114 protein-coding genes, 6 pseudogenes and 1 riboswitch (2 of these 121 running past the window's edge) are annotated in these 113,687 nt (G+C 51.5%); of the genes and pseudogenes, 49 read left to right on the top strand and 71 right to left on the bottom strand.

What is annotated here, in order from left to right:
• Positions 1–279 carry the 3' portion of a DUF1971 domain-containing protein gene (locus ACLJPQ_RS07100; RefSeq protein ID WP_000018967.1) on the top strand. The gene continues 63 nt to the left of window position 1, outside the view, so only the last 279 of its 342 coding nucleotides appear in the window; the start codon falls outside the window, past its left edge; its stop codon occupies positions 277–279.
• A 70-nt stretch (positions 280–349) separates the two neighbouring features.
• On the opposite strand, the gene ACLJPQ_RS07095 is transcribed toward ACLJPQ_RS07100, so the two are convergent.
• The 5 genes from ACLJPQ_RS07095 to ACLJPQ_RS07075 form a co-directional block, all read right to left on the bottom strand.
• Positions 350–523, bottom strand: coding sequence for a GnsA/GnsB family addiction module toxin (locus ACLJPQ_RS07095; RefSeq protein WP_001083582.1), 174 nt, complete (start codon positions 521–523; stop codon positions 350–352).
• 191 nt (positions 524–714) lie between these two features.
• Positions 715–852, bottom strand: coding sequence for a hypothetical protein (locus ACLJPQ_RS07090; protein ID WP_001519337.1), 138 nt, complete (start codon positions 850–852; stop codon positions 715–717).
• A gap of 351 nt (positions 853–1,203) precedes the next feature.
• Positions 1,204–1,650, bottom strand: coding sequence for a YcgN family cysteine cluster protein (locus ACLJPQ_RS07085; RefSeq protein WP_001285703.1), 447 nt, complete (start codon positions 1,648–1,650; stop codon positions 1,204–1,206).
• A gap of 92 nt (positions 1,651–1,742) precedes the next feature.
• The gene (locus ACLJPQ_RS07080) at positions 1,743–2,402 is read right to left on the bottom strand and encodes a fumarylacetoacetate hydrolase family protein (RefSeq protein WP_080185039.1); all 660 of its coding nucleotides are present in this window, start codon (positions 2,400–2,402) and stop codon (positions 1,743–1,745) included.
• A gap of 49 nt (positions 2,403–2,451) precedes the next feature.
• Positions 2,452–2,745 carry a YcgL domain-containing protein gene (locus ACLJPQ_RS07075; protein ID WP_138010052.1) on the bottom strand — a complete coding sequence of 98 codons (294 nt, stop codon included), beginning with the start codon at positions 2,743–2,745 and terminating at the stop codon, positions 2,452–2,454.
• Between the two features lie 125 nt (positions 2,746–2,870).
• Here ACLJPQ_RS07075 and minC point away from each other — a divergent pair, with 125 nt between their 5' ends.
• The 3 genes from minC to minE are packed head-to-tail and all read left to right on the top strand — an operon-like array spanning position 2,871 to position 4,684.
• Positions 2,871–3,578 carry a septum site-determining protein MinC gene (gene minC, locus ACLJPQ_RS07070; protein WP_000072527.1) on the top strand — a complete coding sequence of 236 codons (708 nt, stop codon included), beginning with the start codon at positions 2,871–2,873 and terminating at the stop codon, positions 3,576–3,578.
• A 23-nt stretch (positions 3,579–3,601) separates the two neighbouring features.
• The gene (minD, locus tag ACLJPQ_RS07065) at positions 3,602–4,414 is read left to right on the top strand and encodes a septum site-determining protein MinD (RefSeq protein ID WP_024797690.1); all 813 of its coding nucleotides are present in this window, start codon (positions 3,602–3,604) and stop codon (positions 4,412–4,414) included.
• Positions 4,415–4,417: 3 nt separating this feature from the next.
• On the top strand, positions 4,418–4,684 hold the full coding sequence (minE, locus tag ACLJPQ_RS07060) for a cell division topological specificity factor MinE (protein ID WP_001185666.1): 267 nt from the start codon (positions 4,418–4,420) through the stop codon (positions 4,682–4,684).
• A gap of 121 nt (positions 4,685–4,805) precedes the next feature.
• Here the strand turns inward: minE and rnd are convergent, their stop codons facing one another.
• The 5 genes from rnd to ACLJPQ_RS07035 form a co-directional block, all read right to left on the bottom strand.
• Entirely contained in the window at positions 4,806–5,933 is a 1,128-nt protein-coding gene (rnd, locus tag ACLJPQ_RS07055; protein ID WP_001109124.1) for a ribonuclease D, read from the bottom strand.
• Between the two features lie 72 nt (positions 5,934–6,005).
• The gene (fadD, locus tag ACLJPQ_RS07050) at positions 6,006–7,691 is read right to left on the bottom strand and encodes a long-chain-fatty-acid--CoA ligase FadD (RefSeq protein WP_001532413.1); all 1,686 of its coding nucleotides are present in this window, start codon (positions 7,689–7,691) and stop codon (positions 6,006–6,008) included.
• A gap of 204 nt (positions 7,692–7,895) precedes the next feature.
• The gene (locus ACLJPQ_RS07045) at positions 7,896–8,477 is read right to left on the bottom strand and encodes a Slp family lipoprotein (RefSeq protein WP_000290594.1); all 582 of its coding nucleotides are present in this window, start codon (positions 8,475–8,477) and stop codon (positions 7,896–7,898) included.
• A 71-nt stretch (positions 8,478–8,548) separates the two neighbouring features.
• Entirely contained in the window at positions 8,549–9,244 is a 696-nt protein-coding gene (tsaB, locus tag ACLJPQ_RS07040; protein ID WP_020898843.1) for a tRNA (adenosine(37)-N6)-threonylcarbamoyltransferase complex dimerization subunit type 1 TsaB, read from the bottom strand.
• Between the two features lie 57 nt (positions 9,245–9,301).
• Complete coding sequence (locus ACLJPQ_RS07035) at positions 9,302–11,212, bottom strand: ATP-dependent DNA helicase (RefSeq protein WP_079967253.1); 1,911 nt, start codon at positions 11,210–11,212, stop codon at positions 9,302–9,304.
• Positions 11,213–11,342: 130 nt separating this feature from the next.
• On the opposite strand from ACLJPQ_RS07035, the gene ACLJPQ_RS07030 reads away from it, so the two are divergent.
• The gene (locus tag ACLJPQ_RS07030) at positions 11,343–11,687 is read left to right on the top strand and encodes a RidA family protein (RefSeq protein WP_000029550.1); all 345 of its coding nucleotides are present in this window, start codon (positions 11,343–11,345) and stop codon (positions 11,685–11,687) included.
• Between the two features lie 5 nt (positions 11,688–11,692).
• On the opposite strand, the gene ACLJPQ_RS07025 is transcribed toward ACLJPQ_RS07030, so the two are convergent.
• Entirely contained in the window at positions 11,693–11,872 is a 180-nt protein-coding gene (locus tag ACLJPQ_RS07025; RefSeq protein ID WP_000457328.1) for a YoaH family protein, read from the bottom strand.
• A gap of 80 nt (positions 11,873–11,952) precedes the next feature.
• Here ACLJPQ_RS07025 and pabB point away from each other — a divergent pair, with 80 nt between their 5' ends.
• The 4 genes from pabB to ACLJPQ_RS07005 all read left to right on the top strand — a co-directional run bounded on the left by pabB (position 11,953) and on the right by ACLJPQ_RS07005 (position 17,266).
• On the top strand, positions 11,953–13,317 hold the full coding sequence (pabB, locus tag ACLJPQ_RS07020) for an aminodeoxychorismate synthase component 1 (protein WP_000978458.1): 1,365 nt from the start codon (positions 11,953–11,955) through the stop codon (positions 13,315–13,317).
• A 3-nt stretch (positions 13,318–13,320) separates the two neighbouring features.
• The gene (locus tag ACLJPQ_RS07015; RefSeq protein WP_000381544.1) at positions 13,321–13,899 is read left to right on the top strand and encodes a CoA pyrophosphatase; all 579 of its coding nucleotides are present in this window, start codon (positions 13,321–13,323) and stop codon (positions 13,897–13,899) included.
• 263 nt (positions 13,900–14,162) lie between these two features.
• Positions 14,163–15,527, top strand: a complete 1,365-nt coding sequence (gene sdaA, locus ACLJPQ_RS07010; protein WP_080185028.1) for an L-serine ammonia-lyase — start codon at positions 14,163–14,165, stop codon at positions 15,525–15,527.
• A 137-nt stretch (positions 15,528–15,664) separates the two neighbouring features.
• Complete coding sequence (locus tag ACLJPQ_RS07005; protein WP_001192519.1) at positions 15,665–17,266, top strand: EAL domain-containing protein; 1,602 nt, start codon at positions 15,665–15,667, stop codon at positions 17,264–17,266.
• 21 nt (positions 17,267–17,287) lie between these two features.
• Here the strand turns inward: ACLJPQ_RS07005 and yoaE are convergent, their stop codons facing one another.
• On the bottom strand, positions 17,288–18,847 hold the full coding sequence (gene yoaE, locus ACLJPQ_RS07000; RefSeq protein WP_000421815.1) for a CNNM family cation transport protein YoaE: 1,560 nt from the start codon (positions 18,845–18,847) through the stop codon (positions 17,288–17,290).
• Positions 18,835–19,002, bottom strand: coding sequence for a protein YoaL (locus ACLJPQ_RS06995; RefSeq protein WP_370739650.1), 168 nt, complete (start codon positions 19,000–19,002; stop codon positions 18,835–18,837). The genes yoaE and ACLJPQ_RS06995 overlap by 13 nt, the downstream gene beginning before the upstream one ends.
• Before the next feature lie 317 nt (positions 19,003–19,319).
• Between ACLJPQ_RS06995 and manX the strand changes: the two genes are divergently transcribed.
• From manX to mntP, 5 genes are all read left to right on the top strand, one after another.
• The gene (gene manX, locus ACLJPQ_RS06990; RefSeq protein ID WP_000150523.1) at positions 19,320–20,288 is read left to right on the top strand and encodes a PTS mannose transporter subunit IIAB; all 969 of its coding nucleotides are present in this window, start codon (positions 19,320–19,322) and stop codon (positions 20,286–20,288) included.
• A gap of 52 nt (positions 20,289–20,340) precedes the next feature.
• The gene (gene manY / locus ACLJPQ_RS06985) at positions 20,341–21,141 is read left to right on the top strand and encodes a PTS mannose transporter subunit IIC (RefSeq protein ID WP_000406918.1); all 801 of its coding nucleotides are present in this window, start codon (positions 20,341–20,343) and stop codon (positions 21,139–21,141) included.
• Between the two features lie 12 nt (positions 21,142–21,153).
• Complete coding sequence (locus ACLJPQ_RS06980; protein WP_001518647.1) at positions 21,154–22,005, top strand: PTS mannose transporter subunit IID; 852 nt, start codon at positions 21,154–21,156, stop codon at positions 22,003–22,005.
• Between the two features lie 58 nt (positions 22,006–22,063).
• The gene (locus ACLJPQ_RS06975) at positions 22,064–22,522 is read left to right on the top strand and encodes a DUF986 family protein (RefSeq protein WP_000156280.1); all 459 of its coding nucleotides are present in this window, start codon (positions 22,064–22,066) and stop codon (positions 22,520–22,522) included.
• A 196-nt stretch (positions 22,523–22,718) separates the two neighbouring features.
• A riboswitch (yybP-ykoY riboswitch) is annotated at positions 22,719–22,820 on the top strand.
• Positions 22,821–22,931: 111 nt separating this feature from the next.
• Positions 22,932–23,498, top strand: coding sequence for a manganese efflux pump MntP (mntP, locus tag ACLJPQ_RS06970; RefSeq protein WP_001518359.1), 567 nt, complete (start codon positions 22,932–22,934; stop codon positions 23,496–23,498).
• On the opposite strand, the gene rlmA is transcribed toward mntP, so the two are convergent.
• From rlmA to mgrB, 6 genes are all read right to left on the bottom strand, one after another.
• The gene (rlmA, locus tag ACLJPQ_RS06965; protein WP_020898844.1) at positions 23,495–24,304 is read right to left on the bottom strand and encodes a 23S rRNA (guanine(745)-N(1))-methyltransferase; all 810 of its coding nucleotides are present in this window, start codon (positions 24,302–24,304) and stop codon (positions 23,495–23,497) included. The two genes, mntP and rlmA, sit on opposite strands and share 4 nt — an antisense overlap.
• A gap of 65 nt (positions 24,305–24,369) precedes the next feature.
• Positions 24,370–26,115, bottom strand: a complete 1,746-nt coding sequence (gene ftsI / locus ACLJPQ_RS06960; RefSeq protein WP_000730322.1) for a peptidoglycan glycosyltransferase FtsI — start codon at positions 26,113–26,115, stop codon at positions 24,370–24,372.
• Between the two features lie 219 nt (positions 26,116–26,334).
• The gene (gene cspE / locus ACLJPQ_RS06955; RefSeq protein WP_001062678.1) at positions 26,335–26,544 is read right to left on the bottom strand and encodes a transcription antiterminator/RNA stability regulator CspE; all 210 of its coding nucleotides are present in this window, start codon (positions 26,542–26,544) and stop codon (positions 26,335–26,337) included.
• Between the two features lie 12 nt (positions 26,545–26,556).
• On the bottom strand, positions 26,557–26,700 hold the full coding sequence (locus ACLJPQ_RS06950) for a DUF2627 domain-containing protein (RefSeq protein ID WP_001537930.1): 144 nt from the start codon (positions 26,698–26,700) through the stop codon (positions 26,557–26,559).
• Between the two features lie 648 nt (positions 26,701–27,348).
• On the bottom strand, positions 27,349–27,636 hold the full coding sequence (locus ACLJPQ_RS06945) for a YebO family protein (RefSeq protein WP_001000660.1): 288 nt from the start codon (positions 27,634–27,636) through the stop codon (positions 27,349–27,351).
• 70 nt (positions 27,637–27,706) lie between these two features.
• The gene (gene mgrB, locus ACLJPQ_RS06940; RefSeq protein ID WP_000714547.1) at positions 27,707–27,850 is read right to left on the bottom strand and encodes a PhoP/PhoQ regulator MgrB; all 144 of its coding nucleotides are present in this window, start codon (positions 27,848–27,850) and stop codon (positions 27,707–27,709) included.
• A 157-nt stretch (positions 27,851–28,007) separates the two neighbouring features.
• On the opposite strand from mgrB, the gene yobH reads away from it, so the two are divergent.
• Positions 28,008–28,247 carry an invasion protein YobH gene (gene yobH / locus ACLJPQ_RS06935; protein WP_001236777.1) on the top strand — a complete coding sequence of 80 codons (240 nt, stop codon included), beginning with the start codon at positions 28,008–28,010 and terminating at the stop codon, positions 28,245–28,247.
• A gap of 211 nt (positions 28,248–28,458) precedes the next feature.
• Here yobH and kdgR read toward each other — a convergent pair whose 3' ends face one another.
• Complete coding sequence (gene kdgR, locus ACLJPQ_RS06930; RefSeq protein ID WP_001262196.1) at positions 28,459–29,250, bottom strand: DNA-binding transcriptional regulator KdgR; 792 nt, start codon at positions 29,248–29,250, stop codon at positions 28,459–28,461.
• 175 nt (positions 29,251–29,425) lie between these two features.
• Between kdgR and ACLJPQ_RS06925 the strand changes: the two genes are divergently transcribed.
• Entirely contained in the window at positions 29,426–30,799 is a 1,374-nt protein-coding gene (locus ACLJPQ_RS06925; RefSeq protein ID WP_000416139.1) for an MFS transporter, read from the top strand.
• 47 nt (positions 30,800–30,846) lie between these two features.
• On the opposite strand, the gene htpX is transcribed toward ACLJPQ_RS06925, so the two are convergent.
• The 4 genes from htpX to ACLJPQ_RS06905 all read right to left on the bottom strand — a co-directional run bounded on the left by htpX (position 30,847) and on the right by ACLJPQ_RS06905 (position 35,271).
• Positions 30,847–31,728 (bottom strand): protease HtpX, encoded by an 882-nt coding sequence (gene htpX, locus ACLJPQ_RS06920; RefSeq protein WP_000984498.1) that lies wholly within the window; start codon positions 31,726–31,728, stop codon positions 30,847–30,849.
• 193 nt (positions 31,729–31,921) lie between these two features.
• Positions 31,922–33,970 carry a carboxy terminal-processing peptidase gene (prc, locus tag ACLJPQ_RS06915; protein ID WP_001091237.1) on the bottom strand — a complete coding sequence of 683 codons (2,049 nt, stop codon included), beginning with the start codon at positions 33,968–33,970 and terminating at the stop codon, positions 31,922–31,924.
• A 19-nt stretch (positions 33,971–33,989) separates the two neighbouring features.
• Positions 33,990–34,676 carry an RNA chaperone ProQ gene (proQ, locus tag ACLJPQ_RS06910; RefSeq protein WP_080185029.1) on the bottom strand — a complete coding sequence of 229 codons (687 nt, stop codon included), beginning with the start codon at positions 34,674–34,676 and terminating at the stop codon, positions 33,990–33,992.
• A 97-nt stretch (positions 34,677–34,773) separates the two neighbouring features.
• Positions 34,774–35,271: a GAF domain-containing protein gene (locus ACLJPQ_RS06905; RefSeq protein WP_001518229.1), complete on the bottom strand. Its 498-nt coding sequence runs from the start codon at positions 35,269–35,271 to the stop codon at positions 34,774–34,776.
• A gap of 128 nt (positions 35,272–35,399) precedes the next feature.
• On the opposite strand from ACLJPQ_RS06905, the gene yebS reads away from it, so the two are divergent.
• The 5 genes from yebS to ACLJPQ_RS06880 all read left to right on the top strand — a co-directional run bounded on the left by yebS (position 35,400) and on the right by ACLJPQ_RS06880 (position 41,458).
• A complete protein-coding gene (gene yebS, locus ACLJPQ_RS06900; RefSeq protein ID WP_080185030.1) occupies positions 35,400–36,683 on the top strand; it encodes a membrane integrity lipid transport subunit YebS in 1,284 nt (427 codons plus the stop codon).
• Positions 36,652–39,285, top strand: a complete 2,634-nt coding sequence (locus tag ACLJPQ_RS06895) for a PqiB family protein (protein WP_001529852.1) — start codon at positions 36,652–36,654, stop codon at positions 39,283–39,285. The genes yebS and ACLJPQ_RS06895 overlap by 32 nt, the downstream gene beginning before the upstream one ends.
• Before the next feature lie 77 nt (positions 39,286–39,362).
• On the top strand, positions 39,363–40,802 hold the full coding sequence (gene rsmF, locus ACLJPQ_RS06890; protein ID WP_080185040.1) for a 16S rRNA (cytosine(1407)-C(5))-methyltransferase RsmF: 1,440 nt from the start codon (positions 39,363–39,365) through the stop codon (positions 40,800–40,802).
• Between the two features lie 117 nt (positions 40,803–40,919).
• Positions 40,920–41,156 carry a YebV family protein gene (locus ACLJPQ_RS06885; RefSeq protein WP_024131167.1) on the top strand — a complete coding sequence of 79 codons (237 nt, stop codon included), beginning with the start codon at positions 40,920–40,922 and terminating at the stop codon, positions 41,154–41,156.
• 110 nt (positions 41,157–41,266) lie between these two features.
• Positions 41,267–41,458, top strand: coding sequence for a YebW family protein (locus ACLJPQ_RS06880; RefSeq protein ID WP_000457838.1), 192 nt, complete (start codon positions 41,267–41,269; stop codon positions 41,456–41,458).
• 18 nt (positions 41,459–41,476) lie between these two features.
• On the opposite strand, the gene pphA is transcribed toward ACLJPQ_RS06880, so the two are convergent.
• The 4 genes from pphA to sopE2 all read right to left on the bottom strand — a co-directional run bounded on the left by pphA (position 41,477) and on the right by sopE2 (position 43,521).
• Entirely contained in the window at positions 41,477–42,127 is a 651-nt protein-coding gene (gene pphA, locus ACLJPQ_RS06875; protein WP_080185031.1) for a protein-serine/threonine phosphatase, read from the bottom strand.
• Between the two features lie 16 nt (positions 42,128–42,143).
• Positions 42,144–42,359: a hypothetical protein gene (locus ACLJPQ_RS06870; protein WP_024149241.1), complete on the bottom strand. Its 216-nt coding sequence runs from the start codon at positions 42,357–42,359 to the stop codon at positions 42,144–42,146.
• A complete protein-coding gene (locus ACLJPQ_RS06865) occupies positions 42,350–42,514 on the bottom strand; it encodes a hypothetical protein (protein WP_001134854.1) in 165 nt (54 codons plus the stop codon). Before ACLJPQ_RS06865 ends, ACLJPQ_RS06870 begins: the two co-directional genes overlap by 10 nt.
• 284 nt (positions 42,515–42,798) lie before the next feature.
• The gene (sopE2, locus tag ACLJPQ_RS06860) at positions 42,799–43,521 is read right to left on the bottom strand and encodes an SPI-1 type III secretion system guanine nucleotide exchange factor SopE2 (RefSeq protein ID WP_001648994.1); all 723 of its coding nucleotides are present in this window, start codon (positions 43,519–43,521) and stop codon (positions 42,799–42,801) included.
• Between the two features lie 684 nt (positions 43,522–44,205).
• Here sopE2 and ACLJPQ_RS06855 point away from each other — a divergent pair.
• Positions 44,206–44,601, top strand: coding sequence for a DUF1398 domain-containing protein (locus ACLJPQ_RS06855; protein WP_000422887.1), 396 nt, complete (start codon positions 44,206–44,208; stop codon positions 44,599–44,601).
• Between the two features lie 328 nt (positions 44,602–44,929).
• A complete protein-coding gene (locus ACLJPQ_RS06850) occupies positions 44,930–45,406 on the top strand; it encodes a hypothetical protein (protein WP_079967259.1) in 477 nt (158 codons plus the stop codon).
• A 261-nt stretch (positions 45,407–45,667) separates the two neighbouring features.
• Here the strand turns inward: ACLJPQ_RS06850 and ACLJPQ_RS06845 are convergent, their stop codons facing one another.
• A complete protein-coding gene (locus ACLJPQ_RS06845; RefSeq protein ID WP_001518512.1) occupies positions 45,668–45,841 on the bottom strand; it encodes a CZB domain-containing protein in 174 nt (57 codons plus the stop codon).
• 1,198 nt (positions 45,842–47,039) lie between these two features.
• Here ACLJPQ_RS06845 and ACLJPQ_RS06840 point away from each other — a divergent pair.
• From ACLJPQ_RS06840 to ACLJPQ_RS06820, 5 genes and pseudogenes are all read left to right on the top strand, one after another.
• The gene (locus ACLJPQ_RS06840; RefSeq protein WP_223154444.1) at positions 47,040–47,285 is read left to right on the top strand and encodes a hypothetical protein; all 246 of its coding nucleotides are present in this window, start codon (positions 47,040–47,042) and stop codon (positions 47,283–47,285) included.
• A 183-nt stretch (positions 47,286–47,468) separates the two neighbouring features.
• Positions 47,469–47,672 (top strand): FimD/PapC N-terminal domain-containing protein, encoded by a 204-nt coding sequence (locus tag ACLJPQ_RS06835; protein WP_000775184.1) that lies wholly within the window; start codon positions 47,469–47,471, stop codon positions 47,670–47,672.
• Between the two features lie 612 nt (positions 47,673–48,284).
• Positions 48,285–49,382: pseudogene (locus ACLJPQ_RS06830) on the top strand (acyltransferase family protein).
• A gap of 118 nt (positions 49,383–49,500) precedes the next feature.
• A pseudogene (locus ACLJPQ_RS06825) lies at positions 49,501–50,239 on the top strand (tyrosine-type recombinase/integrase); the annotation flags it as partial.
• 889 nt (positions 50,240–51,128) lie between these two features.
• A pseudogene (locus ACLJPQ_RS06820) lies at positions 51,129–52,219 on the top strand (lipopolysaccharide N-acetylglucosaminyltransferase).
• Between the two features lie 235 nt (positions 52,220–52,454).
• On the opposite strand, the gene ACLJPQ_RS06815 reads toward ACLJPQ_RS06820, so the two are convergent.
• Together ACLJPQ_RS06815 and ACLJPQ_RS06810 are read right to left on the bottom strand one after the other, a co-directional pair.
• Complete coding sequence (locus tag ACLJPQ_RS06815) at positions 52,455–52,874, bottom strand: GNAT family N-acetyltransferase (protein ID WP_000354405.1); 420 nt, start codon at positions 52,872–52,874, stop codon at positions 52,455–52,457.
• A 138-nt stretch (positions 52,875–53,012) separates the two neighbouring features.
• Entirely contained in the window at positions 53,013–54,251 is a 1,239-nt protein-coding gene (locus ACLJPQ_RS06810) for an IS110 family transposase (RefSeq protein ID WP_003030308.1), read from the bottom strand.
• A 485-nt stretch (positions 54,252–54,736) separates the two neighbouring features.
• Between ACLJPQ_RS06810 and ACLJPQ_RS06805 the strand changes: the two genes are divergently transcribed.
• Both ACLJPQ_RS06805 and ACLJPQ_RS06800 read left to right on the top strand, forming a co-directional pair.
• Positions 54,737–55,006, top strand: coding sequence for a hypothetical protein (locus ACLJPQ_RS06805; RefSeq protein WP_079954806.1), 270 nt, complete (start codon positions 54,737–54,739; stop codon positions 55,004–55,006).
• 165 nt (positions 55,007–55,171) lie between these two features.
• Positions 55,172–55,312, top strand: coding sequence for a hypothetical protein (locus ACLJPQ_RS06800; protein WP_031615664.1), 141 nt, complete (start codon positions 55,172–55,174; stop codon positions 55,310–55,312).
• A gap of 145 nt (positions 55,313–55,457) precedes the next feature.
• Here the strand turns inward: ACLJPQ_RS06800 and ACLJPQ_RS06795 are convergent.
• The 3 genes and pseudogenes from ACLJPQ_RS06795 to sspH3 form a co-directional block, all read right to left on the bottom strand.
• Positions 55,458–55,986 (bottom strand): annotated as a pseudogene (locus ACLJPQ_RS06795) (transposase); the annotation flags it as partial.
• 6 nt (positions 55,987–55,992) lie between these two features.
• Positions 55,993–56,094, bottom strand: a pseudogene (locus ACLJPQ_RS06790) (DUF4113 domain-containing protein); the annotation flags it as partial.
• 33 nt (positions 56,095–56,127) lie between these two features.
• Positions 56,128–58,548 (bottom strand): type III secretion system effector SspH3, encoded by a 2,421-nt coding sequence (gene sspH3, locus ACLJPQ_RS06785; protein WP_138010051.1) that lies wholly within the window; start codon positions 58,546–58,548, stop codon positions 56,128–56,130.
• A 261-nt stretch (positions 58,549–58,809) separates the two neighbouring features.
• Between sspH3 and ACLJPQ_RS06780 the strand changes: the two are divergent.
• Positions 58,810–59,163 (top strand): annotated as a pseudogene (locus tag ACLJPQ_RS06780) (tyrosine-type recombinase/integrase); the annotation flags it as partial.
• A 373-nt stretch (positions 59,164–59,536) separates the two neighbouring features.
• Here the strand turns inward: ACLJPQ_RS06780 and ACLJPQ_RS06775 are convergent.
• The 3 genes from ACLJPQ_RS06775 to yobA are packed head-to-tail and all read right to left on the bottom strand — an operon-like array spanning position 59,537 to position 61,157.
• Positions 59,537–59,890: a YebY family protein gene (locus ACLJPQ_RS06775; RefSeq protein ID WP_080185034.1), complete on the bottom strand. Its 354-nt coding sequence runs from the start codon at positions 59,888–59,890 to the stop codon at positions 59,537–59,539.
• Between the two features lie 16 nt (positions 59,891–59,906).
• Entirely contained in the window at positions 59,907–60,782 is an 876-nt protein-coding gene (gene copD, locus ACLJPQ_RS06770; RefSeq protein ID WP_017441953.1) for a copper homeostasis membrane protein CopD, read from the bottom strand.
• Positions 60,783–61,157, bottom strand: coding sequence for a CopC domain-containing protein YobA (gene yobA / locus ACLJPQ_RS06765; protein ID WP_000168396.1), 375 nt, complete (start codon positions 61,155–61,157; stop codon positions 60,783–60,785).
• Between the two features lie 137 nt (positions 61,158–61,294).
• Here yobA and ACLJPQ_RS06760 point away from each other — a divergent pair, with 137 nt between their 5' ends.
• The 3 genes from ACLJPQ_RS06760 to exoX all read left to right on the top strand — a co-directional run bounded on the left by ACLJPQ_RS06760 (position 61,295) and on the right by exoX (position 63,011).
• Complete coding sequence (locus tag ACLJPQ_RS06760; RefSeq protein WP_000856224.1) at positions 61,295–61,525, top strand: DNA polymerase III subunit theta; 231 nt, start codon at positions 61,295–61,297, stop codon at positions 61,523–61,525.
• A gap of 107 nt (positions 61,526–61,632) precedes the next feature.
• A complete protein-coding gene (locus tag ACLJPQ_RS06755) occupies positions 61,633–62,289 on the top strand; it encodes a carbon-nitrogen hydrolase family protein (RefSeq protein WP_000100249.1) in 657 nt (218 codons plus the stop codon).
• Between the two features lie 23 nt (positions 62,290–62,312).
• Positions 62,313–63,011, top strand: a complete 699-nt coding sequence (exoX, locus tag ACLJPQ_RS06750) for an exodeoxyribonuclease X (protein WP_079841377.1) — start codon at positions 62,313–62,315, stop codon at positions 63,009–63,011.
• Between the two features lie 34 nt (positions 63,012–63,045).
• Here exoX and ptrB read toward each other — a convergent pair whose 3' ends face one another.
• From ptrB to yebG, 4 genes are all read right to left on the bottom strand, one after another.
• Complete coding sequence (gene ptrB / locus ACLJPQ_RS06745; protein ID WP_000936990.1) at positions 63,046–65,097, bottom strand: oligopeptidase B; 2,052 nt, start codon at positions 65,095–65,097, stop codon at positions 63,046–63,048.
• A 212-nt stretch (positions 65,098–65,309) separates the two neighbouring features.
• Complete coding sequence (locus ACLJPQ_RS06740) at positions 65,310–65,969, bottom strand: tellurite resistance TerB family protein (protein ID WP_000024707.1); 660 nt, start codon at positions 65,967–65,969, stop codon at positions 65,310–65,312.
• Positions 65,970–66,062: 93 nt separating this feature from the next.
• Positions 66,063–66,416, bottom strand: a complete 354-nt coding sequence (gene yebF / locus ACLJPQ_RS06735; RefSeq protein ID WP_080185035.1) for a protein YebF — start codon at positions 66,414–66,416, stop codon at positions 66,063–66,065.
• Positions 66,417–66,483: 67 nt separating this feature from the next.
• Entirely contained in the window at positions 66,484–66,774 is a 291-nt protein-coding gene (gene yebG / locus ACLJPQ_RS06730; protein WP_000257723.1) for a DNA damage-inducible protein YebG, read from the bottom strand.
• A 130-nt stretch (positions 66,775–66,904) separates the two neighbouring features.
• On the opposite strand from yebG, the gene purT reads away from it, so the two are divergent.
• Positions 66,905–68,083 (top strand): formate-dependent phosphoribosylglycinamide formyltransferase, encoded by a 1,179-nt coding sequence (purT, locus tag ACLJPQ_RS06725; protein WP_000173430.1) that lies wholly within the window; start codon positions 66,905–66,907, stop codon positions 68,081–68,083.
• Between the two features lie 99 nt (positions 68,084–68,182).
• On the opposite strand, the gene kdgA is transcribed toward purT, so the two are convergent.
• The 3 genes from kdgA to zwf all read right to left on the bottom strand — a co-directional run bounded on the left by kdgA (position 68,183) and on the right by zwf (position 72,383).
• The gene (gene kdgA, locus ACLJPQ_RS06720; protein ID WP_000800497.1) at positions 68,183–68,824 is read right to left on the bottom strand and encodes a bifunctional 4-hydroxy-2-oxoglutarate aldolase/2-dehydro-3-deoxy-phosphogluconate aldolase; all 642 of its coding nucleotides are present in this window, start codon (positions 68,822–68,824) and stop codon (positions 68,183–68,185) included.
• 37 nt (positions 68,825–68,861) lie between these two features.
• Positions 68,862–70,673, bottom strand: a complete 1,812-nt coding sequence (gene edd, locus ACLJPQ_RS06715; protein ID WP_001069124.1) for a phosphogluconate dehydratase — start codon at positions 70,671–70,673, stop codon at positions 68,862–68,864.
• A 234-nt stretch (positions 70,674–70,907) separates the two neighbouring features.
• A complete protein-coding gene (gene zwf / locus ACLJPQ_RS06710; protein WP_000301711.1) occupies positions 70,908–72,383 on the bottom strand; it encodes a glucose-6-phosphate dehydrogenase in 1,476 nt (491 codons plus the stop codon).
• A 341-nt stretch (positions 72,384–72,724) separates the two neighbouring features.
• Here zwf and ACLJPQ_RS06705 point away from each other — a divergent pair, with 341 nt between their 5' ends.
• A complete protein-coding gene (locus ACLJPQ_RS06705; RefSeq protein WP_001056719.1) occupies positions 72,725–73,594 on the top strand; it encodes a MurR/RpiR family transcriptional regulator in 870 nt (289 codons plus the stop codon).
• A 123-nt stretch (positions 73,595–73,717) separates the two neighbouring features.
• On the top strand, positions 73,718–75,160 hold the full coding sequence (gene pyk / locus ACLJPQ_RS06700) for a pyruvate kinase (protein ID WP_000091156.1): 1,443 nt from the start codon (positions 73,718–73,720) through the stop codon (positions 75,158–75,160).
• 72 nt (positions 75,161–75,232) lie between these two features.
• Here the strand turns inward: pyk and lpxM are convergent, their stop codons facing one another.
• The 3 genes from lpxM to znuA form a co-directional block, all read right to left on the bottom strand.
• Positions 75,233–76,204 carry a lauroyl-Kdo(2)-lipid IV(A) myristoyltransferase gene (gene lpxM, locus ACLJPQ_RS06695; protein ID WP_076932888.1) on the bottom strand — a complete coding sequence of 324 codons (972 nt, stop codon included), beginning with the start codon at positions 76,202–76,204 and terminating at the stop codon, positions 75,233–75,235.
• Between the two features lie 116 nt (positions 76,205–76,320).
• Positions 76,321–77,640 carry a murein DD-endopeptidase MepM gene (gene mepM / locus ACLJPQ_RS06690; RefSeq protein ID WP_001184028.1) on the bottom strand — a complete coding sequence of 440 codons (1,320 nt, stop codon included), beginning with the start codon at positions 77,638–77,640 and terminating at the stop codon, positions 76,321–76,323.
• A 15-nt stretch (positions 77,641–77,655) separates the two neighbouring features.
• Complete coding sequence (gene znuA / locus ACLJPQ_RS06685) at positions 77,656–78,600, bottom strand: zinc ABC transporter substrate-binding protein ZnuA (protein ID WP_000939597.1); 945 nt, start codon at positions 78,598–78,600, stop codon at positions 77,656–77,658.
• A gap of 78 nt (positions 78,601–78,678) precedes the next feature.
• Here znuA and znuC point away from each other — a divergent pair, with 78 nt between their 5' ends.
• Both znuC and znuB read left to right on the top strand, forming a co-directional pair.
• On the top strand, positions 78,679–79,434 hold the full coding sequence (gene znuC / locus ACLJPQ_RS06680; RefSeq protein ID WP_000203023.1) for a zinc ABC transporter ATP-binding protein ZnuC: 756 nt from the start codon (positions 78,679–78,681) through the stop codon (positions 79,432–79,434).
• The gene (gene znuB, locus ACLJPQ_RS06675; protein ID WP_000571508.1) at positions 79,431–80,216 is read left to right on the top strand and encodes a zinc ABC transporter permease subunit ZnuB; all 786 of its coding nucleotides are present in this window, start codon (positions 79,431–79,433) and stop codon (positions 80,214–80,216) included. Before znuC ends, znuB begins: the two co-directional genes overlap by 4 nt.
• Positions 80,217–80,294: 78 nt before the next feature.
• On the opposite strand, the gene ruvB is transcribed toward znuB, so the two are convergent.
• The 3 genes from ruvB to ACLJPQ_RS06660 all read right to left on the bottom strand — a co-directional run bounded on the left by ruvB (position 80,295) and on the right by ACLJPQ_RS06660 (position 82,977).
• Positions 80,295–81,305: a Holliday junction branch migration DNA helicase RuvB gene (gene ruvB / locus ACLJPQ_RS06670; protein ID WP_000568508.1), complete on the bottom strand. Its 1,011-nt coding sequence runs from the start codon at positions 81,303–81,305 to the stop codon at positions 80,295–80,297.
• Positions 81,306–81,313: 8 nt separating this feature from the next.
• Positions 81,314–81,925, bottom strand: coding sequence for a Holliday junction branch migration protein RuvA (gene ruvA, locus ACLJPQ_RS06665; RefSeq protein ID WP_000580335.1), 612 nt, complete (start codon positions 81,923–81,925; stop codon positions 81,314–81,316).
• 359 nt (positions 81,926–82,284) lie between these two features.
• On the bottom strand, positions 82,285–82,977 hold the full coding sequence (locus ACLJPQ_RS06660) for a hypothetical protein (protein WP_000227316.1): 693 nt from the start codon (positions 82,975–82,977) through the stop codon (positions 82,285–82,287).
• Positions 82,978–83,186: 209 nt separating this feature from the next.
• On the opposite strand from ACLJPQ_RS06660, the gene ACLJPQ_RS06655 reads away from it, so the two are divergent.
• Positions 83,187–83,786, top strand: a complete 600-nt coding sequence (locus tag ACLJPQ_RS06655; RefSeq protein ID WP_000716750.1) for a YebB family permuted papain-like enzyme — start codon at positions 83,187–83,189, stop codon at positions 83,784–83,786.
• Position 83,787: 1 nt separating this feature from the next.
• Here the strand turns inward: ACLJPQ_RS06655 and ruvC are convergent, their stop codons facing one another.
• The 4 genes from ruvC to aspS form a co-directional block, all read right to left on the bottom strand.
• Entirely contained in the window at positions 83,788–84,309 is a 522-nt protein-coding gene (gene ruvC, locus ACLJPQ_RS06650) for a crossover junction endodeoxyribonuclease RuvC (RefSeq protein WP_000022509.1), read from the bottom strand.
• 36 nt (positions 84,310–84,345) lie between these two features.
• Positions 84,346–85,086 carry a YebC/PmpR family DNA-binding transcriptional regulator gene (locus ACLJPQ_RS06645; protein ID WP_000907242.1) on the bottom strand — a complete coding sequence of 247 codons (741 nt, stop codon included), beginning with the start codon at positions 85,084–85,086 and terminating at the stop codon, positions 84,346–84,348.
• Positions 85,087–85,115: 29 nt separating this feature from the next.
• Positions 85,116–85,568: a dihydroneopterin triphosphate diphosphatase gene (gene nudB / locus ACLJPQ_RS06640; RefSeq protein WP_000653693.1), complete on the bottom strand. Its 453-nt coding sequence runs from the start codon at positions 85,566–85,568 to the stop codon at positions 85,116–85,118.
• 93 nt (positions 85,569–85,661) lie between these two features.
• Positions 85,662–87,434 (bottom strand): aspartate--tRNA ligase, encoded by a 1,773-nt coding sequence (gene aspS, locus ACLJPQ_RS06635; RefSeq protein WP_001258629.1) that lies wholly within the window; start codon positions 87,432–87,434, stop codon positions 85,662–85,664.
• Positions 87,435–87,758: 324 nt separating this feature from the next.
• Here aspS and ACLJPQ_RS06630 point away from each other — a divergent pair, with 324 nt between their 5' ends.
• Genes ACLJPQ_RS06630 through cmoB form a run of 5 tightly spaced genes read left to right on the top strand, consistent with a single transcriptional unit; the run spans position 87,759 to position 91,340 of the window.
• On the top strand, positions 87,759–88,325 hold the full coding sequence (locus tag ACLJPQ_RS06630) for a hydrolase (RefSeq protein WP_080185036.1): 567 nt from the start codon (positions 87,759–87,761) through the stop codon (positions 88,323–88,325).
• Positions 88,322–89,140, top strand: coding sequence for a DUF72 domain-containing protein (locus ACLJPQ_RS06625; RefSeq protein WP_000639226.1), 819 nt, complete (start codon positions 88,322–88,324; stop codon positions 89,138–89,140). Before ACLJPQ_RS06630 ends, ACLJPQ_RS06625 begins: the two co-directional genes overlap by 4 nt.
• A 52-nt stretch (positions 89,141–89,192) precedes the next feature.
• Positions 89,193–89,588 (top strand): MAPEG family protein, encoded by a 396-nt coding sequence (locus ACLJPQ_RS06620; protein WP_000252975.1) that lies wholly within the window; start codon positions 89,193–89,195, stop codon positions 89,586–89,588.
• Between the two features lie 40 nt (positions 89,589–89,628).
• The gene (cmoA, locus tag ACLJPQ_RS06615) at positions 89,629–90,372 is read left to right on the top strand and encodes a carboxy-S-adenosyl-L-methionine synthase CmoA (RefSeq protein WP_000019612.1); all 744 of its coding nucleotides are present in this window, start codon (positions 89,629–89,631) and stop codon (positions 90,370–90,372) included.
• Positions 90,369–91,340 carry a tRNA 5-methoxyuridine(34)/uridine 5-oxyacetic acid(34) synthase CmoB gene (gene cmoB, locus ACLJPQ_RS06610; protein ID WP_000569024.1) on the top strand — a complete coding sequence of 324 codons (972 nt, stop codon included), beginning with the start codon at positions 90,369–90,371 and terminating at the stop codon, positions 91,338–91,340. Before cmoA ends, cmoB begins: the two co-directional genes overlap by 4 nt.
• 235 nt (positions 91,341–91,575) lie before the next feature.
• Here the strand turns inward: cmoB and cutC are convergent, their stop codons facing one another.
• Together cutC and ACLJPQ_RS06600 are read right to left on the bottom strand one after the other, a co-directional pair.
• Positions 91,576–92,322, bottom strand: coding sequence for a copper homeostasis protein CutC (cutC, locus tag ACLJPQ_RS06605; RefSeq protein ID WP_001185779.1), 747 nt, complete (start codon positions 92,320–92,322; stop codon positions 91,576–91,578).
• Between the two features lie 19 nt (positions 92,323–92,341).
• The gene (locus ACLJPQ_RS06600; protein ID WP_000024796.1) at positions 92,342–92,911 is read right to left on the bottom strand and encodes a VOC family protein; all 570 of its coding nucleotides are present in this window, start codon (positions 92,909–92,911) and stop codon (positions 92,342–92,344) included.
• Positions 92,912–93,147: 236 nt separating this feature from the next.
• On the opposite strand from ACLJPQ_RS06600, the gene argS reads away from it, so the two are divergent.
• Together argS and mrdA are read left to right on the top strand one after the other, a co-directional pair.
• Entirely contained in the window at positions 93,148–94,881 is a 1,734-nt protein-coding gene (argS, locus tag ACLJPQ_RS06595) for an arginine--tRNA ligase (protein ID WP_001025365.1), read from the top strand.
• A 188-nt stretch (positions 94,882–95,069) separates the two neighbouring features.
• Positions 95,070–96,941, top strand: coding sequence for a penicillin-binding protein 2 (mrdA, locus tag ACLJPQ_RS06590; RefSeq protein WP_031601848.1), 1,872 nt, complete (start codon positions 95,070–95,072; stop codon positions 96,939–96,941).
• Positions 96,942–96,994: 53 nt separating this feature from the next.
• Here the strand turns inward: mrdA and ACLJPQ_RS06585 are convergent, their stop codons facing one another.
• From ACLJPQ_RS06585 to flhD, 15 genes are all read right to left on the bottom strand, one after another.
• Positions 96,995–98,134, bottom strand: coding sequence for a glycoside hydrolase family 105 protein (locus ACLJPQ_RS06585; protein WP_000989908.1), 1,140 nt, complete (start codon positions 98,132–98,134; stop codon positions 96,995–96,997).
• 236 nt (positions 98,135–98,370) lie between these two features.
• On the bottom strand, positions 98,371–98,763 hold the full coding sequence (flhe, locus tag ACLJPQ_RS06580) for a flagellar protein FlhE (RefSeq protein WP_001233619.1): 393 nt from the start codon (positions 98,761–98,763) through the stop codon (positions 98,371–98,373).
• Positions 98,763–100,841: a flagellar biosynthesis protein FlhA gene (gene flhA / locus ACLJPQ_RS06575; protein ID WP_000002392.1), complete on the bottom strand. Its 2,079-nt coding sequence runs from the start codon at positions 100,839–100,841 to the stop codon at positions 98,763–98,765. Before flhA ends, flhe begins: the two co-directional genes overlap by 1 nt.
• The gene (flhB, locus tag ACLJPQ_RS06570) at positions 100,834–101,985 is read right to left on the bottom strand and encodes a flagellar biosynthesis protein FlhB (protein WP_000797081.1); all 1,152 of its coding nucleotides are present in this window, start codon (positions 101,983–101,985) and stop codon (positions 100,834–100,836) included. The genes flhA and flhB overlap by 8 nt, the downstream gene beginning before the upstream one ends.
• Positions 101,986–102,178: 193 nt before the next feature.
• Positions 102,179–102,823 (bottom strand): protein phosphatase CheZ, encoded by a 645-nt coding sequence (gene cheZ / locus ACLJPQ_RS06565; protein WP_000983586.1) that lies wholly within the window; start codon positions 102,821–102,823, stop codon positions 102,179–102,181.
• 10 nt (positions 102,824–102,833) lie between these two features.
• The gene (gene cheY / locus ACLJPQ_RS06560; protein WP_000763861.1) at positions 102,834–103,223 is read right to left on the bottom strand and encodes a chemotaxis response regulator CheY; all 390 of its coding nucleotides are present in this window, start codon (positions 103,221–103,223) and stop codon (positions 102,834–102,836) included.
• 17 nt (positions 103,224–103,240) lie between these two features.
• Positions 103,241–104,290, bottom strand: a complete 1,050-nt coding sequence (cheB, locus tag ACLJPQ_RS06555) for a protein-glutamate methylesterase/protein glutamine deamidase (RefSeq protein ID WP_000036392.1) — start codon at positions 104,288–104,290, stop codon at positions 103,241–103,243.
• Complete coding sequence (gene cheR / locus ACLJPQ_RS06550) at positions 104,287–105,153, bottom strand: protein-glutamate O-methyltransferase CheR (RefSeq protein WP_000204362.1); 867 nt, start codon at positions 105,151–105,153, stop codon at positions 104,287–104,289. Before cheR ends, cheB begins: the two co-directional genes overlap by 4 nt.
• Before the next feature lie 160 nt (positions 105,154–105,313).
• Complete coding sequence (gene tar, locus ACLJPQ_RS06545) at positions 105,314–106,975, bottom strand: methyl-accepting chemotaxis protein II (RefSeq protein WP_000483264.1); 1,662 nt, start codon at positions 106,973–106,975, stop codon at positions 105,314–105,316.
• A 236-nt stretch (positions 106,976–107,211) separates the two neighbouring features.
• Positions 107,212–107,715, bottom strand: a complete 504-nt coding sequence (gene cheW, locus ACLJPQ_RS06540) for a chemotaxis protein CheW (protein WP_000147295.1) — start codon at positions 107,713–107,715, stop codon at positions 107,212–107,214.
• A 20-nt stretch (positions 107,716–107,735) separates the two neighbouring features.
• Positions 107,736–109,751, bottom strand: coding sequence for a chemotaxis protein CheA (gene cheA / locus ACLJPQ_RS06535; protein WP_000061302.1), 2,016 nt, complete (start codon positions 109,749–109,751; stop codon positions 107,736–107,738).
• A gap of 4 nt (positions 109,752–109,755) precedes the next feature.
• Positions 109,756–110,685 (bottom strand): flagellar motor protein MotB, encoded by a 930-nt coding sequence (gene motB / locus ACLJPQ_RS06530; RefSeq protein WP_000795653.1) that lies wholly within the window; start codon positions 110,683–110,685, stop codon positions 109,756–109,758.
• Positions 110,682–111,569 (bottom strand): flagellar motor stator protein MotA, encoded by an 888-nt coding sequence (motA, locus tag ACLJPQ_RS06525; protein WP_000906312.1) that lies wholly within the window; start codon positions 111,567–111,569, stop codon positions 110,682–110,684. Before motA ends, motB begins: the two co-directional genes overlap by 4 nt.
• A gap of 124 nt (positions 111,570–111,693) precedes the next feature.
• Positions 111,694–112,278 carry a flagellar transcriptional regulator FlhC gene (gene flhC, locus ACLJPQ_RS06520; protein ID WP_000605987.1) on the bottom strand — a complete coding sequence of 195 codons (585 nt, stop codon included), beginning with the start codon at positions 112,276–112,278 and terminating at the stop codon, positions 111,694–111,696.
• Positions 112,275–112,616 carry a flagellar transcriptional regulator FlhD gene (flhD, locus tag ACLJPQ_RS06515; RefSeq protein WP_001518146.1) on the bottom strand — a complete coding sequence of 114 codons (342 nt, stop codon included), beginning with the start codon at positions 112,614–112,616 and terminating at the stop codon, positions 112,275–112,277. Before flhD ends, flhC begins: the two co-directional genes overlap by 4 nt.
• A gap of 682 nt (positions 112,617–113,298) precedes the next feature.
• On the opposite strand from flhD, the gene ACLJPQ_RS06510 reads away from it, so the two are divergent.
• Together ACLJPQ_RS06510 and uspC are read left to right on the top strand one after the other, a co-directional pair.
• Positions 113,299–113,415: a hypothetical protein gene (locus tag ACLJPQ_RS06510; protein WP_001617301.1), complete on the top strand. Its 117-nt coding sequence runs from the start codon at positions 113,299–113,301 to the stop codon at positions 113,413–113,415.
• Positions 113,412–113,687 carry the 5' portion of a universal stress protein UspC gene (gene uspC / locus ACLJPQ_RS06505; RefSeq protein ID WP_000122606.1) on the top strand. Its footprint extends 153 nt past the window's final position, so 276 of the gene's 429 nt are visible here — the first part of the coding sequence; it begins with the start codon at positions 113,412–113,414; its stop codon lies off the right edge, out of view. Before ACLJPQ_RS06510 ends, uspC begins: the two co-directional genes overlap by 4 nt.

The following is a 113,687-nucleotide window of genomic DNA, read 5'->3' as shown; positions in this document are numbered from 1 at the left end:
GAGAATGTTCCGGCGGCACTGCTCTCTCATCACAACACAGCGGCAGGCGTTTTCGGACAACTCTGCGTGATGGAAGGCACCGTGACCTACTATGGCTTTGCGAATGAAACCGCGACAGAACCAGAAGTGAAAGTGGTGATTAATGCCGGGCAATTCGCCACCAGTCCGCCGCAATACTGGCATCGGGTAGAGCTGAGCGATGATGCGCGGTTCAACATTCATTTTTGGGTAGAGGAAGACCATCAGGGCGAGGAAATGTATCAACAGAAAAAAGCCTGACATCGGTAAACCAGTCACCACTGGGCGGGTCCCGCCCAGTAGCCAGGTGATTAATGGCGCTAATTAAACGCTAGAGTAGTTTAATTTTAACGTGGTATCCCTCAAGCCCTTTCATCGTTTCTCGCGGCGCGAACTCTATTTCGGAAACCTCTTGCCCGGTTTTCTTCCGTAGTTCGGCAACCTTTTTGCTAATGAGTGCCGCGATTTCCTCTTCTGCTTTATGTGTCAACTCTTCGCTGTTCATTGATTTCCTCCTTTGAACTCGCAAACGGCTAAGCGCAATAAGACAGTGTCGTCATGGACGCGCTACTATTTTAACGTACAAAAAATTATAGGCTATCTTTCTGAGGATTATCAGGATGTTTCGCTTTAGAAGATGTAAAAAACCGCCTGGCACAGACGGTGCATCAGGCGGTTGGTTAATAGCACAAGACGCTATCTACGAGGATCTTCAACCTCATTCTGGGTATCCGGGTCGAGAGGATCGTCTCCCTCTGGCGTATCCGGAATATTTTCACCAGGAAGCGGCTCATCCTCTGGTAATGGATCGACTAAATCAGGACGTTCAGACATAAAGCCTCCAACGAACCATAGTTATTAAAGATACCCTACAGCACTACTTTTGGTTTTTCTTTGGATTTTTTCCTTCGTCTTCGGGTGTCTTATCAGGCTTCCTGGGCTGATCCTTTGAAACGCGCAACGGTTGGTTATTCATGGGGTAACTCCTCAGGATAGGCAGCGATATACTGCTTTGAAAGTATAGAGTCGCCGCCATACGTGCGCGAGCGCAGCGACAAGGCGCGTGAGGGAGGAATAGAAGGCGGTGATAACGCCAGGTGACGGAATTTGCACGCAATTCCTGGTTTCAGGGGCCGCCCGGCGTAAATTAAAGAATTGTAAACAATCAGCCGTTTTGCCGAAGACTTATTCTGCCCACGACGGTTTATTTAAAATATGATCCTGCCAGTCCCGTACTTCGGATTCTTTAACCGCGATATGACGGACAGAAATTCGCTCGCCATGCATAGCAGCTTTCGATCCAGTCAGCAGCGGATGCCACGTCGGCAAGGGCTTACCTTCCGCCAACAAACGGTAGGCGCAGGTCATCGGCAACCATTCAAAGTCTGGCAAGTTTTCGCGAGTGAGTTTGATACAGTCGGGTTCAAATTCAAAACGGCGTTCATAATGACGGCACTGGCACGTTTTGATATTTAATTGCCTGCACGCCACGTTGGTGAAGTAGATTTCATCTGTATCTTCATCCATCAGCTTATGCAGGCAGCATTGACCGCAGCCATCGCACAGCGACTCCCACTCGGCATCGGTCATTTCATCCAGGGTTTTACGTTGCCAGAAAGGTGTATCGCTCATTAAAGTATCCGCCATTGCACTAAAGCTGCACCTTATAACCAGTCTGGCCTGCAGATGCAAGTTTTACCGCCGCTGAAGGCGGCAAGCAGATTTTACAGAACGCGGGTAGACAACGTTTCGCCATTAAAACGAATGTCCAGCTCATCGCCGCTTAATAATGGCCCCACGCCTGCCGGCGTGCCGGTTAGCACCACGTCCCCGGCTTTGAGCGTAAAATAGCGGCTCATATAGGCGATAAGGGGCACAATAGGATGAATCATATCCGCGGTCGACCCTTGCTGGCGAACCTCGCCATTAACGTTAAGTCCGATAACCGTATTTTGCGGATCGCCGCAGAAGGCCGCGACAGGGATGAAACCTGAAATCGGACATGCGTTATCAAAACCTTTGGCTTTTTCCCAGGGCTGTCTGGCCTTTTTCATTTTCCCTTGAATATCGCGCAGGGTTAAATCAAGCGCCACGCCATAACCGGCTATCGCTTTACGTACATGATCTTCGGTCGCCTGGCGGAGCGTTGCGCCAATCAGCACAGCAAGCTCAACTTCATGATGAACAGCGCCCATATCCGCCGGAATCGCCAGCGGTTGGCGAATATCACACAATGCGGTTTCCGGCTTGATAAAAAGCACGGGTTCTTCCGGCGTCGCACTGCCCATCTCCTTGATGTGATTTGCGTAATTACTGCCCACGCAGACCACTTTACTTACCGGGTAATCAAGCAAGGCGCCTTGCCAGTTACGATGTTGATACATATTTTCCCCTAAGATCATGATGGAATTCAGGCGCGGCGCCGAATACCGTTTAACGGTCAGCGGGCGACGTATTTTGTCCTACCGAAGAAAGATGTTGTTTCAGCAAATCTTCCGGCGGCGGCGGCAATTGTAAATAATAGCCCTGCTCGCTTAACGCCTGTTTTACTTTTTCGAGCTCGGCATTGACTAATTTTTTACGTCCATCAAGCGGCAGCATCATCGCTAACTGCGGCTGACCGAATCCTTTCATCAACGCTTCAGGCACCCGCAAAAAATCGTCTTTTTTTTCGACATACAAATAGGTTTGATCGCGCTTGCTACTTCTATAGATCACACAAAACATACTTTTACTCTGAATTAACGGGATGGTGACTTGCCTCAATATAATACTGACTATAACATGCCTTCTGGACTTCGGAATATCACTCCGTATCGGAGATGATAAATAGCAAATTGAGTAAGGCCAGGATGTCAAACACGCCAATCGAGCTTAAAGGCAGTAGCTTCACCTTATCAGTGGTTCATTTGCATGAAGCGGAACCAGAGGTTATTCGTCAGGCGTTAGAAGACAAAATAGCGCAGGCTCCTGCGTTTTTAAAACACGCCCCTGTCGTTATTAACGTTAGCGGTCTTGAAAGCCCGGTAAACTGGCCGGAACTGCATAAGATCGTGACCTCAACCGGCTTACGCATTATCGGCGTGAGCGGCTGTAAAGACGCCAGCCTGAAAGTAGAAATCGATCGGATGGGTCTTCCTTTACTGACTGAAGGTAAAGAGAAAGCGGTTCGGCCTGCGCCCGTTGAGCCGGCAACGCCCAGCGAACCGCCGCAAAACGCTAATCCCATCACAAAAACGCGATTAATTGATGTTCCGGTTCGTTCCGGTCAGCGCATTTATGCTCCACAATGTGATCTGATTGTTACAAGTCACGTCAGCGCTGGCGCAGAGCTTATCGCTGACGGCAATATCCATGTCTATGGCATGATGAGAGGTCGCGCGCTGGCAGGGGCGAGCGGCGATCGGGAAGCGCAAATTTTTTGTACCCATCTGACGGCAGAACTGGTCTCTATCGCAGGTGTTTACTGGCTGAGTGATAAAATCCCGGCAGAATTTTATGGCAAAGCGGCGCGCCTGCGTTTAGCAGACAACGCTTTGACAGTTCAACCGTTGAATTGATCCCTTTTTAACAAGGAATTTTTATGGCACGCATTATTGTTGTTACTTCGGGTAAAGGGGGCGTTGGCAAGACCACCTCCAGCGCGGCCATCGCTACAGGTTTGGCCCAGAAGGGAAAGAAAACTGTCGTCATTGATTTTGATATCGGACTGCGTAACCTCGATCTGATTATGGGGTGCGAACGTCGTGTCGTTTACGATTTTGTAAACGTCATTCAGGGCGATGCGACACTGAATCAGGCGCTGATCAAAGATAAGCGTACTGAAAATCTCTTCATTCTTCCGGCGTCGCAGACCCGGGATAAAGACGCGCTAACGCGCGAAGGCGTCGCTAAGGTACTGGACTCACTGAAAGCGATGGACTTTGAGTTCATCGTTTGCGACTCGCCGGCGGGTATCGAAACCGGGGCGCTGATGGCGCTCTATTTTGCCGATGAAGCGATCATCACGACCAACCCGGAAGTCTCTTCTGTCCGTGACTCGGACCGTATTCTGGGTATTCTGGCATCGAAATCTCGTCGCGCAGAAAATGGCGAAGAACCGATTAAAGAACATCTCCTGTTGACGCGCTACAATCCAGGCCGTGTAAGTAAAGGCGACATGCTCAGCATGGAAGATGTACTGGAGATTCTGCGTATTAAACTCGTCGGGGTGATCCCGGAAGATCAATCCGTACTGCGCGCATCGAACCAGGGCGAACCGGTGATTCTTGACGCCACTGCGGATGCAGGTAAAGCCTATGCAGATACCGTAGATCGTCTGTTGGGAGAAGAACGTCCTTTCCGCTTCATTGAAGAAGAGAAGAAAGGTTTCCTCAAACGCCTGTTCGGAGGATAAATTATGGCATTACTGGATTTTTTTCTCTCGCGGAAAAAGAGTACCGCTAATATTGCAAAAGAGCGGTTGCAAATCATTGTCGCGGAACGTCGCCGTAGCGATGCCGAACCGCATTATTTACCGCAGTTACGTAAAGATATTCTTGAGGTCATTTGTAAATACGTACAAATCGATCCGGAAATGGTTACCGTCCAGCTTGAGCAAAAAGATGGTGATATCTCCATCCTTGAACTTAACGTAACGCTGCCGGAAGCCGAAGAGTCAAAATAAGCTCTTTTATGGGAAAATTCCTGGATTAAAAAAGGCAGAAGAATCTGCCTTTTTTATTTTTTTACATTATTCCGGATACGGACATTTATTTCACTGGCCGTTTTCCCGGCAATTACCGCCGTTAACGCGGGTACTCCTGCAACAGAAGAGTTAACTTCTCCGCCATCAGTTCGGCGCGCCAGCCGGAAATCAATTCCGGTTGCCCATTTTGCGGTTTTAATTTCCAGTGCCAGTTAAGCAACTGATTAATCTGCCGACGCGATGCCAGTAGCTCGCCGCTGACGTGATGCGACGCGCTCACCTCCGCCACCAGAGCTTTGATGGCCTTAAACGCTTTGCGATAGCCCGGCATGTCCATCAGATTCAACAGGGGTTCCGGCAATGCCTCTTCCGGTAATGCCTGTGCTTTCGCCACCAGCGATATCAACGTCTTGCCGTGAAAACGAATCTCGCTGCCGGAAAGCCCCAGGCTATCCAGCTCACCGAGACTGCCCGGCATATAACGCGCGACCGCCCACAGGTTTTCTTCACGCACAACAAAGTTCACCGCCATATCGCGCTCACGCGCCTTACGCAGCCGCCAGTCAGCTAAAAGTTGCAGACAGGCTAACTGGCGGGTACGCAGTTGCCAGGCATTAGTGATATCCCGCCATGCTTCTTCCGGCGCCTGAATCTCCTGACGGCGCTGCTGCATCAACCGACACTCATCAAGCGCGGCAGGCAGCCATCCTGCGGCTTCAGTTTCAATCATCAGCTTTTTGGCGATCGGTAACAGATACCAGACATCCGCTGCCGCGTATTCACACTGACGTTCGCTTAAAGGCCGGGCTAACCAGTCGGTACGAGACTCGCTTTTATCCAGCGCCACGCCCGTATACTCTTCTACCATCGCCGCAAACCCCCACGACAGCGGGCGCCCGCAAAACGCCGCCAGGATTTGCGTATCAATCAGGGGTTCCGGCAGTTCGCCAAACGCATTCAGAAATACTTCCAGATCTTCGCTACCCGCGTGCAGAAATTTGGTGATTCCCGTATCTCGCAGCACCGCTTTTAACGGCGACCAGTCGCTGATGCCGAGCGGATCGATCAGGGCGACATTTGCCCCGTCAAATAACTGTATCAATCCTAACTGCGGGTAATAGGTGCGGGTACGGACAAATTCCGTATCTAAAGCAATAGCCGGACATGCGCGGACAGCCTCACACAGGCTCGCCAGCGCATCGTCCGTTTCAATCATTTGGTAATTCAAATCGTGTTCTCTTTGGTTCGCGCCAAAAAAAACGCCGGCTTAACCGGCGTCTCTCGTTAGCTGACTTAACGCTCAGGCTTTATTGTCTACTTTGCCACGGGCTTCGTCACGCAGTTCTCGTCGTAAAATTTTCCCAACGTTAGATTTTGGTAATTCCTCGCGAAACTCGACCTGTTTGGGCACCTTATATCCGGTCAGATGGCGACGGCAGAAGGTGATCAACGCATCGTCAGTCAATGCCGGATCTTTCTTAACCACAAAAAGCTTCACCGCTTCGCCGCTACTACCGGAAGGCACGCCAACCGCCGCGACTTCCTGCACGCCAGAATGCTGCATCACCACATCTTCAATTTCGTTTGGATAAACGTTGAAACCAGAAACCAGAATCATATCTTTCTTACGATCGACAATCCGCAGAAAGCCCTCTTCATCCATAACCGCAATATCGCCCGTATGCAGCCAGCCATCTTTAATGATTTCATCCGTCGCGTCAGGACGCTGCCAGTATCCCAGCATAACCTGCGGACCTTTCACGCAAAGCTCTCCGGCCTCACCCGGCGCGACTTCGTTGTCATCGTCATCCACCAGTTTGGCTTCTGTTGACGGTACTGGCAGGCCGATACTGCCGCTGTGATAATCAATATCATGCGGGTTGACGCTCACCAGCGGGGCGCACTCGGTCAGCCCGTAGCCTTCCAGCAGGTATTGCCCGGTCAGCTTTACCCAACGTTCCGCAACGACATTTTGTACCGGCATCCCGCCGCCGGCTGACAGATGCAGCGAAGAAAAATCCAGCTGTTGAAACTCTTTATTATTGAGCAGAGCGTTGAATAGCGTATTAACGCCAGTCATCGCCGTAAATGGATATTTCGCCAGCTCCTTGACCAGGCCGGGGATATCACGCGGATTGGTAATCAGCAGGTTTTGCCCACCCAGCTCGATAAAAAGCAGACAGTTCATGGTTAAGGCAAAAATGTGATACAGCGGCAGCGCGGTCACTACCAGCTCTTTCCCCGGGTGCAGCAGCGGCCCATAGGTCGCTTTCACCTGCTCCAGATTCGCCAGCATATTGCGGTGGGTCAACATCGCGCCTTTCGCCACGCCCGTCGTACCGCCGGTATATTGCAGGAAAGCCAGATCTTCAGCGACAACCTCGGGTTTTACATACTGCATACGGTAGCCATGCTGTAGCGCGCTGCGAAACGAGATCGCATCTGGCAAGTGGTATTTTGGCACCAGACGCTTGATGTATTTCACGACAAAGTTAACAACCGTACCTTTGGCGGTAGAAAGCTGGTCGCCCATCCGCGTCAGAATAACGTGCTGTACCGACGTTTTCTCGACCACTTTTTCCAGCGTATGGGCAAAGTTAGAAACAATAATGATTGCCGCCGCGCCGCTATCGTTAAGCTGATGCTCAAGTTCGCGCGGCGTGTAAAGCGGGTTAACGTTCACCACAATCATGCCGGCGCGTAAAATACCAAATAGCGCGACGGGATACTGCAACAGGTTTGGCATCATCAGCGCCACACGGTCGCCTTTTTTGAGTCCCAGCCCTTGTTGTAAATAAGCCGCAAATGCCCGACTACGTTCTTCTAATTTGCGGAAGGTCATTACCTCCCCCATATTGACGAACGCAGGCTGATCGGCATAGCGCGTCGCCGCATGTTCAAACAGTTCAACCAGGGATTGATAACGGTCAGGGTTGATCTCCGCCGGAACATCAGCAGGATAACGGTTAAGCCAAACCTTCTTCAATGCATCACCTCTAAAATGAGTGTTCGTCGTCATCACAACCCCAGTTAATAAACAAGTCGTTAACATTATATTAACTCAGCGTACCAGTTTATTAATTACGCAACTGAAAGGTTGCGAAGCGCGTCACTATTTATTTTTATTATGTCTCTATGAATGCAGAAACAGCGGACCAGCCGCTGTTTCTTTTATTGATAAAACAAAGAGTTACTCTGTTACTATCGTCTGAACCTCCGCGGGTCCAGGGTTATACCATCCCCAACCGCCATAGCCATAAGGCCAGGCGCGTCCGCCGTAAAACCACGGATCGATCGGCTGTGGAGGCATGACGACCTGCTGAACAAGATGCCAGCGTTTATAGCCGGTAGCCTGCATCAGCATAAATTTATACGGCGTATTGCCGATTTTACCGTCAACCGTGCCGGTTATCGGGCCGACAACGGTAACTAACTGGCCACGGAAGTCCACCGGGTCCAGAAAACCGTTCACATCGGCAAAAATTCTGCCGCGCGAGGCTTCGCCCAGAACAGGACGCGCGCCGCTGTCGAGCGGTACGGTCGCGATTTCAAGCCGGGTTTTTCCCTGCTGATTTTGTACCGCCACAACTTTGCCGCCAAAACGCGCCTCTTGCCCGATATAGAGCTGCGGCGCATTCATCACCCGCACCAAATCCTGCTGCGGCGTCGGACTCGAACCTTTAATGGCATCCGGGATAGTCACGCAACCACTCAGCATAAGCGCAAAAGCGCACGCCAGCGCCCCTTTTATTAACCTTTTTTGAACCGCCATGATGCGACTCCTTTTTCTCGACCTCTATTCCACCCCACAGCATAAAGTATGGGGGGTAATAGTAGTGAGAGTCATTCTTTGCCGGGAAGTTTCTTCCACGCCACTTCGTTACGCAAATAAACCGGCTCGGCATGTTCCACGGCAACGGTCTCTCCTGCCGCCAGCTTTTGACTGGCGATGGGCAGCATATCTTCCGCTGCCGGGAGCGACACCTCCCCATCATGAAGCGTCAGGCCGCACTCCTTCGCCAGATCGGGCCACGCGGACCAACCCGTTCCTACGGTCGCCCACTCGCCGGAAAGCTGTTTCAACCGCTCACCGACCCGTTCCGGTTTCAGCACCGCTTCCGTCTCTTCGCCCTGCCAGACGCCCTGCGCATCACGCTGGTATTCCGCCCAGTACACTTCGCCCATCCGCGCGTCAATCGCAGCGAGTACGCGGGTCACGCCGGTTTTACGCCACGCGCCCTGCGCCATCGTGGCAAGCGTCGAAACACCGATCATCGGCAGATTTGCCCCTAACGCCAGCCCTTGCGCAATGCCAATGCCGATACGCACGCCGGTAAAGCTGCCCGGACCGCGCCCAAACGCCAGCGCATCTATCTCATTGAGCGAGACGCCGCCGGCGGCCAGAATCTCCTGCACCATGGGCAGGATACGTTGAGTGTGTTCTCGTGGACAAAGCTCAAAGTGAGCATTGATAGTACCGTTGTTCCACAGAGCGACAGAACAGGCCTCTGTGGCGGTATCGATAGCCAGAATTCGCATGAGGTTTCGTGCTTAGATCAATAAAATAGCGCGCATCTTACCATACTCCGTAACAAATTACTCGGCGGATGGAATCGCAAGAAAGCGAACGGCACGGGCGATATCACGCGTGCGCGGCGCAGGAGGCAGGCTGGCGAGAAACGTGGCGCCATAGGGCCGCATCACCAGCCGGTTATCACAAATCACTAACACCCCGCGATCGTCCGCATCGCGAATCAGCCGCCCTACTCCCTGCTTCAGCGTAATCACCGCGTCGGGCAGTTGAACCTCATCAAACGGATCGCCGCCGCGCAAACGACAGTCTTCCATTCGCGCTTTTAACAGCGGGTCGTCCGGGGAGGTAAACGGCAATTTGTCGATAATCACCAACGATAACGTATCGCCGCGCACGTCCACCCCTTCCCAGAAGCTGCTGGTGGCGACGAGCAGCGCGTTGCCGGCGCTAACAAATTGCTGTAACAGTTGGCCTTTACTGGTTTCCCCTTGCAACAATACCGGCAGCGTCATGGTGGCGCGAAACTGCTCCGCCAGATCGCGCATCATGGCGTGCGAGGTGCACAGCATAAAACATCGCCCGTTATTGGCTTCGATAATCGGCCTGAGCATAGCCGCCAACTGTCGCGCCGCGCCGGGCTGGTTGGTTTGCGGTAGGTTACGCGGTACGCAGAGTAACGCCTGGCGCGTATAGTCGAATGGGCTGGGCAGTAGCATGGATTCTGCCTGTTCAATTCCCAGACGGGCGGTAAAGTGGTGAAGATCATCATTTACCGACAACGTGGCCGAGGTAAAAATCCAGCTACCGGGCTTCTGTTCCATCACCTCTTTGAATTTGTCCGCCACGGTGAGCGGCGTCAGCGCCAGAGTGAAATGGCGCGAGGTGCACTCATACCAGTAGCTGTATCCCGGCTGATTGATCTCTTTTAAGCGTTTCAGCCGTGAACGGTATAGCGTGGCGCGTTCAAAAGCCGCATCCAGCAGCGCTGAACGGCCCAGCGACAGCTTCGCCACGTCGTAACAAAGCTCCAGCGTATCATCCAGCAGTAAAAATGCCCGTTGGATACGTGAGTCGGCTAACAGTTCACGCAAATTTCCCCGGTAGCCGGGCTCCCCCAGTTGCAGACGAAAATCCTGGGCGCTCTGGGCAAGGCGATCGGCGCATTTTTGCAACTGTTGAGTGTCTTTCAGTTCCGTCCGGTAGGCGATGGTGATGTCTTTTGCTAAATCCAGCAACTGACGGCTGGAGAGCGATTGTCCGAAATACTGGCTGGCGATGTCAGGCAGTTGGTGGGCTTCATCGAAGATCATTACTTCAGCCTGAGGGATAAGTTCGCCAAACCCGCTCTCTTTAACCACCATATCCGCAAGAAATAGGTGGTGGTTTACAATCACCACATCCGCGTCCATCGCCTTTTTACGCGCTTTCACCACAAAGCACTCTTTGTAGAGCGGGCAATCGCTGCCAAGGCAGTTGTCGTTGGTACTGGTGACCAGCGGCCAGGCCTGGGAATCCTCCGCCACGCTGACGCAGGTGCTGATATCGCCATCCCGCGTCTGATTTGACCAGGAGCGCAGCAATATCACGTCGCTTAACGTTTGTACCGGTAAATCGCCGCCCGCCAGCGCTTGTTGTTCCAGCCGCTCCAGGCAGAGGTAGTTTGAACGTCCTTTCAACAGGGCCGTCTTACCGGTAAACGCCAACGCTTTTGCTACCGTCGGCAGATCGCGGCTGTAGAGTTGATCCTGCAACGCTTTCGACCCGGTTGAAATAATGACTTTTTTCCCGGCACGCAACGCCGGAGCGAGGTAAGCATAGGTCTTCCCGGTTCCGGTGCCGGCTTCAACAACCAGAGGCTGCGCATTTTCAATCGCTTGTGTTACGGCAATCGCCATTTGTCGCTGTGGTTCGCGCGGTTTAAAGCCGGTTATCGCTTTGGCCAGTTGGCCATCTGCTGCAAAATCGTCCGTCACACTGCCCCCTGTTAATTTGCACAGGGATTATGTCAGGGTAGAAAGGCTTACGCCAGTTACAGAGGTGACGGCGGCGCCACATTGTGGCAGTCTTGAGCCATTCAAATGGAAAGCAAATGAGGAATAAGTGATGTCTATCGTGCGTATTGATGCCGAAGATCGTTGGTCAGACGTGGTGATCTACAATAATACGCTGTGGTATACCGGCGTGCCGGAAAACCTCGACGCCGACGCTTTTGAGCAAACGGCGAATACTCTGGCGCAAATTGATGCGGTGCTGGAAAAACAGGGCTCCAGTAAGTCACGTATTCTGGATGCCACTATTTTCCTGAGCGATAAAGCGGATTTTGCCGCCATGAATAAGGCGTGGGATGCGTGGGTCGTCGCAGGCCATGCGCCGGTACGCTGTACCGTACAGGCCGGGTTAATGAATCCGAAATATAAAGTTGAGATTAAGATTGTCGCGGCGGTATAAGCCGGTTATTCGTCTTCATCCTCAAAACGCGCCACTATCCGTTCGCCGGTATGGTTGGCGCGAAGTTCGCCCGCCACCTGGGCAATCGCTTCTCCGCTGCTCATACCTTGCGACATCAATTCCTGGATACGTTCTACGGCTTTTTGCTGTTGTTCATGACTGAGTGAAGGTAAACCTGCAAACATGATTAACTCCTGCTAAATTGTTAGCGCTAATTATTTCACGCTACCCGGCGGTAAGCCAGTAGTGTTGTAACGAGTCAGGAATGATGAAGACGTTATCTCCCACTGTTATCACCTTACCCTGGCGTCCGGACGCCGCTGAACACTATTTTGCGCCCGTAAACCATTTGCCCTGGGCGATGCTGCTGCATTCAGGTGATGCTATTCATCCCTATAACCGCTTTGATATTCTGGTCGCCGATCCTGTCACCACGCTGACCACGCGCGCCCAGGAAACCACGGTATGTACTGCGCGCACGACTACCGTCACTCTCGACGATCCGTTACACGTTTTGCAGACTCAACTGGAGGCGCTGCCTTTTCATCCTCAGCCTGACCCTGACTTACCCTTTCAGGGCGGCGCGCTGGGTCTGTTTGGTTATGATTTAGGGCGGCGTTTCGAAATTCTGCCCGATACTGCCGCGCGCGATATCGCTTTACCCGATATGGCGATTGGCCTTTACGACTGGGCGCTGATTGTCGATCACCATAAACAGGTAGTGTCGCTGATAAGCTATCACGATGCAGACGCCCGATATCGCTGGCTCACCAGCCAGCGCGCGCCGACCCGAACGCCCTTCAGGCTTACCTCGGCCTGGCAATCCAATATGACGCGTTGCGAGTATGGCGAGAAGTTTCGTCAGGTGCAGGCCTGGCTGCACAGCGGGGACTGCTATCAGGTCAATCTTTCCCAGCGTTTTCAGGCGAGCTACGAGGGTGATGAGTGGCAGGCTTTCGAACACCTTAACCGCGCCAATCGCGCCCCGTTCAGCGCCTTTCTTCGTTTACATGACGGCGCCATATTGAGCCTTTCTCCCGAGCGTTTTATCCAACTGGAGAATGGTCATATTCAGACGCGCCCGATCAAAGGTACGCTCCCACGGCTTAACGATCCGCAGGCGGATCGTCAGCAGGCGCAGAAACTGGCCAACTCAATGAAAGATCGCGCTGAAAATTTGATGATCGTCGATTTGATGCGTAACGATATTGGCCGGGTCGCCGTACCGGGTTCGGTGAAAGTGCCGGAACTGTTCGTCGTCGAACCATTTCCTGCCGTTCACCATCTGGTTAGCACCATTACCGCCCGTTTACCGGACTCGCTTCATGCCACCGACCTGCTGCGCGCGGCTTTCCCCGGCGGCTCCATTACCGGCGCGCCTAAAGTGCGGGCGATGGAAATTATCGACGAACTGGAGCCGCAGCGACGCAACGCCTGGTGCGGTAGCATCGGTTATCTGAGTTTCTGCGGCAAGATGGATACCAGTATTACTATCCGCACCGTCACGGCAACGCAGGGCCAACTCTATTGCTCAGCCGGCGGCGGTATCGTGGCCGATAGCAACGAAGAAGCGGAATATCAGGAAACTTTTGATAAAGTTAATCGTATCCTGCACCCACTGGAGAACTAATACGTGGATACCAGCCGTCTGACGCTCGATCATTTCTTATCGCGCTTTCAGCTTTTGCGCCCGCAGATGACTCATGAAACGTTGAACCAACGTCAGGCCGCCGTACTGATCCCTGTGGTTCGCCGCCCCCAGCCGGGGCTGCTGTTGACCCAGCGGGCTATTCATTTGCGCAAACACGCCGGACAGGTCGCCTTTCCCGGCGGGGCCGTGGACAGTACCGATGCTTCGCTTATCGCCGCAGCGCTTCGCGAAGCGCAGGAGGAAGTCGCCATCCCGCCGCAAGCCGTGGAAGTGATTGGCGTTTTACCGCCGGTAGACAGCGTGACCGGTTTTCAGGTCACCCCGGTGGTCGGCATTATTCCGCCAAATCTCCCCTGGCGCGCCAGTGAAGATGAAGTGTCTGCGGTGTTTGAAATGCCGCTGGCGCAAGCGTTGCAACTGGGTCGATATCATCCGCTTGATGTTTACCGTCGCGGCAATTCGCACCGCGTATGGCTCTCCTGGTATGAGCATTATTTCGTCTGGGGCATGACCGCAAACATTCTTCGTGAGCTGGCGCTGCAAATCGGCGTAAAGCCCTGACTGTACACAACGCCATTCACGTTGCCTCAAGGCGGTAACAATCGCCTCCCCCAAAGAGGCAGCCTGAAGGGCAACGTGTATATACTTAACTTTACGCGCGCAAGACACGACTTGAGATTACTGTCGCAATATTAGTAAAAACGCGGTTATTCATTAGTTTAATTCATGTGAATAGTTAAGCTGATGCCAGCGTTCCCTCTTACACTATGCGCAGTTATAACATCGTAACCGGAAGCCCCGGTTGCCCTGTCAGGAGTATTATCGTGATTAGCCTATTCGACATGTTTAAGGTAGGGATTGGTCCCTCCTCTTCCCACACTGTTGGCCCGATGAAGGCCGGTAAACAGTTCGTCGATGACCTGGTCGAAAAAGGATTACTGGATAACGTTACCCGCGTCGCTGTCGATGTCTACGGCTCGCTGTCGCTGACGGGGAAAGGTCACCATACCGATATCGCCATTATTATGGGTCTGGCGGGTAATGAACCCGCTACCGTGGATATTGATAGTATCCACGGTTTTATTCGCGACGTCGAAACGCGCGAGCGTCTGTTACTGGCCCAGGGACGTCACGAAGTCGACTTCCCGAAAGATGACGGAATGCGTTTTCACAACGGCAATTTGCCGCTGCATGAAAACGGGATGCAGATCCACGCCTGGCATGACGACACGGTCATTTATAGCAAGACGTACTATTCCATCGGCGGCGGCTTTATCGTTGATGAAGCGCATTTCGGCCAGGAAGCGACGAATGAGGTTACTGTACCTTATCCGTTTAAATCGGCGAAAGAAATGCTGGAGTATTGCAACAGCACCGGCCTTTCACTCTCCGGCATGGTGATGCAAAACGAACTGGCGCTGCATAGCAAGAAAGAGATTGAAGAGTATTTCGGTCACGTCTGGCAAACCATGCAGGCTTGTATTGATCGCGGTATGAATACCGAAGGCGTTCTGCCGGGGCCGCTGCGCGTACCGCGTCGCGCCTCTGCGCTGCGTCGTATGCTGGTTTCCAGCGATAAGCTTTCCAGCGATCCGATGAACGTCATTGACTGGGTGAACATGTTTGCTCTGGCGGTGAACGAAGAGAACGCCGCAGGCGGTCGCGTCGTGACGGCGCCAACCAACGGCGCGTGCGGCATCGTTCCTGCTGTACTGGCTTACTACGACCATTTTATTGAGTCTGTCAGCCCGGATATTTACACCCGCTACTTCCTGGCGGCAGGCGCTATTGGCGCGCTGTATAAGATGAACGCGTCTATTTCCGGCGCGGAAGTCGGCTGTCAGGGTGAAGTCGGGGTCGCCTGTTCGATGGCGGCGGCAGGCCTTGCTGAACTGTTGGGCGCCAGCCCGGAACAGGTTTGCGTTGCCGCTGAAATCGGCATGGAGCATAACCTGGGGCTGACCTGCGACCCGGTTGCCGGTCAGGTGCAGGTGCCGTGTATCGAGCGTAACGCCATTGCTTCGGTTAAAGCGATTAACGCTGCGCGTATGGCCATGCGTCGAACCAGCGCGCCGCGCGTCTCGTTGGATAAAGTCATCGAAACGATGTACGAGACCGGAAAAGACATGAACGCAAAATACCGCGAAACGTCGCGCGGCGGGTTGGCTATTAAAGTCCAGTGTGATTAAACGCCGTTTCCCCTCCCTTCGCCCATCTGCTACGGATGGGCGAAATTTTTATCTCTTCCTCGTCGACTCCACGTTTCCCCACTACACTTGCTGTGTCGCGGTTGGCTTTTGTCGCCAACGCTTATTGGGCGGCCCGCATGCAAACAGCACAACGGATCATCAATCATTATCGCCGTAATCGTTTCATTGTTTGCACGATTTGTGCACTGGTCACGCTTATTCTTACGCTGAGCATCCGATTTATTTCGGAGCGGAACTTAAATCACCATCGCACGGTTGCATTCGCGAATCATGCCGTTGATGCGCTGGATAATGTGCTGCATCCTCTCCTGGTCGGACGAAACATACTGCTACCCTTACTTGAGCTTCCGTGCGCGACCGCGCATTTGCCGTTGCGTAAGCAAGCCGCCCGCCTGCAAACCATTCGTTCTATCGGGCTGGTAAAAGAGGGAATTCTCTACTGCTCAAGCATTTTTGGCGCCCGTAATACTCCCATACGCCAGCTTCAGCCCGATCTTCCCGCAGCTGGCGATCTGCTGCTACTTTCCACGGACCAATCGTTACTCAAGGGAAGCCCGATCCTCATTCAGTGGTATCCCGCCTCTGCCGATGGCCAGGATGGCGTGATGGAAATTGTGAATATTGACTTGCTGGCGACTATGCTACTTGAGCCGCAGCAGCCGCAAATTACCAGCGCCAGCCTGACGGTCGGCAAACGGCACCTATTATATGGTCGGGGCGTGGTCGATACTCTTCCAGAATTAAAAAAAGATGAAGAGCGTTACCAGCTTTCATCGCGGCATTTCCCTTTTACTATCAGCGTCAGCGGGCCGTCGGCAGGCGTACTGGCGTTCAAACATCTCCCGACACAGTTACCGCTGGCCGTATTGCTTAGCCTGTTGATCGGTTATATCGCCTGGCTGGCAACGGCCAGCAGAATGAGCTTTTCCTGGGAGATTAATCTGGCCCTTGCCGAACGGGAGTTTGAGCTATTTTGTCAGCCGTTGCTTAATGCCCGCACGCAGCAGTGTACCGGCGTTGAGATCCTGTTACGCTGGAACAACCCGCGTCAGGGCTGGATCTCACCGGATGTTTTTATTCCTATCGCCGAGGAGCATAACCTGATAGCGCCGCTGACCCGCTATGTGATTGCGGAAACCATTCGGCAGCGGCACTACTTCCCCATCAACCATCAGTTTCATATCGGCATCAATGTGGCGGCAAGCCATTTCCGACACGGCGTGCTTCTCAAGGATCTTAATCAGTACTGGTTTAGTGCGGAACCTGTTCAGCAACTGGTGCTGGAGCTCACGGAACGCGACGCGTTGCTTGACGTTGATTACCGCCTGATGCGCGAGCTGCATCGTAAAGGCGTGAAGTTAGCCATCGATGATTTTGGCACAGGAAACAGCTCGCTCTCCTGGCTGGAAAAACTGCGGCCGGATATTTTGAAAATCGATAAATCCTTCACCGCCGCCATCGGTACCGATGCGGTCAATTCAACGGTGACCGATATTATTATCGCGCTGGGGCAAAGACTGAATATTGAACTGGTGGCGGAAGGGGTCGAAAACCAGACGCAGGCACAGCATTTGCGCCAGCATGGCGTGCAAATGTTACAGGGCTATCTCTATGCGAAGCCGATGCCCATTAGCGAATTTCCACAGTGGCTGGCGGGCAGCGCGCCGCCGCCCGCCCGGCATAACGGACAGATTATGTCCGCGATGCCGCATCTATAGACTTGATTCCTGCGTGTGACGTTATTCCTCTTCGTCGTGGGCAGGCTGTTCTTTAACAATCCGAACCAGATCGACACGGTAGTCGTTGGCCTCGACAATGGTGATCCGCAGTGGCGGAACATCAATGACATCGCCTACACGAGGAATATGGCCATTAGCGGCGATCACTAACCCCGCGACCGTCGCAATATCGCCCTCTTCGTTCACCAGATGGTCAACTTCCAGCGCCTGCTGTAGCGCATGGAGATCGGTGCCGCCCTTCACTATCCAGCCCTCGGCATCGGCAACGATTTCCGGCGTTTCATCGGCATCCGGGAACTCACCGGCAATCGCTTCCAGCACATCCAGCGGCGTAACCAGCCCCTGCACCACGCCGAACTCGTTAGTGACGATAACGAAACTGCCGCGCGCGCGACGCAAAACGCCTAACAGATTGATAGGATCAAGCGTTTCCGGCACCACTATCGCCGGAGAAGATGCGGCGATAGCCGCAACGTCCGCGCCCTCTTCCAGCGCCACCAGCAACTCTTTCGCCCGAACGATACCGATAATTTCATCCAGCTCGCCCCGACATACCGGGAACAGGCTATGCGGAGAAGAGAGTAACTGCTGACGGATTTCAGCTACGCTGAGATTCGCATCCACCCAACTAATTTCGCCTCGCGGCGTCATAATGCCGCGCAGGGAGCGCGACGCCAGAGTCAGTACGCCGTTAATCATGTAGCGTTCTTCTTCGGCGAAGGCGCCTTCCGACACCGATATCGCGGCCGGGCTATCCGTCTCATGTTGCGTACTTGCCTGACGTTTACCGCCCATCAGACGCAGGATAGCGTCCGCAGTACGCGCGCGCAGCGGCAACGTGGACTGATGACGAATAAAGTTGCGGCGCGCAATCTGGTTAAACACCTCGATAACGATCGAGAAACCAATTGCCGCGTACAGGTAGCCTTTCGGAATATGGAAACCGAACCCTTCCGCCACCAGGCTCAAGCCGATCATCAGCAGGAAACTCAGACAGAGCACCACCACCGTCGGATGCTGGTTGACAAAACGGGTCAGCGGTTTTGACGCCAGTAGCATCACCGCCATCGCAATCACCACCGCCGCCATCATAACCGGCAGATGGTTTACCATACCTACCGCCGTAATCACGGCGTCCAGCGAGAAGACCGCATCCAGGATGACAATCTGCGTGACTACCACCCAGAAGCTCGCATAGCCTTTACCGTGTCCGGTGTCATGCTCGCGGTTTTCCAGACGTTCATGCAGCTCGGTGGTCGCTTTAAACAGCAGGAATATACCGCCCAGCAGCATAATTAAATCGCGGCCGGAGAAGGTAAAATCCCAGACGGTAAAGAGCGGCTTTGTTAAGGTCACCAGCCACGAAATAATGGACAGCAGCGCCAGACGCATAATCAGCGCCAGCGAGAGCCCGATAAGACGCGCTTTGTCACGCTGCTTTGGCGGCAATTTATCGGCGAGGATCGCGATAAAGACCAGGTTATCGATACCCAGGACAATTTCCAGGACGACGAGCGTGAGTAAACCCACCCAAATTGAGGGATCCATTAATAATTCCATGACAAGCTCCTGCTTAAGGAATGACTAAACGGCGCCCACAACATCTCAAAGGATGCAGGCGGTAACGCAATAAACAAAGTAAGGCTATGGCAAGATATGCCAGATTGACAGGCGCAAAACGGCCAAAGAGTGAAATGACGTCGGTGACGATCCATACAACGGGCTGCTGCCCTATACCCCATTCTAATTAAACGGAAGCTAAACATAACAGAGACAACTGGTTTTTGGCAAAGATTTACCTTCCTTTGCAAAGAGATGTAACCGGGATATTTTACACTTCGAAATTTCTCATTATCGAAAACAAAATTACGGATCTCCATCACACAAAATATTTTTTTCGATATCTAAAATAATTCACGAAAATCATGCGTTTTTCGTTGTAACCCTCATCTGAATCGATTCGCTTGCGGACGGCGATTCAAAAAATACATCTGTCAAGTTGATGTGTTGACAATAATAAAGGAGGTAGCAAGTGACCATTGCTATTGTTATAGGCACACATGGTTGGGCTGCAGAGCAGTTACTTAAAACAGCCGAAATGCTGTTAGGCGAGCAGGAAAACGTCGGCTGGATCGATTTCGTTCCAGGCGAAAATGCCGAAACGCTGATCGAAAAGTACAACGCTCAGTTGGCTAAACTCGATACCAGTAAAGGCGTGCTATTTCTCGTTGATACATGGGGAGGCAGCCCGTTTAATGCTGCCAGCCGCATTGTCGTCGATAAAGAGCGCTATGAAGTTATTGCCGGCGTCAACATCCCGATGCTGGTCGAAACGTTTATGGCTCGTGACGACGATCCGAGCTTTGACGAGCTGGTCGCACTGGCGGTAGAAACTGGTCGTGAAGGCGTAAAAGCGCTGAAAGCGAAACCGGTAGAAAAAGCCGCGCCAGCGCCAGTCGCCGCCGCGCCAAAAGCGGCCACGCCAGCAAAACCGATGGGCCCGAATGATTATATGGTTATCGGGCTTGCCCGTATTGATGACCGCCTCATTCACGGTCAGGTCGCTACCCGCTGGACCAAAGAGACCAATGTCAGCCGTATTATTGTTGTGAGCGATGAAGTGGCGGCGGATACCGTACGTAAAACGCTGCTGACGCAAGTTGCGCCGCCGGGCGTTACGGCGCATGTGGTTGACGTCGCGAAGATGATTCGCGTCTACAATAACCCGAAATACGCCGGTGAACGCGTGATGCTTCTGTTTACCAATCCTACCGACGTCGAGCGCATCGTTGAGGGCGGCGTGAAAGTCACTTCCGTGAACATTGGCGGTATGGCCTATCGTCAAGGTAAAACGCAGGTGAACAACGCCGTTTCCGTCGATGAAAAGGATATCGAAGCCTTTAAAAAGCTCAACGAGCGCGGCATCGAGCTTGAGGTGCGTAAAGTTTCCACCGATCCGAAACTGAAAATGATGGATTTAATTGCCAAAGTGGCGAAATAACCGCCGGCATTTAATTAGCTTTCACACTTAAGATAGCAATAGGAGAAGTACAATGGAGATTACCACTCTTCAGATTGTGCTGGTGTTCATCGTCGCATGTATCGCGGGTATGGAGTCGGTACTTGATGAATTTCAGTTCCACCGTCCGCTGATCGCCTGTACCTTAATCGGCGCCGTTTTGGGGGACATGAAAACCGGTATTATCATCGGCGGTACTCTGGAAATGATCGCTCTGGGCTGGATGAACATCGGTGCTGCCGTTGCGCCTGATGCCGCACTGGCGTCCATCATCTCTACCGTTCTGGTCATCGCCGGGCATCAAAGCATTGGCGCCGGTATCGCGCTGGCGATTCCGCTGGCGGCGGCAGGCCAGGTACTGACCATTATCGTACGTACCATCACCGTGGCATTCCAGCACGCGGCGGACAAGGCGGCTGAAAACGGCAACCTGACGGCGCTCTCCTGGCTGCACGTTTCTTCTCTGTTCCTGCAGGCAATGCGTATCGCTATCCCGGCGGTTATCGTTGCCATCTCCGTAGGCACCAGCGAAGTACAGGGAATGCTGAATGCGATTCCTGAAGTCGTCACAGGCGGTCTGAACATCGCCGGCGGCATGATCGTCGTGGTTGGTTATGCGATGGTTATCAACATGATGCGCGCAGGCTACCTGATGCCGTTCTTCTACCTCGGTTTCGTCACCGCGGCTTTCACAAACTTCAACCTGGTCGCACTGGGTGTCATCGGCGCAGTGATGGCTATTCTTTACATCCAGCTGAGCCCGAAATACAACCGTGTAGCGGGCGCGCCTGCAGCGGCTGCTGGCAATAACGATCTCGATAACGAACTGGACTAACAGGTGAGCGAAATGGTTGATATGACTAAAACTACCACCGAGAAAAAACTCACTCCGAGCGATATTCGCGGCGTATTTCTTCGTTCTAACCTGTTCCAGGGGTCATGGAACTTCGAACGTATGCAAGCGCTGGGCTTCTGCTTCTCTATGGTGCCGGCTATTCGTCGCCTGTATCCGGAGAATAATGACGCGCGTAAACAGGCGATTAAGCGTCACCTGGAGTTCTTTAACACTCATCCTTACGTTGCGGCGCCGGTACTGGGCGTGACCCTGGCAATGGAAGAAAAGCGTGCGAACGGCGCAGAGATTGACGATGGCGCTATCAACGGTATCAAAGTCGGTCTGATGGGACCGCTGGCAGGCGTCGGCGACCCTATCTTCTGGGGTACCGTCCGTCCGGTATTCGCGGCGCTGGGCGCAGGTATTGCAATGAGCGGCAGCCTGCTTGGTCCGCTGCTGTTTTTCATCCTGTTTAACCTGGTGCGTCTGGCGACCCGTTATTATGGCGTGGCTTATGGCTACCGCAAAGGCGTCGATATCGTTAAAGATATGGGCGGCGGCTTCCTGCAAAAACTGACTGAGGGGGCGTCAATCCTCGGCCTGTTTGTCATGGGGGCATTGGTTAACAAGTGGACGCATGTGAATATCCCGCTGGTGGTCTCCACCATCACCGGTCAGGATGGTCAGACACGCGTTACCACCGTGCAAACCATTCTCGACCAGCTGATGCCGGGTCTGGTTCCGCTACTGTTGACCTTTGCCTGTATGTGGCTGCTGCGTAAGAAAGTTAACCCGCTGTGGATTATCGTGGGCTTCTTCGTCATCGGTATCGCCGGCTACTCCGTAGGGCTGCTGGGCCAGTAAGGCTGTTGTACACTACCGGGGCCAAACGGCCCCGTTTTTTTATTTCTCTGGAGGATAAATGACTATCACGGACCTGGTGCTGATTCTCTTTATTGCCGCATTATTGGCTTACGCTCTCTACGATCAGTTCATCATGCCCCGTCGCAATGGCCCCACTCTGCTTTCTATAGCCCTGCTCCGCCGTGGTCGCGTAGACAGCGTTATCTTCGTTGGGCTGGTCGCCATCCTTATTTATAACAACGTAACCAGCCACGGAGCGCAGATGACCACATGGTTATTAAGTGCGCTGGCGTTAATGGGGTTTTATATATTCTGGATCCGCACGCCACGGATCATCTTTAAACAACGTGGCTTTTTCTTCGCCAATGTCTGGATAGAATATAACCGTATTAAAGAGATGAATTTATCGGAAGACGGCGTACTGGTGATGCAATTAGAACAACGACGCTTGCTTATCCGTGTACGCAATATCGACGATCTGGAAAAAATATATAAACTTCTTATTGAAAATCAATAATCTAAGATATAGCCTCAACTATGTTTTTCGAATTTTATTTCGAATCATAATATAGCTAAGGCTATATTTTCTATTGACCAATTGTTATTTAATTTAACGTTTTATTGATGAACAAATCTAAATGAAAATCGTTTTCAATTAGAAGGAAAATAATATTTTATCGCTGTTGTTTTATATTCTAAAAATATGTTAATGTTGCGCCGTCAATTGGGGAGTAGCCGATTTCCAGACTCCGGAAATGTACGCGTCAACATACTCGTTGCAAAACGTGGCGCGTACGGACCAGCCGCCGCTGGTCAGGCGAGACCATAGGCGCATCAACTGCTGTGTATTTCGTCACAGAATGGCGACATGCATGTTTGCTGGGGGCAGTGATGTGTTTAATGGATACCCCGGTCAGGACGTTGTCATGCACTTTACTGCTACTGTTCTTCTCGCTTTCGGCATGTCGATGGATGCTTTCGCGGCATCAATTGGCAAAGGCGCCACCCTACATAAACCCAAATTCTCAGAAGCGTTGCGTACCGGCCTTATCTTTGGCGCGGTTGAAACGCTGACCCCGTTAATCGGCTGGGGGCTGGGGATATTGGCGAGTAAATTCGTTCTGGAATGGAACCACTGGATAGCCTTTGTTCTGCTGATCTTTCTGGGCGGACGCATGATCATCGAAGGTATCCGCGGCGGTAGTGATGAAGACGAAACACCGTTACGCCGCCACAGCTTTTGGCTATTAGTCACGACGGCTATCGCGACCAGCCTCGATGCGATGGCGGTTGGCGTCGGTCTGGCGTTTTTGCAGGTAAACATCATCGCTACCGCATTAGCTATCGGTTGCGCCACGCTTATCATGTCCACCCTCGGAATGATGATCGGTCGCTTTATCGGCCCAATGCTGGGTAAGCGTGCTGAAATTCTCGGCGGGGTCGTACTGATAGGAATTGGCGTCCAGATCCTCTGGACGCATTTTCACGGTTAACGGTTACGCTGCCAGAGATGAAGGTTGAAATCCGTCTGGCAGCTAAGTCCGGCGCTGGCGGCCAGTTGTTCCCACACTTCTGGCCTAGCGCGCCAGGCAAATGGCGTCATTTGCAACAGTGCTACAGCCGCTTCGGCGGTAAGCTGCATGTGATAAGCAAGGCGGGTACTCTGCTGCAATGTGAACCCGTCGAGCTGCTCGGTATACGGCGCATGTAAACGCACCTCATCATAAATAAGCCCTTTTAGTTCCATCAGATGATGCGGCCCCGGCGTGGCGGTAACGACCCAACCACCAGGTTTCACCACGCGCGCTAATTCCTGCGCCTTACACGGGGCGTAGATTCTGATCACCGCATCCATTGACGCATCGGCAAAGGGCAATCGATGGCTTGACGCCACACAAAACTTCACCTGCGAATAGCGCTTCGCTGCCGCTTTGATCGCCGTTTTAGCAACGTCCAGTCCAAACGTGGTGACTCCCGGCAACGCCTCGGCAAAAGCATGAGTGTAATACCCCTCGCCGCAGCCGATATCCAGAATCGCCGTGGCCGACTGTTCCAGCCGCTCGCGCAACAGGTTAATCACGGCATCGCGCAGCGGCTGATAATGGCCCGCATCAAGAAACGCTCTCCTCGCCTGCATCATTTCGGCGCTGTCGCCCGGATCGCGCGAACGTTTATGCTGTACCGGCAGCAGATTGATGTAGCCCTCTTTCGCCACATCAAACTGATGGCGCTGTGGACATATAACGCTGTTATTAATCTGCGTAAGCGGCTGATGGCAAAGCGGACAGGTAAACGACATGACAACTCCGGACTGGGGCGCTAAAGGGCGCAAGTGTAACGCGAATTGCGCCCCGGGAAAATCCTTTACGAGCCCGGAACCGCAACGTGGCTGCCATGCATCACCAGAAGGTGATCTGAATCGGCTGGCATACCGTCTGGCTCAACATTTTCCAGCCGCAGCACATCGCCCATGATCTGGCTGAATACGGGCGCAGATACCGCGCCGCCATAATAAGCCCCATTTTGTGGATTATTAATCACCACCACCAGCGCAAACCTGGGGTTACTTGCCGGCGCGACGCCTGCGGTATATGCCACATACTTATCGACGTATTTACCATCATCGCCAATTTTTTTCGCCGTCCCGGTTTTGACCGCAATACGGTAGTCTCTTACTGCGGCTTTTGTTCCGCCGCCGCCAGGCAACGCGACGCTCTCCATCATATGTTCCACCTCGTGCACCAGTTCTTCCGGCATTACTCGCGTGCCGATCACGGGTGGATCAACTTTGGTGATCGATAACGGACGGTAGATACCAAAGCTGCCAATCGTGGCATAAACATGCGCCAGTTGCAGCGGCGTCACCATTAATCCATAGCCAAAAGCGAAGGTAGCGCGATCTAAATCACTCCAGTAACGGCGTTTCGGTAATAACCCGCTGCTCTCTCCGGTGAGACCCAGTCCGGTAGGCACGCCGAAACCAAAGCTTTTATAAGTATCCATTAATTTCTGCACCGGCATCGCCAGAGAAAGGTGAGAAACGCCGGTATCGCTGGATTTTTGCAAAATGCCGGTTAATGTCAGTTCCGGATAGTAACCGACGTCGCGGATACGGTGTCCATCGAGAGTAAAAGGATGGGTATCGATAACGCTGTCCGGCTGCACGATGCCCTGCTGTAACGCAGTCATAATGACCAATGGCTTCACAGTAGAACCGGGTTCGAAAGTGTCGCTAATCGCGCGGTTACGAAAATCGTCCAACTGCGCGCCTTCACGGTTGTTCGGGTTGAAATCCGGATAGCTCGCCATCGAGAGAATTTCACCCGTTGGGATGTTAATCAATACGGCAGCGCCGGATTCCGCTTTGTTCCAGATGACGGCGTTATCCAGCGCATCTTCGGTAACCGTTTGCAGACGTTCATCAATGCTAAGCTGAAGTTCATGAGCAGGAACCGGATTCACTTCCGTAATGTTCTCAATAACGTGACCAAATTTATCTTTACGCACCAGTCGGGAGCCCGGTTTTCCCGTCAGTTGCGCGTTAAAGCTTTTTTCAATACCTTCTATTCCCTGCCCGTCGATATTGGTAAAGCCGATCAAATTGGCCGCTACGTGTCCGGCAGGGTAAAAACGGCGCGACTCTTCCCGCAGGTTAATACCCGGTAGATTCAGTTTATCTATCCATTCGGCTTGCTGGGGTGAAACCTGGCGCGCAAGGTAGATAAAACGGCCTGCCGGGTTACTGTTTACCCGTTCCGCAAGCGTACTGAGAGACAGATGTAAGGCGCTGGCCAGCGCCTGCCAGCGCTCATTGTAGCCAACGCCGCCTTTGCTTATGATAGTCTTCGGATCAGCCCAGACAGCATTAACCGGAACGCTCACCGCTAAGGGTCGCCCTTCTCTGTCGGTGATCATGCCGCGTGGAGAGGCCGTGGTCACTTCACGAAGCGAGCGCATATCTTCTTGTTTCACCAGTTTCGACGGCGTAACAATTTGCAACCATGCCACCCGCCCTAACAACAATGCCATGCTGAGCAGAATGGCAGTGCAAAGTAGTGCAAAACGTATGGGCGTAAAATTACGGGTATCGCCGTCGCTTTTCTTTTTCACCTGATCTCCAGCCGAATCATTTTTCAGGTGATTGATTTAACGGGAAACGGACGGAAAAACCAGAAAAAACAATGCTAATAACATCGCGCCTTTGCAACAAATCGCTAACGAGAGCGCATCCAGACACATTTTGAAGGATATTGAATTAAAAAGCCCCGCTTTTAGCGAGGCTTTATATCTGAGGCTGACGCGACAAACGCATCAAATCAGTGGTGTCGATCAGATAGCTGTTACGTTAACAGCAGCCGGACCTTTCTGGCCGTCCTGAATTTCGAACTCAACGTTCTGGCCTTCAGCCAGAGTTTTGAAACCATTGCCCTGGATAGCGGAGAAGTGTACGAACACATCTTTGCTGCCGTCAGCCGGAGTAATGAAGCCAAAACCTTTGGATTCGTTGAACCACTTAACTTGACCTTTAATCTTTGCCATTTGCAAAATTCCTTAGAGTGTTTTCTTTGCCCGTAGGCATAACATAGATAAAACTGAGACATTACTGCTTGAGGCACTAATATAAGGTTCGGCAGAGAAGCGGTATTCAACGTCAACGTGTTTACTCAGGACTTCTTTACTGAAAATGCCACACATAAACAGAACTGTACCTCGTTTAACCCAAAGCCTGTTATCACATACAACGTTAATTATGGCAAGCCATTTTTAAACGTGTCTCGATCCGTCGCACAAATTACGAGAACCTTCACAAATTGACAGCAAGTTTATGCAACAAAATTGCGAAAGATATATCCTCACGCGCTGACGGACTCCTGACAACGTCACTGCTGAAAAGCCATTTTTCTACCATAGCTCAATAACTTCGCTTCTTCCAGTGCATCAAATCACATTTAAAAGCTGTATTTTTCATATCACTTTTTATGCTGAGTTATGCATAAATTGTCACAATGATAAAAAACACCTTTTAATCAAAATAATAGAAAAGAAAAGCGATTTTCGACACCGCTTTTTGTGATGTTCTGCGTCTTTACAGAATGCCTTAAAATAATGAACAAACAATGACAATCCATAAAGAGAGAGAAACGTTTCGCTTTTAATAGAGAATGAGCGGTATCACAAAAATGCCATATGTCCATTTGTTATACATATAAAACTATGTTGCATATAAAGCCATATATTATGTAAGGTGTTGATGCTGTAGTATCAGTTGCAAACGGCAACGCGGAGAGATCCGACGGGGAAATGGGGCGTATGGCACTGGCGCCATTTGCGCCCCGGTAAGCATTATCGTTCTGCAACCAGACGAATGATGTCCTCATCCTCTTTCGGTTCGCTTGCCGCTGTTGCGGGTTCCGCTTCTTTTTCTGGTTCGTTTGCTTCGCAAAGGCGGCGTAACAACGCGTTTTGCCGCTTCTGTTGATCCAACAACGCTTCGAGCAATTCTATCTGCTCGTTGGCACGGGAACTTGCCCGGTTGACAAAGAACCAGAGCGCCAGCCCCACCACCAGAACCACCATTGATACTATTAAAGATGCAAGAGAAAACGCACCAGAGTTTAAAACGTCGTTCATTTCACCACCTCAATGTAGAGACGTCATTCTACCACTGCTACACGGGAAGGAAATCTCTGGTGTAAAACGTTTACCAGGGAATAAATTTATTGATGGCGCAAATACCGCTGAAAAATTGTACATCCTGATCGCACATGATATTAAACACCTGCGCCCACAGCAACAGGCATACTACCACCACGATGCCGAGAACGACCCATCGAAATTTTTTCACTCCACTCTCCGATCTTACATCTTATGTCGCTAAATTATCATGAGTTACTTAAACCAGGAGTAACTGTAGCGGCATTATATGTTTTTAGGAATGATTCACTTGTTTCAATCAATGTACACGCTACTCTTATTCTAACTAAAAAAGAAAAGAGGTAGTAATGCGTTTGATCATTCGCGCAATTGTATTGTTTGCCCTGGTGTGGATAGGCCTGCTGATGAGCGGCTATGGCATCCTGGTGGGAAGTAAAGTGAACGCTGCGGGGCTGGGTTTACAGTGCCATTACCTGACCGCACGCGGCACCAGCACGGCGCAATATCTCCATACCAACAGCGGCATTATTGGCTTTTCCGACTGTCCCATTTTCAGAAAAATCGCCACCGTGGTGGATAATGGCTAAGCGGCAATAAATAATTTCACAGTGAAACTATCACCAATAATTCCCCTATATTGGCTGTTGTTCATAAGTACTGTTAAATAATATTTTAATAACCGTTAAATAAGCCGACAGATATTATCTACTTTTACGATTTCATCCCACCCGATGTTATAAAAAAAGCAGCTACATTTTTCGTAGCTGCTTTTTTTTAACGTCATGCTAATAACGTTGCTTAGAAGGGATAATCGTTGTAACCCATTTGTTCAGAAATTTTACGCGCGGCGGTGTGTAACATAGCCACATATTCCTGCAGGCGTTCTTCTGAAAAGCGCAGCGTCGGGAACGAAATGCTTAACCCTGCGATGACTACGCCAAAACGGTCAAATACCGGTACGCCGATACAACGTAACCCTTCTTCCTGTTCTTCGTTATCTTCACCGTAGCCTTGCGCACGCACCTCATCCAACAGCGGCAGCAACGCCTCAGTGCTGGTAATCGTGCGTCCAGTGCTTTGCTTATACTCAACGCCGTCGAGAATCTGCTTAACCTCATCACGGTCGCGCCAGGCCAGAAGCACTTTACCGATGGCCGTACTGTACAGCGGATTACGACGCCCAATACGTGAGTACATCCGCAGATTGTACATAGAGTCAATTTTATGGATATAGACAATGCTGTCTTCATCCAGCGCGCCAAGATGGATAGTTTCTTTTGTCAGACGAGACAGTTCACGCATCTGAATGTCCGCACTGCGGATGAGATCAACATTTTGCAAAGCTCGCGCGCCCAGCTCAAACAGCTTTAGCGTCAGAGAGTATTTTTCAGACTCCCCTTCCTGAGCCACGTAGCCCAGCGTTTTCATGGTTTGCAAAAAGCGATAAACGGTGCTTTTCGACATCATGACGCGCTGCGATAGCTCGGTAATCCCTATTTCACGCTCTTCACCCAGCGCCTGCAGAATGCCGAAAACTTTCAGCACAGAAGATACAGAATCAGGCTGCTTATCCAGATCTGCGTTTGCCATTTATCACCTCATTACGAGCGTTTTATAAAATTCAGAACGAGTTTTTATTATAATTTCACGCCAGGTCGCCCGCAATCCATCTTTGCTTACTTCGTTACAAATCTGCGACATAACAACTCAGTATTAATGCTAACATTATTATTCAGCTCATAATTCCCCTTATTACAAAATACTTATGGAAAAAACACGGGCCGATGGCCTGCCCCTCCCGCAGAGATACGGCGCTATCCTGACGATTATTATCGGTATTTCGATGGCGGTTCTGGATGGCGCAATCGCTAATGTCGCACTGCCAACCATTGCGACTGATTTACATGCCTCCCCTGCCAGCTCTATCTGGATTGTCAATGCGTACCAAATCGCCATTGTCGTCTCACTGCTTTCCCTGTCTTTTTTAGGCGACATGTTTGGTTATCGCCGGATCTACAAATGTGGTTTAGTGGTATTTCTGCTTTCATCATTGTTTTGCGCGCTTTCAGACTCGCTGCAGATGCTGACGCTGGCGCGCATCGCGCAGGGATTTGGCGGCGCGGCGCTAATGAGCGTAAACACGGCGCTGATTCGTCTTATCTACCCCCAGCGTCATCTGGGACGAGGCATGGGAATTAACTCTTTTATCGTCGCAGTCTCTTCCGCCGCGGGTCCGACGATCGCCGCAGCGATTTTGTCCATCTCATCATGGAAATGGCTGTTTCTGATTAATGTCCCGTTAGGTATCATCGCGTTAATTCTGGCCATACGCTTTTTACCAGCAAACATCGCCCATGACACTAAGCCGCGCTTTGACTTACCGAGCGCGGTAATGAATGCGCTCACATTTGGCCTGCTGATTACCGCATTGAGCGGCTTTGCCCAGGGACAGTCGCTAACGTTGATTGGCGCAGAGCTGCTCGTTCTGGTCGTGGTCGGGTTTTTCTTCGTGCGCCGCCAGCTTTCTTTGCCCGTCCCTTTGTTACCCATCGACTTGTTACGCATTCCGCTTTTTTCACTCTCGATCGGCACGTCAATTTGCTCGTTCTGCGCGCAAATGTTAGCCATGGTCTCGCTACCTTTTTATCTGCAAACCGTGCTGGGCCGTAGCGAAGTAGAAACCGGCCTGTTATTGACGCCCTGGCCGCTGGCAACGATGGTGATGGCGCCGCTAGCGGGATACCTGATAGAACGTCTTCATGCCGGTTTGCTGGGGGCGCTGGGAATGGTGATAATGGCAGCCGGGTTGTTTGCGCTGGTCATGTTGCCAGCCTCCCCCTCCGATCTGAATATTATCTGGCCGATGATCCTTTGTGGCGCAGGGTTTGGCCTGTTCCAGTCGCCGAATAATCACACCATTATCACTTCCGCGCCGCGTGAGCGCAGCGGTGGCGCCAGCGGGATGCTGGGCACGGCGCGACTGTTAGGCCAAAGTACTGGCGCCGCGCTGGTAGCGCTGATGTTGAACCAGTTTGGCGATAGCGGTACGCATCTTTCGCTGCTTGCGGCGGCGATCCTGGCGACTCTCGCGGCGGTGGTGAGCGGTTTACGTATTACGCAACCACGCGTTCAGGCGTAAAAAAAGCGCGTCATTCGACGCGCTTTTCATACTTGCCAGTGGGCTTATTATTTCAGGTACTCGCCGCTACGCAGCGCTTCAATGCGTTTATCCAGCGGTGGGTGCGTCATAAACAGCTCGCTTAACGATTTCGATTTACCGTTAATACAAAACGCCATCATGCTGGTCGCTTCTTGCGGCTCGTAGCTGGTTTTCAGGCGCTGCAACGCGGCAATCATTTTTTCACGGCCAACCAGCTTCGCCGATCCCGCATCGGCATGAAACTCACGGTAACGGGAGAACCACATGGTGATAATGCTTGCCAGAATACCGAAGACCAGTTCCAGCACTGTCGCAACGGCGAAATAGATTAGCGGATTACCGTTACTTCCTTCGCCTTCATCGCGGTTGCCGCCCAGAAAACCAGCAGCAATTTGCGCGATAATGCGCGAAATAAAGATAACGAAGGTGTTAACCACCCCCTGAATCAACGTCATCGTCACCATATCGCCATTGGCAATATGGCTGATTTCATGCGCAATGACGGCTTCCGCTTCGTCAGGGCTCATGTTTTGCAACAAACCGGTGCTCACAGCGACCAATGAGGCGTCACGGCGTGCGCCCGTCGCAAACGCGTTAATGTCCGGCGCATGGTAGATAGCAACCTGCGGCATGGCGATACCGGCCTGGCGCGCTTGCGTTGCTACGGTGTTCATCAACCAGCGTTCTCTTTCATTGCGAGGCTGTTCAATAACTTCCCCTCCTACGGATTTTAACGCCATCCATTTGGACATCAGCAATGAAATAAAAGAACCGCCAAAACCAAACAGCAGCGCCATGATCAGCAAGCCTTGCACGCTGCTCGACTGTATCCCTGTCAGGCTCAGAACCAGCCCGAAAACGACCATCACGGCCAGGTTCGTCAGCAGGAAGAGCGCGATTCGCATCATAATTTTCTTTTAACCTCAATTTAACAAAGCGCACTATGCGATTACCCACATCGTATGGGTCTTATGGCTATTTTCAAGCATCACCAGGCGGTAAGTCACGAGAAAAACACAACTTTACATTTTGTAGCATTATCCTGACGACTTCTGCGCTTGTTAAAAAAAAACAGGCACAATTTTTTGTGCCTGTTTAGCGTTACTTATTGGCTGCCGCCTGCTCCGCTGGTTTTTCTTTTTCAAGATGCGCCAGGTCCAGAGCAATCTTCACCGTTTCATCAAGGTACGGGTCCGGCTCCTGGTAATCCTTTGGCAGATCGTCCAGTTTCTTCAGCAACGGTTTACCTTCACGTTTAAACCGATCGTTAATACGCGCCAGACGCAGAGCGTCTTCTTCATTGTTCTCTTTCTCACGCTGCGCATAATTCAGAGAGACGATGTTGCGCTTATCCTTCATGGCATTGAAACGTGCGATATCCTTCATGATGTACTGAAACTCAGGATCTTTGGCGATACGCGCGTTGTGTTCTTTCAATAATTCCGGGCCAAACGGGGCCAAATCGTCCGATTTCACGTATTTCGCCGCATCAATGCTATCCCACGGCAAGGCGTTATCTTCAAATTTTTCTCCGGTTTCCGTCTCTTCATTGCCGGTCGGCATGATGATATCCGGCGTGACCCCTTTACGCTGCGTACTACCGCCGTTGACACGGTAAAACTTCTGAATGGTGTACTGCACCGAACCCAGCGCAGGCCATTCCGGGCGAAGCATCTGATCGTAAATTCGGTTTAGCGAACGATATTGCTGTACCGTCCCTTTACCGAAGGTCGGCTCACCGACAATCAGCGCGCGACCATAATCCTGCATCGCGGCAGCGAAGATTTCCGATGCCGAGGCACTGAAACGATCGACCAGCACCACCAGCGGGCCTTTGTAGTAGACCACGCCGTCGGTGTCGCTATCCTCACGCACTTTGCCGTTATTGTCGCGCACCTGAACTATCGGACCAGAAGGGATAAACAGACCGGAAAGCGAAACGGCTTCCGTCAGCGCCCCACCGCCGTTTGAACGCAGATCGATAACGATGCTGTTAACGTTCTGTTTTTCCAGCTTCTGAAGCTGAACTTTGACATCATCGGTCAAGCCAACATAGAAGCCTGGAATATCCAGTACACCAACTTTTTCCTTGCCGACGGTTTTCACCGACATTTTAACCGCGCGATCTTCAAGACGAATCCGTTCACGCGTCAGCGTGATAATACGCGTTTTCGTCCCTTTGCCAGCCGGCAGTATTTCCAGTCGAACCTTGCTGCCTTTTGGCCCTTTGATCAGCGCCACCACATCGTCAAGACGCCAGCCAATGACGTCGACCATCGGTTTTCCGGCTTGCCCTACGCCGACGATACGATCGCCGACGCTAATCGACTTGCTCTTCGCTGCCGGGCCGCCGGCAACCAATGAGTTAATGACAGTATAATCGTCATCCATTTGCAGCACCGCGCCGATACCTTCCAGAGACAGGCTCATTTCGGTATTAAACTGCTCGGTATTGCGGGGAGAAAGATAATTCGTATGCGGGTCGATTTCACGCGCAAAAGCGGTCATCGCCAGCGAGAACACATCTTCACTGTTGGTCTGCGCCAGGCGACGAATAGCGAATTTGTAGCGACGCGTCAGCGTTTCGCGAATTTCTTTGTCGCTCTTGCCGGTGAGTTTCAGACTGAGCTCATCGAATTTCACTTTACCATCCCACAGCGCATTTAGCTCAGCCTCATCTTTCGGCCAGGGCGCTTTACTGCGGTCCAGGTTAAACGTATCGTTTCCGGTGAAATCCATTGGCCGTTCCAGCACTTTTAGCGCGTACTGGTAACGTTCAAACCGGCGCTTTTGCGCCAGGTTATAAAGATCGTAAAAAACATCCAGCTTACCCGTGCGCAGCTCATCGCCCAACACGGTTTTCTTTTTCGCAAACTGCTCGACATCGCTCGCCAACAAAACGTTGTGGCTATAGTCGAGAAGATTCAGATAGCGATCAAAAATCTTTGCCGAAAATGCCTCATCCAGATCGAACTGGCGATAGTGGGAGCGGGTAAAACGCGACGTTACTCGCTCGCTCACCGTCGCATGTTGCGTCTCTTCCTTTAGTACGGGAATTTGATCGGCACGCGTAATATCTTCCACGGCGAAGGACTGGCCTGCTAATGCAAGCAGGCCAGCTAACGCGGTAAGCCTAAAAAAAGTGTTCATGCCAGGCCTGGCCTCCGTTTCAGAACACCAGGTGTTCTGCGCGTACAATCAAAGACATACCCGAATTCAGCTGTACACGGACACCATCTTTGGTGATTTCTAATACGGTGGCATCCATCGCATTATTACCCGCTTTCACCTTGAGGGACTGCCCTACGGTCAATACTGAAATATCAGAAACCGGCGTGTGCTTCTCTTCGCGAGGCGCACGCGGCGCTTTCGTCGTCGGTTTATCAGCGCGAGGTTTACGTTCAGCGCCTTCTTTACGACGCGCTACCGGGCGAGGTTTACGCTCGCGTCGCGGCGCGTCTTCTTTTTCGCCAGCCGCCGCGGCAGCTTCGCGTTTTTTCGCTTGCTGCTCTGCGCGCTGCGCCTGAACACGGGCTTTGGCTTCTTCAAGCTGCTTACGCGCATGTTCGACATGCTGTTCTTCCAGCTCGCCGCACGGATTGCCATCAAGGTCGACGCGCGTTACGCCCGGCTTAACGCCGTACAGGTAACGCCAGCTTGAAGTATAAAGACGTAAAGCGGAACGAAGTTGCGTTTTGCTGAGGTTCATTTCGCCCCCAACTCGCTCTACCAGATCCTGAAAAATACCAATTTTCAGCGGGCGAGCTTCGCCTTCCGCACTAAAACAGTGAGGAAAACGCTCGGCCAGAAACGCGATAACTTCTTTACTGCTATTCAACTTAGGTTGATTTTCCATGAAATTTCCTGATTACAACGGACGTAGCCAACAAGCAGCAGGCATGAACAGGCGTCATTATAATGACGCCATCAGTAATTGCTACGTTATCCGTTGATTATCCTGCGACGCTCGCAAAGAATTTTTTGTAATCCGTCGTTGCAAGCACGGTTTCAAGCTGTGCGACCAGCGTACGCAGGCCGTGTTCATCTTCTTCGGTAAAACGGCCAAACGCCGTGCTATCTATATCCAGCACGCCGATAATCCGTTCGCCAACCGTGACAGGCAGCACAATTTCGGCGTTGCTGGCGGCATCACAGGCAATATGGCCGTCAAACGCATGAACATCATCAATACGTTGAACCTTATTCTGCGCTACCGCTGCGCCGCACACGCCGCGACCAACCGGAATCCGCACACAGGCGATTCGCCCCTGAAACGGCCCCAACACCAGCGTATCGCCTTCGAGGAGATAAAACCCTGCCCAGTTCACCTCGGTAAGACGTTCGAACAGTAGCGCGCTGGTATTCGCCAGCGTGGCCAGAAAGCTGGTTTCACCTGCCATTAACGACTGAAAATCGCGGTTTAACGCCGCGTATAGTTCTGTTTTGCTCATTATATAATCACTTCGTGGTCTTACTCCTAAACACAGGCTATTAAAATAAGCATTAAATGCGTTCTTGCTCAAGATTATTCCTGTCATGAGTTAAGATTACATTATTCTAACACTTTGATTCACGATACATGGCTCTGAACACCTCACACGTCACGCCAACAAAAAAGCTAACAATCAGGTCAATTAGCGAAGCGCTGCCGCGCAGCCACTACCAGCGCTGCCCTGAATGCGACATGCTGTTCAGCTTGCCGGAGATGAGCGCTCATCAAAGCGCTTATTGTCCTCGTTGCCAGGCCAAAATTCGCGATGGGCGCGACTGGTCGCTGACGCGGCTGACCGCGATGGCAGTAACCATGCTGCTATTGATGCCGTTTGCCTGGAGTGAACCGCTACTCCATATCTACCTGTTGGGCGTACGCATTGATGCCAATGTGATGCACGGCATCTGGCAAATGACGCAGCAGGGCGATCCGTTAACCGCCGCAATGGTGCTCTTTTGCGTGGTGGGCGCGCCGCTTATTCTGGTTTTTTCAATTGCTTACCTGTGGTTTGGCAGCCTTCTCGGCATGAATCTGCGTCCAGTCCTGCTGATGCTGGAAAAACTGAAAGAGTGGGTGATGCTGGACATCTATCTGGTCGGTATTGGCGTTGCCTCTATCAAAGTGCAGGACTATGCCTTTCTGCAGCCGGGCATCGGGCTTTTAGCGTTCGTCTCGTTGGTGGTTCTTAGCATTCTGACTATGATTCATCTGAATGTGGAGCAACTATGGGAACGATTTTATCCGCAGCGCCCTGCTCAACGTGCGGACGAAAGATTGCGCGTCTGTCTTGGCTGCCACTTTAGCGGCTATCCGGATGCGAAAGGACGCTGCCCGCGTTGTCATATTCCGCTACGGTTACGCAGAAAACAGAGCATACAGAAGTGTTGGGCGGCCTTGCTGGCGTCTATTGTCTTTTTGCTGCCGGCAAACCTGCTGCCTATCTCGGTAATCTACATTAATGGCGAGCGTCAGGAAGATACTATCCTGTCGGGCATTATGTCGCTTGCCAGCAGCAATATCGCCGTCGCCGCCGTCGTTTTTATCGCCAGTATTTTGGTGCCGTTTACCAAAGTCATCGTGATGTTTACGCTACTATTGAGTATCCATTTTAAATGCGAACAGGGACTGCGGACGCGAATTCTGTTGCTGCGTCTGGTGACATGGATAGGCCGCTGGTCGATGCTGGATCTTTTCGTTATCTCGTTAACCATGTCTCTGATTAATCGCGATCAGATTCTGGCTTTTACTATGGGACCGGCTGCGTTTTATTTCGGCGCAGCGGTAATTTTGACTATTCTTGCAGTGGAATGGCTGGATAGCCGCTTACTTTGGGATGCACATGAGTCAGGAAACGCCCGCTTCGAAGACTGAAGCGCAAATTAAAACCAAACGCCGTATTTCACCTTTCTGGCTGCTACCGCTTATCGCGCTAATGATCGCAGGGTGGCTGGTATGGGATAGCTACCAGGATCGCGGCAATAGCGTGACTATCGATTTTATGTCGGCGGACGGTATCGTACCGGGCCGTACTCCCGTTCGTTATCAGGGAGTAGAAGTCGGCACCGTGGAAGATGTCAGCCTGAGCAAAGATCTGCGCAAAATTGAAGTTCGCGTCAGTATCAAATCAGATATGGAAGATGCGTTGCGCGAAGAGACGCAATTCTGGCTGGTGACGCCCAAAGCCTCGCTGGCGGGCGTTTCCGGCCTGGATGCGTTGGTCGGCGGGAATTACATCGGTATGATGCCAGGTAAAGGCAAGCCCAGGGATCATTTCGTCGCCCTGGATACACAGCCTAAATACCGGCTTAGCAACGGCGATCTGATGATTCATCTCAATGCGCCGGATCTCGGTTCGCTTAATAGCGGTTCACTGGTCTATTTCCGTAAAATCCCTGTCGGACGGGTGTATGACTATTCGATTAACCCTAACAAACAGGGCGTGACGATTGACGTTCTGATTGAGCGACGGTTTACCGATCTGGTGAAAAAAGGCAGCCGTTTCTGGAATGTCTCCGGCATTGACGCCGATCTAAGCCTGAGCGGCGCGAAGGTGAAACTGGAGAGCCTCGCGGCCCTGGTCAATGGTGCGATTGCGTTTGATTCGCCGGACAATTCCAAACCCGCCGCCCAGGATGACACGTTCGGCTTATATAAAGATTTAGCCCACAGCCAACGAGGGGTAATCGTTAAACTTGAGCTGCCCAGCGGAGACGGTCTGAAGGCGGAATCTACGCCGCTCATGTACCAGGGACTGGAGGTGGGTGAGCTTTCTAAACTGACGCTCAACCCTGGCGGTAAAGTCACCGGAGAGATGACCGTCGATCCCAGCGTTGTTCCGCTGATGCGGGAAAATACGCGCATTGAGTTACGCAATCCCAAACTGTCGCTGAGCGACGCGAATATCAGTTCGTTGTTAACCGGAAAAACCTTCGAACTGGTGCCGGGCGACGGCGAACCGCGCAGTGAATTTGTGGTGGTGCCGGGTGAAAAAGCCCTGCTGCATGAGGCGAATGCCTTAACCCTGACGCTGACGGCCCCGGAAAGTTACGGTATCGAACCGGGCCAGCCGTTAATTTTACATGGTGTAAAAATTGGCCAGGTCATCGAGCGCAACTTATCCAGTAAAGGCGTGTCATTCACCGTCGCGATTGAACCGCAGCACCGGGATTTGGTACAGGGCGACAGTAAATTCGTGGTTAACAGCCGGGTGGATGTCAAAGTCGGCCTTGACGGCGTAGAGTTCCTCGGCGCCAGCGCCAGCGAGTGGATTGACGGCGGAATTCGTATTTTACCCGGTACGAGCGGGAAGATGAAATCCACCTACCCGCTCTATGCTAACCTGGAAAAAGCGCTGGAAAATAGCCTCAGTGACTTACCGACTACCACCTTAACGCTGACGGCCGAAACGTTGCCGGATGTCCAGGCAGGTTCCGTCGTGCTGTATCGAAAATTTGAAGTAGGCGAAGTCATCACCGTTCGCCCACGCGCCAATACCTTTGACATCGACCTGCATATTAAGCCGGAGTATCGCCACCTGTTAACCAGCAATAGCGTGTTCTGGGCGGAAGGCGGCGCGAAAGTGCAACTTAACGGCAGCGGCCTAACGGTACAGGCCTCGCCACTCTCCCGCGCGCTGAAAGGGGCCATTAGTTTTGATAACCTGAGCGGCGCCAGCGCCAGTCGGCGCAAAGGCGATAAACGCATTCTTTATGCTTCAGAAACTTCCGCCCGCGCGGTAGGCGGACAAATTACGCTGCACGCGTTCGACGCCGGAAAATTGGCGGAAGGGATGCCCATTCGTTACCTCGGTATTGATATCGGCCAGATCCAGACGCTGGAATTGATCACCGCACGTAATGAAGTGCAGGCAAAAGCCGTACTTTATCCGGAGTATGTACAGACATTTGCCCGCGCCGGGACACGTTTTTCCGTTATTACGCCACAAATTTCCGCGGCGGGCGTCGAGCATCTGGATACGATTCTCCAGCCCTATATTAACGTTGAGCCAGGACGCGGCGCGGCACGGCGCGACTTTGAACTGCAGGAAGCCACGATTACCGACTCACGCTATCTGGATGGGTTAAGCATCGTCGTGGAGGCGCCAGAAGCAGGCTCGCTTAATATTGGCACCCCCGTCCTGTTCCGCGGTATCGAAGTGGGAACCGTCACCGGAATGTCCCTGGGGTCGCTCTCCGATCGCGTGATGATCACCTTGCGCATCAGTAAGCGTTACCAATATCTGGTGCGTAATAACTCCGTATTCTGGCTTGCCTCCGGCTATAGTCTCGACTTTGGTCTGACAGGCGGCGTGGTGAAAACGGGGACATTTAATCAGTTCATCCGTGGCGGTATCGCCTTCGCTACTCCACCTGGTACGCCGCTGGCGCCAAAAGCGCAAGCCGGTAAGCATTTCCTGTTACAAGAGAGCGAACCGAAAGAGTGGCGTGAATGGGGTACCGCTCTGCCACGTTAAACACCCGGCTCCGGCGTACTCGCGCCGGAGCGTTTTATGCTACACTGCGCGCCTGTTTTTTTGCCGGCGATACACCTGTGGCTCAACACGCTGTCTATTTTCCTGACGCTTTTCTGACGCAAATGCGTGAAGCAATGCCTTCCACGCTCTCTTTTGATGAATTTATTTCGGCCTGCCAACGCCCGTTGCGCCGCAGTATACGCATCAATACGCTTAAAATATCCGTGGCTGATTTCCTTGCCCTAATCGCGCCCTACGGCTGGTCGCTCACGCCAATTCCGTGGTGTCATGAAGGATTCTGGATCGAGCGCGATGATGAAGAGGCATTGCCGCTTGGCAGTACCGCTGAGCATTTAAGCGGCCTGTTTTACATTCAGGAGGCCAGTTCGATGCTGCCGGTCGCGGCCCTGTTCGCCGATGATAATCATCCGCAGCGGGTCATGGATATGGCAGCAGCGCCTGGCTCCAAAACCACGCAGATCGCTGCCCGCATGGGGAACCGCGGCGCCATTCTGGCCAACGAATTTTCGGCCAGCCGCGTCAAAGTTCTGCACGCTAATATCAGCCGATGTGGAATCGCCAATACCGCACTGACGCATTTCGATGGCCGCGTATTTGGCGCTGCGTTACCGGAGATGTTTGACGCTATCCTGCTGGATGCGCCCTGCTCTGGCGAAGGCGTAGTACGTAAAGATCCTGATGCGCTAAAAAACTGGTCGCCAGAAAGCAATCTGGATATCGCGGCGACACAGCGGGAACTGCTCGACAGCGCTTTTCATGCTTTACGACCCGGCGGCACGCTGGTCTACTCCACCTGCACGTTAAATCGCCAGGAAAACGAAGAGGTCTGCCTCTGGCTGAAAGAGACCTACGCCGACGCCGTTGAATTTTTGCCGCTGGGTGATCTGTTTCCTGACGCTGACCGCGCCCTCACCCCGGAAGGCTTCCTGCACGTCTTCCCGCAAATTTACGACTGCGAAGGATTCTTTGTCGCACGTCTGCGTAAAATGTCATCCCTTCCAGCCATGCCCGCGCCGGGGTATAAAGTGGGGACGTTTCCTTTTACCCCCCTCAAAGGCCGCGAAGCATTACACGTTAGCCAGGCGGCCAACGCCGTCGGACTGCTATGGGATGAAAATCTCCATCTTTGGCAGCGTGAAAAAGAGGTCTGGCTGTTCCCGGCAGAGATTGAATCACTGATCGGAAAAGTCCGTTTTTCCCGGCTCGGCATTAAGCTGGCCGAAAGTCATAATAAAGGCTATCGCTGGCAACATGAGGCGACGATAGCCCTTGCCTGCCCGACTCATGCTCACGCGTTCGAACTCTCTGCGCAAGAGGCGGAGGAGTGGTATCGCGGTCGGGATATTTATCCGCAAACACCCCCTGCCGCTGATGATGTCCTGGTGACGTTCCAGCATCAGCCGCTTGGTCTGGCAAAACGTATCGGCTCAAGAATAAAGAACAGTTACCCGCGTGAACTGGTACGTGATGGCAAACTCTTTACTGGTAATAGTTAAAAGGCGCACAAAAAAACCGCACTTTTTGACTGGCGCTTTTGCGTACGTTGACTACGCTGAAAAATGGACGGCTAAACTGGTCGTACCACAATTAGCGTATTAACGGAGAGCACGATGATGAAAACCAGTGTGCGCATTGGCGCTTTTGAAATCGACGATGCCGAATTACATGGCGAATCGCCGGGGGAGCGAACGTTAACAATCCCCTGTAAATCCGATCCGGATTTATGTATGCAACTGGACGCCTGGGATGCCGAAACCAGCGTTCCCGCCATTCTCAACGGGGAACATTCCGTTTTGTTCCGTAATCATTACGATCCTAAATCTGATGCCTGGGTCATGCGTCTTGCCTGACTCAAAAAGAACCCGTCGCCAGGCGGGTTATTTATTCTTCCTTTTCTCATTTCCCCCCTGCGCTAACCTCTCCTACACTATCGTGTAAAGTAGTTAACATTGAGGATGTAATGTTCGCGCTGGTACTTTTTGTATGTTACCTGGATGGAGGATGCGAGGATATTGTCGTGGACATCTACGATACCGAGCAGCAGTGTCTTTATTCGATGGACGATCAACGGATTCGCCATGGCGGCTGTTTTCCGGTAGAGGATTTTATCGACGGCTTCTGGCGACCTGCGCAGCAATATAGCGATTTTTAACCCTGGTCGCTGATACCGCTATTGTATCCGCGCTAACGTCAATTGCCCGCCAAATACCGCGCCCGTATCAATATAGTGTACGTTGGCGAAATCCATGCGCCGACGCAACGGCGTATGGCCAAACCAAAAATGATCGGCACCGCTAATCCCGCCGCGCTTATTTATGAGTCGTTCGCGGCTCCAGAGAACCTGATGTAAATCGACCTTTTTTTGCCATTGATAGGTTGACGCGGGGTAATCAGCATGAGCGATCACATGCGTGCTATGGCGGCAGCGAACTTCCAGTATCCAGGGCAGTCGCTGACAAAGGATAAAAAGCGCTTCAGCTTGCGCAGCGTGTTCAGCCGTCAGGCGGGTAAACCAGTCGCCACCATTCATCAACCACAGCGTCGACTGCGATGAGGCCCGCGCATCCAGCGCCATTTGTTCATGATTGCCGCGAACCGCCGTCATCCAGGACTCACGCAGTAAAGCCAGGCAACCCAGGATGTCCGGGCCTCTATCAATGAGATCGCCCACAGAAACTAACAAGTCTTGTTGCGGATCAAATCGACACTCACGTAACCTTTTCATTAACATTGAAAAACAGCCGTGGATATCACCGACCACCCAGACATGCCGCCAATTCTTTGCCTCTATTCGCTGATAAACCTCTTCAGGCCGCATCATGTTTTCCTGTCGTTCATTACCCAGGACAGATATAAAAAGATAGCGTGTGCAGATTTTCTTGCTTAGTAAACGTACACTGTTGTAAATAGCGAATTTCATCAGTAGTGAGTAAATGCTTTGTTATCATCGCACTAAAATATAACTGACTGCGCCAGGGGAGTGTTATCCCCTGGCGCAGCGAGCTACTCACTATCGCCTGTTCACCTTCAATATTCTCCCTCCTTAAAAGCATGCCAAAAACATAAACCACATATCGACACCACAGACTTCAGCACACTCTTGAGCTGAGTGAGTTGCAAGGCAAACCAGCGCCAATGCAGGTGTCGTTACCGTGGCGACCATCACCCCCACAAACAGGAGCAGCATAATTTTTTTTAAAGGCGGCATAACCTCTCCTGACAGTTAACAGACCATTAATCCTTATCGAGACATCATCCGTGCGCGGGTATCATAGACTTAACAACACGCAGCGTTACAAAAAAAACTGTCTGGTTATGTAGGTATTTAGGGTAATAACAATTATTTTAAGTTTTAAGGGTATCCATTTTATTTTTATATTAAAATAAAGATGGCGACGTTTTGTTAAAAGCGTCGCCATAAAAATGAATATATACTTTCAGAAAATCTGCTATTAATTCATATGGTTAATAGCAGTATTGTGTTTGCTATCTTCAGGAGGCATTCTGAAGATGCTTATTCGCAATATTTTCTATAGTTAACTGAAATTGTTGTGGCGTCGGCATCGTCCCCTTATTAAACAGCGGCGCAACCTCTTTCATAACGATTTTCTCAGCATACGCTTTAAAAGACACCTGCTGATTATGATTTATAAACATATGCGGATATTTAATGCTCGCTGCAGCAATGAGGGGGACGACAAAAGGATTCGCTCCTGCCCCACCTGGAGTAAATACGCCGTTTTTTATCTCCCCAGGTAGCCCCGCATTCTGCGCAGCCTCTCCTATCTCTTTCAGAAAGGGGGTAATACTGACCCCTTTACTGATGAGTAATTTACAACAGTGATCTTTATTATTACTGTACACGGCTGATAACATGGCTTCGCATGTCTGACGAGCATAGGCCGGATCTTTACTCGCATTACCTTTGATATCCAGGCTATTGAGCTTTTGCAGCATAAAATCTTTAACAGTTTTACTGGTTAATACTGCCCTACCCTCAGAGGCGTTCCCACGATGAAAATGGGTAGTCGGTATGTCTGTTTGCAGATGCAGGCTAAAGCGATCTGACAAACTCGTCGACAGGCTGATAAAGCTATTTCTAACGGCAGTAATACTTTTCGCAAAAATGTCCTTCTCCGTTGTTTTTTCTTTTACTGGTTCAACGTCACTTCTATGGATTCTGTAGTGCTGGGTGGATAGGGTTATATTAGTCACGGTAGTTCTCCTTTTAGATAACTATGCATAGCTACACTTTATTTATATTTCTTGCTTTCAAAAAATAGCCACCTTCTCCACAACCATTCTTACTCATTGATCTGTATAAATTTTATTTTCCTGATGAATTTTGTTCTTCTGTCACTTAGCCTGTTTTTTTTTCGGCGCAAGGTGATCGACTTTTATCGAGGAACATTTTTATCGGGACAATCCTGAACAGGCAAAACATCACTTCAATTCAGCTGCTACATCACAAAAAACATTCATGAATATTATTATTTATGCTGATGTTGTTACGATTTTGCCCCCATTCAAACACTGACTGTCAGTTATCCTGCCTGCAGGTTAGCCGCTTTTTCAAAACCTATAAAGTCTCCACGCCAAACCTCTCCGCCACTGTAATCCTTATCTAAATATCAATTAATTAACTGATTTTTATATATTATGACTTTTCATGGCGTTCAGAAAAACTACAAATGAAATGGATTGACGCATCTATTAGTGGTCAAAAAAACGCGCTACGAGAAATAATCAGTAACAATTGCAACACTATTCCAATCATAACGTAAACTATATGATACCAGGCGATTATTATTGCTTTTAGGTAACATCTTTGTATGGCTGCTTTTAAGCAACAATACTCTAACACAACATATAACATTATAACTTACAATAGGTTAACAAATGGAATTACAGCTTATGCTTAACCACTTTTTCGAGCGCGTCAGAAAGGATGCAAATTTCAACGCATTTCTAATCGATCTGGAATATAATAATATCGCTTATTACATCTATTTTGTTGCTACCGGCAATGTGAAAATTATCACTCATGCAGGCCACTTCATTTCTATTAAAAGCAATAGAAAGCTGATTAAAGTCAATTCAACACCGAATACGCAATTAATAAAATTGACTTCAGCCAAACACTTTTCGGGGGAGCATTCCTATGAAAAATACTGTACCGATCTGGCAACAGCAGGCGTTTTTAAATGGATTGTGGAATTAAACCAAAAAACTCGACAATACTGGTCGAAAGACAACCAATTATTATATATAGAAAATGTGGTCATGCCGCTTTAACAAGCCAGGGTAATAATAGCGTCAGTCGTGACATCCGGCGTGTTGCGACTGCGGGTTATCCATTTAGAGACCATAATGAGAGTCTGACTGCGAGAGTTACCCTGTGCAGTCCGACCGACGCAGCAACGTTTGACACGATGCTCGACAATAGCATCTCCTGATGCAGGAGAAATGATATTCAAAGCGATATCGACTAAAAGCTCAAAATATTTGCCTGCTATTTATATTCCATCTAATTAATACCCTCCAGGAAGTGTGGCATAATTGCAGAATCTGTCAGGATTCCGGGAACATACCGGAGCGTAATCGAAAAACTATCTGGAGATGTATGAGCAAGGATGAAATCAGTTATCAAATTCTTTACCGGTACTCTCTGGAAAAGCTATACAGCACCCTTACCAGAAGAGTAGATAACGTGCTGTCATTCGCCCTCGTTTTTCTCGGGGTCGGCGTCACCATAAACGTCGGGAGTCCCTTTATTCTGGGGCCAGGCATTGTGGGTATCGCCATACTAAAAAGAGCACTCCGCTTCGGCACGCGATCAGCACAGGCCGACCGGCAGTCCCGCGCCTGGCTGAAACTTTTTAATACTCAGCACCGCTTTCCTTCAGATAAAACACTGTTCCTTGCCTTCACATCGCTTGAGCAAGACGCGAGCGAAGTATGGTCCATGCTTATTGGTCCTGCCATCGTCATGACTGAGACCGCCCTCGGAAAAACGCCCATTGAGCCATTGACGGCGGGTGAAAAACTCTGCGCATTTTTGAGTGGCGCGACGAAATCCCAGCCAGCAGATCGCAATTGACCTGTCTTCTAAACGCCTGCGCCATACCACAGAGATTTAGTATAAAATTAATTACGTTTATGTGGAGTACTAACGCTGTCAGCAGGTTTCTCTGAGTGAAAGATTCATATTATACGCACAGCCCAGTTTACAGTTTATATAACAGCGCAATATGTTTTTGTATCCGCACCATGCCGCCTACAAGCGGCTGTCTGAGTACCTCTAGCCGTGCCAGGGGCGAAGGGCAATTAGTTAAACGCCATCCAGCCCTCCCCTTAGCAATTATTTTTTTATCATTTCATGGTAGAGAGAATGTATTTCTCCAAGCGAATGAAATACCGGTAAATGTAAGTACGCTCTTTTACCTTGCCCATGATACCACAGTCCCAGCACACACTTTCCAGCACTCATCAATTTCAGTGACACGCTATCATCTCCACCAAGAATAATCGCCATAAATACTTGCTCGCGCCATAAAAAATGCTTTATTGTGATAACCTACAAGTCGAGTATTTCAGCAGCATAACGCTGTTTGGCTAAAAAGATATAAATCCTTTCGGCAATTGAAGAGACCGTGATATGAAATTCTCTCAACTGCTGCAATAACAATTTTCGTCTAACCGGAGACAAAGGAATACTTCCAGAGTCGGCATATGTTGTATCTTTAACATTTCAGTGCTCAACACGACTGATAGCCAGACTACTCCAGTAGACAGTGTTAGCTGTAGTAGTTTCATACTATGTTCAGTGCTGCGAAGTACATGGCGACTATCGTGATGACCATCACAATTAAAGAAATATGCCGCTTCACCGATGAATCTTTATTGCATTTGAGCCTGGACAGTTTAAAACATTAGAATTAATAACCTTACATTTGATTTTGTAGCAGTATTTAATCCTGTTTTCGTTTCGGTCTGAACACAGACTTGAAATTATCATTCATGATATTGAGCTCTCCCGCAAAATAAAAGACACATTTCATCAATAATATTATAAAATATTTCACAATCATGGTAAACACTTACAAACAAGACATTCGACATGTTAGTTTTTTAAAAGTGCTTCTTTCATGATTACTCTTAAATCACAATCATAAACGTTTATCGTATCGATCTATTTTTTGTTATTTTGATTCAAATTGACTATTATTATCAATGAATTATATTAAATATCGGCGTCCTGGGAGGGGGCCAGACACTTTGGTGGTGTGGCTTTTATTATTGATACCCGCTTTACATGAACGTCTCTCATTAATATTTTCAGACCTATCTTCAGCCTGTGATCAATAATTCTCATTCGCTCAAATGACATTATCTATGCGTAATAAAATAATGCTTACCCTAGCGACTGTCGGTATGATATATGGCGCGTCGACTTTTACTGCTGGCGCTATTGCCACCACTGACGCTGGCGGGAGGGCGATGACCTCAGTGTCTCAGCCATTGATGCGTCGGACAGCATTGTGCCGGACAGCGAGAGCATCAAAGTAGACCAGGGTCTCAGCAGCAGGCAAGTCCTCGAGTTCGGTTTCAGTTATTATCAATCTTACCGGGTATTTATTTGAGGGCCTCGGAAGTACTTCAGGCGCGGGTGCCGCCACTATTCAACAGTGGCCATGACATTCCCGAGTGTTCTGCCCCCACTGGACGGTCATTTGGCTAAAGGAGAAATAGCAAATACTGCAAGCAATTCTGTTACTAATGTGGCTATTCAGCTTCTGACAGGTGATGGCGTTAATCCTGTGGACCTGAGCAAGGCACCTACAGCAGGTGATATTACGCTGGATATCTATTCGGCGACTAATAAGCTGAATTTCTTTGCACGTATGATAACCGCTGGAGGATCAATCTCCCAAGGCACTGTCGGCACCACAGTCATCTATAATCAGAAACACTTCTGATACGGCCCACAAGCCGATATTTATTTCAGATATTAATAAACAGTTTCGCTGTCCATTTATCTGGTATGTCCGGACGCCAGAATTGTTTATTTCTTCAGTGATGCGCTGTTATTTCACGGAACGGTTTAAATCAGCAGCGGCGGATTTTCATTTATACAGGCAACACGGATAGCGGCTTATACCATGAAACTGAATTGGCCTACACTGCTAATTACTCTGAATATACTGACGTTGCCAGTAGAGACGACGGAGTTCAGCGCCGATTCTCTTAAAAGCAGTGACCACCTCAGTGTGGATTTATCCGCCTTCAGCCGGGATGGTTATATTGCGCCAGGGGTTTACCTGCTTGATATTTACGTGAATGACAGACTCATTTACAATCAATAAAAAGTCAGTGTGGTGGAGATTAGCGACGAGCACTCACGGTTCTGCATCATCTCTGCACTGGCAGACATGCTCGGGTTAAAAGAGGAGAACCGCCGACTACTCGGGCCCGTCCGGCAGTGTCTGAAACTGAACACTACGCATGGTAAAGTAACATACAGCCCGGATAACCAATCTCTGTTAGTCACTCTGCCCCAAGTCTGGATAGAATACCAGAATCTGGCTTGAGTACCCCGGCCCGCTGAAGTGATGGTGTCACAGCCGCCCTGCTGAGCTATAACCTGATGACGAACCTGTGGTCTACATTCCACTGGTATTGGCATCTGAAGCTGCACGCGAAAGATCTGGCTGGAAAATGGCATAGCCATTCATAGTCTCAGCCAAGCATGTACTGCAATTGACCCTGCAGATCTCGTCAATTTTGAATCTCTGGCTGTCGCTTGCATATGCTGGGTTCTCCTTAGCCCCCTCGTTCCTAAGTTTGTAATGCAGAGACGGTTTTTATGTTTGTAAATTTTCTGGCGCGATGGTTTTGCTCACAAGTGGTAAGTTGTTTTTCTTTTCCAGTGTAATATGTTAAATTTCTCGCACTGATTAATTCACTTTTTGTACGACATGCACAATCTAACGCCAGAATTATTGCAAACTCCATCTGTAAGAAGCAACAGAGACAGAAGTCTTGATATAGCCAAGGGAATTATGATGCTGTCTGTTGTTGCTGGACACATTGCAAATTTCCCATTTGGGGAGGTATACTATTACTATCAAGTTGCCGGATTTTTTCTGCTATCGGGTTATTTCTTTCATTACGACAAGTATGCTGACAGATTTAGTAAATTTTTAAAAAGCAGATCAAAGCTTATTTGTCAGTACCTTATTTATTCTGCGATAATCATATCGGCGCATAATTTACTTACTGAGTTTGGGTTACAACCTACAAATTACATTTATTACTCACCTACTGATTATGTCACAGCATTTATACGGTCTATAACAATACCATCTGAAGCACTGGCAGGTGCAATGTAGTTCATACCAGTATTGATTTTAATGCAGTTTGTTTTTTATTGGCTAAATAGAGTGGTTAAAGAAAATAAACTGCTAATTGGATCTTCAGTTTTAATTTTATTCTTCATTGGTTGGTGGATTGTAAAAAGTAATGCAATTGCTAATAATCCCTACATAAACACTCACATTCCAAACGCACAATACTTTGTCTATTTGCCGTTTTTCTACATAGGCTATATATTTAAAAAATTTGGATTCAAATCCTTGAGCAGCATAAATGCTATGCTGCCAGCGCTAATCGTCATAGTCCTTAGTTACATTGTAATACGGCCAACTATGTATTTATACGGAAGCATTGATCCGTATTGCTTTATCTTTTTATCGCTTATTAGCATTTCTCTCGTAATTGGTATTTCTTACCACATAAAATCTAACATACTCGTTAGATTTTTCACAACAATAGGCGAGAATACAGTACACATCCTCGCTATGCACTTCTTCTTTTTCAAGATAGCAACTCTTCTATTAACCATTGTAGGGCTCAAGCAAATTGATGATCTTCATCGCATTGACGGCCCATCTAATGGGTCAATCATTGAAACAATAACATATCTTTCATTCGGTATAGTTTTCCCATTAGTTCTTGTATCCTTAGTAAGGAAGATAAGAAGTAAGATTTTTGTAAATAAATATTCTCCGGCATAGCCGGAGGTTTTTCAGATGCGTCTGTAAGGCTATCTTACCCGCAGCCCCTAACAGGCGCATACGATCTAACATTTACATTAAGCTTCGTTACTTACGGCCCGTAAACGGACTGCCCGGATTAGGAGAAATGATTCTGGCAGAAGTAAGCACGCGTCATGTTGCAGAATTTCTTGAGCTATGGATCGCGGAAGGTAAAAACACGATGGCGGGGGCGACGAGGTCTGTACTATCTGACATGTTTTGTGAAGCTGTTGTAGAAGGAAGAATAACACTGAATCCGGTTGAAAAAGCCAAGGTACCAAAAATTGAAGTTGCAAGGGAGCGCTTGCGAATAGAGGTTTATAATGCTACACGAGCATATGCCCTCATGGTTCCCTCTCGCGATGGATTTAGCACTCGTTACAGGTCAACGTAGGGAGGATATCGTAAACATGAAATTTAATGATGTTTTTGACAACCGCTTATACGTAACTCAAATTAAAACCGGAATGAAAATAGCTATTCCCCTATCCCTGACCCTTGAGGTGCCAGGGTTACGTCCGGGAACGGTTATCGATCGCTGCCGGCTGGTAAGCAGAACCGATTTCATGATCAGTGCAGGAATCAGGAAAAATAGCCCGACCGGGAATATTCACCCGGATGGGCTCACAAAGAAATTTGTAAAAGCCAGAAAAATTTCAGGTGTTAAATTCAGTGATAACCCACCGACATTTCACGAGATCCGTAGCCTGGCTGGTCGGCTGTACAAAGACGAACGCGGCGAGGAATTCGCTCAAAAACTACTGGGCCACACCTCAGAGAACACCACGAAACCCTATCTCGATGAACGCAATAATAAAGCTTACGTGATGCTCTGATTTTACTGTAAAAGAAATGTTAACCCGGATTTGGATGTGATCTAACCAAAAAGACCGGAATACAGAAATTTGAGGAAATTTCGAAGGGAAACACATAACCCATTGATTTACAATGGAAACAAAAAGAGACCGAATTCGATTCCTGTTCTCGCCAAAAATAAAAATTCACTTTAAATTCATATAGTTAAACAAAAAACCACTATTTTATCGTCTGAAATACGTTCCGTTGCGTTCTAATAGATTCAATTAGTTATCACTTTTTCCGTTTTAATTCGGGCAGATTTCGGGCAAGTTTTCCTCTTATTATTAGCTCTCCTGACCGCATGAATAATAACGTTTTTTTAACGAATAACGATTTCGTTCTTAACTAGCTATGGAGTTTTATAAGTTCACCAGATGTCACATCCCACACTCGACATCTTTAGCTAGCACGCTAATCTATAATCTGAGAAAATGTTAAACACTTGCCGCTTGTGACAAAAAACAGATTTTAAGCGAAAAAGCGAGGGCCTGCTGTTAAATATACCAATGATTCAGGCAGCTATCATTATACCGGGACACTGCAAGAATCCACTTTATTGCTTGTATTCTATTGAGTTTTCCGCAACTTCTTCGAACTAACCACCGTCATCCTACCGCCAGGTAGTGAGGTACTGCAAACCAGCTAGTTCATTGAGCACATCGCTGCGGCCATCATCAGTGTAAAAGTCGAAAGGTTCGCATACCCCAATAAGTACATAGCAAGAATATTAATAGCTAACGAAGTTGTGAGTTGGTTCATGTTTTTTATCTGTTACGTATGAAATAAGAATTATCTGCAATGTTAATACGAAGTGTCAGGCGCAGTCGCCTCGTTGAGTAAAAACTCAACAAGATTTACGGAGTTACAATGATCGATAAATTAGTGCTTACGGTTACACCAATTTTCTCCATACCACCGCGTGGTGCAGCCGCAGTAGAGATATGGATGTACCAAGTTGCACGGCAAACAAAAACTACCAAACAGAATCGCTTGTATTAAGAATGAAGGTTATAGTGATTTTTTAAAGGTAAATGACCATTGTTCTGTTCATCGCATAGGTTTCAGAAGACTCTATAAGCGCCTCTTTCAGAAGTGGACTCGCCTTGACCCGCTCCCCTACTCACAGCGCATTCTGAATATTGCAAAAGACTTTAACGTTACCGATGATAGTGTAATCATCGTTCATAACAGCATAAAGCTGTACCGCCAGATCCGCAAAAGAGCCCCAAAGGCAAAAATGGTTATGCATATGCATAATGCTTTCGAACCTGATGGGTTAGATCAAAACGTTAAAACGATCGTCCCCAGCATGTTTTTGAAGAAGCATTATCAGGCGTACCTGCCGGATGCTGATATCGCTATCGTCCCTAATGGTATTGACCTGGAGGTCTATCAGAAAAACGCTGTACCACTGCAAAAGTCTGACCTGGGAATAACTCCGGAGAAAAAACGATTTTCTTTGCAGGCCGTATATCACCGGATAAGGGAGTGACTTTGCTTTTACAGGCGTTCGAACAACTCCTCAAGGAACGCAACGATATAGAGTTAGTTGTCGTTGGTAACTATATGAGTAAAAGTAAAGGTGAAAAAGCAACCTATCAGCGTGAGGTGCGGGAATTAGCAAAACGGCTAAAACCACACTGTCATATGGTTGAAGGTGTAACGCCTGAAGAGATATACAATTACTATTCGTTAGCAGTTCTGGTTGTTATTCCCTTTCAATTCCAGGAACCGTTCTGCATGGTTGCAATTGAAGCAATGGGGCAGGAAAGCCTGTACTGGTCAGTACACGCGGCGGGATGACTGAGCTCGTAAAAGAGGGGGATACCGGCTTCCATTTGCAGGAGCCAATGACCCCGGAGACCATTGCCAGGGACATTAATAAAGCGCTGGCATCCCCTGATTTAAACAATATTGCCTTACATGGACAACGTTGTGTGGAAGAGAAATTCCCGTGAGAAAAAGTAACCCAGCGGTTTGAGGAAGTGGTTAATAACTGGTTTAGATAATTAATGCGCATTAGCACAAATGTGAGCTGACATATCTATGGCACAGCGCCAAACCTAATCTGACTGTCCGCCCTGTGCCAGAAGCGGACGCTGATCATGGTGTGTACAGGCCACCAGTACGATATATTATAAAGCCACCAGATTGCAGCTTTCATAAAGCTATGGGTATTCAAATGCAGCAAAGCTATAAACCGGGCTTAATTAAATAATGCCTTTGCGAACCTACTTTAGGAAAGTCCGGTAGCGACATTTGAAGTATATAACCCTGTTTTTCATAAAAAGGGAGAGCCTGGAAGCTAAAGGTATCTACAAGTCCATGAACACAGCCTTTCCGCAAACCTTCTTTTTCGGCCATCTCCATAAGTTGACTCCCCAGACCGCGGCTCCTTGCAGATTCACTTACCCAAAGATAGTCGATGCAAAGCCACGGACCTTTTCTGTCAGCAATTAATCCGCCTACCATTTCGCCGCTTTCGTTTCTGCAGTAGACCCCAAGCTGCCCATTTTTACTAAAATCGACGAACTGAGCATTGTAGCTTCTTAATCCGGCTAATAGTTCTTCTTTATCAAATTCAGTAACTTGATGTGTAATTTGAATGTCCATACATATCCAATTGAACAAGTTTGCATTTGGAATATAACGTTATAAATAAGTTAATTAAATGTATCAATAGAAAGTTTATTTTTACTCCTGCGGGACAGGTCACGTCCGCTTCACGCCCTGAGACATTCGACAAGCTTTTTATGGCTTCAGTAAGGGCGAGTGGCGCGCTTCGAGAGCCAGCAAATATTTTGCTTCATCGTACTGGGTTCTGGCCTTCCAGCAGCGGTAAATGATCCTTATCCATTTGAACGCCAGTGCCCGGATCGCAGACTGATGAGATTTGCCCTTCTCTCTGAGGCCCTGATAATACAGTCTGGCCCAGTATGATGAATTAACCGTCTTGGCAGCCCATTCAACAAAGGTTTGCCTGACGAACTTGGCACACTGCCATCGCCAGTGAACCCAGGATTTCTGGCCACTTCGTTCTGTCACCGGTGCAATACCTGCGTAGTTTTGAATTTCTTCAGCGCTGTTAAACCGGTCACGGTTATCACCAAGTGCAGCAAGCATTCGTGGGCCCATACACGGCCCCATGCCCGGAAGTGATTTGAACAGCTCCGCATCTGGCAATGTGTCAAACAACGCTTCGATTCGTTCGTCATAGGTTTTGATGATTTCACTCACGACTTTAATTTGTGTCGCCAGTGCTGTTGCCATCAAAGCATTAGCCTCTATAACGCTCGGGTCTGTAGTCAATGGGATCGCGTTATCAATACTCGCAACACGTTGCTCGGTAAGAGCCATTGCGCGGCCACCTTTGGCATTCAGAAAGTTGCGGATCGTGTCGCGCCTCGCTCGTTTCAGTTGTTGCAGACTGGGCCACCGGATAATCAGCTCACACAATAGTAAGCTACCCCGATGTGAGAACCACTCCAGTGGCTGAGGATAATACTGTTTAAGTGTGTTGATTATCCGGTTCACAAAACGGCGTTTATCTTCAACCAGCTGACGGCGCTGCTCAACCAGTTGCTGGAGTAACCGGATATCCGCATTGTCGGGTTCAATGGCTTTTATCTTTTGGGGATAACGCAGCATTAACTCTAATGCCAGCTCGGCATCCTGCGGGTCATCTTTAGCGCCGCTGGGCGAGAAGGCCTGCCGGTAACGAGCCAGGGACAAAGCGTGGACGGGGAAAACGGTGATAAATGGATATTTCTGAAGAGCATACACCACGGGACCTTTCTTCAGCTCAACGGCGATAGCGATCCTGCCTTTTACCTTCTGGTGTAACTCGGTAAGCCAGACATCAAGTGCTTCCGGCGTATGTTCAATCACATGGAATGTGCGTTCACCGTTTTTAAACTGAACACAGACATCGTGCTTTTTATCTGCCCAGTCCAGACCAACGTGCGCAGCAAATTGATTAGTCGCAGTCATCACCAACTCCTTTTTATCGGGGATTGGTATGCATTCCACGCTCTTCGAAAGAAATATAGCCAGCAGTTTATCTGCATGCCCTGAGTATTCGTTAGCGAACGTGGAGCACCCACTGGCTCGAAAGAAAAGCGGCGATCATCACGTGATTCTCGCTCAATATTCGTAACCAGTAAGCGCATACCCTGAATCACTTAAAGTGTAATTCTCAGGGTGCGAATGACTATAACTCGCTTAAAGCAAACTGTCAGTTGGAGTCTGAGCTGGTACAATTAATGTGCCACTGGTTAGAAATCAGTAATACGATTTTATCAGGCTGATGCTCTGGCCTGTCAGGATTTGAGGTATCCACCCGGTTTACCAGCCCACTGTATTTGGCACCAGTGGAACCCACTTCCCGATCCAGGATATCCAGTACCCACCACCGAACCTTTTTCCCCAAAAGACATGAGCAACCTCAAGCGCCTTGTCTGGATGATAACCACGGCATGAAGTTTGATAACGCGTGGAATCAGGGCGTATGGTTCGCTCTCCGTTCAGCAACTGGACGCCCTTCTCCCCAGCCTTTCAGCGTTGAAGATTTGCCAGCGCAGGGTGAAGAGTGTAGGCGAATTATGAAAATCACTTCTGCCGTTTATACTTCGAAAAAGACGTTATCAAAAAGGTGGTTCGCAAGCGCGGAGTCATTAAACCTTTACTTAACGAAATACGCTTTAAGTTGCTTGAATTGCAGCAGAAAGAAAACGACGGCTTGCTGATGCTGGACAAATTAAGCAAGCATGGCATCAATGGACTGATACGCCGTCAATAAAAGGAAGGGTGCATGGACGATCCCGTCACATCACCAATCACAACAGAAGAGCACAAAACAACATTTCACAGCGTAAAGGATAAAACACGATGCCATTTTCAATCAAACACATATGTTCAGGCCCAAAAGGACACTACCCAGAAATCTCCGGACCTATACAGAACAAGCCAGTACCGAGGAATTGCACACTGACCTCAACAACATGCGATATACAGTGCTATACAGTATTCAGCAGATGGTCCTGCAGTTATGAAATGCGCCCACCCGGTGCAGAAGAAAGAACCCCACGACTAAAACTCTCAGCAACGGAGCTCTTATGGCTATCTAAAACAATAGAAACAGAGAGGTGCAACACAAAAGAATGAGCCTGTCAGTAATTCTGTGTAACTGCCCAGTTATTAAAGGTGATCGCTCAGGCGGTCACCGAACTCGATAATAAAACGGCTCATCGCCAGCCGCCAGTTCTGGATCGGCATACTCCATTTTTTTAACGCATCCTTGATTGCCAGATAAATAACTTTTCGTACTGAGTCATCCGTTGGGAACACCTTGCGTTTCTTAATCGCGGCACGGATCACGCAGTTCAGGGATTCGATTGCGTTTGTCGTATAGATGGCCTTGCGGATATCCGGCGGATAACTGAAGAGCGTATTGAGGTTTTCCCGGTGCGCACGCCAGCTTTTGCTGATTTGCGGATATTTATCGTCCCGGACTTTCGCGAACGCATCCATCGCCATCAGTACCGCCTCTTCGGCCGGGCCTGAGGCCGCTGGTGGCGGCTTTGTAGTCTTTCCAGGACACGTATTTCAGGCTGTTACGCACCATATGAATGATGCACAGCTGGATATGGGTCTGCGGGAAGACGCTGTTTATCGCACCCGGGAAGCCCTTCAGACCATCCACACAGGCAATCAGGATGTCCTGAACATCAGGACGAAGCAGGTCTTCATAGCGGGTGGTGTACCGAGGCGAAAGCATTTCTCGCTTCATAGCCCACTGTTGCGGCATCCCCTGCCCGGCGAAGTACAACGTCCCCCATTCGCCTGGCGCGGTGAATATCATGTTCAGTTAAGGCGCTAGATAGCTACCCAGCATCTCCTCCACAAGAGGTCGCAGGCCATCCAAAAATGTCTTTTTCGCGCTCTCCATCGCTCTTGCTCCGATAGTGCGCTCTGCATCGGTATTACCGACAAGCCCAAACGGTCTCAGCTCTGTGTCAGACAGCATCCGGTACGTTTCCTCATAATCCGATATTTGCTTTTCACGAAGCGCGTTAACGCGTTCCGGCGATTTGCGTTCCAGCACGCTGTGTAACGGCCCCCACTGCAGTATCCACTCCCTGAGCTCGCTTTTTTCAGCGGCTTTCACCTGAAGCTCCGCAGCCTGAAGGTCTGAAACCGTCACGCCGGATACGCCAAAGAAACGCATTTCTGCCGTCACGCTGGTCAGCCCGAGTGATTTCTTCAGCTTATTCTGATACGCCAGCCAGACCTCAATTTCATCAACGAGAGCCAGCGTTCTGACCTTTTCCCGGGCAATCTGTTCCAGTTTTCCCAGACGGAACATCTCACGCCCCGTGGCAACCAGCGCCGCGAGGTTATTATCGTATTCCCCTTTTTCTGCATCATGTACCAGTTGTACGTTCTTCATCTGGTGCAGAGCAAGTGTGACCCGATCCTGGCAGCTTGCTGTTGCCTCTGTTGCCATGGCAAAGGTTTTTGCTCTCAGCGCCTCATCTCCAGCCAGTTGTACCAGCCAGGACGATATCTGTGCCTTAAACCCCGCGTCCTTTATGCAGTTTTCCGTCTCACCCAGTCTGTCCAGGAAGAGGCTGAAGGCAGCAGCGTTATCTTCCTGTCCGAACATATGCCATCTGTCTGCAGGAGCCGGTTCCCCCTCCCGGGCAGGCACCAGCCAGTCAGCGGCCGCCAGGTGCAGTGCCCGGGCTTCCCGGGGGGCGGAGGCCCCCGCCATATCGAATAGTATCCTGGGGCCTGAATAGCCAGGCGCGCTGGTGATATTCCGCAGCGCCTGCAGAGTGCGTTCAGACAGAGGATTGCCATACAGATTTACGCTTGCCTCTGAAGACAGACCCGTGATGCTTTCCGGCAGGCGGGTCAGTTGGTTATTGCGGGCATACAACCGTTGTAGGCCTGACGGCAGCGCCGGCAGGCGGGTCAACTGTGGGTTAGCATCAACCGACAGCGTCTGTAGTCCTTCCGGCAACGGCGGCAGGCGGGCCAGTTGTGGATTGCGATCGAGCGTCAGCAACTCCAGTCCTGCCGGCAACAGCGGCAGGCTGGTCAGTTGATTATCTGATACCGACAGCACCTGTAGTCCTGCCGGCAACGGCGGCAGGCTGGTCAGTTGGTTACCTGCTACCAACAGCCTCCGTAGTCCTGCCGGCAACGGCGGCAGGCGGGTCAGTTGATTACCTGCTACCGACAGCATCTGTAGTCCTGCCGGCAACGGCGGCAGGCTGGTCAGTTGGTTACGTGCTACCAACAGCATCTGTAGTCCTGCCGGCAACGGCGGCAGGCTGGTCAGTTGGTTACCTGCTACCGACAGCGTCTGTAGTCCTGCCGGCAACGGCGGCAGACTGGTCAGTTGGTTACCTGATACCGTCAGCACCACCAGTCCTGCCGGCAATGGCGGCAGGCTGGTCAGTTGGTTATCTTCGACAGTAAGTACCTCCAGTCCTGACGGCAACGGCGGCAGGCTGGTCAGTTGGTTATCTTCGACAGTAAGCACCTCCAGTCCTGACGGCAGCGTCGGCAGGCTGGTCAGATAATTATTATGAGGAATAACCAATGTTGTTATATGCGCTGGTAAACGGTCTGGTAAGGCGGTAAGGCCTGACTCTCCCACATTAAGCTCTCGACTGCCGTTATTCAGGCAGGTACATATTCTCTGTACCGTCGCAGCACGACCGCGTAACTCTTCTGCTGGCGCAGCTCCCTTCCATTCTGACCAGACAGCATCATACTCTGCTGGTGTCTGTGGAGCCGCCGGAGCCGGAAGGGGGGATACCTGGAGTGTCCCGGATGCCCCTTCCGCATGTTCTGTACATTCCTCTCCCTGTTCTATGTCCATGGTGAAGCGATATGTTTCATTGTGCCCCTGGCAATTCACGGTATAGTTCCCGGCGTCATCAAGGGTGACCGACAATATCTCCTGGTTGTCTGCATCCAGGATACAGAAGTGGCTTTCCCCGTGGCGGCCGGAGTGAATGCTTTCCTCGTATCCGGCATACACGAGCATCCTGAGCTGTTCAAATCTGCTGACTACATCCTCCCGCGTCGTTCCGACCGAAGGGTGGCAAATCGTCCAGATACATTCCTGCGCTTCAGTCTGGTGCGTTGAGCAGAAAAACTCCTTAATTTTTTCCCATAAGCTCATTTCAGGCGGGGTTGCAGATTGGGCTATACAGTTAATACGAAGATTAGTAATTGTGGCGGGAAGACATCCGCGTCCAACATGCAAGGGCATAATAAAAAACCTTTATAAATTTACAAATAATGTCTGTCTGGCGGACATCCTCTTTCCCTGGTCTTAATTTCACAATAAGGTTATCGACGGATTCATGGTCGTCCTGCCATGGCGGGCTTCAGTAGGTGCAGAAGAAAAATCCGTTATGATGACCGGATGGCGGGACTGTCATTTTGCAGCTAAAGGTGTCGATTTTTTCAGGGGCGCTTTCTACGATGACCAGATCATCCGGCATCAGCGCCCGGGCGTTCAATTTTGGCAGGCAGATCCCTGACCCTTGAGGTGCCAGGGTTACGTCCGGGAACGGTTATCGATCGCTGCCGGCTGGTAAGCAGAACTGATTTCATGATCAGTGCAGGAATCAGGAAAAATAGCCCGACCGGGAATATTCACCCGGATGGGCTGACAAAGAAATTTGTAAAAGCCAGAAAAATTTCAGACGTTAAATGTAGTGATAACCCACCGACATTTCACGAGATCCGTAGCCTGGCTGGTCGGCTGTACAAAGACGAACTCGGCGAGGAATTCGCTCAAAAACTCCTGGGCCACACCTCAGAGAACACCACGAAACTCTATCTCGATGAACGCGATAATAAAGCTTACGTGATGCTCTGATTTTGTTGTAAAAGAAATGTTAAACTGGATTTGGATGTGATATAACCAAAAAGACCGGAATACAGAAATTCGAGGAAATTTCGAGGAATTTCGAGGGGAAACACATAACCCATTGATTTATAATCTAAATAAAAAGAGACCGAATACGATTCCTGTATTCGGTCCAGGGAAATGGCTCTTGGGAGAGAGCCGTGCGCTAAAAGTTGGCATTAATGCAGGCTAAATCGCCTTGCCCTTTAAGAATAGATGACGACGCCAGGTTTTCCAGTTTGTGACGAAGGTGATTGAAAAAACCTGGCGTATTGTCTGTCATCAGAGATAAAAAAACCGTAAGCCTTTTCGTGAAGGTTTACGGTTTTTTATTAAAAATCAGTCAGCTATTGGATGGATCACAAAGCTTTTGCGCACGTTCGATAAACGGCGCCAGACTCATTTTCTCACCGGGCTTCGCCGGGTTATCGATTTGAATGACGGCAATAGGCTGAGCGCGCGTTTTACCCTCCGCTACTTGCTGTTCGGCAATGGCATTCAAGGGATACTGCACCAGCGTACTGGGGTTGATCACATAGAGCGCCTGGCCAGGCCGACAGGTCAACATGACCTCTTCCCGATTAAACGCCCACTTGTCTTTTCCTACTTCAAAACGACTTACGGTAATCACCTGCGGCGCCGCCAACGCTACGCCCGAAGTGGCCAGCAGAAGCGCCGGAAAGAGTATTTTTTTCATTCGTTATGCCAGTCCATCAGAAAGGTTCGAGGGTTGCAAACAGGCTGACGATCGCCAGAACTATGCCTCCAACTCCCCATTCAATTTGCGTCATCCTGACAAACCATAGGTCAGTCCGGGGATTTTCCTGTCGCATACGTGGTACGAGAACATACCGATTCGTCAGCGCAATTGCTACCATAAGCACCACCAGCGCACATTTTAACAAAAGCAACTGTCCATAGGTGGTCTGCCAGATGGCGGTAAATCCCGTGATAAATAGCGTGTTGCCAATGCCTGTGAGCAATACGCCCGCCACAAAAAAGTGACCATAACGAGAAAAACGCATCATGGCGCTAATAGCATGTTGACGCCAGCGTCCCTGAGCCATGCGCATACAATAAACCACTGGCAACAGCCCACCAAACCAGGCTGCGGCACAGAGTAAATGCAGAGCATGGTTAATCTGCTGTAATGTTCCCGCTACACCGTCGCGCATCGTCGCATGTCCAACGCCTGCCAGCAGGATAAACTGAGCAACGGTGAGAATAAGAAGCCGTCGTTGCATTTTTACCGGCGCAATGACTACCACCGCCAGCGTGACCAGCGCGAGGATAATTTGCCATATCCAGACCGCGCCAAAGCGGGTTTGCAGTACCGCGCCCCACACAGAGACGGAAAAAACATCGGGCCAGCCGCCACCCATCAGTCCGCCCTGAATTGCCAGCATAAAAGCCGCGCTGATAACGCTCCAGGCGGCGGCATGTCGTTGCAGATGTAAAAATCGACGCGTCATTAAACGACGAATTGATGCGGGTGCCAGCCAGGCGCCGTAAAGCGCGCAGCCGTAGACCAGCATCAAACTAGCAAAATGAATAAATCGGAGAGTTATCCAGACGAATGTCAGCATCATTTATTTCACGCTGAAGGTGTATTTCCCTTTTGTTTTATGTCCATCCACCGACACAACGTGCCAGTCTACCGTGTAAGCGCCAGATTTTAACGGCTGCTCAAGCGGGATAATCAACTGCGTTTTATCCTGTTCATTTCGCTTTGCCGGGCGCGTTTTGATGAGCTCTTGCTGAGGGCCAGTAATGGTTGCGCCGCTGAACCCTGGCTCAATCCCTTCAGAAAAATTCAGAGTCAGCGCCTGTGGCGAGGCCGTAACGGCAGCATTCGCCGCTGGATACTGATGCGTCAGGTGCGCATGTGCCCAGGCCGCTGGCGTCGCAAATGTCGATGCCAGCAGCACTAAAGCTAAACGTCGCGATGGTGCAGAAGAAGCCATATTCACTATTCCTTTTTGTTATACCTACGTTACAAAGAATAACCTTCAACAATCAATGAGTCGAGGATCATCATTTCCATCTTGCCATTACCGCGGACTCTTAGTACCTTCTGGCGGCAACAAAAAAGGAGACACGTATGAAAACAAATCTGGCTCAGCTTGAACAAGCGGAAATGGATAAAGTCAATGTGGACCTGGCGGCAGCCGGGGTGGCATTTAAAGAGCGCTACAATATGCCTGTTGTCGCGGAGGCGGTCGAACGTGAGCAGCCAGAGCATCTACGCGCCTGGTTTCGCGAGCGGCTGATTGCCCATCGTCTGGCTTCCGTATCACTATCCCGACTCCCTTACGAACCCAAAGTTAAATAAAAATTATATAACGTTACACTTCCTTACATGCAGACGACTACATTATAAGGCGATTCTTAACCTATGCTTTTTAGAATGGCTGTAGAGACTATGAAAAGGAAGTCATTATGTCCTCCTGGAAAATTGCTGCTGCGCAGTATGCGCCCCTGAACGCCTCGCCGGCGGAGCATGTCGCCCATCATCTGGAATATATTGAGCTTGCGGCTCGTCAACAGTGCGAACTGCTGGTCTTTCCGTCGCTGTCGCTATTAGGCTGCGACGAAAGAAATAAACCGTTGCCCGCCCCGCCTGACGAGGCGCTTTTACAGCCGCTCACTCATGCGGCCGATACCCACCATATGACTATCATTGTGGGTATGCCTGTTGAGCATAACTGCCGCTTCGTAAAAGGCATCGCTATTTTTGCCCCATGGCTAACGTCGCCGCTCATGTTTCACAAAAGTCATGGCGCCTGTATTGCCAGGCAGCGAAGCGCTATCAACGTGGTGGATGAGCAGCCAGAAGGTGGTGATATAGATCCCTCATTTACGTTATTCACAACCAGTCAATGTCTTAACGAACCTGAACTCCATGCTTCTACCTCACGCTTACAACGTTTTTCGCATAAATATGCGCTGGCCGTACTGATGGCCAATGCCTGTGGCAGTAGCGCGCTGTGGGATGAAAGCGGGCAACTTATTGTTCGTGCCGATTGCGGTTCGCTATTACTGACGGGCCTGCGCACAACCGAGGGTTGGCAAGGCGATATCATTCCATTACGCTAAGGTCTTTCGGTGAGGAATGAATCATGTTGCGGATTATAGACACGGAAACCTGCGGGCTGCAGGGCGGGATCGTAGAGATAGCTTCTGTAGATGTCATTGATGGCAACATTGTCAATCCCATGAGTCACCTGATACGCCCCGATCGCCCTATTACGCCGCAGGCAATGGCGATACACCGTATTACCGAAGCCATGGTCGCCGATAAGCCGTGGATTGAAGATGTCATACCGCTTTATTACGGTAGTGAGTGGTATGTCGCTCACAATGCCAGTTTTGACAGACGCGTATTACCTGAATTGCCGGGTGAGTGGATCTGTACCATGAAGTTGTCGCGACGCCTGTGGCCGGGAATAAAATACAGCAATATGGCGCTCTATAAATCGCGCAAACTAAGCGTACAAACGCCGCCGGGGCTGCACCATCACCGGGCGCTTTATGATTGCTATATCACCGCCGCCTTGCTGATTGATATTATGCAAACCACCGGCTGGACCGCAGAAGAAATGGTCAATATCACGGGCCGTCCTGCGCTGTTAACCACTTTCCCGTTCGGTAAATACCGCGGTAAGGCGGTATCTGAAGTCGCAAAACGCGATCCGGGCTATTTACGCTGGCTTTTTAATAACCTTGATAATATGAGCCCGGAACTTCGCCTGACGCTTAAACACTACCTGGAAGATGTTCAGGCTGGCGAGCAACGCAGCAATGGAACATCACAATAACCCGCGACGCTCACAAGCCGTTGCGGGCACGCGTCTATGCGCTATGTAAGGTTCCCTGCGCCAGGCCGATTAAAAAGGCGAACTCCAGCGCAACGCCTTCGTAGGATTTAAACCGCCCCGACTTACCACCGTGCCCGGAGTCCATATCCGTACATAACAGCAGCAGACGTTGGTCCGTTTTTAGCTCGCGTAATTTTGCCACCCACTTCGCCGGCTCCCAGTATTGCACCTGGGAATCGTGCAATCCTGTCGTCACCAGCAGGTGCGGATAGTCCTGCGCTTTGACATTGTCATAAGGACTATAGCTTTTCATATAGTCATAATACTCAATATCCTGCGGGTTCCCCCACTCTTCAAACTCTCCTGTCGTTAGTGGGATCGACTCATCCAGCATCGTGGTTAATACATCAACAAAGGGTACCTGGGCAATAACGCCGTGGAAAAGCTCGGGGCGTTCGTTGATAGCGACGCCCATTAGCATTCCGCCCGCGCTCCCGCCCATCCCGTAACACAGCGACGGCGAACCGTAACCCAGTTTTAATAAGGCATCGCAGGCATCAAGATAGTCATTAAAAGTATTCCGCTTTTTGAGGAATTTGCCATCTTCATACCACTGCTGCCCCAGCTCACCGCCGCCGCGAACGTGTACGATTGCGTAAACAAAGCCACGATCCAGCAAGCTCAGTCGGCTGCTGCTGAAGTCGGCGTCAATACTGGAACCGTAAGATCCGTAGCCGTAAACCAGAAGCGGATTTTGCCCTTTACGAAAATACTTCTGATGATAAACCAGCGATACCGGCACTTCGACGCCGTCGCGTGCGGTGATCCACAGGTGTTCGCTCTGATAACAGCCAGAATCAAACCCAGGCACTTCCGTCTGTTTAAGTACCCGTCGTTCTCCGGTATCCATATCCAGTTCAAACAAGGTATCTGGCGTCGTCATTGAAGAATAGCCGTAACGCAGCCGGGAGGTCTCAGGTTCGGGATTATAGGCCAGCCACGTCACGTAAGCCGGATCGTCAAAGGCAATGCCTATCACTTCACGGGTTTTACGGTTAATTTGCCGCAGGCTGGTAAGCCCCCGTTGACGCTCTTCTACTACTAACCAGTCGGTAAACAGGGTAAACCCTTCCAGCATAATATGCTCGCGCGGAGGGATCAGCTCTTCCCAGGCGTTTTCATTGCGCACGCGGGTACGGTACAACCCAAAGTTTTTACCGTTCCGGTTAGAGCGCAGGTAAAACTTATGTTGATAGTGATCGAGACTATATTCGTGGTCTTTGCGGCGCGGTAAGAATGAAAACGGCTCGGCATCGGCCAGTTCCGCGTCAAGTAATAGCACTTCGCTAGTGGTGGCGCTGGCAAGATGAATTACCACATAATGCTGCGAAGTGGTTTTATGCAGGCTGACATAAAAGGTGTCGTCTTTCTCTTCATATACCAGTTCATCTTGCGATGACGGAGTGCCAATCGTGTGCCGCCAAACCTGATAGGGCAGCAGCGTCTTCTTATGCTTACGCACATAGTAAAGGGTCAGGGAATCATTGGCCCAGACAAATTCAGGCGCAACGTTATCCAGCAGTTCCGGATACCAGTTACCGCTTTCGAGGTTACGAAAACGCAACCCATACTGACGACGGGATAAATAATCTTCTGCCAGCGCCATGATGGTATTATCCGGCGTAATGGCAAGTCCGCCGAGCGTATAAAATTCGCTGTGCGCGGCCCGCTGGTTCGCATCGAGCAAGGTTTCCCACACATCCCACTCTTCGCTTAACGCCGATTGTCGTTGATAGATGGCATATTCGCAGCCGGGTTCATAGATATAACGGTAGCGATAGCCATTTTTCACATACGGAGCGGAAACTTCTCTGGGCGGGATGCGATCGATAATTTCTTTTAGAATGCGGTCCTGTAACGCCTGCTGAGAGGACATGACCTTCCGGCCATACTCATTTTCCTGATGCAGGTAATCAAGGACTTCCGGCTGCGAGCGAGTGTCATCTCGCAGCCAGTAATAATTATCAATGCGCGTATCGCCATGTACGGTCATGGCATAGGGAATTCGATTGGCTTTTGGCAACATGTCGTTTTTTCTTTTGCGTTAATATTTGTTATATATCACGCGGCAAACACAGCGGCGTAGCATGGTAGTCCCGGTCGCTCACCTCGGTAAGCGCCTGAGATGTCACTGCTTCGCCGCTATCCTGCAACATGAATGACGTAAACTATCCATCCTATAAGGGTGGCAAAAGACACGCATGATGCAAGCGAAACATGTTACTTAATGGCAGGTTATCAGCCTGGTAGCGCTTGTTTTTGCTGCTGCAAGTCCTGCTCGATACCGTCCCGAACCTCTTGAGGAATTTTTAGCGCGTCTCCTAACGCATTCAGATAGCTACGTTCCATAAAGTGGTCAATATCAATGGCGGCGCAGCTCAGGAAGTAGATTTCCAGGGCTTCTTCTTCATTGCGAACGCCCTGTGCCAGACGTTGTGGATCAAGCGGCTGCTCAATAGCTTTCTCGATAAACACACGCCCTTGCTCTTCCACACCTGATTCTCGCAGTTGGTGCTCAATCGCCGCGCGTTCTTTGGCATCAATATGCCCATCGCTTTTTGCAGCAAAAACCAGCGCCAGGATCAGTCGCTCAGTGCGAACATCCAGCGGCGTACTTTGGCTGCCGAATTGCGGCTCCCCCTGATGCGCAGCGCGTACTTTATCTTTGTACTTATTCCACAATACGGAACCCGCCACCGCGCCGCCGCCCACCAGCAAAGCGCCAGTACCGTATTTGGTTAATAATTTGCGCGAAGACTTATTGGCGACCAACAGTCCAGCCAGACCGCCCAGCGCGCCGGGAACCAGCAGTTTATTTAACCCCTGTTCACCGGAAGGCGATGCAGAAGCGCCTTTTTGCCCAAGAAGTGATTGTAATTGGTTCAACCAGTTAGCCATAGTACCCCTCAAATACAGACCAATAATGGTCAAGCGTACCTGAGGGGATGTCAGGAATTGTCTGTTCCGGCAAAAGAAGCGCAAATTACGCTGCTAGCGGGGCTTATATTCCGCCTTGCCGGCTTTGCAATCAACGATAACCTGATAATGAATATCGGCACTTTTACCGCGAACGGTTAGCGGAACTGTCCATTTATCATTTTGACCTACAACGTCCTGCACATTAACCCACGCGACCGGGTCAACCTGCCCGACCTTTTTTTGGTCGTCTGCCCACCGCACGATACGATTTTGCTGGTAGTCGCGCTTGACGCTTGCCGCAATCCCGGCGGCATCCAGCCCTTCGCACTGCGGAAACTTAACCGATTTACTCTCGGTGGATGCCGCAAATGCCGATACGCTGGCGGATAACAACAGCAGGCTCAACAACGCTCCTCTTTTATTCATACTTTTCTCCTTAGCACAATGATTCAGGAAAAGCATGGTACAAAACGCCGGGAGCGCAAGTATGGGTTCAGGCGGCTTGCTTTTTCGTTTTACTCGCGGCGTCCTTTTCAACCGCCTGCGGAGAAGGCAACTTACCGGTTTTGAGGATCGTGCTTAACACCTCTTTATGTTCCGCCAGCCACAGCGACAACGCTTCGCGCTGCCCATCTTCCAGCACGACTGGCGACTGCTCAAGCCAGGTATCAAGAAGATCGGCAGTATCGAGCATTTTGTCCCAGGCGTCGGCTTCCTTTTTACTGGTAAATGACATCTTCTCCTCACCCTCGCGAATGACTACGTATTTAACTTCAACCGCCATTTTGCAGCCCCTTATTTACCTGTGTTTATATACAGTATATTGCAAGACAGCAAGAAAAGCAATCTATTCGAAAAGACATACGCAAACGTTTTCGTATATACTGCGCGCAGGTAAATAAGGGGACAGAAATATGACGCTATTAGGCACTGCGCTGCGTCCGGCAGCAACGCGGGTGATGTTATTAGGGGCAGGAGAATTGGGAAAAGAGGTGGCGATTGAATGCCAACGCCTGGGGATCGAGGTTATCGCCGTCGATCGCTATCCTGATGCTCCCGCCATGCATGTGGCTCACCGTTCACACGTCATTAATATGCTGGACGGCGAGGCGCTACGTCATGTGATTACAGAGGAAAAACCGCATTATATCGTGCCGGAAATAGAAGCGATCGCCACCGATACGCTGCGCGAGCTGGAGGGCGAAGGGCTGAATGTTGTGCCTTGCGCTCGTGCAACGCAGCTCACAATGAACCGCGAAGGGATCCGTCGCCTGGCCGCAGAAGAATTAGGTCTGCCGACATCGACGTATCGCTTTGCCGACAGTGAGGCCAGTTTTCATGATGCGGTAGCCGCAGTGGGTTTTCCTTGCATCGTCAAACCGGTCATGAGCTCTTCCGGCAAAGGCCAGAGCTTTATCCGCTCGGCCGAACAGCTCGCGCAGGCATGGGAGTATGCTCAACAGGGCGGACGCGCTGGCGCGGGTCGCGTGATTGTGGAAGGCGTGGTTAAATTTGATTTTGAAATTACGCTGCTCACCGTTAGCGCCGTCGATGGCGTGCATTTCTGCGCGCCGGTCGGTCATCGTCAGCAAGATGGTGACTATCGCGAATCCTGGCAGCCACAGCAGATGAGCGAACTGGCGCTGAAGCGGGCGCAAGAGATTGCCCGTCATGTGGTACTGGCGTTAGGCGGTCATGGCCTGTTCGGCGTTGAACTCTTCGTCTGTGGCGATGAAGTCATTTTCAGCGAAGTCTCCCCTCGCCCGCACGATACCGGAATGGTCACGTTGATTTCTCAGGATCTCTCTGAGTTTGCGCTGCATGTGCGCGCCTTTCTGGGAATGCCCGTAGGCGCTATTCGCCAGTATGGTCCCGCTGCCTCGGCCGTGATTCTGCCGCAGCTTACCAGTCAAAATGTGACGTTTGATAATGTACACGCGGCGGTAGGAGCCGGAGTGCAGGTACGGCTGTTTGGTAAGCCTGAGATCGACGGCACTCGTCGTCTTGGTGTAGCGTTAGCGACAGGTGAAAACGTTGAAGAAGCGGTGATAAGAGCGAAAAAGGCCGCCAGCCGCGTGACGGTAAAAGGCTAATGCGCCATCGCCTGATGGCGACGTTAGCGCATTTTTATCAGACCTGCCTGATCGCCACTCGTAAGCCCGATAAGCAAGCGCCATCGGGCATTTAACGGCTTACTGCTTTGCGCCTTCTACCGCTTCGCGCGCCAGTTTGGTGATGCGATCGTAATCACCCGCTTCCAGCGCGTCGGCCGGCACCAGCCAGGAACCGCCGATGCACAACACGCTTTTCAGCGCCAGATAGTCACGATAGTTTGCCGGAGAGATGCCGCCAGTTGGGCAGAAACGTACCTGAGAGAACGGACCGGCAATCGCCTGCAACGCTTTAGTGCCGCCATTCGCTTCCGCCGGGAAGAATTTGAACTCTTTCAGACCATAGTCCATGCCCAACATCAGTTCAGAAACGGTGCTAATACCGGGAATCAATGGGATAGTGCCTGCCGTCGCGGCTTTCAGCAGTGGCTCAGTCAGTCCCGGGCTAATCGCAAACTGCGCGCCCGCTTCCGTCACCTCCGCCAACTGCTGCGGATTGAGAACGGTTCCGGCGCCGACAATCGCTTCCGGTACTTCTTTAGCGATAGCGCGAATAGCATCCATCGCGCAGGCCGTACGTAAAGTCACTTCCAGAACGCGAACGCCCCCGGCCACCAGCGCTTTAGCCATCGGCACCGCGTGCTCCAGTTTATTGACTACAATGACCGGGACAACCGGGCCGGTGGTCAGGATTGCTTCTGCACTTGTTTTCCAGTTTTTCATCGGAATTCTTCTCTCGCCTGATTACTAGTGTGTCATCTTAAAAAGTGATACAGGTTGCGCCCTGCTCCGCACCCGACAGCTTTTCGCGCAGCGCGCCAAACAACTCACGCCCCGTTCCGACGCGCGACGCGCTCAGGTCCGGAATATGAGGCTGACGAGCGGCAAGTTCCGCCTCGTCGACCAGCAGGGTTAACTCACCTGTCTGCCCATTCACGCGAATGATGTCGCCATCGCGCACTTTTGCCAGTAAACCGCCATCGTAGGCTTCCGGCGTTACGTGGATAGCTGAAGGCACTTTACCCGAAGCGCCTGAAAGTCGTCCATCAGTAACTAACGCGATTTTGAAACGGCGGTCCAATAATACACCAAGTGGCGGCATGAGTTTATGTAATTCTGGCATTCCATTCGCTTTTGGTCCCTGATGACGCACGACAACGACACAATCCCGGTCAAGCAGGCCCGCGTCAAACGCAGGCAGCACATCATGCTGACTTTCAAATACCATGGCAGGCGCTTCAATGATCTGGTTTTCAACCGGTACCGCAGACGTCTTCATTACTGCGCGCCCCAGATTACCGCTTAGCACCTTAGTACCGCCGTGAGGAGAGAACGGCTTATCAAAAGAGGCAATGACATCGTTATCCAGTGACCTTTCCGCGCCTTCACGCCAGTCCAGCTCGCCGTTGTTGAGCCAGGGCTCCAGCGTATAGCGTTTCAGGCCGAAGCCTGCGACAGTATTAACGTCTTCGTGCAGCAATCCGGCATTGAGCAGCTCACGCATCAATACCGGTACGCCGCCCGCCGCCTGGAAGTGGTTAATGTCCGCCGGACCGTTCGGGTACAGACGCGCCATCAACGGAACCACTTCCGACAAATCCGAGAAGTCATCCCAGTTGATCAGAATGCCCGCCGCGCGCGCCATTGCAACCAGATGCATGGTGTGGTTGGTGGAACCGCCGGTAGCCAGCAGCGCGACAATGCCGTTCACCACGACTTTTTCGTCGATCATTTTACCGAGCGGCATCCACGTATTGCCGTTGCCGGTAAGACGTGTTACCTGACGTGCGGCAGCGGCAGTCAATGCCTCGCGCAGCGGCGCATCCGGATGCACAAACGAGGAACCCGGCAACTGCATTCCCATAAACTCCACCACCATCTGGTTGGTGTTGGCGGTGCCGTAAAATGTACAGGTGCCCGGCGCATGGTAAGAGGCGGCTTCCGACTCCAGCAGCGCCATTCTGTCTACTTTTCCTTCCGCATATAGCTGACGAATACGGACTTTTTCTTTATTCGGCAGGCCGCTCGCCATCGGGCCTGACGGAACAAAAATCGCGGGTAAATGACCAAAAGAGAGCGCGGCCATCGCCAGCCCCGGAACAATTTTGTCGCATACGCCGAGGAATAACGCGCCGTCAAACATATTGTGAGAAAGGCCTACTGCTGCCGACATCGCTATCACTTCGCGGCTGAGTAATGACAACTCCATGCCATCCTGCCCTTGCGTAACGCCATCGCACATTGCCGGTACGCCGCCTGCGACCTGACCTACCGCATTCACGGAATGCAGGGCCTGACGAATAATCTGCGGATAATGTTCATACGGTTGATGCGCAGAGAGCATGTCATTGTAGGAGGTAATGATGGCGATATTATTGCGCAACATACTTTTCAGCGAGGCTTTGTCCTCTGGCTGACAGGCGGCGAAGCCATGCGCCAGGTTGCCGCAGGCCAGTTGAGATCGGTGGACCGTGGCGGTTTTCGCCTGCTCAATGCGGGCAAGATAGGCTTTTCGGGTCTGCTGCGAGCGTTCGACAATGCGCTGTGTTACGCGTAACAAATTAGGATTCATAGAGGCTCCTGAAATTTATCTGTCCGGCTACCGGGTTTACCATGCGTTTCATCAATGTGGAAAGACAGTGAAATACATGATGTCCGGGGATAATGGGGCAAAATCGTTTCAGGCAGTGTAATAAAAAAAGCCTCGCAGGTGAATCCACACGAGGCTTAAAAGTGCAAAAATGATTCTACAATCTGTGTTAGATCATGTTACCGGTAAAATACCACCTAAGAGTGAGTGGCAAATTTACTCAAACTCATTCCACGAACGACCGTCACGGGTAATCATCGCCACGGACGCTACCGGTCCCCAGGTGCCCGCCTGATACGGCTTCGGCGCGTCGTTGTCCATCGCCCATGCTTCGGTAATGGAGTCCACCCACTTCCAGGCTTCTTCCACTTCGTCACGGCGGACAAACAGCGCCTGAATGCCACGCATCGTTTCCAGCAGCAGGCGCTCATATGCATCCGCCAGGTGCGTCTGATTAAAGGTCTCGGAGTAGCTCAGATCAAGCTTCGTGATCTGCAGATTATGCTTATGATCCAGCCCCGGTACTTTGTTAAGCACCTGAATATCCACGCCTTCATCCGGCTGCAGGCGAATCGTCAATTTGTTCTGCGGCAGGTCTTGCCAGGACTCTTTAAAGAGGTTCAGTTCAGGCGTCTTGAAATAAACCACGACTTCAGAGCACTTGGTTGGCAGACGCTTGCCGGTGCGCAGATAGAATGGCACGCCCGCCCAACGCCAGTTATCGATGTCGACGCGGATCGCGACGAAAGTTTCGGTGTTGCTGCTTTTATTCGCGCCCTCTTCTTCCAGATAGCCCGGCACCTTTTGCCCCTGCGCAAAGCCCGCGGTGTATTGACCACGAACCGTTTTTTCACGCACGTTGGAGCGATCAATACGGCGCAGCGATTTCAACACTTTGACTTTTTCATCGCGAATACTGTCGGCGCTCAGGTCAGACGGCGGTGACATGGCAATCATGCAGAGAATTTGCAGCAAGTGGTTCTGGATCATATCGCGCATCTGACCGGCCTGGTCAAAGTATCCCCAGCGCCCTTCAATCCCCACCTCTTCCGCTACGGTAATCTCAACGTGATCGATAGTGCGGTTATCCCAGTTATTAACGAATAACGAGTTGGCAAAACGCAGAGCCAGCAGGTTGAGAACCGTTTCTTTGCCCAGATAGTGGTCGATACGATACACCTGGCACTCTTCAAAGTATTCGCCGACCCGATCGTTAATCTCACGCGAGGTCGCCAACGAAGTACCCAACGGTTTCTCCATCACGACACGCGCCGGTTTGGCGTTGAGTTTAGCCTCCCCTAACCCTTTGCAAATAGCGCCAAACGTGCTGGGCGGCATCGCAAAATAGTTAATGGTGGTACGGTTTTTTTGATCCAGCATATCGCCCAGGCGACTGAACGCAGGCGTATCGTTAACGTCAAGATTACAAAAATCCAGACGGCCGCTCAGCGTATCCCACAAGCCTTCATCAATTTTTTCCTTCATGAAGGTTTCCAGCGCCTCACGCACGACGTGGGTATAAGCTTCTTTATCCCAGTCCGCGCGCCCCACCCCAATGATCCGGGTATCCGGATGGATCTGGCCGGCTTTCTCAAGCTGATACAGGGAAGGCAGCAGTTTCCGGCGCGCCAGGTCGCCTTTCGCGCCGAAAATGACCAGGTCACATGCCTGGGCTGTTTGCGTTACCGCCATGTCATTCTCCTCAGTTAATCTCCTGGTACTTTAGCCAGGATATCGTTGTAATTTTATTACACAGCACTGTACTGCTTTTACGAGATTACGGAAACCGTAAACGCCTTTTCATAGGTGAACCGGCGTTTGATTGGCAATATAATCGGCAAAACGCCTAATAAAATTGTCGCTTTTCCACACAAGCTGGAACTTAAAATCCGACGTCGGTCATGTAATGAAAAAAAACGACACCTTTTTTAGCCATTTTGCCCCCTTTGACAGCCTCCAGGAGTAATATCTAACAAAACGCGCTCGGTTTCGCGCATCATTGAAATCGCTAATACCCATGAGCCTTGCTAATCATGAATATGCTGGAAAAAGTCCAGTCTCAACTGGAACATTTAAGCAAATCTGAACGAAAAGTCGCCGATGTTATTCTGGCCGCCCCAGGCAGATCGATTCACTTAAGCATTGCCATGCTGGCCCAGGAAGCTAACGTTAGCGAGCCAACGGTGAACCGTTTCTGTCGCAGCATGAATACCCGCGGCTTTCCTGATTTTAAACTGCATCTGGCGCAAAGTCTGGCAAATGGCACCCCCTATGTTAATCGCAATGTGGATGAAGATGACAGCGTTGAGGCCTATACAGGAAAAATCTTCGAGTCCGCCATGGCCAGTCTCGACCATGTTCGTCAGTCGCTGGATAAATCGGCCGTCAACCGCGCCGTCGATTTACTGACCCAGGCAAAAAAAATCGCCTTTTTTGGTCTTGGTTCCTCCGCCGCGGTCGCGCATGACGCCATGAATAAGTTTTTTCGCTTCAATGTGCCGGTGATTTACTCCGACGATATCGTGCTGCAACGGATGAGCTGTATGAATTGTAACGATGATGACGTCGTCGTGCTCATTTCGCATACTGGCAGAACCAAGAGCCTGGTGGAACTGGCGCAGTTGGCGCGGGAAAACGATGCGATGGTGATCGCCCTGACCTCCGCTGGAACGCCGCTGGCGCGCGAAGCCACGCTGGCCATTACCCTCGACGTACCGGAAGATACAGACATTTATATGCCCATGGTCTCTCGACTTGCTCAGCTGACCGTGATAGATGTGCTGGCAACGGGATTTACTTTGCGTCGCGGGGCGAAATTCAGAGATAACTTGAAGCGTGTCAAGGAAGCGCTCAAGGAATCGCGTTTTGATAAAGAATTACTCATCAGGAGTGATGACCGCTAAAAGCAATAACAATGTTCTACCCTTTTCGTCATCCGGGGACGTTCATTTTATACCGTTAAGGTTTCAGAACGACCGGATCAATGTTCACGCAACACCAAGTTGTTTTAGTCAACGGAGTATTACATGTCCAGAAGGCTTCGCAGAACCAAAATCGTTACCACGTTAGGCCCGGCAACTGACCGCGATAACAACCTTGAGAAGGTTATCGCCGCGGGCGCAAACGTAGTACGTATGAACTTCTCTCACGGCTCGCCGGAAGATCATAAAATGCGTGCTGATAAAGTCCGTGAGATTGCCGCCAAACTGGGGCGTCATGTGGCTATTTTAGGCGACCTGCAAGGGCCAAAAATTCGCGTTTCCACTTTTAAAGAAGGCAAAGTGTTCCTCAATATCGGGGACAAATTTCTGTTAGACGCTAACCTGGGTAAAGGCGAAGGCGATAAAGAAAAAGTCGGCATTGATTACAAAGGGTTGCCGGCAGACGTCGTTCCTGGCGATATCCTGCTGCTTGACGATGGTCGAGTGCAGTTGAAAGTGCTTGAAGTCCAGGGCATGAAAGTCTTTACCGAGGTCACCGTCGGCGGCCCGCTGTCTAACAATAAAGGCATTAACAAGCTCGGCGGCGGGCTTTCTGCTGAAGCGCTGACCGAAAAAGACAAAGCCGATATTCAAACCGCTGCGCTGATAGGCGTTGACTATCTGGCCGTATCCTTCCCGCGCTGCGGCGAAGATCTGAACTATGCACGCCGCCTGGCACGCGACGCCGGCTGCGACGCGAAAATTGTGGCTAAAGTCGAACGCGCCGAAGCGGTATGCGACCAAAACGCCATGGACGATATCATTCTGGCCTCTGACGTTGTGATGGTCGCACGTGGCGACCTGGGCGTTGAAATCGGCGATCCGGAGCTGGTTGGTATCCAGAAGGCGCTGATTCGCCGTGCGCGTCAGCTAAACCGTGCAGTCATCACCGCAACGCAGATGATGGAGTCGATGATCACCAACCCGATGCCGACCCGCGCGGAAGTGATGGACGTAGCGAACGCCGTCCTGGATGGCACGGATGCGGTTATGCTGTCTGCCGAAACCGCAGCCGGTCAGTATCCTTCTGAAACCGTTGCCGCAATGGCGCGCGTCTGTCTGGGCGCAGAAAAAATCCCCAGCATCAATGTGTCTAAACACCGTCTCGACGTGCAGTTCGACAACGTTGAAGAAGCCATTGCCATGTCTGCGATGTATGCGGCAAACCATCTGAAAGGCGTTACCGCGATCATCACCATGACGGAATCCGGTCGTACCGCGCTAATGACTTCCCGTATCAGCTCCGGCCTGCCGATTTTCGCCATGTCGCGCCATGAACGCACGCTGAACCTGACCGCGCTCTACCGCGGAGTAACGCCGGTGCATTTTGATAGCGCGGCTGATGGCGTTGTCGCGGCGCATGAAGCCGTTAATCTGCTGCGCGATAAAGGGTATCTGGTTTCCGGTGACCTGGTTATCGTGACTCAGGGCGATGTCATGAGCACCGTCGGCTCAACCAATACCACGCGTATTTTGACCGTTGAGTAAAACTCCCCCACGCCTGTTCATCAGGTAATACAGGGTTTGTCAGCATAAAGCCTCTCTTACGAGAGGCTTTATTTATTTGATGGGATAAAGATCTTTACGCTTATACGGCTGAATCTCGCCTGGCTTGCGGGTTTTGAGCAGCTTCAGGATCCAGGTGTACTGTTCCGGATGCGGGCCGACAAAAATTTCGACCTCTTCGTTCATCCGTCTGGCGATAGTGTAGTCGTCAGCCGTGAGCAGATCGTCCATTGGCGGGCGAATCTGGATAGTCAGGCGATGCGTTTTACCATTATACACCGGGAAAAGCGGTATCACGCGTGCGCGGCACACTTTCATCAGCCGACCAATTGCAGGCAGCGTCGCTTTGTATGTCGCAAAGAAATCAACGAATTCACTATGCTCCGGGCCGTGATCCTGGTCCGGCAGGTAGTAACCCCAGTAGCCCTGACGAACAGACTGAATAAAGGGTTTAATCCCGTCATTACGCGCATGCAAACGTCCGCCAAAACGCCGACGCACGGTGTTCCAGATATAGTCAAAAACCGGATTACCCTGATTATGAAACATCGCCGCCATTTTTTGCCCCTGAGAGGCCATCAGCATGGCTGGAATGTCGACGCCCCAGCCATGCGGTACGAGAAAAATGACTTTTTCGTCGTTACGACGCATCTCCTCGATAATCTCCAGACCTTCCCAGTCAACACGCTGTTGAATTTTTTTCGGACCGCGCATCGCCAACTCAGCCATCATCGCCATTGCCTGCGGCGCGGTGGCGAACATCTCATCGACAATCGCTTCGCGCTCAGCTTCGCTACGCTGCGGAAAGCACAACGACAGATTAATTAGCGCCCGGCGACGAGAACTCTTCCCCAGCCGTCCGGCAAAACGCCCCAGCGTCGCCAGCAAAGGGTCACGGAATGATGCCGGTGTTAATGCGATCCCCGCCATTGCCGCCGCGCCCAACCAGGCGCCCCAATACTGCGGATAGCGAAAGGATTTTTCGAATTCAGGGATATACTCACTATTATTTTTTTTGGTTTCCATGCTTTTCCAGGGTCTGCTGACGCGAAAAGGAATTGTGAATAGTGTAGCGACGTCTGCGCCGCACACAAAACAAAAAAGCCGGCACACATCGCGTACCGGCTCTGTCAGCGCATTTGTTAATCGAAGCGCAGTTGCGGCAGAACCTCTTTCACCTGTGCCAGGTATTCACGACGATCTGACCCCGTCAGACCTTCCGTGCGCGGCAATTTCGCTGTCAGAGGGTTAACGGCTTGCTGGTTTATCCATACCTCATAATGCAGATGCGGCCCTGTGGAACGCCCGGTGTTACCAGAAAGCGCAATACGATCGCCACGTTTCACTTTTTGCCCCGGTTTCACCAGCAGCTTACGCAAGTGCATGTAACGTGTGGTGTAGGTGCGTCCATGACGAATCGCAATGTAGTAACCGGCAGCGCCGCTACGTTTAGCGACCACGACCTCGCCATCCCCCACCGACAGCACCGGCGTACCCTGCGGCATCGCAAAGTCAACGCCACGATGCGGCGCAACGCGTCCGGTAACCGGGTTCAGACGACGCGGATTGAAGTTGGAGGAGATGCGGAACTGTTTTGCGGTCGGGAAGCGTAAAAAGCCTTTCGCCAGGCCAACACCGTTACGGTCATAGAATTTACCGTCAGCGGCGCGAATGGCGTAGTAATCTTTACCATCGGAACGCATCCGCACGCCCAACAACTGACTCTGTTCACGCTTGCCATCCAGCATCTCGCGCGACATCAGAACCGAAAATTCATCGCCCTTTTTCAGCTTGCGAAAATCCATCTGCCACTGCATGGCTTTTATCACTGCGCTGATTTCGCTGCTGGTTAAACCGGCCTCTTTCGCGCTGGCGACAAAGCTACCCCCTACCGTACCTTTCAGCAGACTGTTAACCCAGTCCCCCTGCTGCATTTCACTGCTCATTTTAAAACCGTTGGCAGTGCGATCGTAGGTACGCGTTTCACGGCGGGAGACTTCCCATGTCAGACGCTGTAAATCGCCATCGGCGGTCAGTGTCCAGGAAAGCTGTTGGCCAATTTTCAGATTGCGCAGCTCCTTATCAGAAGCGGCAAGTCGGCTAATATCGCTCATATCGATGCCGTACTGATTCAGAATGCTGCTTAACGTATCGCCTGTGGAGACGACGTATTCATGGACGCCGACTTCGCCTGCGGTTTTATCGTCCAGCTCATCCTGAGGAATAGCTTCATCTTCCTGCGCGGCCTGATCGATGGGTTCGCTGGCCTCCGGTAAGAGGGAACGAATCTCGCTTTTCTCCAGTTCAATAGTTTTAACGATTGGTGCGGATTCTGGGTGGTAAACATAGGGCCGCCATACGGCGACGGCCAGTGTCAGAACGGTAAGTGACCCCAGCATAACGCGGTGGGGTCGGGGCAGATTATTAAATGCCAGGGCGACAGAGCGGGCTATCTGTTGCACGTATTCACTTCCTCGTTAATCTCCTTTCAGGCAGCTCGCATACTGGTTGGCTAATTGGCTTAAAAACGCTGAATAGCTTGTTTTACCCAGTTTAATGTTCGTCCCGAGGGGGTCCAGTGTTCCCATTCGAACGGATGTCCCTCTCGCCACGGCTTCCACGACCGCTGGCCTGAATTGTGGCTCAGCAAAAACGCAGGTTGCTTTTTGCTCAACCAACTGTGTTCTTATTTCATGTAAACGCTGCGCGCCAGGTTGTATCTCAGGGTTCACGGTAAAGTGACCGAGCGGGGTGAGTCCGTAGTGTTTTTCGTAGTAACCGTAGGCGTCATGAAAAACGAAATACCCTTTCCCCTTGAGCGGCGCGAGCTCGTTACCGACCTGTTTATCGGTTGCGGCTAATTGTGCCTCAAAATCCTTCAGGTTGGCGTCGAGTTTGGCTCGACTTTGCGGCATAAGTTCCACTAATTTTTCATGGATTGCAACCGCTGTAGCCCGCGCTATCTCTGGGGAGAGCCAAAGATGCATGTTATATTCGCCGTGATGGTGATGTACGTCACCTTTTTCCTCATCGGCGCCCGTATGCGCATGTTCATCCTCATCATCATCCGCGCCCTTCATGAGTAACGGTTTCACATCGGCAAGTTGCGCAATGGTAACCTGCTTATTATCAGGAATATTCCTGACCGACTTCTCCATAAAGGCTTCCATTTCCGGGCCAACCCAGACAACTAAGTCCGCGCCCTGTAAGCGTTTTACGTCTGATGGACGCAATGAATAATCATGCTCGGATGCCCCATCCGGAAGTAATACTTGCGTATCCGTAACGCCATCAGCAATGGCGGAAGCGATAAACCCAAGCGGTTTAAGCGAAGCGACAACGGCGGCGTCGGCAGCCTGGGTTGCACTCCCCCAAAGCGCGGCGGATAATGCTGCGAAAAGAAGCGTATTTTTCTGTAACATAATGCGACTAATCATCGTAATGAATGTGTGAAATGTGATATTATAACATTCTATCACTTCTGCAAGCCTAAAATTAACATGACAAGTTTAGTTTCACTGGAAAACGTCTCGGTCTCATTTGGTCAACGCCGCGTCCTCTCTGACGTGTCGCTTGAATTGAGCCCCGGAAAAATTTTAACGCTTCTCGGCCCTAACGGCGCGGGGAAGTCAACGCTTGTACGCGTGGTTTTAGGACTGGTAGCCCCTGATGAAGGGGTGATCAAGCGCAACGGGCAACTCCGTATCGGCTATGTCCCGCAAAAGCTCTATCTCGATACCACGCTTCCGCTGACGGTAAACCGATTTTTACGTTTACGTCCCGGCACGCAAAAAACGGATATTCTCCCGGCGCTTAAACGCGTTCAGGCCGGACATTTGATTGACGCGCCCATGCAAAAACTCTCCGGCGGTGAGACACAGCGCGTACTGCTGGCGCGTGCTCTGCTTAACAGGCCGCAGTTGCTGGTACTTGATGAGCCGACGCAAGGCGTGGATGTCAACGGCCAGGTCGCGTTATACGACCTTATCGATCAGCTGCGTCGCGAACTCGATTGCGCCGTGCTGATGGTGTCGCATGACCTACATCTGGTCATGGCAAAGACGGATGAAGTGTTATGTCTGAACCATCATATTTGCTGTTCCGGCGCGCCGGAAGTGGTGTCTATGCATCCGGAATTTATCTCTATGTTTGGCCCGCGAGGCGCGGAGCAATTAGGGATTTATCGCCATCATCATAATCATCGCCACGATTTACAGGGTCGTATTGTACTGCGCCGGGGAAATGGTCACTCATGATTGAATTATTACTGCCCGGCTGGCTGGCCGGGATGATGCTGGCGTGCGCCGCTGGTCCTTTGGGCTCATTTGTGGTCTGGCGTCGGATGTCCTATTTTGGCGATACGCTGGCTCACGCGTCGCTTCTGGGCGTGGCGTTTGGCCTGTTGCTGGACGTTAACCCCTTTTATGCGGTAATCGCCGTTACGCTGCTGCTGGCCGCCGGTCTGGTATGGCTGGAGAAACGCCCTCACCTCGCGATTGATACCTTACTGGGCATTATGGCGCACAGCGCCTTATCTTTAGGACTGGTCGTGGTCAGCCTGATGTCCAATGTCCGTGTTGATTTAATGGCTTATCTGTTTGGCGATTTACTGGCCGTCACGCCGGAAGATCTTATCTCGATCGCTATTGGGGTAGTTATTGTGCTGGCCATTCTCTTCTGGCAGTGGCGCAACTTGCTGTCAATGACTATCAGTCCGGATCTTGCCTTTGTCGATGGCGTGAAGTTACAGCGCGTGAAGCTGCTATTGATGCTGGTAACGGCGTTAACCATTGGCGTAGCGATGAAGTTTGTCGGAGCGCTGATCATTACGTCGCTGCTGATTATCCCCGCCGCAACCGCGCGTCGCTTTGCCCGTACGCCGGAGCAGATGGCGGGCGTCGCCGTTGGTGTAGGTATGATAGCGGTTACAGGTGGACTGACCTTCTCAGCCTTTTATGATACCCCGGCAGGGCCATCCGTAGTGCTATGTGCCGCGCTGCTGTTTATCTTCAGTATGATGAAAAAGCAGGCAAGCTAAGCGTGTGTTGCCCGGTGACGCTGCGCTTACCGGGCCTACAAAATCGCCCAGGTCTGATGAGCGCAGCGACTTCAGGCGTTAAGGCATCTCTGGCGGCGTAATACCAAAGTGGTTCCAGGCGCGCACCGTTGCCATACGCCCACGCGGCGTGCGCTGCAAAAAGCCTTGCTGAATCAGATACGGCTCCAGCACGTCCTCAATGGTTTCACGCTCTTCGCCAATCGCCGCCGCCAGGTTATCCAGTCCCACCGGACCACCGAAGAATTTATCAATAACCGCCAGCAGTAGCTTGCGATCCATATAATCAAATCCTTCCGCATCGACGTTCAGCATATCCAGCGCCTGCGCGGCAATTTCCGCTGAAATAGCCCCGTCATGCTTCACCTCAGCAAAATCACGCACACGTCTGAGCAGACGGTTGGCTATACGCGGCGTACCGCGCGCCCGACGCGCCACTTCCAGCGCGCCGTCATCGCTCATCTCAAGCCCCATGTGCCTTGCGCTGCGCCCGACGATGTGCTGCAGATCGGGCACCTGGTAGAACTCCAGGCGCTGCACAATACCAAAACGGTCACGTAGCGGGGACGTTAACGACCCGGCGCGCGTCGTCGCGCCAATGAGCGTAAACGGCGGCAGATCGATCTTAATTGAACGTGCGGCAGGCCCTTCGCCAATCATAATATCCAACTGGTAATCTTCCATCGCCGGATAGAGTACCTCTTCCACCACCGGTGAAAGCCGGTGAATCTCATCAATAAACAGCACATCATGCGGTTCAAGATTGGTGAGCATAGCCGCCAGATCGCCTGCTTTTTCCAGCACCGGGCCAGACGTGGTTCGGAGATTGACGCCCATTTCATTGGCAACGATATTTGCCAGAGTCGTCTTACCTAACCCTGGCGGGCCGAAAATCAGCAAGTGATCTAGTGCGTCGCCACGCCGTTTTGCCGCCTGAATAAAGATCTCCATCTGGGAGCGCACCTGCGGTTGGCCGACATATTCCGCCAATAACTTCGGGCGAATGGCGCGATCGGCGACGTCTTCTGCGATCGTGGCGCCTGCTGAAATCAGGCGATCTGCTTCTATCATCCTTTACCTCATAACGCGGCGCGTAACGCGTCGCGAATCAGTGTTTCACTGCTTGCATCCGGACGGGCGATCTTGCTTACCATCCGACTGGCTTCTTGCGGTTTATAACCCAGCGCCACCAGCGCAGCAACTGCTTCTTGTTCTGCATCTTCCGAGGTTGGGCTGGCCGGCGACGTCAATACCAGATCGACCGCTGGCGTAAAGAGATCGCCATGTAGCCCTTTAAAGCGGTCTTTCATTTCGACAATCAGCCTTTCGGCGGTTTTCTTGCCGATACCCGGCAGCTTCACCAGTGCGCCAAGCTCTTCGCGCTCAACCGCATTGACGAACTGTTGCGCCGACATGCCGGAGAGAATCGCCAGCGCCAGCTTAGGCCCGACGCCATTCGTTTTAATTAGCTCTTTAAACAGCGTGCGCTCTTGCTTATTGTTGAATCCGTACAGCAACTGCGCATCTTCACGCACCACAAAGTGGGTGAAGACGATTGCCTCCTGCCCGGCCTCCGGCAGCTCGTAAAAGCAGGTCATAGGCATATGTACTTCATAGCCTACGCCCCCTGTCTCCAGCAGCACGATCGGGGGTTGTTTTTCGAGAATAATGCCTCTGAGTCTGCCTATCACATGACGCTCCTGCGTAAAGGGCTGAAAAGATAATGCACTATCATAAAAAAAGACTGGATGTTTATCCAGATGAAAAACACGTATCCCGATATTTCTCTACTCCGACAACCCGCGATGGTTAACGACGGGTACGCTCCCCGCTGCGTACAAAATAAGTCGTACACTCATTGACAACTTTTTGCGTCCTACGCGAATAACTTTTTGCCAACATGCCGTGGCGCACGTTCGGTAGTCTTCAATAATGAGTATCCTGATAATACTAATAATGTATCCAGTACGAATGCCAACAGCGGAACATCGGGCCTCCAAAAAAACAGACCCGAGAATAGATTTAATAATATTAACCACTAGCGCTGAATTTAATCGCATGTTGTTTTATCGTCGCGCGCAACAGATTTTAATTCGCCATGACACAATAAATATTGTACAAACTCATTTTTCATGCCATCGAAATTCACGGCTGGCATCCCTTCTGAATAACTATAATAAATATTCACATACTCTTCGCTACTAAAAAATGCCTGTCGTTTTGCTGCTAACCCACGGCCTTTTGCTGCAATATACTGGAAGCAGTGGCCGCTGGCGCCACAGCTCCGCCCATCATCAACAATATATATATCGGCAGCGTTAAACAGCTGTTCCAGCCAGCACTGGCGAATCGTTCCGGCCGCACAAACCAAAAATAATGATGCGCTAATCATCCACCCGGATTTTTTTACCGATGTCATAGCCAGGAAAGCCATAAAGCACGCTGCCTGCAGGCACAAAACCAGTTCTTTATTCCCGGCAACCAAATGCCACTGGTTAAATACTAAGGTAATGAAAACTGAACTCAATGTTGCCAACAGTCTGGTCCTGAACCGCCTGGCAGGGAGAAGTAAAAATAATAATGAAATCGTCCCTGGCTTTAATAAAAAAACAACGGTATTAGCCTCTGCCATATCAATACTCAAACAATAACAAAAGCTAATAAACAGATGAAAGATAATAGCAACAAAAATATAAGGAAAATAAAATACCCAACCTATTCTCATTGGTTTATCATCAACCACGTCATACTCCCTGTCAATATGAGAGATCAGATGATGAGAAATTTACCACCTTAATTCTCCCCCAAATATATTTGCGACATTAATTCCAATAAATGAAATATTCACCATACATATTTCGATGACACTAAAGCTTGTCATTTATCTGGTATAATGCTAACTACCCTGTAGAATAAATAAAAGGAATTTATTTCAAATAATGGAATGCAGAGATGAAAAAACATTATTCTGTCCAATATGAAACCGGGGATATCGTCTTTACCTGTATAGGTGCCGCGCTTTTCGGCCAGATATCCACCGCTTCACAGTGCTGGAGCAACCATGTTGGGATTATTATTGGTCATAATGGTGATGACTATCTGGTGGCGGAAAGTCGCGTCCCCCTCTCAACCGTCACCACGCTGTCACTGTTTATACAACGTTCAGCCGGACAACGTTACGCGGTTCGTCGCCTGTGCGGCGGTCTGACGGTCGAACAGAAACTCGCCATCATGGAACAGGTTCCCGCCCGGCTGAATAAGTTTTATCACACGGGGTTTAAATACGAGTCATCGCGCCAGTTCTGCTCGAAATTTGTGTTTGATATCTATAAAGAAGCATTGTGTATTCCGGTAGGCGATATTGAGACATTCGAAGAATTACTTCACAGCAATCCTGATGCGAAACTCGCCTTCTGGAAGTTCTGGTTTTTAGGTTCAATCCCGTGGGATCGTAAGACGGTGACGCCAGCCAGCCTGTGGCAACATCCCAATTTAGAATTAATTAGCGCCTGTGGAATTGAAACCCCTCAACGCGAGGCTGAGGGAGAATGATTTAGCGCAACCTTCCCCGCGCCAGATTGAGTCGGCTCTCGCTCATTTGCATCGCGTTCTGGCTAACGTGGCAATGCGTAATGGCGATAGCCAGCGCATCCGCGGCATCGGCCTGCGGGTTAGCGGGGAGCTTCAGCAACGTGCGCACCATATGCTGAACCTGGCTTTTCTCCGCGCTACCAATACCGACGACGGTTTGCTTCACCTGACGCGCCGCGTATTCAAACACGGGCAGTTCCTGATTGACCGCGGCGACAATCGCGACGCCGCGCGCCTGTCCCAGCTTGAGGGCTGAGTCGGCATTTTTCGCCATAAACACCTGTTCGATAGCAAAATAGTCCGGCTGGAACTGCGTGATGATTTCCGTCACGCCTGCGTATATGAGCTTCAAACGAGACGGCAAATCATCGACTTTGGTGCGAATACATCCGCTGCCCAGATAGGTCAGTTGTCTGCCTACCTGGCGGATAACGCCATAACCGGTAATGCGCGAGCCGGGGTCAATACCGAGAATAATCGACACGCTATCCCCCCTGCCCGCCGGCGTTTAACAGCACCATTACAGGGTCGCCGCCACCTCATCAGAGATCTCACCGTTATGGTAGACTTCCTGAACATCGTCACAGTCTTCCAGCATATCGATCAGACGTAGCAGTTTCGGCGCGGTTTCCGCATCCATATCCGCTTTGGTTGACGGGATCATGGACACTTCGGCGCTGTCCGCTTTCAGACCCGCCGCTTCCAGCGCGTCACGCACTTTGCCCATCTCTTCCCAGGCAGTGTAAACATCAATCGCGCCATCATCATAGGTCACAACATCTTCCGCGCCAGCTTCCAGAGCAGCTTCCATGATGGTGTCTTCATCGCCTTTCTCAAAGGAGATGACCCCTTTCTTACTGAACAGGTACGCCACTGAGCCATCGGTACCCAGATTACCACCGCACTTGCTGAAAGCATGACGCACTTCCGCTACGGTACGGTTACGGTTGTCACTCAGACACTCAATCATAATGGCCGTGCCGCCAGGACCATAACCTTCATAGATGATGGTTTCCATGTTTGAGTCTTCATCACCACCCACACCGCGAGCGATGGCACGGTTCAGAGTGTCGCGGGTCATGTTGTTGGCCAGCGCTTTATCTACGGCCGCGCGCAGACGCGGGTTGGCATCCGGATCGCCGCCGCCCAATTTAGCTGCCGTTACCAGTTCACGAATAATTTTAGTGAAGATTTTACCGCGCTTGGCATCCTGCGCAGCTTTACGATGTCTGGTGTTGGCCCATTTACTATGACCTGCCATAAATATTTCCTCAAAAAAAGCGCGCCTTTTCAGGCGACGTTAATGACAAACTCTTCAATCGCTTGCCGGTTACTCCAGGACTTGGTAAGCGCCGCCGCGTCAGGCGCATCAAGCCACTGGTACGTCAGATGTTCAGTGAATATCACCTGCCGCTCATGCGGTAACGCAAGGCAGAACCAGAATTCTGTATTGTGCATGACGCCCGGCGCATAGCGATGACGTAAATGTGAAAAAATTTCGAACTCCACCGTACGCTGGCAGTCGATTAAGGTCAGTTGCTCTGCCGCAACATCAATCGTGACCTCCTCTTTGACTTCACGTACGGCGGCCTGCAACGCGGTCTCCCCTTCTTCTATGCTGCCAGTCACTGACTGCCAAAAATCCGGGTCATCGCGTCGCTGCAACATTAGCACCCGTTTCGTATCCTGCGCGAAAATAACCACCAGGACCGAAACGGGGCGCTTGTACACTTTATCCTTCACGCGACCTCGTTGTTGGCTGTTGGGTGACGGATGAGACTCGCCCCTGCGGGCCGCCGCGATATCACGCGAATGATGTCGTGTACATTGTTCATATCAGTTATTCTCGGCTTTCTTTACAACCTGAATCCCCAACTCCGTCAACGCTGCCTGGTTGGCGAAACTCGGCGCTTCGGTCATCAGACACGCGGCGGCGGTCGTTTTCGGGAAGGCGATAACATCACGAATATTATCGGTGCCGGTCAACAGCATGGTCAGACGGTCCAGACCAAACGCCAGGCCCGCATGCGGCGGCGTACCGTATTTCAACGCATCCAACAGGAAGCCGAACTTCTCGCGCTGCTCCTGCTCATTGATACCGAGAATACCAAATACGGTTTGCTGCATTTCACCGTTGTGAATACGCACCGAACCGCCGCCCACTTCATAGCCGTTAATCACCATATCGTAAGCGTTAGCGACGGCTTCTTCCGGCGCAGTTTTCAGTTCAGACGCCGTCATGTCACGCGGGGCGGTGAACGGATGGTGCATCGCGGTCAGACCGCCTTCGCCGTCGTCTTCGAACATCGGGAAGTCAATCACCCACAGCGGCGCCCATTTGTCTTCGTCGGTCAGGCTCAGGTCTTTGCCCAGTTTCAGACGCAGCGCGCCCAGCGCATCAGCAACCACTTTTTTGTTATCTGCGCCGAAGAAGATCATGTCGCCGTCCTGCGCGCCGGTACGTTCAAGGATAGCGTCGACGATGTCGGCGGTCAGGAACTTGGCCACCGGACTGTTAATCCCGTCCAGACCTTTCGCGCGCTCGTTAACTTTGATATACGCCAGGCCTTTCGCGCCGTAGATCTTAACAAAGTTACCATAATCGTCGATCTGCTTACGGCTAAGCTGTGCGCCGCCAGGCACACGCAGCGCTGCCACGCGGCCTTTCGGATCGTTAGCCGGGCCCGCGAAGACCGCGAACTCTACCGATTTCAGCAGGTCAGCGACATCTACCAGTTCCATCGGGTTACGCAGGTCTGGCTTGTCGGAACCGTAGCGACGTTCCGCTTCGGCAAACGTCATGACCGGGAAATCCCCCAGATCCACGCCTTTCACTTCCAGCCATAAATGGCGCACCAGCGCTTCCATCACTTCGCGCACCTGTGGCGCAGTCATGAAGGAGGTCTCGACGTCGATCTGAGTAAACTCCGGCTGACGGTCAGCACGTAAGTCTTCATCACGGAAGCATTTGACTATCTGATAGTAACGGTCGAAACCGGACATCATCAGGAGCTGTTTGAACAGCTGCGGCGACTGCGGCAGCGCGTAGAATTTACCTTTGTGCACGCGGGACGGTACCAGGTAATCGCGCGCGCCTTCCGGGGTCGCTTTGGTCAGCATCGGCGTTTCAATATCAAGGAAACCGTGATCGTCCATAAAACGACGCACCAGGCTGGTAATTTTGGCGCGGGTTTTCAGGCGCTGCGCCATTTCCGGACGACGCAAATCCAGATAGCGGTACTTGAGACGCGCCTCTTCGGTATTAACGTGGTTAGCGTCAAGCGGCAGTGAGTCTGCGCGGTTGATGATAGTGAGAGAGGACGCCAGCACTTCAATTTCGCCGGTCGCCATATCCGCATTGACGTTTTTCGCGTCACGCGCACGCACGGTGCCCGTAACCTGAATGCAGAACTCATTACGCAGTTCAGAGGCCAGCTTTAACGCGTCCGCACGATCCGGATCGAAGAACACCTGCACAATACCTTCGCGGTCGCGCATATCGATAAAGATCAGGCTGCCAAGATCACGACGACGGTTGACCCAACCACACAGAGTCACCTGCTGCCCCACGTGGGACAGACGTAGCTGTCCGCAATATTCTGTACGCATGAGATATCCCTTAACTTAGCCGCAGGCGGATTGTTGCCTGCCATGCAGGCGACGAAGTCGCAGCTTTAGCTGTATGTCACAACTGGATGAAAAAAGGCGGCTATTATACTGGAAATTCTGCCGCACGATAAGAGTCAATCCAGCATGGGAGCGATAACTTGCCCGTTTCATGCGGGATCGACGCCTGGTTCATACTGACTGTACCCGGCTTTTTCACGCGGGTATTGCGTATGCTCACAAAAATTAACAATATTTGTCGCCGCTTTCCCCTTTAATCGCGCTTAAGGTGTAGTGAAATCCGCTATTTTTAGGAGAGTGATTATCATGCTGAAACTCAACGCGACCACAACCGCCCTGGTGGTTATTGATTTACAGGAAGGAATTCTTCCGTTTGCCGGCGGCCCGTATACGGCAAATGAGGTGGTCGCCCGCGCCGCGCGGCTGGCGGAAAAGTGTCGCGCCAACGGCTCGCCCGTGGTTATGGTACGCGTCGGATGGTCTGATGATTATGCCGAAGCGTTAAAACAGCAGGTGGATGCCGCAACGCCTGCGCACGCGTTGCCGGAAAACTGGTGGACCTGGCCTACGGCATTGGGTAAAAAGGACAGCGATCTGGTAGTGACTAAACGCCAGTGGGGCGCGTTTTACGGCACCGACCTGGAATTACAGCTTCGCCGCCGGAGTATCGACACCATCATATTGTGCGGGATCTCAACCAATATCGGCGTCGAATCCACAGCGCGTAACGCCTGGGAGTTAGGATTTAACCTTATTATTGCCGAAGATGCCTGTAGCGCCGCCAGCAGTGAGCAGCATCAGAGCAGTATGACGCATATTTTCCCGCGCATTGGCCGGGTACGCAGCGTAGAGGATATTTTAAACGCCTTATGATCTACATTGGCTTGCCGCAATGGTCGCACCCGAAATGGGCGCGGCTCGGCATCACCAGTCTGGAAGAGTATGCCCGCCACTTTAATTGCGTGGAGGGCAACACCACGCTTTACGCGCTGCCGAAAGCGGAAATTGTCGATCGCTGGTATGCGCAAACTACGGACGATTTCCGTTTTTGCTTTAAATTTCCCGCCACCATTTCTCACCAGGCCGCTCTGCGCCATTGCGACGATCTGGTACAGGCGTTTTTTACCCGCCTGGCGCCGCTGGAAACACGTATTGGCCAATACTGGCTACAGTTGCCCGCCGCCTTTGGACCGCGCGATCTCCCCGCCTTATGGCAGTTTCTTGATGCGCTCCCCGCCACGTTTACCTATGGCGTAGAAGTTCGTCATCCGTGTTTTTTTGACAAAGGTGAGGATGAACAGCGGCTCAATCGCGGGTTACACGCGCGCGGCGTAAACCGCGTGATCCTGGATAGTCGTCCGGTACATGCCGCCCATCCCCACAGCGAGGCCGTCCGCGACGCGCAGCGAAAAAAACCCAAAGTTCCGGTACATGCGGTCGTGACGGCCAGCCATCCAATGGTGCGTTTTATCGGTAGCGATAATATGGCGCAAAACCGTGAATTTTTCGCCGCCTGGTTGCAGAAACTCCCGCAGTGGCGGCAGACCACCACGCCTTTTCTGTTTTTACATACTCCGGATATCGCGCAGGCGCCGGAACTGGTGAATACGCTTTGGCATGATTTACGCAGCGTCTTACCGGAAATCGGCACTGCTCCGTCCATTCCACAGCAATCTTCTCTTTTCTGAAAATGCCCCCTATCATAGACAGTGCCATCAGCCATTTTAAAAGGGAGTTTGTATGGTAAGCGCGCTGTATGCCGTTTTGGGTGCGTTATTATTAATGAAGTTCTCTTTTAATGTCGTTCGCTTGCGAATGCAGTACCGTGTCGCCTATGGCGACGGCGGTTTTAGCGAATTACAAAGCGCCATCCGTATTCATGGCAACGCGGTGGAATATATTCCTGTCGCGCTGGTGCTGCTGCTGTTTATGGAAATGAACGGCGCCGAAACGTGGATGGTGCATATCTGCGGCATCATTTTAATCGCCGGTCGGCTGATGCATTATTACGGTTTTCACCACCGCCTGTTCCGCTGGCGGCGGGCGGGGATGAGCGCGACCTGGTGCGCATTGTTGCTGATGGTGCTGGCAAACCTGTGGTATATGCCCTGGGAGTTGGTTTTCTCCCTGTATTAGCGCACAATATGCGCCTTTATTTTTCCCGGATGTATACGTTATGTCTCACCGCGACACGCTTTTTTCTGCGCCTATCGCCCGTCTCGGCGACTGGACTTTTGATGAACGAGTAGCCGAAGTTTTCCCCGACATGATTCAGCGTTCGGTACCAGGCTACTCCAACATCATCTCCATGATCGGCATGTTAGCTGAACGCTTTGTGCAGCCGAACACGCAGGTCTACGATCTGGGCTGCTCGCTGGGCGCCGCGACGCTGTCTGTTCGGCGTAATATCCGCCATGAGCATTGTCGCATTATCGCCGTCGATAACTCCCCGGCCATGATTGAACGCTGCCGCCGTCATATTGATGCGTATAAAGCGCCTACGCCGGTTGAAGTCGTTGAAGGCGATATCCGCGATATCACTATTGAAAACGCCTCGATGGTGGTGCTGAATTTTACCCTGCAATTCCTTGAACCTGCCGAACGCCAGGCATTGCTGGATAAGATTTACCAGGGGTTGAATCCCGGCGGCGCGCTGGTACTGTCGGAAAAATTTAGCTTTGAAGACGCGAAAGTGGGCGAGCTGTTATTCAACATGCACCACGATTTTAAACGCGCGAATGGGTACAGCGAACTGGAGATCAGCCAGAAACGCAGTATGCTGGAAAACGTGATGCTCACCGACTCGGTGGAAACACATAAAGCGCGCCTGCGTAAGGCGGGTTTCGAACACAGTGAACTGTGGTTCCAGTGCTTTAATTTCGGGTCGCTTGTCGCGTTAAAAGCCGGAGTTGCCGCATGATCGAGTTTGGTAATTTTTATCAGCTCATTGCTAAAAATCATCTCTCCCACTGGCTGGAAACATTGCCCGCGCAGATTGCCGCCTGGCAACGCGAGCAGCAGCATGGCTTGTTTAAACAGTGGTCGAACGCGGTAGAATTTTTACCGGAAATTACGCCCTGGCGGCTGGATTTACTGCACAGCGTCACGGCGGAAAGCGAAACGCCGCTCAGCGAAGGTCAGCTAAAGCGTATTGATACGTTGCTGCGTAATCTGATGCCGTGGCGTAAAGGCCCGTTCTCGCTTTATGGCGTAGATATTGATACCGAATGGCGCTCAGACTGGAAGTGGGATCGCGTACTGCCGCATCTGTCAGATTTAACCGGCCGGACGATCCTTGATGTCGGCTGCGGCAGCGGCTATCACCTGTGGCGGATGATTGGCGCAGGCGCACATCTGGCGGTCGGCATCGATCCTACACAGCTTTTCCTCTGCCAGTTTGAGGCGGTGCGTAAACTGTTGGGTAACGATCAGCGCGCGCATCTGCTGCCGTTGGGCATTGAACAACTCCCGGCGCTGAAAGCATTTGATACCGTCTTCTCGATGGGGGTGCTTTATCACCGTCGCTCGCCGCTGGAACATCTGTGGCAGTTAAAAGATCAGTTGGTCAACGAGGGTGAACTGGTACTGGAAACGCTGGTCATCGACGGCGACGAAAATACCGTTTTGGTGCCGGGTGACCGCTACGCGCAGATGCGTAACGTCTATTTTATTCCTTCCGCGCCGGCATTAAAAAAATGGCTGGAAAAATGCGGCTTTGTTGATGTGCGTATCGCTGACGTTTGCGTCACTACCACCGAAGAGCAGCGCCGTACCGAATGGATGGTTACCGAGTCGCTGGCCGATTTCCTCGACCCGAACGATCGCAGCAAGACGGTGGAAGGCTATCCCGCCCCGCAGCGCGCGGTGCTGATTGCGCGTAAACCGTGATGGATTGTCGAATGATCGTTACGTATAGCACCGTTTCTCCAAAATAGTTCAAGTTGCAGCAAGGCGGCAACGCAGCAAATCCCCGGGAACGTAGGTAGCTACGTGACCGGGGTGCGCGAGGCGGCCAACGCTGCTGCGGCTTGAAATATGAAGGAGAAAAAAAGGCCCCTGTTGAATTGGCAGGGGCCTGGTACGAGCAAGCATCATATTGGGCGACATGATGCAACGGTAAAAATCATTTGGCCTGATGGCGAACAATGATTCCTTTCATTTCAGCGACCGCCGCACCCTCTACCCTATAGCGAGAATACTCGTCCGCCTGTATATCGGCAGACATCGATAACCCCTGATTGCGATAGCGCATCGGCGAAGGCAGTAAGACTCCGGCGGAACTGTGTACTTCCCGTACTCCGGCATCGAGGAAATTCTGCAGGTTATTTGCACGAACCCCCGCACCAGCCATAATGATTGGAGCATCCCCCTGGGCAATAAGTTCCATAATTATTGATAAACCTTGCGCCGCATCGGCTTTTTGCCCGGAAGTCAGTACTCTTGCTACGCCTGCGTCAGCCAGATTCTTTAGCGCATTGAAGGGATTAGCGCACATATCGAAGGCGCGGTGGAATGTCACTGCCAGCGGTCCGGCCGCCGCCATTATTTTTTCCATTCGCGACATATCGACATCCCCATCAACGGTCAACACGCCAGTAACCAGCCCGGGAAACCCCAACTCTCTGACGAGGCGGATATCTTCCAGCATGGCGGCAAATTCGCCGTCAGTGTAGTAAAAATCCCCGCCACGAGGACGAATAATCGGATGTACGGGAATCGTAATATGCTCGCGCACGCTGCGTAAGACGCCCAGCGAAGGCGTAAGCCCGCCTTCTTTCGGCGCGGCGCACAGTTCGATACGATCCGCGCCGTTTCGCTGCGCGGTGAGCGCGCATTCCATGCTGTAACAACAGATCTCAAGTAACGCCATATTCACTCCGCTCGGCAGGTTAATGGGCCGCCTGTTCGCTGGCGACAATCGCTTCAATCGACCATGGATGAAATTTTACCGTGACGCGGCCATCGGTCACGGCCAGCGTAGGGTTTGGCAAACGTTCATGCTCACCCTGTGGCGAACTGGTTTTAACCACGATCCCCGGCTGACTAAGCCCCTCATCCGACAACAACGCCAGAGCCCTCGCGTTCAAGGTCTCCGGCTCGCCGGGCAGCACGATTTCAATATGCTCCCACCCTTCGTGTGGATAGCGTTTTTCTCCCGGCCACGGTAATTCAATAACAGAAAACCGCCAGTGTTCCACACATACCGGTTCATGCAGTTTAAACAGACAAATCGGCCTGCCGTTGATGATATTTTCCGACAGTAGCTCGCCGCATTGTTCAAAACCGCGACGCCAACGCTCCGCCGTCGTATTCTGGTGACAGCGCAATGAAATGTGATCGGCCTCAAGGGCGCTAATCTGCAGACCAAGGCGAGTGGAAAGTTCTCTGAACGCCAGAGTGAATCGCGGTAAATCTGCGGAAATATCATGCAGTTCATCAATGTGTTGCCAGTTCGCCATATCAGGACGCTCTTCTTGCTGTGAAAACCGCTAATTTACGCTGTTGCGCCCCGGCAACCAACCTTTGATTTGATTGGGCGTTTATTGAATGCTTATGCAGATTATTGTTGCGTATATTTCAGGCGACGCGCCGCGCGCGCAATGCTGACGCCAACGGGCATTTGCAGTATACTCCCGCCCTAATTCTTAAACTGGCGCGGGCAATACAGCCCGCTTCATAAACGTAAGGTATTCCGGTGAATATTCAGGCTCTTCTCTCAGAAAAAGTTAGTCAGGCCATGATTGCTGCAGGCGCGCCTGCAGATTGCGAGCCCCAGGTTCGTCAGTCAGCCAAAGTTCAGTTCGGCGACTATCAGGCCAACGGCATGATGGCAGTTGCGAAAAAACTGGGTATGGCCCCCCGACAACTTGCAGAGCAGGTGCTGACTCATCTGGATCTCAGCGGCATCGCCAGCAAGGTTGAAATCGCCGGCCCTGGCTTTATCAATATTTTCCTCGAACCGGCTTTTCTCGCTGAACAGGTGCAGCAGGCGCTGGCCTCCGAACGTCTGGGCGTTTCTCAGCCGACTCGTCAGACGATTGTCGTCGACTACTCCGCGCCCAACGTCGCGAAAGAGATGCACGTCGGTCATCTACGCTCCACGATTATCGGCGATGCGGCAGTGCGCACGCTGGAGTTTCTGGGCCATCATGTTATTCGCGCTAACCACGTCGGCGACTGGGGCACCCAGTTCGGTATGCTTATCGCCTGGCTGGAAAAACAGCAGCAGGAAAACGCGGGCGACATGGCGCTGGCGGATCTCGAAGGATTTTACCGCGATGCGAAAAAGCATTATGACGAAGATGAAGCGTTTGCCGAGCGCGCGCGTAACTACGTCGTCAAATTGCAGAGCGGTGATACCTATTTCCGTGAGATGTGGCGTAAGCTGGTTGATATCACGATGACGCAAAACCAGATCACCTATGATCGTCTGAACGTCACTCTGACGCGTGACGATGTGATGGGCGAAAGTCTGTATAATCCGATGCTGCCGGGCATCGTCGCCGATCTGAAAGCCAAAGGCCTGGCGGTTGAAAGCGAAGGCGCAACGGTGGTTTTCCTTGATGAGTTTAAAAACAAGGAAGGCGACCCGATGGGCGTCATTATTCAGAAGAAAGATGGCGGTTATCTGTATACCACTACCGATATCGCCTGCGCCAAATACCGTTACGAAACGCTGCACGCCGACCGCGTGCTCTACTACATTGACTCCCGTCAGCACCAGCACCTGATGCAAGCCTGGACCATTGTGCGCAAAGCCGGTTATGTGCCGGATTCCGTTCCGCTGGAACACCACATGTTCGGCATGATGTTGGGTAAAGACGGTAAACCGTTTAAAACTCGCGCGGGCGGTACGGTGAAACTGGCGGACCTGTTGGATGAGGCGCTGGAGCGCGCGCGTCGTCTGGTGGCGGAGAAGAACCCGGATATGCCGGCTGACGAGCTGGAAAAACTGGCTAACGCCGTCGGTATTGGCGCGGTGAAATACGCCGATTTGTCAAAAAACCGCACCACTGACTATATCTTCGACTGGGATAATATGTTGGCTTTCGAAGGCAATACCGCACCTTATATGCAGTATGCCTATACGCGTGTGCTGTCTGTTTTCCGTAAAGCGGACATCGACGAGCAGGCGCTGGCGAGCGCGCCGGTTATCATTAGCGAAGATCGCGAAGCGCAACTCGCTGCCCGTCTGCTGCAGTTTGAAGAAACCCTGACGGTGGTCGCGCGTGAAGGTACGCCGCACGTCATGTGCGCGTATCTGTATGACGTCGCCGGGCTGTTCTCCGGCTTCTACGAGCACTGCCCTATTCTCAGCGCCGAGAATGACGCGGTTCGCAATAGCCGCCTAAAACTGGCGCAACTGACGGCGAAGACGCTGAAACTGGGTCTGGATACGTTGGGTATCGAAACCGTAGAACGCATGTAAACGCGCCGTCGTTAACATCATCAGGCCTGACTCCGGGTAACGGACTCAGGCCTTTTTATTGCCACAGCGGTATATCTGTAACAAATCACAAGGAATGACACATTTCTATAGAGAGATGGAACATCTTTTACCTGTGCTGGCGCTGACCGCCCCGTATCATTAGGCGGCGGATTGTTCAGGTACAGGTAATGACTTTTAAAGACTTTGATGCGGAAGAGAAACTCTTCCTGAGACGTGTGATTGTGGCGTTTGGTGTAGTGGTTGTCTGCTTTGGTATCCTGATCTTCAACCTCTATAACTTGCAAATCCGCCAGCACCACTACTACACCACCCGTTCGAATGAGAACGATATCAAGATGCTACCCGTCGCGCCCACGCGCGGCATCATTTACGATCGCAACGGCATTCCGCTGGTGCGTAACGTAACCTGGTATGATATCGCGGTTACGCCCTATAAAATTGCCGATATGGATGCGCTGCTAAAACAGCTCACCCCTATTGTTGATCTCTCCCCCGATGATATCGCCGACTTTCGCCGCGCGCTAAAATCCAGTAGCCGCTATCGTCCGGTGGTGCTCAAAAACGCGCTAACGGATGTTGAAATCGCACGCTTTGCGGTCAATCAGTTTCATTTCAACGGCGTCACGATCAATAGCTATCAGGATCGGCAGTATCCTTACGGCGCGGAGCTGGCGCATGTTCTCGGTTACGTGTCAAAGATAAACGATAACGACCTTAAAGCGCTGGATAAAAAAGGGCTGGCAGAGAATTACGCGGCGGACCATAACATCGGTAAACAGGGGATTGAGCGTTACTACGAAAACGATCTTCATGGTAAAACCGGCTATCAGGAGGTCGAGGTGGATAATCACGGGCGTATTGTCCGCCTGCTGAAAGACGTTCCTCCCATCGCGGGTAAGAATATTCACCTGACGCTGGATCTCCATTTACAAGAGTACATTGAAAGTTTGCTGGCCGGGCAGCGTGCTGCCGTACTGGTTGAAGATCCGCACGATGGTTCAGTGCTGGCGATGGTATCTATGCCCAGCTACGACCCGAACCCCTTTGTAAAAGGCATTAGCTATCAGGATTACGGCAAACTGCTGCACGATAAAAATCTGCCGCTGATCAACCGCGTGACGCAAGGGCTTTATCCTCCGGCGTCAACGGTTAAACCCTATATGGCAATGTCCGCGCTGTTAAGCGGGATTATTACGCCGCAAACCACCTTCTTTGGCGCGCCAACCTGGACGCTTCCCGGCACGCAGCGTCATTACCGGGACTGGAAAAAAACCGGACACGGTATGCTGGATGTCACTAAAGCGATTGAGGAATCTGCGGATACCTTTTTCTATCAGGTCGCTTATATGATGGGTATTGACCGTATCGACACGATGTTGTCTCAGTTCGGCTATGGCAAACCGACGGGCATCGACCTTAATGAAGAGTATGACGGGCTGCTTCCCAGCCGCGCATGGAAACAGCGGGTCCATAAAAAAGCCTGGTATCAGGGCGATACCATCTCTGTCGGCATCGGCCAGGGTTACTGGATTGCCACCCCCATCCAGATGGTAAAAGCGATGGTGGCGCTCATCAACAACGGTAAGGTGATTGCCCCTCACCTGTTACTCAATGAAGAGAGCGGCAAAACGGTGGTTCCGTATCGCCCTTCAGGAACACCGGCACAGATAGCCGATCCGGCGTCGCCATACTGGGGACTGGTGCGTCAGGCGATGTACGGCATGGCGAATGCACCCAACGGAACGGGCTATAAGTTCTTTCACACCGCGCCCTACGGCATTGCGGCCAAAAGCGGCACGTCGCAGGTATTTAGCCTGAAAGAAAATCAGACCTACAACGCGAAAATGATCCCCATTCGCCTGCGCGATCATGTGTTTTATACCGCTTTTGCACCGTATAAAAACCCTAAGGTCGCTATTGCCTTGATTCTGGAAAACGGCGGAAGCGACGGCGTTACCGCCGCGCCCATCATGCGAAAAATCCTTGACCACCTGTTTGATCCACAGGCTGATACCACACAGTCGGGTCAGGCGCCATAATCAAATAAGCAAAGCGCCATCAGACAAGGATACGACCGGAATATCTGCATACATCAGAAATAGTTACGCAGATATTCCGTCAAACACAGCATTGCCATCGCCTGCCCGTAAGGCATAGAGGTCAACGGAATATGACGGTAAAAATCGAGATCGTGGCCCATGCCAGTGCCAAATGACGTTTGCAGCAGTTCACCTTCCGGCGAGATATGTTTCACTATCCCCCGAATAGCTTTTTCCGCCACCTGCGCATAGTGCCGTTCGACATAGCGTTTGCGCACCGCTTTAAGAATACCGTAGGCAAAACCCGCCGTCGCCGACGCCTCAAGATAAGAGTGCGGATCGTCAAGCAGCGTATGCCACAAACCGCTTTCATCCTGACATTTCGCCAGCGCGGCGATCTGCGCATTCAGTACCTGGACCAGGTAACGGCGCACGGCATTATTTTCCGGCAAGTCCAGCAGTTCAAGAAAATCCGGGATCACAATGGTCAGCCAGCTGTTGCCGCGCGCCCAGCGAGCGTTAGCGAAGTTATGATGACCGTCATAGCTCCAGCCGTGGAACCACAGCCCCGTCTCTTTATCCATCAAATTTTGCACGTGTAGCAGGAACTGATAGGTTGCCTCTTCCACGTATTCCGGCCGGTTCAACAGTTTACCGATTTTCGCCAGCGGCAGCACCGTCATCATTAGCGTGTCGTCCCACATCTGCTGATGATTTTCCTCCGCCAGCGTGATGTGCTGCATTCCGCCGTGATCGGTACGGGGCATTTCATTCATCGCCCATTCGGCCCACGTTTCCAGCCACGGTAAATACGCTGGATTACGCGTCTCTTCATAGCGATACGCCAACGTTAAAAACGGCGCCATCGTATTAACGTTTTTCGTCGTCGCGCCTTCCGCAAAACGATCGGCAAACCAGTCATCAATGATCTTACGCATCGTCTGGTCGCCGGTCTGTTGGTAATAGTGATACATTCCGTACAGGCCCACGCCGTGCGTCCACTCCCATCCGGCCCAGCCTTTAGTATCGATCACGCGTCCGTCGTCCAGTCGCAATAAAAATTCGCCTGTCTCATCTTTAATATTGACCAGGTTATGCGTCACCTTTTGCACCAGGGCTTTTAGTTCATCTCTGGCGATAAAATGCTCAGGCTGACGCAATAGCGGACTGTGTTTGACTGGATAAACCATCATTTGCTTAACCTCTGTGTAATGTCGAATTCAGTGCTGCGTGCAGTTTTACCGCCGACGCAGTCGATTCGCTACAGTAAAAGCTAAGCTGGGCGGAAACCTTTTTGTTTCTGCCATTGCCAGAGCGTAAATGGCAAAAACACAAAGAGTTCGGCAACCTACCTCACTATTTTATAAAACGGCGTTTCTATTTATTCAAAAAGAGAGTCAGGTCTGCTACCTGGCAAAGAAAGGGGCGGTTAGCGGTAGTTCACAATCACCTGATTGCTCCGCACTTTTAACGCCGGGATAAGTCGGCCGCCGCCGGGGACTTCCCAGACAAAGCGGAGCGGCTCGACTGCGGGAACATGAGCAAAACCGTGGGTCGTGCCACTCTGACCATCAAGTTCTACGCAACGGGACTGGGAACATAAACGTACCCGTAAGCCCGCGGGAGTCGGGCCATTCAGTTCATAACGCCAGGCGACCAGTGTCATCACACCGGAAACCGGCTGACGCGCCGACAATGGCGAAGACGATGCGGAAACGCCCCGGTAATTTAAGGTTACGCCCATACCGCTATCCTGCCACGCGCCTTCGCCTGCGGCCTGAACCGTCAGGGGAAAGAGCAACAATGCCAGCCATTTACGCATTATTTTCCTCCAATGGTCGCCGTCATGCGGATATGACGGTTATCGGAAAGCTCAAGGTTCGACAACACCACCAGCTGCGGTAAACTGCGCCGCAAAAAGCGGGACAATAATGGACGTAGCGCATGGTTAACCAGTAATACCGGCGGCGCGCCAAGCATTTCCTGGCGAGAAAGCGCTTCTTGCGTCTGCGCCAGCAGGCGATCCGCCAACCCAGGCTCAAGTCCACCGCCGCCCTGCAATGCCTGAAGCAGCAAACGCTCCAGCGCGGTATCCAGGCCAATCACCTGCACTTCTTCATTACCGGGGAACCACTGTTGCGTAATCGCTCGCCCTAATGCCACGCGTACCACGGCGGTTAATTCATGCGGATCGCTTTGTAACGGCGCATGTTCCGCCAGCGTTTCCAGAATGGTGCGCATATCGCGAATAGGGACTTTTTCCGCCAGTAAGTTTTGCAGGACTTTGTGTAAAGTCGTGAGGGTCACGACGCCTGGGACCAGATCTTCCGTGAGTTTAGGCATCTCCTGAGAGACACGATCCAACAGTTGCTGCGCTTCCTGGCGGCCAAACAGTTCGGCGGAGAATTGGCCAATCAAGTGGTTAAGGTGCGTCGCCACAACGGTACTGGCTTCCACGACGGTAAAGCCCTGAATTTGCGCCTGCTCTTTCAGGGCGCTTTCAATCCAGATGGCATCAAGGCCAAAAGCTGGATCGACGGTTTTCTCGCCCGGTAGCGTTCCCGCCGCCGTGCCGGGGTTAATAGCCAGCCAACGTCCCGGATAGGCGTCCCCGCTGCCAATCTCTACCCCTTTCATCAAAATACGGTAGCGCGCAGGCTGTAAATCCATATTGTCGCGAATATGGACCACCGGCGGCAGGAACCCCATATCCTGCGCGAATTTTTTACGAATGCTGCGAATACGTCCGAGCAATTCGCCATCCTGTTGAAAATCCACCATCGGGATCAGGCGGTAACCCACTTCCATTCCCAGTGAATCCTCAAGCTGTACGTCATTCCAGGTGGCTTCGACCACCGAGTTATTTTCCGGCATTTTTACCGGCTGCGGCTCCTCTGGCGCTTTTTCTTCACGCCCGCGCAGCCACCATGCCAGGCCGAGCAAAGCGGCGGTAAAAAGTAAAAATACCAGGTTAGGCATTCCTGGCACCATGCCAAGCAGCCCCAGCACCGCCGCCGCCAGCAGCATCACCCTTGGATTACTGAACAGTTGGCCAACCATCTGCTCGCCTACATCCTGATCGGTACTGACGCGGGTCACAATGACGCCCGCCGCCGTGGAGATAACCAGCGCCGGGATCTGGGCGACCAGGCCGTCGCCAATGGTCAGCAGGGTGTAGCTTTCCGCCGCGCTGCCCATGCTCATTCCGTGCTGCAATACGCCGACCAGCAGCCCGCCGACCACGTTAATGACCATGATCAGAATACCGGCGATGGCGTCGCCGCGCACAAATTTACTTGCCCCGTCCATCGAGCCGTAGAAGTCGGCTTCCTGAGTGACTTCCGAACGCCGTTTTTTGGCCTCGTCTTCACCAATCAGACCGGCATTAAGATCGGCGTCAATCGCCATTTGCTTACCGGGCATACCGTCCAGCACAAAGCGCGCGCCGACTTCGGCAATACGTCCGGCGCCTTTGGTGATGACCATGAAGTTGATAATGACGAGGATGATAAAAACCACAATCCCGATCGCGAAGTTACCGCCGACCAGGAAATGACCGAACGCCTCCACCACCTTTCCCGCCGCCGCCGCGCCGGTATGCCCTTCCATCAAAATAATGCGCGTTGAGGCTACGTTAAGCGCCAGACGCAGTAGCGTGGTAAACAGCAGGATGGTCGGAAACGCGGCAAAATCCAGAGTGCGCTGGGTAAACATTGCCACCAGCAGCACCATGATCGATAGCGCAATATTAAAGGTAAACAATAAGTCGAGGATAAAAGCAGGCAGCGGCAGCACCATCATCGACAAAATCAGCAGAATGAGGATCGGCCCGGCAAGAATTTGCCATTGCGTCGATTTCAGGTTGCTGGGCAGGCGCAGCATCGCGACCAGATTAGCCATCAGTATTCTTCTCGTTCATAAAATCCAGCGCTTCTGGCACCGGAAGGTTCTCAGGTTGTGGAGGACGTTGCCCGCCCGCAAGCCGCCAGCGTTTAAGCTGCCAGACCCAGGCCAACACTTCCGCAACGGCAGCATATAACTGCCCGGGAATTTGCTGACCAATTTCGGCGTGGCGATATAGTGCCCGCGCCAGCGGCGGCGCTTCTAAAGTGGGAACCCGATGTTCAGCGCCGATCTCGCGAATGCGCAGCGCTATTAATCCAGCCCCCTTCGCGACCACTTTCGGCGCGCTCATTTTGTTTTCGTCATACTGCAGCGCCACGGAATAGTGCGTCGGGTTAGTGACAATGACGTCCGCTTTCGGCACATCTTCCATCATGCGGCGCTGCGCGGCGGCGCGTTGCATCTGGCGAATTTTGCCCTTAACATGCGGATCGCCTTCGCTCTCTTTAAATTCGTCGCGAATGTCCTGCCGCGACATGCGTAATTTTTTCAGGTGGCTAAAGATCTGGAAAAACACGTCAAATCCCACCATCGGAATCACGCCCAGTACCACCAGTAACGCGCAGAGTCCAACCAGATCCAGCGCATTCCCCATTGCGACGATCGGCGACTCCGCCATCAGGCGCATCATTTGCGGCCAGTGATGCCAGAGATAAAAGCCGGTAACGCAGCCGACCAGCGTGGATTTCAACACCGCTTTTAGCAGTTCCGCGCCGGTCTGCGCCGAAAACATGCGCTTAATTCCCGGCAGCGGGTTTAATTTAGAAAATTTTGGCTGTAGCGACTTACCGCTAAAAATCAGGCCGCCAAGCATAACCGGCGAGATAAGCGCCACCAGCACCACGCCCGCGATGAGCGGTAGCAGTGCCATCATCGCCGCTTTAATCAGCAAAATTATCTGCCCCAGGATCAGGTTAGGATCGTTCACCATACGGTGATCGAAGTGCAGGCCTGCTGAGAGCATTCCCGCCAGCTGCCGCGCTAACGACTCGCCGCCGAACCAAATAATACAAACGCCCACCAGCAATATCAGCAGTGAGGTCAGTTCTCTGGAACGGGGGATCTGCCCTTCTTCCCGCGCTTTTTCAAGTCGGTGGGGTGTGGGGGCTTCTGTTTTGTCGTCGTCGCTCTCTTCTGCCACGCAGGAAACCCTGGATAGATTGATAAGCGAGAATGATGCCAGAACCGCTTTACGCCAATGGGCAGAGTAAGCGGTAAAAAAGGCGGGGTTTATGGCGTTAATAGAGATAGCCGGATACGATAAGAAAGTATCGTATCCGGCCGGGTTGACGGATTCGGACCCGATAAGCGCAGCGCCATCAGGTCAAAAAAGCTTAAAAGCCAAGACTGTCCAGCAGGTCGTCCACCTGATCCTGACTGGCGACGACGCCAGCTTTCGAGGTATCCACCTGCGGGCCGTTGAGCAAGCTTTCGTTCTCGCGTTTTGGTCGCGCGCTCTGTTCCGGGATGTTTTCCAGCAGCACCATTAACAACTGGCGCTCAATCTCCTGAATCACGTCCATCATGCGTTTGATCACCTGACCCGTCAGATCCTGGAAATCCTGCGCCATCATGATGTCCAGCAGTTGCGCATTAGTAAAGCTGGTATGGCCCGGGACATCCCTGAGAAACTGGCGCGTATCCGTCACCAGTTCACGGGCGTCGGAAAGCTCGATCGGATTGTCAAACCACTCGTCCCAACGTTGGGTTAGCGCTTTCGCCTCTTTTTCCATCGCATCCTGATGCGGCTGCGAGGCTTCGACACTGTTTAGCGCGCGTTCCGCCGCCTGCGCCGTCATCTGGACGACATAATCCAGACGGTCGCGCGCATCAGGGATCGCCTCCGCCGCTTCGGCAATCGCCTGGTCCAGCCCCAGTTCACGCAGGCTGTCGCGCAGCATTCGGGTCAGACTACCGATGCGCGCAATGATGTCTCCTGCTGAGCCTTCATCAGCAGGCTTGATAGATGGTTGCATCATCATCGCATCCTCACATGCCCAGTTTCTCAAAGATTTTGTTGAGCTTCTCTTCCAGAGTCGCTGCGGTGAACGGTTTTACGACATAACCGCTGGCGCCAGCCTGTGCGGCGGCGATAATATTCTCTTTTTTGGCTTCCGCCGTGACCATCAACACGGGTAACGCCGACATGGCGCTATCGGCGCGAATGGTTTTCAGCAGCTCCAGGCCATCCATGTTCGGCATATTCCAGTCGGAGATAATAAAACCAAAGCCGCCCGCCTGGAGCTTGTTCAGTGCGTCGACGCCGTCTTCGGCCTCTTCCACATTGTTAAATCCAAGCTCTTTTAAGAGGTTGCGCACGATACGACGCATGGTCGAAAAGTCATCCACAACCAAAAATTTAAGCTCTTTATCCGCCATAAAATACTACTCCTGGTTCAAATACGTATCGCCTGTCCGGCACTGATTTTCGCCAGCATCTGCTGGCTTACCTGGCTAAGATCGACCACTTCGCTTACGCCACCCATATTGATGGCCTCGCGCGGCATGCCGAACACCACACAACTTGCTTCGTTTTGCGCAATGGTCCAGGCGCCAGCCTGGTACATCGCTAACATTCCAGCGGCGCCATCGTTGCCCATCCCCGTAAGAATGACGCCTACGGCGTTGCGCCCCGCGTGTTTCGCCACCGAATGAAACAGCACATCCACGGAAGGCCGATGCCGGTTTACCGGCGGGCCATCATGAATTTTGATTTGATAATTCGCCCCGCTACGCGCCAGCTCCATATGCTTGTCGCCGGGCGCAATGTAGGCATGACCTGGCAATACGCGTTCGCCGTCCTCGGCCTCCTTCACGCTGATTTGACAGAGTTTATTCAGACGCTCGGCAAACGAGCGGGTAAAGCCAGGCGGCATATGCTGCGTAATAATCACTGCCGGACTGGAAAGCGGCAGCGGTTGCAGCACATGTCGGATAGCTTCAGTACCGCCCGTTGAAGCGCCGATAGCAATCAGTTTTTCCGAACTGAGCAGCGGACCCGCTTTTAAGGTTGTCGGGGCCGCCATCGGTTTATGTGCGGCGATGCGGGCCCGCGCGGCGGTACGCACTTTTTCGGCGATCATCTCGCTATACGCCAGCATACCTTCACGAATGCCAAGCTGCGGTTTAGTGACAAAATCGATGGCCCCCAACTCCAGCGCCCGTAGCGTCACTTCGGAACCTTTCCCGGTCAGCGAAGAGACCATCACCACCGGCATCGGTCGCAGGCGCATCAGTTTTTCCAGAAAATCGAGGCCGTCCATACGCGGCATCTCAACGTCCAGGGTCAATACGTCCGGATTAAATTTTTTGATGAGATCCCTGGCGACCAACGGGTCCGGCGCAGTCGCCACCATCTCCATATCGCTATGGCTATTAATAATTTCAGTCATGATTTGGCGCATTAGCGCGGAATCATCAACTGACAATACCCTGATTTTACTCATGCTTTATCCTTACTTAGCGCATACACCGTCTGTCCGCGCAGGCTAAACTCGCGCACGAGGTTGCTAAAGTTTTCTGAGTGACCGGCAAACAACAGTCCGTCAGGTTTAAGGAGTGGAACAAAACGGCGCAGAATGTCCTCCTGAGTCGTTTTATCAAAATAGATCATGACGTTACGGCAAAAAATCGCGTCAAAGGGACCGGGTACGTTGTACTGCTTTTCCAACAAATTAACGGAGGAAAATTCAACATAATTGGCCAGTTCCTGACGCACGCGCACCAGTCCTTCATGCGGCCCCGTACCGCGCATGAAGTAACGTTGTAGCTGCTGCGGCGATAACGTTTTCAGTTCGCTGAGGCGATAAATACCGCTTCTCGCTTTTTCCAGCACTTCAGTATCAATATCGCTGGCGAATACTTTCCAGCGACCGGGGGCCATCCCTAACGCATCCGCCAGCGTAATGGCGATACTGTAAGGTTCTTCTCCTGTCGATGCCGCCGCACTCCAGACGCGATACTCGCCGTGGCGGCGACGCGCATGTTCCGCAAGGATGGGAAAATGGTGCGCCTCGCGAAAAAAAGCGGTCAGGTTGGTAGTCAGAGCGTTGATAAAAGCCTGCCACTCAGCGCTGTTTTGATTAGCCTCCAGCATACTGAGATAACGGCCAAAATCATCCAGTCCCAGGGCACGCAGCCGACGGACCAGGCGGTTATAAACCATATCCCGCTTATGGTCGGCCAGCACGATCCCTGCGCGCTGGTAGATTAATTGACATATCCGACGAAAATGCGCGTCGGACAGCGCGAGGCGCTGTGTCATCTGTAACAATACTGACGTTTGCCCGGAGGGCAGAGATGATGTCATAGCGCCTTCTTAATCACATTCAAAGTACAACGGGCGCGCCCTGCGGCAGCGCCATGCTTCCCGTATTACACATTTTTTGCTTTTATCTATGCGAACCAGACGAAAGGGATCGGCGGGTTCGCAAATTAATCGATAACCGACAGCACACAGCGCACGTCGATCAGAAGGTTTCCCAGTTCGCATCATCCCCGGCGGCTAAGGGCCGCGGCGTATTGCCGGACTGAGCGTCCGCTGATAAACGCATCTCAGGTTTATTTACCGCCAGCGGTCGCGATGCCAGGCGGAAAGCCGATACCGCCTGGGTCAGACGGCTGGCCTGCTCTTCCAGCGCGGCGGCGGCCGCTGCGGATTCCTGAACCAGCGAGGCGTTCTGTTGCGTTACGCGATCCATTTCGGAAACGGCCAAAGCGACCTGATCGATACCCCGGCTTTGCTCATCCGAGGCGGAGGCGATTTCGCCCATGATATCCGTGACGCGCGTAACGGCATTGACGATGTCAGTCATGGTTTCCCCGGCGCTTTCCACCAGCACTGAACCGGTATCGACACGCGAGACGGAATCTTCAATCAACGCTTTTATTTCTTTCGCCGCCTGGGCACTGCGGCTGGCCAGATTACGCACCTCGCCTGCCACGACCGCAAAACCGCGCCCCTGCTCTCCCGCGCGCGCCGCTTCTACCGCCGCGTTCAGCGCCAGAATGTTAGTCTGGAAGGCAATACCGTCGATAACGCTGATAATGTCAGCGATTTTTTTCGAACTGTCGGCAATTTCGTGCATAGTGTTTACTACGCCGTCGACCACTTTGCCGCCATGACGCGCGGTCTCGGAGGCGCTTTGCGCCAGTTGCGAAGCCTGACGGGCATTATCGGCGTTTTGCTTCACGGTGGCCGTCAGTTGTTCCATGCTGGCCGCCGTCTCCTCCAGAGCGGAGGCTTGTTGTTCGGTACGGGAAGAGAGGTCGGTATTACCGGCGGCAATTTCACTGGTGCCGGAATAAATCGCATCCGAACCTTCACGAACCTGCGTCACGGTGTCAATCAGCGAGCGTTGCATATGTTCAACCGTTCCCGCCAGTTCGCCAATTTCATTACGTCCTGAGACGGTGAGCGTTTTCGTCAGATCGCCGCTGGCAATTTCACGGATATGAGTAATCACTCGCGCTAATGGGTTAAGCAGGGCATGACGAATGCCGAACCAAACCACCATCAAAATCAGCACCAGCACGACCGCAAGCCCCCCCAGTTGCCATTGCGCAAAACGGTAGTCATGAGCGCTTTGATCAAATGTCTGGCGGTACAGGTTTTCGCTCACCCGGGCGTAATTGCCCAGCGCCTCGCCCAACGCGTTTTGCATTCCCTGGGTTGGCTGGGCGAAGTAGGCATCCATATTGCCATTGTCCAGAAACTGAATAAGTTCGGCTAATGCGGCCTGATAGCGCTGATATTTTTCATCGACGTTCGCGCTGGCCTCCGCCATCGCTGGCAATGGCGTCATGTTTTTGAAATTGGCGTAGTGCGCCGCCGCCTGTGCGAGGGTCGTTTTTGCATTTTGGAGTAAATCCGTTTTGGCGCTGCTCTGCTGGTTAGAAGCGTCCATCATCATGCGTGCGGCGGAGCGGCTCAGGTTAATGCGCGTTTGCAGCATTAAGTCCCATGTCGACGTGAGTTCGCTTTGTTGCTGACGTAATTCGTTAGAAATAACAAAACCTTGCTGGTTATGCTGTAATGAAGAAAACAGCAAACCACCGGAAACAAGCTGTAGCAGTGCGAAAACCCCCAGCACCATCATCAGCATTGTGACAACGCGGATACGGTTAAACATAAGGCACCTTCCTGATAACGAGTTATCAACGTTATCGGCACCTGCGGTGATAACTTTACTTTTGCAAAAAGGAAATACGCTGTTCCGGAAGACGATATTGACAATAACAGCGTCGCAGCGGCGATGTCGGCGCAAAATGCAGGGGCTGGGCGCGGGCGATGAAGAGGCACTCTCACCGCTGGCGGAAGCATAACGGTGAATATTGCCGAATGGCGCGACGCCATCCGGCAACGTTATTACGCGACGTGTGATGCTGCGATATCCAGCAGCGCCATCTCTTCGCTGTTAAGCAGTTTTTCGATATTCACCAGAATCAGCATACGCTCGCCGAGCGCGCCCAATCCCGTCAAATATTCTGTTGACAAGGTCACGGCAAATTCTGGCGCCGGACGGATCTGTTCCGCCGTTAACGACAGTACGTCAGACACGCCGTCTACCACTATCCCGACGACACGTTGCCCCAGATTCAGTACGATCACTACCGTATTGTCATCGTACTCAACGTCGCCTTCGCAGAATTTCACGCGCAGATCGACAATGGGGACAATCACGCCGCGCAGGTTAGTCACCCCTTTTATAAAGGCCGGTGTATTGGCGATGCGCGTCACCTGGTCATAGCCACGGATCTCCTGCACTTTCAGGATATCGATGCCGTACTCTTCATTTCCCAGTGTAAACACCAGGAATTCCTGACCTGACGGCTCGCCGGCCAGTTTGCTTACATTACTCATACCGGTCATATTATTCCCTTCTCACTCAATCAGGCGGCTGTGATCGCCATACGTTGTTCGCGGTTTAAACCCTGCAATGCGGAAACATCAACAATCAGCGCGACGCTGCCGTCGCCCAGGATCGTCGCGGCGGAAATCCCCGGTACCTTGCGATAATTGCTTTCCAGATTTTTGACCACCACCTGGTGCTGACCGATGAGCTGATCGACCAGCAGCGCGTAACGGCGTCCCGCGCTTTGCAGGATCACAACAATGCCCTGCGTGGCTTCGGTTTTCGCCCCGTCCACGTCAAACACTTTCCACAATTCGACCAGCGGCAAATACTCGCCGCGAACTTCCAGAACCCGTTCGCCGCCCGCCAGCGGATGAAGATCCTCTTCACGCGGTTGCAGCGACTCCATCACCGCATTTAACGGCAGGATAAAAACTTCCCCCGCCACGCGAACCGACATCCCATCGAGGATGGCCAGCGTCAGCGGCAGCAGAATACGAATCGTGGTGCCGGAGCCTTGTTTTGACTGGATCTCAACGTGACCGCCCATCTCCTGAATGTTACGTTTCACCACATCCATGCCAACGCCGCGACCGGAGACATCCGTGACCTGTTCCGCAGTTGAGAATCCCGGCGCGAAGATCAACATGCCTACTTCATCGTCGGTCATGTTTTCATTCACCGCCATCCCCTGCGACATGGCCTTCGCCAGGATACGCTCACGGTTAAGCCCCGCGCCGTCATCGGTCACTTCAATACAAATATTCCCGCCCTGATGTTCTGCGGAAAGAATCAGATTGCCGACAACATTTTTCCCCGCCTCAAGGCGTTTTTCCGGCATTTCAATCCCGTGGTCGAGACTGTTGCGCACCAGGTGCGTCAGCGGGTCGATAATGCGTTCGATCAGGCTTTTATCAAGTTCAGTGGAGCTCCCCACCAGCGTCAGCTCTACCTGCTTGCCCAGTTTGCCCGCTAAATCGCGTACCAGACGCGGGAAACGGCTGAAGACGTACTCCATAGGCATCATACGAATCGACATCACCGACTCTTGTAAGTCGCGGGCGTTACGTTGTAACTGACCCATACTGGTAATGAGATCGCCGTGGTTTACCGGGTCCAGCTCGTTAGAACGCTGGGCCAACATTGACTGGGTAATCACTAACTCGCCGACCAGGTTTATGAGCTGATCCACTTTCTCTACCGCCACGCGAATGCTGGTGGACTCGCGTTCACGCGCAGGTTTTTCACGCCCCGCATGATGTTCATGGGCCGCGCTTTTGGCGGCTGGCGCAACGACTGCCGGAGGCGCTACCGGCGCTACCTCGGTTTTCTCTTGCGCTTTTTCAACCGGCGCGGCGACCACTTTTTCAAAAGCGATCTGATCGGCCTCGATGACAAAACAGAGCACCGCGACAATGTCATCTTCCGCGACGCTGCCATCCAGAGTTGCCGACAGTGAATCCGCTCCCTTAACGACATCCGTCAGAGTAGCCAGATTGCCCAACTCTTCTTCAAGCAAATCGACCTCATTGGCTTTCAACCGTGAAAGTACAATGCGCAGTTTACTCTCGTCACGAGGCGATTCAGTTTCGGCTACGCTCTCTTCCTGGATCGCCGCGCTTAGTGCCGCGGTTTCTACGACCGCCGGCGTGGTTTCGCCTTTCGCCTCCAGCGCCAACTGGCGTAGCGCATTGCAGATATATTCGAAGCTTGCGGCATCCGGCTCTTCGGAGTTTTTATAGGCGTCGAGCTGTTCCTGCATAATATCTTTCGTTTCCAAAAACAGGTTGATAATGTCGGTATTGAGCTGCATTTCACCGCGTCGGGCTTCATCCAGCAGGTTTTCCATTAAATGTGTGGTTTCCTGCAGAATAGTGAAGCCGAATGTGCCCGCGCCGCCTTTAATGGAGTGCGCCGCGCGAAAAATGGCGTTCAGTTGTTCAGCGTCCGGGGATTCCGGCACCAAATCCAGCAGATGCTGCTCCATATCAGCCAACAGCTCGTCAGCTTCATCAAAAAATGTCTGATAAAAATCGCTAATATCCATGCTCACGCTATCACCTCGGTTCCGCTTTTGGCGATGTGGGTACGCTTGCCGGCGGGGCTGCCGCAGGCTGTTGTAATACACTTACCGGCTCATTCTGGCTTTCAGCGTTTTCATGCAAAATGGCCTGTTCCGCCTGTTTGTTTAACACCAGCAGGCTTATACGGCGGTTGATGGCGTCATCAGGACCGCGATCGCTCAGCCGCATCGTGGCGGCCATGCCAACCACCCGTAATACTTTTCCGTTATCCAGCCCGCCAGCGACCAGTTCGCGACGCGAGGCATTGGCGCGATCGGCGGATAACTCCCAGTTGCTATAGCCTTTTTCGCCGTTCGCGTAGGGAAAGTCATCGGTATGGCCGGCCAGGCTAATGCGATTAGGTATACCGTTTAACACTGGCGCAATCGCACGCAGGATATCGCGCATATACGGCTCAACTTCGGCGCTACCGGTTTTAAACATCGGGCGGTTCTGGCTGTCGATAATCTGGATGCGCAACCCCTCCTGAACTAAATCAATTTTCAGATGCGGACGTAACGCGCGCAGTTTGGGATCGGATTCGATCAGTTGATCCAGATCGCCGCGCAGTTTGTTTAACCGACTCTGCTCCATCCGTTTTTTCAGCTCGTCGATATTCGGCTGCTTTTCCACTTCACCCTGCTGTTGGGTGTAATCATCGCCGCCGCCTGGTATCGGGCTCTCGCTATTGGCAATCCGATTCCCCCCCGTTACCGCGGTGGCCAACGGCGTACGAAAATATTCGGCAATCTGAATTAATTCTTTAGGGCTGGAGATGGAAATCAGCCACATCACCAGAAAAAAAGCCATCATCGCCGTCATAAAATCGGCGTAGGCAATTTTCCAGGAACCGTGCGCCCCGCCGCCGTGCGGTTTGTGCCTGCGGCGTTTTACGACGACAATGGGATGAGCCTGATTTTTCATGCTTCCTCAGTCGTCTGCTGCTGGTTTGGGTTTCTCACTGCGCGAACGTGTTCTTCCAACTCAATAAATGATGGACGCTCACTGGAATAAAGCGTTTTACGTCCAAATTCCACGGCAATCGGCGGCGCATAGCCGTTCAGATTAGACAGCAGTGTAATTTTTACGCACTGCATCATCTTGGTGGTTTCGGCGCTCTTCTGGCGCAAAACGGTCGCTAACGGTGAAATGAATCCATAAGCCAGTAAAATACCGAGGAACGTACCTACCATGGCATGGGCAATCAGCGCCCCCAACTCCGCTGCCGGACGATCGGCTGAAGCCAGAGCGTGAACCACCCCCATTACCGCCGCGACGATACCAAAGGCAGGCAGCGAATCCCCCACCATCGCCAGACTGTTGGCCGGGACTTCCGCCTCGCTTTCATGGGTTTCAATCTCTTCATCCATCAACGCTTCAATTTCGAACGTATTCATGTTGCCGCTGATGATCAGGCGCAGATAATCGACAATAAAATCAAGCATTACCGCATCGGCCAGAATACGCGGATAACTGGCGAAGATTTCACTCTCTTTCGGATTTTCAATATCGCGTTCAAGGGAGAACATCCCCTGCTGGCGTGATTTGGCCATCAGGCGATAGAGCAACGCCAGCAAATCCATGTACATAGATTTTGTGTATTTCGAACGACGAAATAACAACGGGATCGCTTTCATCGTGCCTTTGATGGCCTTCCCGTTGTTGCCGACAATGAACGCCCCTATCCCCGCGCCGCCAATGATGACCAGTTCAGCAGGTTGATAGAGTGCCCCAAGGTGCCCGCCGGTCATGACATAACCGCCGAAAACTGTACCGATAACCACCAGGTAACCTAATAAGATAAGCACGACATCATCCTTCCGCTGTTGACTATGACAGGATGCGCAGTCGGGCGATTAACGCGAAGGCAAGGCAAAAAAAAGCAGCGGTAATGACTTACCGCTGCTGGAGTGTTTGTCCACACCGTTTCGGTTAAACAGCCTGTTCGATCTGTTCATCCAGCAGTTGTGGAATAATATCGGCAGCATCTCGGGAAAGTTTACGTCTTTTTACTGCGCGGGATGGCGGCTGGCATAAACTACACGCAAAGCTGCCTACGGGCTGATGCGCATGGGTAATAAAGTTCCCACCGCAGCAGTTACAGCTCGACAATTCAAGCAACCCACTTTCAACAAAACGCACCAGCGTCCATGCGCGAGTCAGCGCCAACAACGGCCCTTCAGGCGGTTGCGGACACTGCTCAAGATAAAGCCGATAAGCTTTAATCACCGCATCCACACCGCTGCATAAGCCGGTCTTCAGTAAAAATTGCCAGGCGTTGCAGAACATGGAGGCATGAATATTTTGCTCCCAGGTCATAAACCAGTCTGTCGAAAATGGCAGCATCCCTTTAGGCGGCGGGCTACCGCGTAATTCTTTGTACAGCCTGATGAGGCGACCACGGCTGAGCTGTGTTTCGCTTTCCAGCATTTGTAGACGAGCGCCAAGATTAATCAACTCCATCGCCAACTGGATATCGCGAGCTTCCTGAACAATGCTTTTTTCACTCATTATCATGCCCTTTTCTTACGCGCCGTATCGTCCACTTCATTGAGCAGACGCGTTGAAAGCATGATACCTGTGTGAATCTGCTGTAAATCATCGACGCGCGAATCCTGAGTCAAACGGGTGATCGTCTGATGATCGTCAAACCGGAAATGACAAACTAACTGGTTCGTCTCCGCCAGTTTGACCATCTGCGGCAGGGTCAACGCGCCCAGTGTGTTTGCCATCTCTTCGTTGATACCGAGGCGGAACATCGCAGATGCTTTGTCCTGGACGATCAAACGCTGTGCAAGGAGTAAATATGACAAATTGATGTCATAAATGTGTTTTAGCAACTCGGATGTATGCATTGTTCCCATCCAGAATAACCAACTTTATTTTTGTGCGACGTAGCCGCACCCCGTGATGTCGCCGGGAAGGCCCGGTAAAAGAAGCAAAAAGGTCAAATGCATAGCAGCGCTCAGGCATTGTGGACATTGTGACGTATAACGCAGCTTCCCACTGAGATTCGCCTTACACGTTTACATCAATTTTTACAAATGCCTAAGATTTTTCCTAATTCGACGCAACTCTACTCGTCAGCTTCGTGACATACAACGGAGCGGGACGGCGATTTTAGAAAATATGTGATGTAGATCACATAATTTAACGGAATACTTACGATAAAACCATCAGCATGGCTTTTACTTTGTTTAATTAATAACCTAATGTTCACTTTTTCTATTCCACACTGCTGAATAGGGGTACGTCAACACCAAATTCTTTTTTGTTTCTCTCTGTTAAAATAACGCCAGGATAATAGATAACAGGCTATTATTTCTATTTTAGAAACGATTTTATTTTACCTTTAGTAAACAGTGGCTTAAATATTAAACGTTATTAATTAATCTCGTCACAGCATACGCCCTCCGCTGTTAAAAATAAGCTCATTTGATTTAACTTTTAGCTTTCATTGTTCACCCGTTTAAATGAAGCATCCTGGTGGTGTGTAAAAAGTGTCTTATGCCACGATTCTTTACATAAGAATAATTAATGATTAATTATGATGTCCTTCACATTAATGTGGCATTAGCGCATTGCAGAAATGCGATAAACAGAGTAAAGCTAAAGCACAATCTCATATTCTTGCAATCAAGGAGCGAGTTATGAGCTACACCCATATTCTTGTCGCCGTTGCCGTCACCCCGGAAAGTCACCAGCTACTGGCTAAAGCGGTCTCTATCGCCCGCCCTGTTCAGGCGAAAGTAAGCCTGATTACTCTCGCTTCCGATCCTGAACTGTATAACCAGTTCGCCGCGCCCATGATGGAGGATTTACGCGCGGTTATGCATGAGGAAACCGAGAATTTTCTTAAGATGCTGGGGGAAAAGGCGGATTATCCGATTGAACAAACTTTCATCGCATCAGGTGAGTTAAGCCAG

Source organism: Salmonella sp. SAL04213, assembly GCF_046550535.1.
GTDB classification, from domain to species: Bacteria; Pseudomonadota; Gammaproteobacteria; order Enterobacterales; family Enterobacteriaceae; genus Salmonella; species Salmonella enterica.
The sequence above is the reverse complement of the archived record's forward strand: the minus strand, read 5'-3'. Positions and strand labels throughout refer to the sequence as shown.

What these genes read in the sequence shown, in the direction of transcription:
- ACLJPQ_RS06510 (WP_001617301.1), top strand. Translation starts at nt 113,299, where the DNA reads ATGATTAATTATGATGTCCTTCACATTAATGTGGCATTAGCGCATTGC.
- cspE (WP_001062678.1), bottom strand. Translation starts at nt 26,544, where the DNA reads ATGGCAAAGATTAAAGGTCAAGTTAAGTGGTTCAACGAATCCAAAGGT.
- flhA (WP_000002392.1), bottom strand. Translation starts at nt 100,841, where the DNA reads ATGGCTAATCTGGTCGCGATGCTGCGCCTGCCCAGCAACCTGAAATCG.
- ruvB (WP_000568508.1), bottom strand. Translation starts at nt 81,305, where the DNA reads ATGATAGAAGCAGATCGCCTGATTTCAGCAGGCGCCACGATCGCAGAA.
- exoX (WP_079841377.1), top strand. Translation starts at nt 62,313, where the DNA reads ATGTTGCGGATTATAGACACGGAAACCTGCGGGCTGCAGGGCGGGATC.
- yebF (WP_080185035.1), bottom strand. Translation starts at nt 66,416, where the DNA reads ATGAATAAAAGAGGAGCGTTGTTGAGCCTGCTGTTGTTATCCGCCAGC.
- ACLJPQ_RS06625 (WP_000639226.1), top strand. Translation starts at nt 88,322, where the DNA reads ATGATCTACATTGGCTTGCCGCAATGGTCGCACCCGAAATGGGCGCGG.
- zwf (WP_000301711.1), bottom strand. Translation starts at nt 72,383, where the DNA reads ATGGCGGTAACGCAAACAGCCCAGGCATGTGACCTGGTCATTTTCGGC.
- edd (WP_001069124.1), bottom strand. Translation starts at nt 70,673, where the DNA reads ATGAATCCTAATTTGTTACGCGTAACACAGCGCATTGTCGAACGCTCG.
- minD (WP_024797690.1), top strand. Translation starts at nt 3,602, where the DNA reads ATGGCACGCATTATTGTTGTTACTTCGGGTAAAGGGGGCGTTGGCAAG.
- ACLJPQ_RS06620 (WP_000252975.1), top strand. Translation starts at nt 89,193, where the DNA reads ATGGTAAGCGCGCTGTATGCCGTTTTGGGTGCGTTATTATTAATGAAG.
- ACLJPQ_RS06600 (WP_000024796.1), bottom strand. Translation starts at nt 92,911, where the DNA reads ATGGCGAACTGGCAACACATTGATGAACTGCATGATATTTCCGCAGAT.
- flhD (WP_001518146.1), bottom strand. Translation starts at nt 112,616, where the DNA reads ATGCATACATCCGAGTTGCTAAAACACATTTATGACATCAATTTGTCA.
- yebG (WP_000257723.1), bottom strand. Translation starts at nt 66,774, where the DNA reads ATGGCGGTTGAAGTTAAATACGTAGTCATTCGCGAGGGTGAGGAGAAG.
- ACLJPQ_RS06975 (WP_000156280.1), top strand. Translation starts at nt 22,064, where the DNA reads ATGACTATCACGGACCTGGTGCTGATTCTCTTTATTGCCGCATTATTG.
- flhe (WP_001233619.1), bottom strand. Translation starts at nt 98,763, where the DNA reads ATGCGTAAATGGCTGGCATTGTTGCTCTTTCCCCTGACGGTTCAGGCC.
- kdgA (WP_000800497.1), bottom strand. Translation starts at nt 68,824, where the DNA reads ATGAAAAACTGGAAAACAAGTGCAGAAGCAATCCTGACCACCGGCCCG.
- copD (WP_017441953.1), bottom strand. Translation starts at nt 60,782, where the DNA reads ATGATGCTGACATTCGTCTGGATAACTCTCCGATTTATTCATTTTGCT.
- ACLJPQ_RS06740 (WP_000024707.1), bottom strand. Translation starts at nt 65,969, where the DNA reads ATGGCTAACTGGTTGAACCAATTACAATCACTTCTTGGGCAAAAAGGC.
- ACLJPQ_RS06810 (WP_003030308.1), bottom strand. Translation starts at nt 54,251, where the DNA reads ATGACTGCGACTAATCAATTTGCTGCGCACGTTGGTCTGGACTGGGCA.
- ACLJPQ_RS06835 (WP_000775184.1), top strand. Translation starts at nt 47,469, where the DNA reads ATGAAACTGAATTGGCCTACACTGCTAATTACTCTGAATATACTGACG.
- proQ (WP_080185029.1), bottom strand. Translation starts at nt 34,676, where the DNA reads ATGGAAAATCAACCTAAGTTGAATAGCAGTAAAGAAGTTATCGCGTTT.
- cheY (WP_000763861.1), bottom strand. Translation starts at nt 103,223, where the DNA reads ATGGCGGATAAAGAGCTTAAATTTTTGGTTGTGGATGACTTTTCGACC.
- cheR (WP_000204362.1), bottom strand. Translation starts at nt 105,153, where the DNA reads ATGACATCATCTCTGCCCTCCGGGCAAACGTCAGTATTGTTACAGATG.
- znuA (WP_000939597.1), bottom strand. Translation starts at nt 78,600, where the DNA reads ATGTTACAGAAAAATACGCTTCTTTTCGCAGCATTATCCGCCGCGCTT.
- pphA (WP_080185031.1), bottom strand. Translation starts at nt 42,127, where the DNA reads ATGATGCGGCCTGAAGAGGTTTATCAGCGAATAGAGGCAAAGAATTGG.
- kdgR (WP_001262196.1), bottom strand. Translation starts at nt 29,250, where the DNA reads ATGGCAAACGCAGATCTGGATAAGCAGCCTGATTCTGTATCTTCTGTG.
- ACLJPQ_RS06885 (WP_024131167.1), top strand. Translation starts at nt 40,920, where the DNA reads ATGAAAACCAGTGTGCGCATTGGCGCTTTTGAAATCGACGATGCCGAA.
- flhC (WP_000605987.1), bottom strand. Translation starts at nt 112,278, where the DNA reads ATGATAATGAGTGAAAAAAGCATTGTTCAGGAAGCTCGCGATATCCAG.
- aspS (WP_001258629.1), bottom strand. Translation starts at nt 87,434, where the DNA reads ATGCGTACAGAATATTGCGGACAGCTACGTCTGTCCCACGTGGGGCAG.
- htpX (WP_000984498.1), bottom strand. Translation starts at nt 31,728, where the DNA reads ATGATGCGAATCGCGCTCTTCCTGCTGACGAACCTGGCCGTGATGGTC.
- ACLJPQ_RS06980 (WP_001518647.1), top strand. Translation starts at nt 21,154, where the DNA reads ATGGTTGATATGACTAAAACTACCACCGAGAAAAAACTCACTCCGAGC.
- ptrB (WP_000936990.1), bottom strand. Translation starts at nt 65,097, where the DNA reads ATGTTGCCAAAAGCCAATCGAATTCCCTATGCCATGACCGTACATGGC.
- ACLJPQ_RS06630 (WP_080185036.1), top strand. Translation starts at nt 87,759, where the DNA reads ATGCTGAAACTCAACGCGACCACAACCGCCCTGGTGGTTATTGATTTA.
- rlmA (WP_020898844.1), bottom strand. Translation starts at nt 24,304, where the DNA reads ATGTCGTTTACCTGTCCGCTTTGCCATCAGCCGCTTACGCAGATTAAT.
- cmoA (WP_000019612.1), top strand. Translation starts at nt 89,629, where the DNA reads ATGTCTCACCGCGACACGCTTTTTTCTGCGCCTATCGCCCGTCTCGGC.
- ACLJPQ_RS07005 (WP_001192519.1), top strand. Translation starts at nt 15,665, where the DNA reads ATGCAAACAGCACAACGGATCATCAATCATTATCGCCGTAATCGTTTC.
- ACLJPQ_RS07030 (WP_000029550.1), top strand. Translation starts at nt 11,343, where the DNA reads ATGTCTATCGTGCGTATTGATGCCGAAGATCGTTGGTCAGACGTGGTG.
- ACLJPQ_RS06815 (WP_000354405.1), bottom strand. Translation starts at nt 52,874, where the DNA reads ATGGACATTCAAATTACACATCAAGTTACTGAATTTGATAAAGAAGAA.
- ACLJPQ_RS06755 (WP_000100249.1), top strand. Translation starts at nt 61,633, where the DNA reads ATGTCCTCCTGGAAAATTGCTGCTGCGCAGTATGCGCCCCTGAACGCC.
- sspH3 (WP_138010051.1), bottom strand. Translation starts at nt 58,548, where the DNA reads ATGCCCTTGCATGTTGGACGCGGATGTCTTCCCGCCACAATTACTAAT.
- cutC (WP_001185779.1), bottom strand. Translation starts at nt 92,322, where the DNA reads ATGGCGTTACTTGAGATCTGTTGTTACAGCATGGAATGCGCGCTCACC.
- yebS (WP_080185030.1), top strand. Translation starts at nt 35,400, where the DNA reads ATGGCTCTGAACACCTCACACGTCACGCCAACAAAAAAGCTAACAATC.
- ACLJPQ_RS06760 (WP_000856224.1), top strand. Translation starts at nt 61,295, where the DNA reads ATGAAAACAAATCTGGCTCAGCTTGAACAAGCGGAAATGGATAAAGTC.
- ACLJPQ_RS07025 (WP_000457328.1), bottom strand. Translation starts at nt 11,872, where the DNA reads ATGTTTGCAGGTTTACCTTCACTCAGTCATGAACAACAGCAAAAAGCC.
- cheW (WP_000147295.1), bottom strand. Translation starts at nt 107,715, where the DNA reads ATGACCGGTATGAGTAATGTAAGCAAACTGGCCGGCGAGCCGTCAGGT.
- znuB (WP_000571508.1), top strand. Translation starts at nt 79,431, where the DNA reads ATGATTGAATTATTACTGCCCGGCTGGCTGGCCGGGATGATGCTGGCG.
- lpxM (WP_076932888.1), bottom strand. Translation starts at nt 76,204, where the DNA reads ATGGAAACCAAAAAAAATAATAGTGAGTATATCCCTGAATTCGAAAAA.
- pyk (WP_000091156.1), top strand. Translation starts at nt 73,718, where the DNA reads ATGTCCAGAAGGCTTCGCAGAACCAAAATCGTTACCACGTTAGGCCCG.
- cmoB (WP_000569024.1), top strand. Translation starts at nt 90,369, where the DNA reads ATGATCGAGTTTGGTAATTTTTATCAGCTCATTGCTAAAAATCATCTC.
- ACLJPQ_RS06950 (WP_001537930.1), bottom strand. Translation starts at nt 26,700, where the DNA reads ATGTGTGGCATTTTCAGTAAAGAAGTCCTGAGTAAACACGTTGACGTT.
- motB (WP_000795653.1), bottom strand. Translation starts at nt 110,685, where the DNA reads ATGAAAAATCAGGCTCATCCCATTGTCGTCGTAAAACGCCGCAGGCAC.
- ACLJPQ_RS06655 (WP_000716750.1), top strand. Translation starts at nt 83,187, where the DNA reads ATGAAAAAACATTATTCTGTCCAATATGAAACCGGGGATATCGTCTTT.
- yobA (WP_000168396.1), bottom strand. Translation starts at nt 61,157, where the DNA reads ATGGCTTCTTCTGCACCATCGCGACGTTTAGCTTTAGTGCTGCTGGCA.
- yoaE (WP_000421815.1), bottom strand. Translation starts at nt 18,847, where the DNA reads ATGGAATTATTAATGGATCCCTCAATTTGGGTGGGTTTACTCACGCTC.
- ACLJPQ_RS06895 (WP_001529852.1), top strand. Translation starts at nt 36,652, where the DNA reads ATGAGTCAGGAAACGCCCGCTTCGAAGACTGAAGCGCAAATTAAAACC.
- ACLJPQ_RS06645 (WP_000907242.1), bottom strand. Translation starts at nt 85,086, where the DNA reads ATGGCAGGTCATAGTAAATGGGCCAACACCAGACATCGTAAAGCTGCG.
- manY (WP_000406918.1), top strand. Translation starts at nt 20,341, where the DNA reads ATGGAGATTACCACTCTTCAGATTGTGCTGGTGTTCATCGTCGCATGT.
- znuC (WP_000203023.1), top strand. Translation starts at nt 78,679, where the DNA reads ATGACAAGTTTAGTTTCACTGGAAAACGTCTCGGTCTCATTTGGTCAA.
- ACLJPQ_RS07075 (WP_138010052.1), bottom strand. Translation starts at nt 2,745, where the DNA reads ATGTTTTGTGTGATCTATAGAAGTAGCAAGCGCGATCAAACCTATTTG.
- ACLJPQ_RS06925 (WP_000416139.1), top strand. Translation starts at nt 29,426, where the DNA reads ATGGAAAAAACACGGGCCGATGGCCTGCCCCTCCCGCAGAGATACGGC.
- ACLJPQ_RS06845 (WP_001518512.1), bottom strand. Translation starts at nt 45,841, where the DNA reads ATGGCGATTATTCTTGGTGGAGATGATAGCGTGTCACTGAAATTGATG.
- ACLJPQ_RS06850 (WP_079967259.1), top strand. Translation starts at nt 44,930, where the DNA reads ATGAGCAAGGATGAAATCAGTTATCAAATTCTTTACCGGTACTCTCTG.
- ACLJPQ_RS06805 (WP_079954806.1), top strand. Translation starts at nt 54,737, where the DNA reads ATGAAGTTTGATAACGCGTGGAATCAGGGCGTATGGTTCGCTCTCCGT.
- minE (WP_001185666.1), top strand. Translation starts at nt 4,418, where the DNA reads ATGGCATTACTGGATTTTTTTCTCTCGCGGAAAAAGAGTACCGCTAAT.
- ACLJPQ_RS07095 (WP_001083582.1), bottom strand. Translation starts at nt 523, where the DNA reads ATGAACAGCGAAGAGTTGACACATAAAGCAGAAGAGGAAATCGCGGCA.
- yobH (WP_001236777.1), top strand. Translation starts at nt 28,008, where the DNA reads ATGCGTTTGATCATTCGCGCAATTGTATTGTTTGCCCTGGTGTGGATA.
- tar (WP_000483264.1), bottom strand. Translation starts at nt 106,975, where the DNA reads ATGTTTAACCGTATCCGCGTTGTCACAATGCTGATGATGGTGCTGGGG.
- mrdA (WP_031601848.1), top strand. Translation starts at nt 95,070, where the DNA reads ATGACTTTTAAAGACTTTGATGCGGAAGAGAAACTCTTCCTGAGACGT.
- ACLJPQ_RS07045 (WP_000290594.1), bottom strand. Translation starts at nt 8,477, where the DNA reads ATGGCGGTTCAAAAAAGGTTAATAAAAGGGGCGCTGGCGTGCGCTTTT.
- ACLJPQ_RS06585 (WP_000989908.1), bottom strand. Translation starts at nt 98,134, where the DNA reads ATGATGGTTTATCCAGTCAAACACAGTCCGCTATTGCGTCAGCCTGAG.
- ACLJPQ_RS06800 (WP_031615664.1), top strand. Translation starts at nt 55,172, where the DNA reads ATGTTCAGGCCCAAAAGGACACTACCCAGAAATCTCCGGACCTATACA.
- cheB (WP_000036392.1), bottom strand. Translation starts at nt 104,290, where the DNA reads ATGAGTAAAATCAGGGTATTGTCAGTTGATGATTCCGCGCTAATGCGC.
- pabB (WP_000978458.1), top strand. Translation starts at nt 11,953, where the DNA reads ATGATGAAGACGTTATCTCCCACTGTTATCACCTTACCCTGGCGTCCG.
- ACLJPQ_RS07085 (WP_001285703.1), bottom strand. Translation starts at nt 1,650, where the DNA reads ATGAGCGATACACCTTTCTGGCAACGTAAAACCCTGGATGAAATGACC.
- purT (WP_000173430.1), top strand. Translation starts at nt 66,905, where the DNA reads ATGACGCTATTAGGCACTGCGCTGCGTCCGGCAGCAACGCGGGTGATG.
- ACLJPQ_RS06865 (WP_001134854.1), bottom strand. Translation starts at nt 42,514, where the DNA reads ATGCCGCCTTTAAAAAAAATTATGCTGCTCCTGTTTGTGGGGGTGATG.
- ACLJPQ_RS06880 (WP_000457838.1), top strand. Translation starts at nt 41,267, where the DNA reads ATGTTCGCGCTGGTACTTTTTGTATGTTACCTGGATGGAGGATGCGAG.
- ACLJPQ_RS06855 (WP_000422887.1), top strand. Translation starts at nt 44,206, where the DNA reads ATGGAATTACAGCTTATGCTTAACCACTTTTTCGAGCGCGTCAGAAAG.
- ACLJPQ_RS07080 (WP_080185039.1), bottom strand. Translation starts at nt 2,402, where the DNA reads ATGTATCAACATCGTAACTGGCAAGGCGCCTTGCTTGATTACCCGGTA.
- ACLJPQ_RS06905 (WP_001518229.1), bottom strand. Translation starts at nt 35,271, where the DNA reads ATGAGCAAAACAGAACTATACGCGGCGTTAAACCGCGATTTTCAGTCG.
- mntP (WP_001518359.1), top strand. Translation starts at nt 22,932, where the DNA reads ATGCACTTTACTGCTACTGTTCTTCTCGCTTTCGGCATGTCGATGGAT.
- tsaB (WP_020898843.1), bottom strand. Translation starts at nt 9,244, where the DNA reads ATGCGAATTCTGGCTATCGATACCGCCACAGAGGCCTGTTCTGTCGCT.
- ACLJPQ_RS06945 (WP_001000660.1), bottom strand. Translation starts at nt 27,636, where the DNA reads ATGAACGACGTTTTAAACTCTGGTGCGTTTTCTCTTGCATCTTTAATA.
- ACLJPQ_RS06775 (WP_080185034.1), bottom strand. Translation starts at nt 59,890, where the DNA reads ATGAAAAAAATACTCTTTCCGGCGCTTCTGCTGGCCACTTCGGGCGTA.
- ACLJPQ_RS06870 (WP_024149241.1), bottom strand. Translation starts at nt 42,359, where the DNA reads ATGCTTTTAAGGAGGGAGAATATTGAAGGTGAACAGGCGATAGTGAGT.
- ACLJPQ_RS06995 (WP_370739650.1), bottom strand. Translation starts at nt 19,002, where the DNA reads ATGGATCGTCACCGACGTCATTTCACTCTTTGGCCGTTTTGCGCCTGT.
- ACLJPQ_RS06705 (WP_001056719.1), top strand. Translation starts at nt 72,725, where the DNA reads ATGAATATGCTGGAAAAAGTCCAGTCTCAACTGGAACATTTAAGCAAA.
- minC (WP_000072527.1), top strand. Translation starts at nt 2,871, where the DNA reads ATGTCAAACACGCCAATCGAGCTTAAAGGCAGTAGCTTCACCTTATCA.
- cheZ (WP_000983586.1), bottom strand. Translation starts at nt 102,823, where the DNA reads ATGATGCAACCATCTATCAAGCCTGCTGATGAAGGCTCAGCAGGAGAC.
- prc (WP_001091237.1), bottom strand. Translation starts at nt 33,970, where the DNA reads ATGAACACTTTTTTTAGGCTTACCGCGTTAGCTGGCCTGCTTGCATTA.
- ACLJPQ_RS07090 (WP_001519337.1), bottom strand. Translation starts at nt 852, where the DNA reads ATGTCTGAACGTCCTGATTTAGTCGATCCATTACCAGAGGATGAGCCG.